99 protein-coding genes, 1 tRNA gene and 1 pseudogene (1 of these 101 cut by a window edge) are annotated in these 114291 nt (G+C 69.8%); 70 read left to right on the top strand and 31 right to left on the bottom strand.

Annotated features, from left to right (window positions below):
• Positions 1–208, bottom strand: the 5' portion of a protein-coding gene (locus D3P35_RS01775; RefSeq protein WP_118132726.1) for a M10 family metallopeptidase. Its footprint begins 2942 nt before the window's first position; only the first 208 of its 3150 coding nucleotides appear in the window; it begins with the start codon at positions 206–208; its stop codon lies beyond the left edge, outside the window.
• Between the two features lie 582 nt (positions 209–790).
• On the opposite strand from D3P35_RS01775, the gene D3P35_RS01770 reads away from it, so the two are divergent.
• The 22 genes from D3P35_RS01770 to D3P35_RS01665 all read left to right on the top strand — a co-directional run bounded on the left by D3P35_RS01770 (position 791) and on the right by D3P35_RS01665 (position 21106).
• Positions 791–867 (top strand) — tRNA-Asp (locus tag D3P35_RS01770).
• Positions 868–1261: 394 nt separating this feature from the next.
• Positions 1262–1627 carry an NADH-quinone oxidoreductase subunit A gene (locus tag D3P35_RS01765; RefSeq protein WP_118132725.1) on the top strand — a complete coding sequence of 122 codons (366 nt, stop codon included), beginning with the start codon at positions 1262–1264 and terminating at the stop codon, positions 1625–1627.
• Positions 1624–2154, top strand: coding sequence for an NADH-quinone oxidoreductase subunit B family protein (locus tag D3P35_RS01760; RefSeq protein ID WP_370029862.1), 531 nt, complete (start codon positions 1624–1626; stop codon positions 2152–2154). Before D3P35_RS01765 ends, D3P35_RS01760 begins: the two co-directional genes overlap by 4 nt.
• A gap of 9 nt (positions 2155–2163) precedes the next feature.
• Positions 2164–2769 (top strand): NADH-quinone oxidoreductase subunit C, encoded by a 606-nt coding sequence (locus D3P35_RS01755; protein ID WP_118132723.1) that lies wholly within the window; start codon positions 2164–2166, stop codon positions 2767–2769.
• 24 nt (positions 2770–2793) lie between these two features.
• Entirely contained in the window at positions 2794–3705 is a 912-nt protein-coding gene (locus D3P35_RS26490; RefSeq protein WP_198670421.1) for a sulfotransferase, read from the top strand.
• 88 nt (positions 3706–3793) lie between these two features.
• Complete coding sequence (locus D3P35_RS01745) at positions 3794–5005, top strand: NADH-quinone oxidoreductase subunit D (RefSeq protein WP_198670420.1); 1212 nt, start codon at positions 3794–3796, stop codon at positions 5003–5005.
• On the top strand, positions 5005–5205 hold the full coding sequence (locus tag D3P35_RS01740) for a hypothetical protein (protein ID WP_118132722.1): 201 nt from the start codon (positions 5005–5007) through the stop codon (positions 5203–5205). Before D3P35_RS01745 ends, D3P35_RS01740 begins: the two co-directional genes overlap by 1 nt.
• On the top strand, positions 5205–6308 hold the full coding sequence (gene nuoE, locus D3P35_RS01735) for an NADH-quinone oxidoreductase subunit NuoE (RefSeq protein ID WP_118132721.1): 1104 nt from the start codon (positions 5205–5207) through the stop codon (positions 6306–6308). The genes D3P35_RS01740 and nuoE overlap by 1 nt, the downstream gene beginning before the upstream one ends.
• Before the next feature lie 89 nt (positions 6309–6397).
• Positions 6398–6616, top strand: coding sequence for a DUF5337 domain-containing protein (locus D3P35_RS01730; protein WP_118132720.1), 219 nt, complete (start codon positions 6398–6400; stop codon positions 6614–6616).
• A 2-nt stretch (positions 6617–6618) separates the two neighbouring features.
• Positions 6619–7914: an NADH-quinone oxidoreductase subunit NuoF gene (gene nuoF, locus D3P35_RS01725; protein WP_118132719.1), complete on the top strand. Its 1296-nt coding sequence runs from the start codon at positions 6619–6621 to the stop codon at positions 7912–7914.
• 87 nt (positions 7915–8001) lie between these two features.
• The gene (nuoG, locus tag D3P35_RS01720; protein ID WP_118132718.1) at positions 8002–10020 is read left to right on the top strand and encodes an NADH-quinone oxidoreductase subunit NuoG; all 2019 of its coding nucleotides are present in this window, start codon (positions 8002–8004) and stop codon (positions 10018–10020) included.
• Positions 10021–10023: 3 nt separating this feature from the next.
• A complete protein-coding gene (gene nuoH, locus D3P35_RS01715) occupies positions 10024–11052 on the top strand; it encodes an NADH-quinone oxidoreductase subunit NuoH (RefSeq protein WP_118132717.1) in 1029 nt (342 codons plus the stop codon).
• 10 nt (positions 11053–11062) lie between these two features.
• The gene (gene nuoI, locus D3P35_RS01710) at positions 11063–11554 is read left to right on the top strand and encodes an NADH-quinone oxidoreductase subunit NuoI (RefSeq protein WP_118132716.1); all 492 of its coding nucleotides are present in this window, start codon (positions 11063–11065) and stop codon (positions 11552–11554) included.
• A 7-nt stretch (positions 11555–11561) separates the two neighbouring features.
• Positions 11562–11951 (top strand): DUF4259 domain-containing protein, encoded by a 390-nt coding sequence (locus tag D3P35_RS01705; protein WP_118132715.1) that lies wholly within the window; start codon positions 11562–11564, stop codon positions 11949–11951.
• A gap of 19 nt (positions 11952–11970) precedes the next feature.
• Entirely contained in the window at positions 11971–12588 is a 618-nt protein-coding gene (locus D3P35_RS01700; protein WP_118132714.1) for an NADH-quinone oxidoreductase subunit J, read from the top strand.
• A 4-nt stretch (positions 12589–12592) separates the two neighbouring features.
• On the top strand, positions 12593–12898 hold the full coding sequence (nuoK, locus tag D3P35_RS01695; protein WP_118132713.1) for an NADH-quinone oxidoreductase subunit NuoK: 306 nt from the start codon (positions 12593–12595) through the stop codon (positions 12896–12898).
• 7 nt (positions 12899–12905) lie between these two features.
• A complete protein-coding gene (gene nuoL, locus D3P35_RS01690; protein WP_118132712.1) occupies positions 12906–14885 on the top strand; it encodes an NADH-quinone oxidoreductase subunit L in 1980 nt (659 codons plus the stop codon).
• Positions 14885–16426 (top strand): NADH-quinone oxidoreductase subunit M, encoded by a 1542-nt coding sequence (locus D3P35_RS01685; RefSeq protein ID WP_118132711.1) that lies wholly within the window; start codon positions 14885–14887, stop codon positions 16424–16426. Before nuoL ends, D3P35_RS01685 begins: the two co-directional genes overlap by 1 nt.
• Positions 16427–16442: 16 nt before the next feature.
• The gene (gene nuoN, locus D3P35_RS01680; protein ID WP_118132710.1) at positions 16443–17891 is read left to right on the top strand and encodes an NADH-quinone oxidoreductase subunit NuoN; all 1449 of its coding nucleotides are present in this window, start codon (positions 16443–16445) and stop codon (positions 17889–17891) included.
• Positions 17892–17925: 34 nt separating this feature from the next.
• The gene (locus tag D3P35_RS01675; protein WP_118132709.1) at positions 17926–18636 is read left to right on the top strand and encodes a biotin--[acetyl-CoA-carboxylase] ligase; all 711 of its coding nucleotides are present in this window, start codon (positions 17926–17928) and stop codon (positions 18634–18636) included.
• A gap of 11 nt (positions 18637–18647) precedes the next feature.
• Positions 18648–19430, top strand: a complete 783-nt coding sequence (locus tag D3P35_RS01670; RefSeq protein WP_118132708.1) for a type III pantothenate kinase — start codon at positions 18648–18650, stop codon at positions 19428–19430.
• Positions 19427–21106, top strand: coding sequence for a ribonuclease J (locus tag D3P35_RS01665; RefSeq protein WP_118132707.1), 1680 nt, complete (start codon positions 19427–19429; stop codon positions 21104–21106). Before D3P35_RS01670 ends, D3P35_RS01665 begins: the two co-directional genes overlap by 4 nt.
• A 3-nt stretch (positions 21107–21109) precedes the next feature.
• Here D3P35_RS01665 and D3P35_RS01660 read toward each other — a convergent pair whose 3' ends face one another.
• Complete coding sequence (locus D3P35_RS01660) at positions 21110–22297, bottom strand: cytochrome P450 (RefSeq protein WP_118132706.1); 1188 nt, start codon at positions 22295–22297, stop codon at positions 21110–21112.
• Between the two features lie 342 nt (positions 22298–22639).
• Here D3P35_RS01660 and D3P35_RS01655 point away from each other — a divergent pair, with 342 nt between their 5' ends.
• From D3P35_RS01655 to D3P35_RS01645, 3 genes are all read left to right on the top strand, one after another.
• Positions 22640–23647: an Ldh family oxidoreductase gene (locus D3P35_RS01655; protein ID WP_118132705.1), complete on the top strand. Its 1008-nt coding sequence runs from the start codon at positions 22640–22642 to the stop codon at positions 23645–23647.
• Entirely contained in the window at positions 23644–24627 is a 984-nt protein-coding gene (locus D3P35_RS01650) for an aldose epimerase family protein (protein WP_118132704.1), read from the top strand. The genes D3P35_RS01655 and D3P35_RS01650 overlap by 4 nt, the downstream gene beginning before the upstream one ends.
• Before the next feature lie 338 nt (positions 24628–24965).
• Complete coding sequence (locus D3P35_RS01645; protein ID WP_118132703.1) at positions 24966–28634, top strand: vitamin B12-dependent ribonucleotide reductase; 3669 nt, start codon at positions 24966–24968, stop codon at positions 28632–28634.
• A 256-nt stretch (positions 28635–28890) separates the two neighbouring features.
• Here the strand turns inward: D3P35_RS01645 and D3P35_RS01640 are convergent, their stop codons facing one another.
• Positions 28891–30096, bottom strand: a complete 1206-nt coding sequence (locus D3P35_RS01640) for a UbiH/UbiF family hydroxylase (protein WP_118132702.1) — start codon at positions 30094–30096, stop codon at positions 28891–28893.
• 14 nt (positions 30097–30110) lie between these two features.
• On the bottom strand, positions 30111–30767 hold the full coding sequence (locus D3P35_RS01635; protein ID WP_118132701.1) for a pyrimidine 5'-nucleotidase: 657 nt from the start codon (positions 30765–30767) through the stop codon (positions 30111–30113).
• 66 nt (positions 30768–30833) lie between these two features.
• On the opposite strand from D3P35_RS01635, the gene D3P35_RS01630 reads away from it, so the two are divergent.
• The 6 genes from D3P35_RS01630 (at position 30834) to D3P35_RS01605 (ending at position 37465) form a co-directional block, all read left to right on the top strand.
• On the top strand, positions 30834–31667 hold the full coding sequence (locus D3P35_RS01630) for a class I SAM-dependent methyltransferase (protein WP_157981999.1): 834 nt from the start codon (positions 30834–30836) through the stop codon (positions 31665–31667).
• 86 nt (positions 31668–31753) lie between these two features.
• Positions 31754–32824 (top strand): aromatic ring-hydroxylating dioxygenase subunit alpha, encoded by a 1071-nt coding sequence (locus D3P35_RS01625; protein WP_118132699.1) that lies wholly within the window; start codon positions 31754–31756, stop codon positions 32822–32824.
• Complete coding sequence (locus tag D3P35_RS01620) at positions 32821–33570, top strand: GntR family transcriptional regulator (RefSeq protein ID WP_118132698.1); 750 nt, start codon at positions 32821–32823, stop codon at positions 33568–33570. Before D3P35_RS01625 ends, D3P35_RS01620 begins: the two co-directional genes overlap by 4 nt.
• 4 nt (positions 33571–33574) lie before the next feature.
• A complete protein-coding gene (locus tag D3P35_RS01615) occupies positions 33575–34594 on the top strand; it encodes a PDR/VanB family oxidoreductase (RefSeq protein ID WP_118132697.1) in 1020 nt (339 codons plus the stop codon).
• Positions 34595–35220: 626 nt separating this feature from the next.
• A complete protein-coding gene (gene rbsK, locus D3P35_RS01610; RefSeq protein WP_118132696.1) occupies positions 35221–36144 on the top strand; it encodes a ribokinase in 924 nt (307 codons plus the stop codon).
• Between the two features lie 88 nt (positions 36145–36232).
• The gene (locus D3P35_RS01605) at positions 36233–37465 is read left to right on the top strand and encodes a multidrug effflux MFS transporter (RefSeq protein WP_232830328.1); all 1233 of its coding nucleotides are present in this window, start codon (positions 36233–36235) and stop codon (positions 37463–37465) included.
• Here the strand turns inward: D3P35_RS01605 and D3P35_RS01600 are convergent.
• The 9 genes from D3P35_RS01600 to D3P35_RS01560 form a co-directional block, all read right to left on the bottom strand.
• Positions 37407–38474 carry a branched-chain amino acid ABC transporter permease gene (locus D3P35_RS01600; protein WP_118132694.1) on the bottom strand — a complete coding sequence of 356 codons (1068 nt, stop codon included), beginning with the start codon at positions 38472–38474 and terminating at the stop codon, positions 37407–37409. The two genes, D3P35_RS01605 and D3P35_RS01600, sit on opposite strands and share 59 nt — an antisense overlap.
• A gap of 8 nt (positions 38475–38482) precedes the next feature.
• On the bottom strand, positions 38483–39514 hold the full coding sequence (locus D3P35_RS01595) for a branched-chain amino acid ABC transporter permease (RefSeq protein WP_118132693.1): 1032 nt from the start codon (positions 39512–39514) through the stop codon (positions 38483–38485).
• Entirely contained in the window at positions 39511–40233 is a 723-nt protein-coding gene (locus D3P35_RS01590) for an ABC transporter ATP-binding protein (RefSeq protein ID WP_118132692.1), read from the bottom strand. Before D3P35_RS01590 ends, D3P35_RS01595 begins: the two co-directional genes overlap by 4 nt.
• On the bottom strand, positions 40226–40990 hold the full coding sequence (locus D3P35_RS01585; RefSeq protein ID WP_118132691.1) for an ABC transporter ATP-binding protein: 765 nt from the start codon (positions 40988–40990) through the stop codon (positions 40226–40228). The genes D3P35_RS01590 and D3P35_RS01585 overlap by 8 nt, the downstream gene beginning before the upstream one ends.
• Before the next feature lie 59 nt (positions 40991–41049).
• Positions 41050–42186, bottom strand: a complete 1137-nt coding sequence (locus tag D3P35_RS01580; protein ID WP_118132796.1) for a substrate-binding domain-containing protein — start codon at positions 42184–42186, stop codon at positions 41050–41052.
• A gap of 223 nt (positions 42187–42409) precedes the next feature.
• Positions 42410–43747, bottom strand: a complete 1338-nt coding sequence (accC, locus tag D3P35_RS01575) for an acetyl-CoA carboxylase biotin carboxylase subunit (protein ID WP_118132690.1) — start codon at positions 43745–43747, stop codon at positions 42410–42412.
• A 13-nt stretch (positions 43748–43760) separates the two neighbouring features.
• Entirely contained in the window at positions 43761–44255 is a 495-nt protein-coding gene (gene accB / locus D3P35_RS01570; RefSeq protein WP_118132689.1) for an acetyl-CoA carboxylase biotin carboxyl carrier protein, read from the bottom strand.
• Positions 44256–44425: 170 nt separating this feature from the next.
• Positions 44426–45202 carry a DsbA family protein gene (locus D3P35_RS01565; protein WP_232830327.1) on the bottom strand — a complete coding sequence of 259 codons (777 nt, stop codon included), beginning with the start codon at positions 45200–45202 and terminating at the stop codon, positions 44426–44428.
• Between the two features lie 12 nt (positions 45203–45214).
• A complete protein-coding gene (locus D3P35_RS01560; protein WP_157981998.1) occupies positions 45215–46612 on the bottom strand; it encodes a M48 family metalloprotease in 1398 nt (465 codons plus the stop codon).
• A gap of 93 nt (positions 46613–46705) precedes the next feature.
• Between D3P35_RS01560 and D3P35_RS01555 the strand changes: the two genes are divergently transcribed.
• Positions 46706–47851 (top strand): pyridoxal phosphate-dependent aminotransferase, encoded by a 1146-nt coding sequence (locus D3P35_RS01555; protein ID WP_118132686.1) that lies wholly within the window; start codon positions 46706–46708, stop codon positions 47849–47851.
• 502 nt (positions 47852–48353) lie between these two features.
• Here D3P35_RS01555 and D3P35_RS01550 read toward each other — a convergent pair.
• Complete coding sequence (locus tag D3P35_RS01550; protein ID WP_118132685.1) at positions 48354–51749, bottom strand: ribonuclease E/G; 3396 nt, start codon at positions 51747–51749, stop codon at positions 48354–48356.
• A gap of 649 nt (positions 51750–52398) precedes the next feature.
• On the opposite strand from D3P35_RS01550, the gene D3P35_RS01545 reads away from it, so the two are divergent.
• The 4 genes from D3P35_RS01545 (at position 52399) to D3P35_RS01530 (ending at position 58571) form a co-directional block, all read left to right on the top strand.
• Positions 52399–53568: an N-acetylmuramoyl-L-alanine amidase gene (locus tag D3P35_RS01545; protein WP_198670419.1), complete on the top strand. Its 1170-nt coding sequence runs from the start codon at positions 52399–52401 to the stop codon at positions 53566–53568.
• 172 nt (positions 53569–53740) lie between these two features.
• Entirely contained in the window at positions 53741–56275 is a 2535-nt protein-coding gene (locus D3P35_RS01540) for a PBP1A family penicillin-binding protein (protein ID WP_118132795.1), read from the top strand.
• Positions 56276–56360: 85 nt separating this feature from the next.
• A complete protein-coding gene (gene prfB / locus D3P35_RS01535) occupies positions 56361–57488 on the top strand; it encodes a peptide chain release factor 2 (protein WP_118132683.1) in 1128 nt (375 codons plus the stop codon).
• A 159-nt stretch (positions 57489–57647) separates the two neighbouring features.
• On the top strand, positions 57648–58571 hold the full coding sequence (locus D3P35_RS01530) for a DMT family transporter (protein ID WP_198670418.1): 924 nt from the start codon (positions 57648–57650) through the stop codon (positions 58569–58571).
• Between the two features lie 79 nt (positions 58572–58650).
• On the opposite strand, the gene D3P35_RS01525 is transcribed toward D3P35_RS01530, so the two are convergent.
• The 4 genes from D3P35_RS01525 to D3P35_RS01505 form a co-directional block, all read right to left on the bottom strand.
• Positions 58651–59139 carry a polymer-forming cytoskeletal protein gene (locus D3P35_RS01525; RefSeq protein ID WP_118132682.1) on the bottom strand — a complete coding sequence of 163 codons (489 nt, stop codon included), beginning with the start codon at positions 59137–59139 and terminating at the stop codon, positions 58651–58653.
• Entirely contained in the window at positions 59129–60466 is a 1338-nt protein-coding gene (locus D3P35_RS01520) for a DUF5930 domain-containing protein (RefSeq protein WP_232830326.1), read from the bottom strand. The genes D3P35_RS01525 and D3P35_RS01520 overlap by 11 nt, the downstream gene beginning before the upstream one ends.
• 199 nt (positions 60467–60665) lie before the next feature.
• Positions 60666–61493 (bottom strand): ferritin-like domain-containing protein, encoded by an 828-nt coding sequence (locus D3P35_RS01510; protein ID WP_232830325.1) that lies wholly within the window; start codon positions 61491–61493, stop codon positions 60666–60668.
• Positions 61490–61960: a peroxiredoxin gene (locus D3P35_RS01505; protein WP_118132680.1), complete on the bottom strand. Its 471-nt coding sequence runs from the start codon at positions 61958–61960 to the stop codon at positions 61490–61492. The genes D3P35_RS01510 and D3P35_RS01505 overlap by 4 nt, the downstream gene beginning before the upstream one ends.
• Positions 61961–62219: 259 nt before the next feature.
• On the opposite strand from D3P35_RS01505, the gene D3P35_RS01500 reads away from it, so the two are divergent.
• Positions 62220–65903: an AsmA-like C-terminal region-containing protein gene (locus D3P35_RS01500; protein ID WP_118132679.1), complete on the top strand. Its 3684-nt coding sequence runs from the start codon at positions 62220–62222 to the stop codon at positions 65901–65903.
• Positions 65904–66235: 332 nt separating this feature from the next.
• Here D3P35_RS01500 and tyrS read toward each other — a convergent pair whose 3' ends face one another.
• Positions 66236–67489, bottom strand: a complete 1254-nt coding sequence (tyrS, locus tag D3P35_RS01495; RefSeq protein WP_118132678.1) for a tyrosine--tRNA ligase — start codon at positions 67487–67489, stop codon at positions 66236–66238.
• A gap of 65 nt (positions 67490–67554) precedes the next feature.
• Between tyrS and D3P35_RS01490 the strand changes: the two genes are divergently transcribed.
• A complete protein-coding gene (locus D3P35_RS01490) occupies positions 67555–68730 on the top strand; it encodes an anhydro-N-acetylmuramic acid kinase (protein WP_118132677.1) in 1176 nt (391 codons plus the stop codon).
• A 245-nt stretch (positions 68731–68975) separates the two neighbouring features.
• Here D3P35_RS01490 and D3P35_RS01485 read toward each other — a convergent pair whose 3' ends face one another.
• The gene (locus tag D3P35_RS01485; RefSeq protein WP_118132676.1) at positions 68976–69626 is read right to left on the bottom strand and encodes an alpha/beta hydrolase; all 651 of its coding nucleotides are present in this window, start codon (positions 69624–69626) and stop codon (positions 68976–68978) included.
• Positions 69627–69791: 165 nt separating this feature from the next.
• Here D3P35_RS01485 and D3P35_RS01480 point away from each other — a divergent pair, with 165 nt between their 5' ends.
• The 10 genes from D3P35_RS01480 to D3P35_RS01435 all read left to right on the top strand — a co-directional run bounded on the left by D3P35_RS01480 (position 69792) and on the right by D3P35_RS01435 (position 78345).
• The gene (locus D3P35_RS01480; protein WP_118132675.1) at positions 69792–70265 is read left to right on the top strand and encodes an Rrf2 family transcriptional regulator; all 474 of its coding nucleotides are present in this window, start codon (positions 69792–69794) and stop codon (positions 70263–70265) included.
• Complete coding sequence (locus tag D3P35_RS01475) at positions 70262–71329, top strand: cysteine desulfurase family protein (RefSeq protein WP_118132674.1); 1068 nt, start codon at positions 70262–70264, stop codon at positions 71327–71329. Before D3P35_RS01480 ends, D3P35_RS01475 begins: the two co-directional genes overlap by 4 nt.
• Positions 71330–71427: 98 nt before the next feature.
• Positions 71428–72945: a Fe-S cluster assembly protein SufB gene (gene sufB / locus D3P35_RS01470; protein ID WP_118132673.1), complete on the top strand. Its 1518-nt coding sequence runs from the start codon at positions 71428–71430 to the stop codon at positions 72943–72945.
• 94 nt (positions 72946–73039) lie between these two features.
• Positions 73040–73234, top strand: coding sequence for a hypothetical protein (locus D3P35_RS01465; protein WP_198670417.1), 195 nt, complete (start codon positions 73040–73042; stop codon positions 73232–73234).
• 116 nt (positions 73235–73350) lie between these two features.
• The gene (sufC, locus tag D3P35_RS01460; protein WP_118132671.1) at positions 73351–74106 is read left to right on the top strand and encodes a Fe-S cluster assembly ATPase SufC; all 756 of its coding nucleotides are present in this window, start codon (positions 73351–73353) and stop codon (positions 74104–74106) included.
• Complete coding sequence (gene sufD, locus D3P35_RS01455; protein ID WP_118132670.1) at positions 74106–75398, top strand: Fe-S cluster assembly protein SufD; 1293 nt, start codon at positions 74106–74108, stop codon at positions 75396–75398. The genes sufC and sufD overlap by 1 nt, the downstream gene beginning before the upstream one ends.
• A 5-nt stretch (positions 75399–75403) precedes the next feature.
• Positions 75404–75988 carry a YIP1 family protein gene (locus tag D3P35_RS01450; protein WP_118132669.1) on the top strand — a complete coding sequence of 195 codons (585 nt, stop codon included), beginning with the start codon at positions 75404–75406 and terminating at the stop codon, positions 75986–75988.
• On the top strand, positions 75985–76599 hold the full coding sequence (locus tag D3P35_RS01445) for a YIP1 family protein (RefSeq protein WP_118132668.1): 615 nt from the start codon (positions 75985–75987) through the stop codon (positions 76597–76599). Before D3P35_RS01450 ends, D3P35_RS01445 begins: the two co-directional genes overlap by 4 nt.
• Positions 76599–77819, top strand: a complete 1221-nt coding sequence (locus D3P35_RS01440; protein WP_118132667.1) for a cysteine desulfurase — start codon at positions 76599–76601, stop codon at positions 77817–77819. Before D3P35_RS01445 ends, D3P35_RS01440 begins: the two co-directional genes overlap by 1 nt.
• A 67-nt stretch (positions 77820–77886) precedes the next feature.
• Complete coding sequence (locus D3P35_RS01435) at positions 77887–78345, top strand: GFA family protein (RefSeq protein ID WP_118132666.1); 459 nt, start codon at positions 77887–77889, stop codon at positions 78343–78345.
• A 15-nt stretch (positions 78346–78360) separates the two neighbouring features.
• Here D3P35_RS01435 and D3P35_RS01430 read toward each other — a convergent pair whose 3' ends face one another.
• A complete protein-coding gene (locus D3P35_RS01430; RefSeq protein ID WP_118132665.1) occupies positions 78361–80829 on the bottom strand; it encodes a penicillin acylase family protein in 2469 nt (822 codons plus the stop codon).
• Positions 80830–80923: 94 nt separating this feature from the next.
• Between D3P35_RS01430 and D3P35_RS01425 the strand changes: the two genes are divergently transcribed.
• On the top strand, positions 80924–81790 hold the full coding sequence (locus D3P35_RS01425) for an NAD(P)-dependent oxidoreductase (protein WP_118132664.1): 867 nt from the start codon (positions 80924–80926) through the stop codon (positions 81788–81790).
• An 85-nt stretch (positions 81791–81875) separates the two neighbouring features.
• Here the strand turns inward: D3P35_RS01425 and D3P35_RS01420 are convergent, their stop codons facing one another.
• The 3 genes from D3P35_RS01420 to hemB form a co-directional block, all read right to left on the bottom strand.
• Positions 81876–82376 (bottom strand): hypothetical protein, encoded by a 501-nt coding sequence (locus D3P35_RS01420; protein WP_118132663.1) that lies wholly within the window; start codon positions 82374–82376, stop codon positions 81876–81878.
• 94 nt (positions 82377–82470) lie between these two features.
• Positions 82471–83022 (bottom strand): YSC84-related protein, encoded by a 552-nt coding sequence (locus tag D3P35_RS01415; protein ID WP_118132662.1) that lies wholly within the window; start codon positions 83020–83022, stop codon positions 82471–82473.
• 342 nt (positions 83023–83364) lie between these two features.
• The gene (gene hemB, locus D3P35_RS01410; RefSeq protein WP_118132661.1) at positions 83365–84372 is read right to left on the bottom strand and encodes a porphobilinogen synthase; all 1008 of its coding nucleotides are present in this window, start codon (positions 84370–84372) and stop codon (positions 83365–83367) included.
• A gap of 98 nt (positions 84373–84470) precedes the next feature.
• Here hemB and D3P35_RS01405 point away from each other — a divergent pair, with 98 nt between their 5' ends.
• A complete protein-coding gene (locus D3P35_RS01405) occupies positions 84471–85004 on the top strand; it encodes a hypothetical protein (protein WP_118132660.1) in 534 nt (177 codons plus the stop codon).
• Positions 85005–85146: 142 nt separating this feature from the next.
• Positions 85147–88596 (top strand): transcription-repair coupling factor, encoded by a 3450-nt coding sequence (mfd, locus tag D3P35_RS01400; RefSeq protein WP_118132791.1) that lies wholly within the window; start codon positions 85147–85149, stop codon positions 88594–88596.
• Positions 88597–88663: 67 nt separating this feature from the next.
• Here the strand turns inward: mfd and D3P35_RS01395 are convergent, their stop codons facing one another.
• Both D3P35_RS01395 and D3P35_RS01390 read right to left on the bottom strand, forming a co-directional pair.
• Positions 88664–89161 carry a hypothetical protein gene (locus D3P35_RS01395; RefSeq protein WP_118132659.1) on the bottom strand — a complete coding sequence of 166 codons (498 nt, stop codon included), beginning with the start codon at positions 89159–89161 and terminating at the stop codon, positions 88664–88666.
• Positions 89158–89832, bottom strand: a complete 675-nt coding sequence (locus tag D3P35_RS01390) for a DsbA family oxidoreductase (RefSeq protein ID WP_118132658.1) — start codon at positions 89830–89832, stop codon at positions 89158–89160. The genes D3P35_RS01395 and D3P35_RS01390 overlap by 4 nt, the downstream gene beginning before the upstream one ends.
• A 102-nt stretch (positions 89833–89934) precedes the next feature.
• On the opposite strand from D3P35_RS01390, the gene D3P35_RS01385 reads away from it, so the two are divergent.
• Together D3P35_RS01385 and D3P35_RS01380 are read left to right on the top strand one after the other, a co-directional pair.
• Positions 89935–90564 carry a helix-turn-helix domain-containing protein gene (locus tag D3P35_RS01385; protein WP_118132657.1) on the top strand — a complete coding sequence of 210 codons (630 nt, stop codon included), beginning with the start codon at positions 89935–89937 and terminating at the stop codon, positions 90562–90564.
• A gap of 312 nt (positions 90565–90876) precedes the next feature.
• Positions 90877–92580 carry an extracellular solute-binding protein gene (locus tag D3P35_RS01380; RefSeq protein WP_118132656.1) on the top strand — a complete coding sequence of 568 codons (1704 nt, stop codon included), beginning with the start codon at positions 90877–90879 and terminating at the stop codon, positions 92578–92580.
• Between the two features lie 10 nt (positions 92581–92590).
• Here D3P35_RS01380 and D3P35_RS01375 read toward each other — a convergent pair whose 3' ends face one another.
• The gene (locus D3P35_RS01375; RefSeq protein ID WP_118132655.1) at positions 92591–93214 is read right to left on the bottom strand and encodes a LysE/ArgO family amino acid transporter; all 624 of its coding nucleotides are present in this window, start codon (positions 93212–93214) and stop codon (positions 92591–92593) included.
• A gap of 116 nt (positions 93215–93330) precedes the next feature.
• Complete coding sequence (locus D3P35_RS01370; RefSeq protein ID WP_118132654.1) at positions 93331–94047, bottom strand: DUF502 domain-containing protein; 717 nt, start codon at positions 94045–94047, stop codon at positions 93331–93333.
• A 163-nt stretch (positions 94048–94210) separates the two neighbouring features.
• Between D3P35_RS01370 and nhaA the strand changes: the two genes are divergently transcribed.
• Positions 94211–95401 (top strand): Na+/H+ antiporter NhaA, encoded by a 1191-nt coding sequence (gene nhaA / locus D3P35_RS01365; RefSeq protein ID WP_118132653.1) that lies wholly within the window; start codon positions 94211–94213, stop codon positions 95399–95401.
• A gap of 59 nt (positions 95402–95460) precedes the next feature.
• Here nhaA and D3P35_RS01360 read toward each other — a convergent pair whose 3' ends face one another.
• Positions 95461–96366 (bottom strand): LysR family transcriptional regulator, encoded by a 906-nt coding sequence (locus D3P35_RS01360; RefSeq protein WP_118132652.1) that lies wholly within the window; start codon positions 96364–96366, stop codon positions 95461–95463.
• A gap of 221 nt (positions 96367–96587) precedes the next feature.
• On the opposite strand from D3P35_RS01360, the gene D3P35_RS01355 reads away from it, so the two are divergent.
• The 12 genes and pseudogenes from D3P35_RS01355 to D3P35_RS01300 all read left to right on the top strand — a co-directional run bounded on the left by D3P35_RS01355 (position 96588) and on the right by D3P35_RS01300 (position 107903).
• Positions 96588–97799, top strand: a complete 1212-nt coding sequence (locus D3P35_RS01355; protein WP_118132651.1) for an ABC transporter substrate-binding protein — start codon at positions 96588–96590, stop codon at positions 97797–97799.
• A 74-nt stretch (positions 97800–97873) separates the two neighbouring features.
• Positions 97874–98659: an ABC transporter ATP-binding protein gene (locus tag D3P35_RS01350; protein WP_118132650.1), complete on the top strand. Its 786-nt coding sequence runs from the start codon at positions 97874–97876 to the stop codon at positions 98657–98659.
• Positions 98652–99392, top strand: a complete 741-nt coding sequence (locus D3P35_RS01345) for an ABC transporter ATP-binding protein (protein ID WP_118132649.1) — start codon at positions 98652–98654, stop codon at positions 99390–99392. Before D3P35_RS01350 ends, D3P35_RS01345 begins: the two co-directional genes overlap by 8 nt.
• Before the next feature lie 4 nt (positions 99393–99396).
• The gene (locus D3P35_RS01340; protein WP_118132648.1) at positions 99397–100284 is read left to right on the top strand and encodes a branched-chain amino acid ABC transporter permease; all 888 of its coding nucleotides are present in this window, start codon (positions 99397–99399) and stop codon (positions 100282–100284) included.
• 1 nt (position 100285) lies between these two features.
• On the top strand, positions 100286–101299 hold the full coding sequence (locus D3P35_RS01335; protein ID WP_118132647.1) for a branched-chain amino acid ABC transporter permease: 1014 nt from the start codon (positions 100286–100288) through the stop codon (positions 101297–101299).
• Between the two features lie 56 nt (positions 101300–101355).
• Entirely contained in the window at positions 101356–102945 is a 1590-nt protein-coding gene (locus tag D3P35_RS01330) for a GMC family oxidoreductase (RefSeq protein ID WP_118132646.1), read from the top strand.
• Positions 102946–103143: 198 nt separating this feature from the next.
• A pseudogene (gene rplU, locus D3P35_RS01325) lies at positions 103144–103461 on the top strand (50S ribosomal protein L21); the annotation flags it as partial.
• 21 nt (positions 103462–103482) lie between these two features.
• Positions 103483–103752, top strand: coding sequence for a 50S ribosomal protein L27 (rpmA, locus tag D3P35_RS01320; protein ID WP_118132644.1), 270 nt, complete (start codon positions 103483–103485; stop codon positions 103750–103752).
• Positions 103753–103913: 161 nt separating this feature from the next.
• Positions 103914–104456: a GNAT family N-acetyltransferase gene (locus D3P35_RS01315; protein WP_118132643.1), complete on the top strand. Its 543-nt coding sequence runs from the start codon at positions 103914–103916 to the stop codon at positions 104454–104456.
• 16 nt (positions 104457–104472) lie between these two features.
• Positions 104473–105510 carry a GTPase ObgE gene (gene obgE, locus D3P35_RS01310; RefSeq protein WP_118132642.1) on the top strand — a complete coding sequence of 346 codons (1038 nt, stop codon included), beginning with the start codon at positions 104473–104475 and terminating at the stop codon, positions 105508–105510.
• 23 nt (positions 105511–105533) lie between these two features.
• A complete protein-coding gene (gene proB, locus D3P35_RS01305) occupies positions 105534–106634 on the top strand; it encodes a glutamate 5-kinase (protein WP_232830334.1) in 1101 nt (366 codons plus the stop codon).
• A gap of 15 nt (positions 106635–106649) precedes the next feature.
• The gene (locus D3P35_RS01300; protein WP_118132640.1) at positions 106650–107903 is read left to right on the top strand and encodes a glutamate-5-semialdehyde dehydrogenase; all 1254 of its coding nucleotides are present in this window, start codon (positions 106650–106652) and stop codon (positions 107901–107903) included.
• A gap of 156 nt (positions 107904–108059) precedes the next feature.
• Here the strand turns inward: D3P35_RS01300 and D3P35_RS01295 are convergent, their stop codons facing one another.
• Entirely contained in the window at positions 108060–108638 is a 579-nt protein-coding gene (locus tag D3P35_RS01295) for a DUF882 domain-containing protein (protein ID WP_118132639.1), read from the bottom strand.
• Positions 108639–109018: 380 nt separating this feature from the next.
• Between D3P35_RS01295 and D3P35_RS01290 the strand changes: the two genes are divergently transcribed.
• The 4 genes from D3P35_RS01290 to D3P35_RS01275 all read left to right on the top strand — a co-directional run bounded on the left by D3P35_RS01290 (position 109019) and on the right by D3P35_RS01275 (position 113512).
• Entirely contained in the window at positions 109019–110788 is a 1770-nt protein-coding gene (locus tag D3P35_RS01290) for a murein L,D-transpeptidase (RefSeq protein ID WP_198670416.1), read from the top strand.
• A gap of 120 nt (positions 110789–110908) precedes the next feature.
• Positions 110909–112000, top strand: a complete 1092-nt coding sequence (gene lpxD / locus D3P35_RS01285; RefSeq protein WP_118132637.1) for a UDP-3-O-(3-hydroxymyristoyl)glucosamine N-acyltransferase — start codon at positions 110909–110911, stop codon at positions 111998–112000.
• 28 nt (positions 112001–112028) lie between these two features.
• Positions 112029–112295, top strand: coding sequence for an acyl carrier protein (locus D3P35_RS01280; protein WP_118132636.1), 267 nt, complete (start codon positions 112029–112031; stop codon positions 112293–112295).
• Between the two features lie 8 nt (positions 112296–112303).
• Entirely contained in the window at positions 112304–113512 is a 1209-nt protein-coding gene (locus D3P35_RS01275; protein ID WP_118132635.1) for a beta-ketoacyl synthase, read from the top strand.
• 19 nt (positions 113513–113531) lie between these two features.
• Here D3P35_RS01275 and D3P35_RS01270 read toward each other — a convergent pair whose 3' ends face one another.
• The gene (locus D3P35_RS01270) at positions 113532–114221 is read right to left on the bottom strand and encodes a helix-turn-helix transcriptional regulator (protein ID WP_118132634.1); all 690 of its coding nucleotides are present in this window, start codon (positions 114219–114221) and stop codon (positions 113532–113534) included.
• Positions 114222–114291 lie beyond the last annotated feature (70 nt).

The following is a 114291-nucleotide window of genomic DNA, read 5'->3' as shown; positions in this document are numbered from 1 at the left end:
TGGAGAAGGAGCCGGAGTGGCTGCTGTAGTTGGGATAGCCCGCCCCGTAATCGCCCACGAAGACGCTGGGGAAACTGTAGGTCAGGCTGGCATCGGTCCAGCGGGCGCCGACGAGCAGGCCGTCGGTGTTCTGGTCTCCGGTGCCCACGGTGAAGCTGGTATAGGGGGTTGCGCCGTAGTCGATGACGCCATCGGGTTCATGGGGCATTTCAAACTCTCCCGTCACGAAAAGGATACTGAAACGCGGACGGGCCCCGGCCCGAGCCGGTGGCGGCCGCGGGGCGTTGCCCCCGGGGTGCCGCACCCCTGTCCACGCTCCCGAGGGTACGGGGTTCGCGCCGCTCTCCTGAGCCGATAAGCCCGGTTTGTGTGCAAGCTCACATTCGCGGTTGCATCGCGCCGCCCGCTGCACGTCCTTCTTGCATCGGTGCGCGGGGGGCTGCTCCCGGGTGTCGCCAGGCCGCCGCCCGCGCCACCGGAATCTCCACGCTGACAAGGGGTTGCGGGGAGGGCGGAGCAGTGGCGCCGCCTGCCGGGCCGGGGGGCGGGCGGGGCCGCGCGGGGCCGCGGTGCAGCCGCGAAAGCCTCGTGCGACGCGGCGGGAAAAACTGCGCGCCGGCGTGAACCGCAGGGGGCGGGGCAGGGGGCAAGGCCCCCTCGGCGGGGCGAGGAGCCCCGCCCGTGCGACCCGGTGAAGAATATCTTCAAACCGGTCAGATCGGCGCTTGACGCCCCCCCCGCGAGCACATAAAACCCCGCCACGCCCAAGGGCGTGCCTTCAGCAAGGCGAGCGGTTGTAGCTCAGTTGGTTAGAGTACCGGCCTGTCACGCCGGGGGTCGCGGGTTCGAGCCCCGTCAACCGCGCCATCACCTTCCCCCTTCTCCCGGATGACCTTGCGAAACTCCGTCCGCCCCGCGGGCGCGATCGCGTATACGGGCGGGCGCGCCGCGAGTCACGACTCATCGGTACCAGCCTTCCGGGGCGCCCCGGCGAGGGGCCGGATGAGCGGACCGGAAAAAAACTTTTTCCCTCATCGCTCTGCGGGGTCTGTGCGTGGGCGCCGGCGCATTGCATACTGTCCCGGATTGGGGCGTTTTCGCCTTGTTAACGCCGGATTGGCTAACAATCGCCGACGACCCGGTCATGACGAGCGGATGCCTGCCGGAAGAGCCGTGGTCCGGTTGACCTTGCACTGCGGTAAAGGTAAATCCGTGAACACTGAATGCCGGGTTCCTGGCCAGACTGCAAAGGAGCAGCGCGATGGACGAGCTTCTGAGGGAATACCTCCCCATTCTCATCTTTCTCGGTATTGCCATCGGACTGGGGCTCGTTCTGATCCTCGCCGCTGTCGTCCTTGCCGTGAGGCGGCCCGACGCCGAGAAGATTTCCGCCTACGAGTGTGGCTTCAACGCCTTCGACGATGCGCGCATGAAGTTCGACGTGCGCTTCTACCTCGTCTCCATCCTCTTCATCATCTTCGACCTCGAGGTCGCCTTCCTGTTCCCCTGGGCCGTGGCCTTCAAGGACGTGGGCACCTTCGGCTTCTGGTCGATGATGGTGTTCCTGGGCGTGCTTACCGTGGGCTTCATCTACGAATGGAAGAAAGGGGCGCTCGAATGGGAATGACGCCAGCTCTCGCCACCACGGCAGGTCCGGACAAGGACGTGCAGGCGCGCCAGCTTTCCGACCAGCTCGCCGACAAGGGCTTCCTGCTCACCACCGCGGACGACCTGATCAACTGGGCCCGCACCGGTTCGCTGTTCTGGATGACCTTCGGCCTCGCCTGCTGCGCGGTGGAGATGATGCACACCTCCATGCCGCGCTACGATGCCGAGCGTTTCGGCTTCGCGCCCCGCGCCAGCCCGCGCCAGTCCGACGTGATGATCGTGGCAGGCACGCTCACCAACAAGATGGCCCCGGCGCTGCGCAAGGTCTACGACCAGATGCCCGAGCCGCGCTACGTGATCTCGATGGGCTCCTGCGCCAACGGCGGCGGCTACTACCACTACTCCTACTCGGTGGTGCGCGGCTGTGACCGCATCGTGCCGGTGGACATCTACGTGCCCGGCTGCCCCCCGACGGCGGAGGCGCTGCTCTACGGCATCCTGCAGCTGCAGCGGAAGATCCGCCGCACCGGCTCCATCGCGCGCTGAGGAGGTGACATGAGCGACGCCCTTACCGAACTCGCCGCGCTCATCGAGCTGCGCAAGCCCGATGCCTTCGTGTCCTCCGTGATCGCCTATGGCGAGCTCACGGTGGTGGTGGCGCGCACCCAGCTCCCCGACCTGGTGAGCTTCCTGCGCGACGACAGGGCCTGCCGCTTCGGCACGCTGGTGGACATCACCGCCGCCGACTATCCGGAGCGCGACCGGCGCTTCGAGGTGGTCTACCACTTCCTGTCGATGCACCAGAACATCCGCATCCGCCTCAAGCTGCAGGTGCGCGAGGACGAGATCGTGCCGTCGATCACCCCGATCCACCCCTCGGCCAACTGGTTCGAGCGCGAGGTGTTCGACATGTTCGGCGTGCTGTTCTCCGGCCACCCGGACCTGCGGCGCATCCTGACCGACTACGGGTTCCGCGGCCATCCGCTGCGCAAGGATTTCCCCACCACGGGCTATGTCGAGGTGCGCTACGACGAGGCGGCAAAGCGCGTCGTCTACGAGCCGGTCGAGCTGGTGCAGGACTACCGGCTGTTCGACTTCATGAGCCCCTGGGAGGGTGCGCAATACATCCTTCCCGGCGACGAGAAACAGGAGAAGGCGTAAGCCTTCCCGGAGAAAGCGGAGCCCGTGCAGGACATCCAGGCGACATTGCTCTACGGCATCGGCGCGCAGAAGGCGGGGACCACCTGGCTCCACGACTGGTTCGCGACCAATCCGGCCGTGCATGTCTCTCCCGTGAAGGAGGTGCATTACTTCGATGCGCTCCTGCACCCGGGGGAGCGCGGGCATGTCGTGCAGCGCGCCCGCCAGCTCGAGGAACTGGGCCGCAAGCTGCGCGGGGCCGGCGGGCCGAAGCATTTCGCCAACCTGCACGGACAGGCCGCGCGGCTGGTGAGCCTGCTGGGCATCCATGCCGGTGATCCGGGCAGCGATGACGCCTATCTCTCCTGGCTCTTCGCCGGGCATCGCGGCGAGGCGGTGGTGACCGACATCACCCCCTCCTATGCCACGCTCGACAGGGCGGGCTTCGCGCGCATGGCCGCGGCGGCGCCCTCGACCCGGTTCCTCTTCGTGCTGCGTGACCCGGTGGACCGGCTCTGGTCCTCGATGCGGATGACCGGCGGCCGCGAGGCGGCGGCGAAGGGCACCGACTTCGCGGAGACCGTGCGGCGCTGGTACGATGCGGTGCTGGCCGGCGAGCAGCCGCGCCAGTCCGAGCGCTCGGACTACCTGCGCACAATGACCGAGCTCGAGGCCGCGGTGCCGGCGGAGCACATTCTCTGCGTCTTCTTCGAGGAGCTGTTCGCCCCGCGCACGCTGGAGCGGATCACTTCCTTCCTCGACCTGCCGCCGCACCCGGGCGACACGGTGGCGCGCTCCAACGCGGGCGCGCCGCTGGAGATCGACGCCGAGCGGCTGGCCGCGGGCGTCGCGGCCCTCGCGCCCGACTACGAATTCATCGCGAAGCGCTTCGGCGACGCGCTTCCCGAGCTCTGGCGCCGCCGCATGGCGCTGCTGCCCAACCGGGCGGAGGCATGACCATGCGGGAAGCAGGGCATCAGGCATCGCGCCGCAACGCGTTTCTCCCCCACGGCCCCGTGGGCGGACAATTGAGGAAAGGGGTCGCATGATGGACGGTTCCCAGGACATGCTCACCGGCGAACAGCGGATCCGGAACTTCAACATCAACTTCGGGCCCCAGCACCCGGCCGCGCACGGCGTGCTGCGCATGGTGCTGGAGCTCGACGGCGAGATCGTCGAGCGGGTGGACCCGCATATCGGCCTGCTGCACCGTGGCACCGAGAAGCTGATGGAAAGCCGCACCTACCTGCAGAACCTGCCGTATTTCGACCGGCTGGACTATGTGGCGCCGATGAACCAGGAGCACGCCTGGTGCCTCGCGATCGAGAAGCTCACCGGCACGGTGATCTCGCGCCGCGCCTCGCTGATCCGGGTGCTGTTCTGCGAGATCGGCCGCATCCTCAACCACCTGCTCAACGTCACCACCCAGGCGATGGACGTGGGCGCGCTCACCCCGCCGCTCTGGGGCTTCGAGGAGCGCGAGAAGCTGGTGATCTTCTACGAGCGGGCCTCGGGCGCGCGCTTCCACGCCGCCTATTTCCGCCCCGGCGGCGTCCACCAGGACCTGCCGCCGAAGCTGATCGACGACATCTTCCAGTGGACCGAGGAATTCCCCGAGAAGCTCGACGACATCGACGGGCTGATCACCGAGAACCGCATCTTCAAGCAGCGCAACGTGGACATCGCGGTGATCTCGCAGCAGGAGGCGCTCGACTACGGCTATTCCGGCGTGATGGTGCGCGGCTCGGGCATGGCCTGGGACCTGCGCCGCGCCCAGCCCTACGAGTGCTACGACGAGTTCGACTTCCGCATCCCCGTGGGCAGGAACGGTGACTGCTACGACCGCTACATCTGCCGCATGCAGGAGATGCGCGAGAGCGTGAAGATCATGCGCCAGGCGCTGGAGAAGCTCGACCAGTGCAAGGGCGAGGACGTGATGGTGCGCGGCAAGCTTACCCCGCCGCCGCGCGGCGAGATGAAGACCTCCATGGAGGCGCTCATCCACCACTTCAAGCTCTACACCGAGGGCTTCCACGTGCCGGCGGGCGAGGTGTATGCCGCCGTCGAGGCGCCGAAGGGCGAATTCGGCGTCTACCTCGTGTCGGACGGCACCAACAAGCCGTATCGCGCCAAGCTGCGCGCGCCGGGCTACCCGCATCTCGCCTCGATGGACCACATCTGCCGCGGCCATCAGCTCGCCGATGTCTCCGCCATCCTCGGCTCGCTCGATATCGTGTTCGGCGAGGTGGATCGCTGATGGAACTCGAGACCGCAGCAGGGCTGGGGAAACTGATCGGCGGCCTGGTCGCCGTCACGGTTCTCGCGTCGCCTGTCGGTCTCCTGGTGGGCGGCGGCATGTGTCTCTTCGGGCGCAGCAGCTGGTCCGCCTCGCTCGTCTTCGGCATCGCGGCCTCGGTGGTCGCCGGTGGCGTCGTTACAATTCTCTGGAGGGCCTGATGCTCCGCCGTCTTCACCCCGAACAGCCCGAAAGCTTCGCTTTCACCGACGCCAACCTGGAATGGGCGAAGCAGCAGCTGCTGAAATATCCCGAAGGGCGCCAGGCCTCGGCGGTGATCCCGCTCCTGTGGCGCGCGCAGGAGCAGGAGGGCTGGGTGAGCCGGCCGGCCATCGAATACGTGGCCGAGCTCCTCGGCATGGCCTATATCCGCGTGCTGGAGGTGGCGACATTCTACTTCATGTTCCAGCTCCAACCCGTTGGAAAGATTGCACATGTCCAGGTGTGTGGCACCACCTCCTGCATGATTTGCGGCGCGGAGGACCTGATCTCGGTCTGCCGTGAGAAGATCGCCCCGCATGCCCTTGAAATCAGCGGTGACGGCAAGTTCTCCTGGGAAGAGGTCGAGTGTCTCGGCGCCTGCGCCAACGCGCCCATGGTGCAGATCGGCAAGGATTTCTACGAGGATCTCACCCGCGAGAGCTTCATCGCCATTCTCGATGCGCTGGCGCGCGGCGAGGTGCCGGTGCCCGGCTCTCAGTCCGGGCGCTTCGCGGCCGAGCCCGCGGGCGGCGTGACGGCGCTGAAGCAGTTCGCCATCCCGCAGGACAAGCACAATGCCTCCGTGGCCCGCGCCGTGGCGCTGGGGGACACGATCGCCCGCATCACCGGCGAGGAGGAGGCCTACAGCTATCACCCCGGGCCCGCCACCCAGGCCGAGGGCCCGGCGACCGACCCCGAGCCGGAGGTGCCCGCCGAGGGTGAGCGCCAGGCCCAGGCCGAGCTGCACGACGCCGAGACCAAGGGCCGTCCCGAGCGCACCGACCATGTGGAGGAGAGCGGCTCCGGCGCCGAGCCCGAGCGGCTCGATGCCCCGCGCGGCGGCGCGGCGGACGATCTCAAGCAGATCAAGGGCCTCGGGCCCAAGGCCGAGGAGGCGCTGAACGCGCTCGGCATCTACCATCTCGACCAGATCGCCGCCTGGTCGGAGGACAACCTGCTCTGGGTCGAGGCGCAGGTCGATTTCCTCGGCACCCGGCCGGAGCGTGACAACTGGGTCGCGATGGCCCGGGCGCTGGTCGGCGACGAGAAGACCACCGGCTGAGGCCGGTCCGGCCCCGCGCGGGGCCGGGAAACGAACGAGGCCGCGGCAGGTGCCGCGGTCCCACGGAGGGGATGCAAGCGGACATGCCGATGGCTGACCGGAACGAGACAGGGACGAACGCCCGCGCGGCCGCCATCGTGATCGTGGCGACGATGCTGCTGTGGATGGGCGGCTCCGCGCTCGGCGGTCATCTCGGCCTGCCTGTCCGATATGCGTTCCTGCTGGATTTTGCGGCGCTCGGCGGCTTCGCCTGGGCGCTCATCGTGCTCTACCGGGCCTGGCGCAAGGGCCGTGAGGAAGGGAAGTAATCATGCTTGCGGATCAGGATCGCATCTTCACCAACATCTACGGGATGCACGACCGTAGCCTCGCCGGTGCCCGCAAGCGCGGTCACTGGGACGGCACGGCCGACCTTCTCGCCAAGGGCCGCGACTGGATCGTGAACGAGGTCAAGACCTCCGGCCTGCGCGGCCGCGGCGGTGCGGGCTTCCCCACCGGCATGAAGTGGTCCTTCATGCCCAAGGAGAGCGACGGCCGTCCCTCCTACCTCGTTGTGAACGCCGACGAATCCGAGCCCGCGACCTGCAAGGACCGCGAGATCATGCGCCACGACCCGCACACGCTGGTCGAGGGCTGCCTGGTGGCCGGGTTCGGCATGGGGGCGGTGGCCGCCTACATCTACATCCGCGGCGAGTTCATCCGCGAGCGCGAGGCCCTGCAGGCCGCCATCGACGAGGCCTATGACGCAGGCCTCATCGGGCGCAACGCCTGCGGCTCGGGCTACGATTTCGACGTCTACCTCCACCACGGCGCCGGCGCCTACATCTGCGGCGAGGAAACCGCGCTGCTCGAGAGCCTCGAGGGCCGCAAGGGCATGCCGCGGCTGAAGCCGCCGTTCCCGGCGAACACCGGCCTCTACGGCTGCCCGACCACGGTGAACAACGTCGAGTCGATCGCCGTCGCCCCCACCATCCTGCGCCGCGGCGCCGGCTGGTTCTCCTCCTTCGGGCGGCCGAACAACGCCGGCGTGAAGCTCTTCGGCATGTCCGGCCACGTGAACACGCCCTGCGTGGTGGAGGAGAGCATGTCGATCTCGATGAAGGAACTCATCGAGAAGCATGGCGGCGGCGTGCGCGGCGGCTGGAAGAACCTCAAGGCGATCATCCCCGGCGGCGCGTCCTGCCCGATCCTGCCGGCCGATCTCTGCGACACCGCGATCATGGATTACGACGGCATGCGCGAGCTCAAGAGCTCCTTCGGCACCGCCTGCATGATCGTGATGGACCAGAACACCGATGTCATCAAGGCGGTGTGGCGGTTGTCGAAATTCTTCAAGCACGAGAGCTGCGGCCAGTGCACGCCCTGCCGCGAGGGCACGGGCTGGATGATGCGCGTGATGGACCGTCTGGTCACCGGCGATGCCGAGCCGGAGGAGATCGACATGCTCCTCGACGTCACCAAGCAGGTGGAGGGCCACACGATCTGCGCCCTCGGCGATGCCGCGGCCTGGCCGATCCAGGGCCTGATCCGGCATTACCGCAACGAGATCGAGGACCGTATCAAGGCGAAGCGCACCGGCCGCGTCTCCGCCGTGGCGGCGGAGTGATCGCATGGCCGGTGTGAAGGACAGGCGCATGGCAAGGCGCGAGAACAAGGCTCCGGCGCAAAACGGCGCCCGGAAGGAGGCAGTGGCATGAGCGATCTGCGAAAAATCATCATCGACGACATGGAGGTGGAGGTCGATCCGGCGCTCACCCTCCTGCAGGCCTGCGAGCAGGCGGGCGTCGAGATCCCGCGCTTCTGCTACCACGAGCGTCTCTCCATCGCCGGCAACTGCCGCATGTGCCTGGTGGAAGTGGTCGGCGGTCCGCCGAAGCCCGCCGCCTCCTGTGCCATGCAGGTGCGCGACCTGCGGCCCGGGCCGGAAGGCGCGCCGCCGGTGATCAAGACCAAGTCTCCCATGGTCAAGAAGGCCCGCGAGGGGGTGATGGAGTTCCTGCTCATCAACCACCCGCTCGACTGCCCGATCTGCGACCAGGGCGGAGAATGCGACCTGCAGGACCAGGCGATGGCCTATGGCGTCGACTTCTCGCGCTTCCGCGAGGAGAAGCGCTCGGCCATCGACCTCGACCTCGGGCCGCTGGTCGAGACCCACATGACCCGCTGCATCTCCTGCACCCGCTGCGTGCGCTTCACCACCGAGGTGGCCGGCAGCACCGAGATGGGCCAGACCGGCCGCGGCGAGGACAGCGAGATCACCTCCTACCTCAACCAGACGCTGAGCTCGGAGCTGCAGGGCAACATCATCGACCTCTGCCCGGTGGGCGCGCTGGTCTCCAAGCCCTATGCCTTCACCGCCCGGCCCTGGGAGCTCCGGAAGACCGAGAGCATCGACGTGATGGACGCGCTCGGCTCCAACATCCGGGTCGACACCCGCGGTCGCGAGGTGATGCGGATCGTGCCGCGCAACCATGACGGCGTGAACGAGGAGTGGATCTCCGACAAGACCCGCTTCATCTGGGACGGCCTGCGCCGCCAGCGGCTCGACCGGCCCTATATCCGCGAGAACGGCAAGCTGCGCGCCGCCACCTGGGGCGAGGCGCTGGCCGCCGCCGCCCTGGCGATGAAGGGGGGCAAGCTCGCCGCGCTCGCCGGTGACCTCGCGCCGGTGGAGGCGATCTATGCCCTCGGCCAGCTGGTGGGCGGGCTCGGCGGCACGGTCGAGTGCCGCACCGACGGCGCACGCCTGCCGATCGGCAACCGCGCCGCCTATGCCGGCACCGCGAAGATCGAGGACATCGACAGCGCTGAGCTGGTGCTGCTCATCGGCACCAACCCGCGCGCCGAGGCGCCGGTGCTCAACGCCCGCATCCGCAAGGCCTGGCTCAACGGCGCCGCAGTGGCGATGGTGGGCGAGGCGGTCGACCTCACCTATGATTACGAGCACATCGGCGCGGACCGCGCCGCGCTCTCCAAGGTGCTGGAGCGCGGTGCCAGCGACGCGGCGAAGGAGAAATCCTCCGTGGTGATCGTGGGGCAGGGCGCGCTCTCGGGCTCCGACGGCGAGGCGGTTCTGGCCGCGGCGCAGCAGATCTGCGCCGACACCGGCTCGGGCCTGCTCATCCTGCACACCGCGGCGAGCCGCGTGGGCGCGATGGACGTGGGCTTTGCCACCGAGGGCGGTATCTCCGCCGCGCTCGAGGGGGCGGAGGTGATCTACAACCTCGGCGCCGACGAAATCGAGATCCCCGCCGGGGCGACGGTGATCTACCAGGGCAGCCACGGCGACCGTGGCGCGCACCGGGCCGACATCATCCTGCCCGGCGCCGCCTACACCGAGGAGACCGGCATCTTCGTGAACACCGAGGGCCGGCCGCAGATGGCGCATCGCGCCGGCTTCCCTCCGGGCGAGGCGAAGGAGAACTGGGCCATCCTGCGTGCGCTTTCGGGCGAGATGGGTGCGAAGCTGCCCTTCGACAGCATCACCCAGCTGCGCGCGGCCCTCTTCGCGGCCCATCCGCATCTCGCCGCCATCGACAGCGTGCCGGTGAACGAGCCGGTGGCGCTGAGCGCGGGCAGCTTCGCGGAGGGGGATTTCATCAACCCGATCCGCGACCATTACCTCACCAATCCGATCGCCCGGGCCTCGTCGGTCATGGCCGAGCTTTCCAAACTGGCGGCGTCCCGCGTGCTGCCCGTGGCCGCGGAGTAAGAGATGGACTTCTTCGACACCAATTTCGGGATCTTCCTCATCATCCTCGGGCAGTGCCTGCTGGTGACGGTGCTGCTTCTCGTGTCGCTGGCCTTCCTGCTGGTGCTCGACCGCAAGGTCTGGGGCGCGGTGCAGCTGCGCCGCTCGGTGAACGTGGTGGGCCCGTTCGGCCTGCTGCAGTCCTTCGCGGATTTCATCAAGTTCGCGCTGAAGGAAATCGTGGTGCCCGGCGGCGCCGACAAGACGGTGTTCTTCCTCGCGCCGATGATGAGCTTCGTGCTCGCCACCATCGCCTGGGCGGCGGTGCCGTTCAACGCGGGCGAGGACTCGGTCTGGGTCATCGCCAACGTGAACGTGGGCATCCTCTACATCTTCGCCATCTCCTCGCTCGAGGTCTACGGCGTGATCATGGGCGGCTGGGCGTCGAACTCGAAATATCCCTTCCTGGGCGGCTTGCGCTCGGCGGCGCAGATGATCTCCTACGAGGTCTCGATCGGCCTGATCATCGTCGGCGTGCTGATCTCCACCGGCTCGCTCAACCTCGCCGACATCGTGATGGCGCAGTCCGGCAGCTACGGGTTCTTCTCCTGGTACTGGCTGCCGCACCTGCCGATGGTGGTGCTGTTCTTCGTCTCCGCCCTGGCCGAGACCAACCGCCCGCCCTTCGACCTTCCGGAAGCGGAGTCGGAGCTCGTGGCCGGCTACCAGGTGGAATATTCCTCCACGCCGTACCTGCTGTTCATGGTCGGCGAGTACATGGCCATCGTGCTGATGTGCGCGCTCATCTCGCTGCTGTTCTTCGGCGGCTGGCTGTCGCCCATCCCGGGCCTGCCGGACGGTATCCTGTGGTTCATCCTCAAGATCCTGTTCTTCTTCTTCCTCTTCGCGATGGTGAAGGCCATCGTCCCGCGGTACCGCTACGACCAGTTGATGCGCCTGGGCTGGAAAGTGTTCCTGCCGATGTCGCTGGGCTGGGTCGTGATCGTGGCCGCATTCGCACAATACGGAGTCCCGGGCTATGCCCGGTGGTAAGGAGCCGATAATGGGTATCCAGTGGAACCGAGCCATCCGATACTTCCTGCTGGCCGATTTCATCGGCGGGTTCAGGCTCGGCATGAAATACTTCTTCAAGCCGAAGGCGACGCTCAACTATCCGCACGAGAAGGGGCCGCTCTCGCCCCGTTTCCGCGGCGAGCATGCGCTGCGCCGCTACCCGAACGGGGAGGAGCGCTGCATCGCCTGCAAGCTGTGTGAGGCGATCTGCCCCGCGCAGGCCATCACCATCGAGGCGGAACCGCGCGAGGACGGCTCGCGCCGCACCACGCGCTACGACATCGACATGACCAAGTGCATCTACTGCGGCTTCTGCCAGGAAGCCTGCCCGGTGGATGCGATCGTGGAGGGGCCGAACTTCGAGTTCTCCACCGAAACCCGCGAGGAGCTGTTCTACAACAAGGACAAGCTGCTGGCGAACGGCGAGCGGTGGGAGGCGGAGATCGCCCGCAACATCGAACTCGACGCGCCCTACAGGTGAGGACGGCATGGGCAGCTGGGCACCCGACGCCTTCGGCAACGACGACGCGATGGACTGGCTTTCGGAGTTCGAGGCCGACCCGGAGGGCGCGGTGACATCCGCGCTCGACATCGGCGACGGCCAGGTCGAGGCCGATGCGGGCGCTGCTGCCATTGCCGCGGCGGAGGCGGTCGCGACCGCCTTCGGGCGTTCCTCGCCGGAGGTCGACGAGGAGATCATCGCGAGGATCCTGCCCCATGCGGAGGCGGTGCGCGAGATCCCGGATGTCCGGGACAGCGCCATCACCGCGCTGGAGGAGGTCCTGGGAGAGAACAGTGAGCTCGCTGAGCTCTGGAACGAAGCGGATGACCCGGCCTGGGCGGCCGCCGTCGCCGATCTGAGCGACCGGCTCGAATGACCGGATCGGGGAGAGACACATGATAACCTTCGCCTTTTACCTCTTCGCCTGCGTCGCGGTGGCTGGCGGCCTCCTGACGGTGCTGGCCCGCAACCCGGTTCACTCTGTGCTGTGGCTGATCCTCACCTTCTTCTCCTCGGCGGGGCTCTTCGTGCTGATGGGGGCGGAGTTCGTCGCCATGCTGATGCTCATCGTCTACGTGGGCGCGGTGGCGGTGCTCTTCCTCTTCGTGGTGATGATGCTCGACGTCGACTTCGCCGAGCTGAAATCGGGCATGGTGCATTACCTGCCGCTCGCCGGGCTGATGGGCATCATCCTGCTGCTCGAGCTGGGCATGGTGGTGGGCATCTCCAGCGGCTGGGCCTTCGCCGACGCCGCCCCCACGCTGCGCGCCGCCGTGGCGCCGGCGCCGGAGGACGTGAGCAACACCGCCGCCCTCGGCCAGCTCATCTACACACGCTACGTCTACCTCTTCCAGGCAGCGGGCCTCATCCTGCTGACGGCGATGATCGGCGCCATCGTGCTGACGCTGCGCCACCGGGTGGACGTGAAACGCCAGAACGTCCTCGAGCAGATGTACCGCGACCCCAAGGCCGCGGTGGAGCTGATGGACGTCAAGCCAGGGCAGGGGATCTGAGCTCATGATCGGTCTGGAACATTATCTCACCGTCGCATCGATCCTCTTCGTGATCGGCATCTTCGGCATCTTCCTCAACCGGAAGAACATCATCGTCATCCTGATGTCGCTCGAGCTGATGCTGCTGTCGGTGAACATCAACCTCGTGGCCTTCTCTTCCCATCTGGGCGATCTGGTGGGCCAGGTCTTCACGCTCTTCGTGCTCACGGTCGCGGCGGCCGAGGCGGCGATCGGTCTCGCGATCCTCGTCTGCTTCTTCCGCAACCGCGGAACGATCGCGGTCGAAGACGTCAACATGATGAAGGGCTGAAGGTCTTATGGTCGAAATCATCCTGTTCGCACCGCTGCTCGGCGCGCTGATCGCCGGGTTCGGCTGGCGCATCACCGGCGAGAAGGTGGCGATGTATGTCACCACGGGGCTGCTCTTTCTCTGCGCGCTCCTGAGCTGGATAGCCTTCTTCACCACGCCCGAGCATGCAGAGGCGCACACGATCTTCCGCTGGATCGAGACCGGGTCCTTCTCGGCCGACTGGGCGGTGCGCGTCGACCGGCTCACCACGGTGATGCTGGTGGTGGTGACCACGGTCTCCGCCCTCGTGCACCTCTATTCCATGGGCTACATGGACCATGACCCGCAGTGGAAGGAGGGCGAGAGCTACAAGCCGCGCTTCTTCGCCTATCTCTCCTTCTTCACCTTCGCCATGCTGATGCTGGTGACGGCGGACAACCTGGCCCAGATGTTCTTCGGCTGGGAAGGCGTGGGCGTGGCCTCCTACCTGCTGATCGGCTTCTACTACCGCAAGCCCTCGGCCGGCGCGGCGGCGATGAAGGCCTTCATCATCAACCGCGTGGGCGACTTCGGGTTCCTGCTCGGCATGCTGGCGCTGTTCTTCGTCACCGATTCCATCCAGTTCGACGTGATCTTCGACCAGGCGCCGGAACTGGCGCAGCAGAGCATCACCTTCCTGAGCTGGGACGTCTCGGCGGCCGAGATCATCGGCTTCCTGCTGTTCATCGGCGCGATGGGCAAGTCGGCGCAGCTGCTGCTGCACACCTGGCTGCCCGACGCGATGGAGGGCCCGACCCCGGTCTCCGCCCTCATCCACGCCGCGACCATGGTCACGGCCGGCGTGTTCCTCGTGTGCCGCATGTCGCCGCTCTACGAGTTCGCGCCGATCGCCACCGGCTTCATCACCGTGATCGGCGGGCTCACCGCCTTCTTCGCCGCCACGGTGGGCCTGGTGCAGAACGACATCAAGCGCGTCATCGCCTATTCCACCTGTTCGCAACTCGGCTACATGTTCGCCGCGGCCGGCGTCGGGGTCTACCAGGCGGCGATGTTCCACCTCTTCACCCATGCCTTCTTCAAGGCGCTGCTGTTCCTCTGCGCCGGTTCGGTGATCCATGCGATGCACCATGAACAGGACATGAGGGCCTATGGCGGCCTGCGCAAGAAGATCCCCGTCACGTTCTGGTGCATGATCCTCGGCACGCTCGCCATCACCGGCGTGGGCATCCCGCTGATCTCCTTCGGCGTGCCGTTCGGCTTCGCGGGCTTCGTCTCGAAGGACGCGATCATCGAGAGCACCTTCGCGGCCCACAGCGCCACCGGCGAGTTCGCCTTCGTGCTGCTGGTGATCGCGGCGCTGTTCACCAGCTTCTACTCCTGGCGGCTGATCTTCATGACCTTCTTCGGCAAGCCGCGCGGCGACCATCACACCTTCGAGCACGCGCATGAGAGCCCGAAGGTGATGCTGGTGCCCCTGCTGGTGCTCTCCGTGGGCGCCGTGCTGGCCGGCATGATCTGGTATGGCGGCTTCATCGGCCACCACTGGGAGGAATTCTGGGGCGAGGCGATCTTCCAGGGCGCGGAGAACGAGGTGCTGCACCACAGCCACGACGTGCCTGTCTGGGTGAAGCTGATGCCGTTCCTTGCCATGCTGATCGGGCTCGTCACCGCCTGGGCCTTCTACATCCGCACCCCGGAGCTGCCGGGCAAGCTGGCGAAGGCGCACCCGGCCATCTACCAGTTCCTGCTCAACAAGTGGTACTTCGACGAGCTCTACGCCTACATCTTCGTGCGGCCCTTCCGCTGGCTCGGCCGCTTCCTGTGGAACGCGGGTGACCGCTCGACCATCGACGGGGGCATCAACGGCTTCGCGATGATCTTCCTGCCCATGCTCAGCCGGCTCGCGGGCCGCGCCCAGTCGGGCTACGTCTTCCACTACGCCTTCGCGATGATCGTCGGCCTGATCCTCATCATCACCTGGTTTGCCGTTTCCGGAGGAGCGCACTGATGGGCAGTCTTCCCATTCTCTCCATCATCACATTCCTCCCGCTGATCGGGGCGGCGGTGCTGCTGCTGCTGCTGCGGGGGAATGACGAGATGGCGGTGCGCAACGCGAAATGGCTCGCACTGCTCACCACGCTCGCCACCTTCGTGCTGTCGCTGGCGCTGCTCTTCGGCTTCGACAGCGCCGACACCGGCTTCCAGTTCGTCGAGGAGGCGGCCTGGCTCGGGCCGCTGAAATACCAGATGGGCGTCGACGGCATCTCGGTGCTGCTGGTGATGCTCACCACCTTCCTGATGCCCATGGTCATCGCCTGCTCCTGGCATGTCGAGAACCGGGTGAAGGAATACATGATCGCCTTCCTCGTGCTCGAGGCGCTCATGGTCGGCGTGTTCTGCGCGCTCGACGTGGTGCTGTTCTACCTGTTCTTCGAGGCCAGCCTCATCCCGATGTTCCTGATCATCGGCATCTGGGGCGGCAAGGAGAAGGTCTACGCCTCCTTCAAGTACTTCCTCTACACGCTGTTCGGCTCGGTGCTGATGCTCATCGCCATCGCGGCGATGTACGCGGACGCCGGCACCACCGACATCCGCCTGCTGCTGCAGCACGATTTCTCGCATGAGCCGATCGACCTCTGGGGCTGGCACATCGTGGGCGGCGTGCAGCTGCTGATGTGGTGGGGCTTCTTCGTGAGCTTCGCGGTAAAGATGCCGATGTTCCCGGTGCACACCTGGCTCGCGGATGCCCACGTGCAGGCGCCCACGGCGGGCTCGGTGGTGCTGGCCGCCATCCTGCTGAAGGTGGGCGGCTACGGCTTCCTGCGCTTCTGCCTGCCGATGTTCCCCGTGGCGTCCGACATGATGCAGGACTTCGTGTTCCTGCTCTCGGTCATCGCCATCGTGTACGCCTCGCTGGTGGCGATGGTGCAGGAGGACATGAAGAAGCTCATTGCCTACTCCTCGGTGGCGCACATGGGCTTCGTGACCCTCGGCATCTTCGCGGGCAACCAGCAGGGCGTCGACGGCTCGCTGTTCCTGATGCTCAGCCACGGCTTCATCTCCGGCGGCCTGTTCCTGTGCGTCGGCGTGCTCTACGACCGCATGCACACCCGTGACATCGACGCCTACGGCGGTCTCGTCATCCGCATGCCGGTCTACGCGCTCACCTTCATGCTGTTCACGCTGGGCAATGCCGGCCTGCCGGGCACCTCGGGCTTCGTGGGCGAGTTCCTCACGCTGCTGGGCGCCTACCAGGCCAACAGCTGGGCGGCCTTCGGCGCGGCCACCGGCGTGGTGCTCTCGGCCTGCTACACGCTGTGGCTCTACCGCCGGGTGATGTTCGGAGACCTGATCAAGCAGAGCCTGAGCCAGATCACCGACATGTCGACCCGCGAGAAGGCGATCTTCGCGCCGCTGATCATCGCCACCATCGTGCTCGGCGTCTATCCGAGCCTCGTCATCGACATCTTCGGCCCCTCGGTGACGGCGCTGCTGCACTCCTACGATACCGCACTGGCAGACGCTGCGACGCAGCTTGCCGGCAACTGAGCCCCGGAGAGAGACAATGATTGGCAACGATATCCAGGTCGTCCTCCCGGAGCTGGTGATGGCGCTCTTCGCCATCGCCGCCCTGATGTGGGGCGTGTTCCGGGACAAGGACGGCGAGACCGGCCTGCTGATCTGGGCCACCGCCGCCGTGATGGCGCTGGTCGGGCTGTGGATCGGCTTTTCCTCGCCGGGTACCCAGGTCGCCTTCCACGGCGCCTTCGTGAACGACGGCTTCGCCCGCTTCTCGAAGGTCACGCTGCTGCTCGGCGGCGCCGCGGTGCTGGGCATGTCGAACGACTACCTGCGCCGCCGCGACCTGCTGCGCTTCGAGTTCCCGGTGCTGGTGGCGCTCTCCACCGTGGGCATGATGATGATGGTCTCCGCGGGTGATCTCATCGCGCTCTACATGGGGCTGGAGCTGTCCTCGCTCGCACTCTACGTCATCGCCGCCGTGCGGCGCGACAGCATTCGCTCCACCGAGGCGGGCCTGAAGTACTTCGTGCTCGGCGCGCTCTCCTCGGGCCTGCTGCTCTACGGCGCGAGCCTGGTCTACGGCTATTCCGGCGCCACCGAGTTCACCGCCATCGCCTCGGTGGTGGATGAGGAGGGGCTGGGCCTCGGCCTGCTCTTCGGCATCGTGTTCATGTGCTGCGGCCTCGCCTTCAAGATCTCGGCGGCGCCCTTCCACATGTGGACCCCGGACGTCTACGAGGGCTCGCCCACCCCGGTGACCGCCTTCTTCGCCACCGCGCCCAAGGTGGCGGCGGCGGCGATGTTCGCCCGGGTGCTCTTCGCCGCCTTCGGCGACGCGGTGGCCGACTGGCAGCAGATCCTCGCCTTCCTCGCGCTGGTGTCGATGTTCCTCGGCGCGGTGGCGGCGATCAAGCAGACCAACATCAAGCGCCTGATGGCCTATTCCTCGATCTCGCACATGGGCTACGCCCTCGTCGGGCTCGCGGCCGGCACACAGGCGGGCGCTGAATCGCTGCTCATCTACCTTGCGATCTACGTCACCACCAACGTCGGCATGTTCGCCTTCATCCTCAACATGGAGCGTGACGGCGTGCCGGTGACCGACCTGCGCAGCCTCGCGGGCTATGCCAGCATCGAGCCGGCGCGCGCGCTGGCGCTGATGCTGCTGCTGTTCTCGCTGGCCGGCATCCCGCCGCTGGTGGGCTTCTTCGGGAAGTTCTACGTCTTCGTGGCGGCGGTGGACGCAGGGCTGGCCTGGCTGGCGCTGCTCGGCGCGCTCGCCTCGGTGATCGGCTCCTACTACTACCTGCGCATCGTCTACCTGATGTATTTCGGGGCGGGGGACACGCGGCTCACCGGCTCGATGCCGTTCAGCCACGCGGTGTTCCTCGGCGTCTCCGCGGGGGCCATGGCCATCGGCTGGCTGCCGGTGATCAACCTCTTCGGGGTGGAGCAGGTCGCCTCCGCCGCGGCCGCCACGCTGCTCAACTGAGGTGACGGTCTGGCCCGAAGCTGTCCGGAGACTGTTGCTCGACGAGGTGGACAGCACCAATGCCGAGGCCCTGCGACGGGCCTCGGCGGGGGAGCGCGGGCCGCTCTGGATCAGCGCCCGGCGGCAGGTCGCCGGGCGTGGCCGTCGGGGCAGGGGCTGGAGCGCGCCGGAGGGAAACCTTTCCGCCAGCCTGCTGATGACCCCGCGCGGCACCCCGGCCGAGGCAGCCCTGCGCTCGTTCACCGCGGCGCTGGCGCTGCGCGAGGCGCTGGAGGCGGTCACCGGCCGGCCCGCGCTCTTCTCCCTCAAGTGGCCCAATGACGTGCTGATGTCGGGCGCCAAGCTCGCCGGCATCCTGCTCGAACGCTCGGGCACCGAGGGGCCGCTGGTCATCGGCATCGGGGTGAACCTGCGCCACGCGCCCCCGGCCGAAGCGCTGGAGCCCGGCGCCCTGCGCCCGGTCGCGCTGGCGGACACCGGCATCCGGGTGGAGCCGGAGGCGCTGCTCGAACCGCTCGCCGCGGGCTTCGCGCGGCGCGAGGCGCAGTTCCTCTCGGAGGGGTTTGCCCCCTTGCGCGCGGAATGGCTCGGTTTTGCCGCCCGGCTGGGCGAGACCGTCACCGCCCGCTTCGCCGACCGCAGCCTCACCGGCATTTTCGAGACGGTGGACGCCGCGGGGGCGCTTGTTCTAAACACGGGCACCGCCCGGCACGAGATCACGGCCGCAGACATCCAGTTCAGCTGAAGGAGCGCCCGATGCTTCTCGCCATCGACGTTGGCAACACCAACACGCTTTTCGCCGTGCATGACGGGCAGGACTTCGTGGCGCAATGGCGCTGCGCCACCCAGCCCCAGCGCACGGCCGACGAATACTTCGTCTGGCTCGACGCGCTGATGAAGCACACCGGGCTCGACCCGAAGGGGATCACCGACGTGGTGGTCTCCTCCGTGGTGCCGCGGGTGCTGTTCAACCTGCGGGTCTTCTCGCAGCGCTACTTCGACACCCGCGCCCTGGTGGTGGGGCGCGACGATTGCGAGCTGGGCATCGACGTGCGGGTCGACCCCGGCACCCAGGTGGGCGCCGACCGGCTGGTGAACACCGTGGGCGCATTCCGCCTTTACGGCGGCGACCTCATCGTGGTGGACTTCGGCACCGCCACCACCTTCGACGTGGTGGGGGCGGACGGCGCCTACGAGGGCGGGGTGATCGCCCCGGGCGTCAACCTCAGCCTCGAGGCGCTGCACATGGCCGCCGCGGCGCTGCCGCATATCGACGTCACCAAGCCCGCCCAGGTGGTGGGGCAGAACACGGTGGCCTGCATGCAGTCCGGCATCTTCTGGGGCTATGTCGGCCTGGTGGAGGGCATCTGCCAGCGCATCGCCGAGGAGCGTGACCGGCGCATGCAGGTGATCGGCACCGGCGGGCTCTCGACACTCTTCGCGCAGGGGACTAAAGCGCTCGACATCATCGACACGGATCTGACCATTCACGGGCTCGTGCACATCAACGAAACCAACCGAGGCAGAAACCACGAATGAGCAAATCCGCGGAACTGGTCTTCCTCCCGCTCGGCGGGGCCGGCGAGATCGGCATGAACATGTATCTCTACGGGGTCGGCCCCGAGCGCGACCGCCACTGGATCATGGTCGACTGCGGCGTCACCTTCGGCGACATGGAGACGACGCCGGGCGTCGATCTCATCATGGCCGACCCGGAGTTCATCGCCGCGCAGTCCGATCGGCTGCACGGCCTCTTCCTCACCCATGCGCACGAGGATCACGTGGGCGCGCTCGGCCGGCTCTGGCCCGAGCTCGAGTGCCCGATCTACGCGCGCCGCTTCACCGGGCGCATCGCCGAGGGCAAGATGGCCGAGGCGGGGCTCGACACCTCCGCCATCCAGGTCTGCCCCGCGATGCCGGAGATGATCCAGGCCGGGCCGTTCCGGGTCGGCTTCATGCCGATCTCGCACTCGATCCCGGAAGCCTCGGCGCTGGTGATCGAGGCCGGCGGCCACCGCATCCTGCACAGCGGCGACTTCAAGGTCGACCGTGACCCGCAGGTGGGCGAGCCCTTCGACCCCGCCGCCTTTGAGGCGCTCGGCCGCCAGGGCGTCGACGCGCTGGTCTGCGACAGCACCAACGTGTTCAGCCCCAACCCCGGCCGCTCCGAGGCCGAGATCGTCGAACCCATCGCCGAGCTGGTGAAGGGCGCGAAGGGGCTGGTCATCGCCACCACCTTCGCCTCCAACATCGCCCGGCTGCGCACGCTGGCGCGGGCGGCAAAGGGCGCGGGCCGCTCCGTCGCCCTGCAGGGCCGCGCCATGCAGCGCATGCTCACCGCGGCGCGCGAGACCGGGGTGCTGAAGGATTTCCCCGACATCCTCTCCGAGGAGCGCATGCTCGACACGCCGGCCGAGCACCTGATGGTGCTCGCCTCCGGCAGCCAGGGCGAGCGCCGCGCCGCCGTGGCGCAGATCGCCAACGGCTCCTCGCCCCGGGTGCGGGCCGAGCCGGGCGACATGGTGCTGTTCTCCTCCAAGACCATCCCGGGCAACGAGAAATCCGTCGCCCGCATCGTGAACCGCTTCTCCGAGCAGGGCGCGCAGGTGGTCGATGACAGCGGCGGGCTCTACCATGTCTCGGGCCATGCCAACCGGCCGGACCTGCAGCAGCTCCACCGCCTGGTGCAGCCGAAGCTGCTGGTGCCGATGCACGGCGAGCATCGCCACCTGGTCGAGCATGCCGGCCTCGCGCGCGAGAGCGGCATCCCGAGCCTTGTGGTGACCAACGGTGCCATCGCCCGGCTCGCGGGCGGGCCGGCCGAGATCGTCGGCTCCGCCGACACCGGGCGGCTCTACCTCGACGGCAGCCTGCTCATCGGCGCCTTCGACGGCGTGGTGCGCGACCGGCTGAAGCTCGCGCTGCGCGGGCTGATCGTGGCCGGCGTGGTGGTCGACCAGGAGGGCGATCTCGCCGCCGATCCGGTGGTGCGCATCCAGGGCGTGGCCAATGACCTCGACGAGGAGATCCGCGACCTCGCCGGGGCGATGGAGGACGCGATCGATGCCGCCTTCGACCGGGCGAACGCGAAGCAGCTGCGCTCCGACGAGGCGATCGAGACGCTGGTCTCGAGCACCTGTTCGCAGCTCTGCCGCCGCCTCACCGGCCGCAAGCCGGTGGTGACGGTGCTGGTCTCGCGCGTCGAGACCGACTGAGGCTCAGGCGCGCACCTCCAGCCGCTCCAGCCGGCGGAAATGGTAGGCGTCCGCGTAGACCGGCGGGCGCGCCAGCGCGAGGCCCGGCAGGCGGCGGAACAGGTCGGGCAGGGCCACCTGCATCTCCAGCCGCGCAAGCGGCGCGCCGACGCAGAAATGCAGGCCGGCGCCGAAGCTCACGTGGCCCGTGCCGCCGAGGCCGGGGTCGAAGCGCCCCGGCTCGGGCCGGAAGGCGGGGTCGTGGTTCGCCGCGCCCAGCAGCAGGCCCACCACCTCGCCGGTCTCGAAGCGGTGGCCCGCCACCTCCACCGGTTCCAGCGCGTAGCGGGTGAACATGTGCAGCGGCGGATCGTGGCGCAGGATCTCTTCCACCGTGGCGGCCGTCTCCGCCTCGGTGGCGAAGAAACCGGCCGCGGGCCGGCCGCTCTCCAGCACCGCCTTCACCCCGTTGCCGAGCGCGTGCACCGTGGCCTCGTGCCCGGCGTTGAGCAGCAGGATGCAGGTGGTCACCAGCTCGTCGGTGCTCAGCCGGTCGCCGTTCTCCTCAGCCGCGATGAGATGGGTGATGAGGTCGTCGGCCGGGCGGCGGCGGCGGTCGGCCACATGGGCGCGGATGTAGTCGGCGAACTCCGTGGCGGCGCGGGCGGCGGCGTCCTCCACCGCGCGGTCGCGCCGGGCCTGGTACATCGCCACCATGTCGTGCGACCAGGCGAGCAGCCGGTCGGCCATCTCCTCCGGCACGCCGAGCAGCCGGGCGATCACGATCACCGGGATGCGCTCGGCCCAGGCGGGCAGCAGGTCGATCTGCGGGCCGTCGAAGGCGTCGATCAGCCGGGCGGAGAGCGCGGCGATCTCCGGCGCCATCGCCGCCACCCGGCGCGAGACGAAGGCCCGTGTCACCAGCCCGCGCAGCCTCGTGTGCACCGGCGGCTCGCGCTCGAGCATCGAATGCGCCTCCACCGCGTAGAAGGGCGCGAGGTGTTCGGGCGGCGGCGGCAGCAGGCCCGGCGGGGCCTCGCGGCCGAAGCGCCGGTCGCGCAGCAGGGCGGAGACCGTGTCGTGCCGCGCGCTCACCGCGTGGCCGTACTCCTCCCAGAACACCAGCGGCCCGGCGGCGCGGGCGCGGTCGTAGGCCGCCCAGGGTGACTGGACGAAGGCTGGATCGCGCGGCGACTGGCGGAACGGTGTCATCTGGCCTCCCGGTGCTGGTGGGCGCAGTGATAATTCAGCGGATCGGGCCCGTCTATCCCGCCCCTGTTAACCATTCGCTAACCCGGTTGCGCGAGGCTGCTCGTGTTGTTTGCGTTAGACCGGTTGTCTGGCCGGAGCAGGCGTGGCGCGTGCCGGGCCTGCAGGGGAAATGAGCTCGTCGGGGCGAGTGCATCATTGCCGGGGCCCGGGGGGCAGCGGAGCAATATCCGTTCGCGCGGGCGCGGGTGTGCGGAATGTTCGGAGCGGGCGGCGGAATTGGCTCGCAGCCCGGCTGTGCCGGCGCTAAAGGCTGGGGCAGACCCAGCCTGCGGAGCGCCCGAAATGTCCGACGTCACCCTTTCCCTCGCCGAGGCCGAAGCCCTGGCGAACGCCGCCCTCATCGCCTCGCGCACCGAGCCGCACAATGCCGCCCCGGTGGCGCGCGCCCTCGTGCGCGCCGAGGCCGACGGGCAGACCGGGCACGGGCTGTCGCGCATTCCCTCCTACACGGCGCAGAGCCGCAGCGGAAAGGTCGACGGTGCCGCCACCCCGGTGCTGGAGGACATCCGGCCCGGCGCCTTCCGGGTGGACGCCCGCCACGGCTTTGCCTACCCGGCGCTCGAGCTTGCCCTGCCGGAGCTGGCGCGCCGCGCCGAAACGCAGGGCATCGCCTGCGCCGCCCTGGTGCATTCGCACCATTTCGGCGTGGCGGGGCTGGCGTGCGAGCAGCTTGCCGAGGCCGGTTGCGTGGGCTTCATCTATGGCAACGCGCCCAAGGCCATGGCGCCCTGGGGGGCGAAAACCCCGGTGTTCGGCACCAATCCCATCGCCTTCGCCGCGCCGGTGGAGGGCGCCGCCCCGCTGGTGATCGACCTCGCCACCTCGCAGGTGGCGCGCGGCAAGATCCTCGCCGCGCGCGAGAGCGGCACCACCATCCCCGAGGGCTGGGCCATCGACGCGGACGGCAACCCGACGACCGACCCCGTGGCGGCCCTCGCCGGCTCGGTCGCCCCGATGGGCGGCGCGAAGGGGGCGGCGCTCGCCATGATGGTCGAGGTGATGGCCGCCTGCCTCACCGGGGCGGCCCTTGCCACCGAGGCGAGTTCGCTCTTTGATGGCGAGGGCGCGCCGCCCGACCTCGGCCAGGTGCTGATCGCCATCGACGCGCAGGCACTGTCGGGCGGAGCCTTCGCCTCGCGGATGCAGGCGCTGGTGGCGAGCATCGAGGCTGCGGAGGGCGCCCGCCTGCCGGGCAGCCGCCGGCTGGAGGCGCGGGCCCGCGCCGCGCGCGAGGGGCTGAGCCTGCCGCGCACGTTGCTGGACAAGATCAGGGAGATTGCCGGAACATGACCGAGCTGCACGAATTCGACCGTTTCGAGGGCCGCACGGTGCGCGAGGGGGTGGTGGAGGACGGGCCCACCCGCATCTCCATGCTCGACTACGGCTGCGTGCTGCGCGACTGGCGGCTGAACGGCGCCCCCATGGTGCTCGGCTTCGATTCGATCGCCGACCACCGGCAGTACGGCGCCTCCTTCGGCATCATTGCCGGCCGGGTGGCGAACCGCATCGCGCGCGGCCGCTTCAGCCTCGGCGGGCAGGACTACCAGCTCGCCATCAACAACGGGCCGAACCACCTGCACGGCGGCCTCACCGGCCTCGGCCGGCGCATCTGGGACATGGAGGCCGACAGCGCGGCCCGCGCCCTGCGCTTCGCCTACCATTCGCCCGATGGCGAGGACGGCTATCCCGGTGCGGTGGATTTCGAAGTGATCGTAAGCCTTTCCGGCACGAAGCTCACCTACCGCATGCGCGCCGTGCCCGACCGCGAGACCCCGATCAACCTCGCACAGCACGCGTATTACTCGCTCGGCGAGGCCAATGTGCGCCGGCACGAGCTGATGCTGGACGCGGAGAGCTACACCCCGGTGGACGACACGCTGATCCCCACGGGCGAGATCGCGCCCGTGGCCGGCTCGCGCTTCGACTTCCGCCAGCCCCGCCGCATCGAGGACGCCGACCCCGAGGCCGCCGGCCATGACCACAACTTCGTGCTCCGCCCGGGGCGCGACACGTCGGCCCCCGCCGCCGAACTGCGCGCCGGCGAGCGCCACCTGCGGCTCTGGACCGACCAGCCGGGCATACAGCTCTTCACCGCGCCGCGTCTCGACGTGCCGGTGCCGGGGCTCGATGGCCGGCGCTACGGCGCCTTCGCGGGCCTGTGCATGGAGGCGCAGCACTTCCCCGACAGCGTGAACCAGCCCGGATTCCCCTCGATTCTCCACAGCCCGGACCGGCCCTACACCCAGGTGCTCGAGGTCGATATCGCCTGATTTTGCGGGGCCGCCGCCGCCGCGCGGCGTGTGCTGGCGGCCCTGCGCAACCCGTGGTTTCAGCCTCGGCGAAGTTATCCCCACCCCTAGTGGCGCCCCTCAGGTCAACCACATTCAGTTGTGGATATGTCGATTTTTGGCATTGACCGACTCGGGGCACCACCCGCAGTTTGTGTGCCTGACGGAGCTGGACCCCCAGATCTGGGGGCCACACCAACAACGCGGGTCACTCCGGCCTGCCTCATACAAAACGCTGTCCCGGGTGTGTGCCCGGACACCCCTCGCGGCGGCGGCCGCGGGGCCAGGATGGAACTGTCTTTAGAAACGGAACAGGTGTCATGAAGATCGAGCGCAGGTTTACCAGCTCCGAAGCCCCGGCCTACGAGGCGATCGCCTTCCGCGAGGCGGTGTCGGAAATCCGTAATCCTGACGGCTCGGTGGTGTTCCAGCTCAAGGGCATCGAGGTGCCGGCGGACTGGAGCCAGGTGGCCTCCGACGTGCTCGCCCAGAAGTATTTCCGCAAGGCCGGCGTGCCGGCGCGCCTGAAGAAGGTGCGCGAGAAGGGCGTGCCGGAGTTCCTGTGGCGCTCGGTGCCCGACGAGGCGGCGCTGGCGAAGCTGCCCGAGGACGAGCGCTTCGGCGGCGAGACCTCGGCCCGGCAGGTGTTCGACCGGCTGGCCGGCGCCTGGGCCTACTGGGGCTGGAAGGGCGGTTATTTCTCCGCCGAGGAAGACGCCCGCGCCTATTTCGACGAGATGCGCTTCATGCTCGCCGCCCAGATGGGCGCGCCGAACTCGCCGCAATGGTTCAACACCGGCCTGCACTGGGCCTACGGCATCGACGGCCCCGGGCAGGGGCACTTCTACGTCGACCACAAGACCGGCAAGCTCACCGCCTCCACCTCGGCCTACGAGCACCCGCAGCCGCATGCCTGCTTCATCCAGTCCGTGCGCGACGACCTGGTGAACGAGGGCGGCATCATGGACCTCTGGGTCCGCGAGGCGCGGCTGTTCAAGTACGGCTCGGGCACCGGCACCAACTTCTCCACCGTGCGGGGCGAGAACGAGCGGCTGGGCGGCGGCGGCAAGTCCTCCGGGCTGATGTCCTTCCTCAAGATCGGTGACCGCGCGGCCGGGGCGATCAAGTCCGGCGGCACCACGCGGCGTGCAGCCAAGATGGTGATCTGCGACATGGATCACCCGGACATCGAGCAGTTCATCACCTGGAAGGTGAAGGAGGAGCAGAAGGTGGCCAGCCTCGTCGCCGGCTCCAAGCTGCATGAGGAGAAGCTCAACGAGATCTTCGCCGCCATCCGCGCCTGGGACGGCGCGGAGGAGGACGCTTTCGACCCCAAGGCGAACCCGGGGCTGAAGGCCGCCATCCGCTCGGCGAAAAAGGTGAAGATCCCCGAGACCTACGTGAACCGGGTGCTGCAGTATGCCCGGCAGGGCTATGCCTCCATCGAGTTCCCCACCTATGATACGGACTGGGATTCGGAAGCCTATCTCACCGTCTCGGGCCAGAATTCGAACAACTCGGTGCGCGTGACCGACGCCTTCCTCGACGCGGTGCGCGACGATGCGGACTGGGAGCTGATCCGCCGCACCGACGGCACGGTGGCGAAAACGGTGAAGGCGCGCGAGCTGTGGGAGCAGATCGGCCACGCCGCCTGGGCCTGCGCCGACCCCGGCGTGCAGTTCCACGACACGATCAACGACTGGCACACCTGCCCGGCGGACGGGCCGATCCGCGGCTCGAACCCGTGCTCGGAATACATGTTCCTCGACGACACGGCCTGCAACCTCGCCTCGATGAACCTGCTCACCTTCCTGCGCGAGGGCGTGTTCGACGCCGACGCCTACGAGCACGCCTCGCGGCTCTGGACCGTGACGCTCGAGGTCTCGGTGCTGATGGCGCAGTTCCCGTCGAAGGAGATCGCGGAGCTGAGCTACAGGTTCCGCACCCTCGGGCTCGGCTACGCCAACATCGGCGGGCTGCTGATGAACATGGGGCTGGGCTATGACAGCGACGGCGGCCGCGCGCTCTGCGCCGCCCTCACCGCGATCATGACCGGCACCGCCTATGCCACCTCGGCCGAGATGGCCTCGGAGCTGGGCGCCTTCCCGGGCCACGCACCGAACGCCGCGAACATGCTGCGCGTCATCCGCAACCACCGCCGCGCCGCCTGGAGCGAGGCGGAGGGCTACGAGGGGCTGAACACGCCGCCCGTGCCGCTCGACGAGGTGAGCTGCCCCGACCAGGAGCTGGTGACCCGCGCCCGCGCCGCCTGGGACCGCGCGCTGACCCTCGGCGAGGCGCATGGCTACCGCAACGCCCAGACCACCGTGATCGCCCCCACCGGCACCATCGGCCTGGTGATGGACTGCGACACCACCGGCATCGAGCCCGATTTCGCGCTGGTGAAGTTCAAGAAGCTCGCCGGCGGCGGGTATTTCAAGATCATCAACCAGTCCGTTCCGGCGGCACTCGAAGTGCTGGGCTACGACGCGGGGCAGGTGGAAGCGATCATCGCCTACGCGGTGGGGCATGGCACGCTCAGCGGCGCGCCGGGCATCAGCCTCGACGCGCTGCGGGCCCGCGGCTTCGGTCCGGCGCAGATCGACGCGGTGGAAGGCGCGCTGGCCTCGGCCTTCGACATCCGCTTCGTGTTCAACCAGTGGACCCTGGGCGCCGAGTTCTGCCGCGACGTGCTGGGCTGCACCGCGGCCGATCTCGCCAACCCCGCGTTCGATCTGCTGAAGAAGCTCGGCTTCACCCGCGCCGACGTGGACGCGGCCAACGATTACGTCTGCGGCACCATGACCCTCGAGGGCGCGCCGGGCCTGCGCGACGAGCACCTCGGCGTGTTCGACTGCGCCAACCCCTGCGGCAAGACCGGCCGGCGCTTCCTCTCGGTCGACAGCCACATCACCATGATGGCGGCGGCGCAGAGCTTCATCTCGGGCGCCATCTCCAAGACCATCAACATGCCCAATGACGCGACCATCGAGGATTGCCTCTCGGCCTACGAGCTGTCCTGGTCGCTGGGCGTGAAGGCGAACGCGCTCTACCGCGACGGCTCGAAGCTGAGCCAGCCGCTGGCCGCCCAGCTCATCGAGGATGACGAGGAGCTGGAGGAGGTGCTGGCCACCGCCCCGGTGCGCGAGCGCGCGGCGGTGCTGGCGGAGAAGATCGTCGAGAAGGTGATCGTGAAGGAGATCGTGCGCTCGCACCGCGAGAAGCTGCCCGAGCGGCGCAAGGGCTACACGCAGAAGGCCATCGTGGGCGGCCACAAGGTGTACCTGCGCACCGGCGAGTACAAGGACGGCTCGCTCGGCGAGATCTTCATCGACATGCACAAGGAAGGGGCCGGCTTCCGGGCGATGATGAACAACTTCGCCATCGCGGTGTCGGTGGGGCTGCAGTACGGCGTGCCGCTGGAGGAGTTCGTGGAGGCCTTCACCTTCACCCGCTTCGAGCCTGCCGGCATGGTGCAGGGCAACGACTCGATCAAGAACGCCACCTCGATCCTCGACTACATCTTCCGCGAGCTCGCGATCTCCTACCTCGACCGCACGGACCTCGCGCATGTGCAGCCCGCGGGGGCGAGCTTCGACGAGCTCGGGGGCGGCAACGACGAGGGCAAGCCGGCCGCGATGCCGGCGGGTGACAACATCCGCCCGGTGAGCGAGGAGGTGCAGACCTCGGCCATCGAGATGATCAAGCAGGTCTCCTCGACCGGCTACCTGCGCAAGCGGCTGCCGCAGGAGCTGGTGGTGCTGCAGGGCGGCTTTGGCAAGGCGCATGCGGTGGAGACGCTGGGCGTGTCCGAGGCGGTGGGCCAGGTGGTGGCCGATGCCGGGCTCGCGGTGATGGACCGCCGCGCCCAGGCCCGGATGCAGGGCTACGAGGGCGACAGCTGCGGCGAATGCGGCAACTTCACCCTGGTGCGCAACGGCACCTGCATGAAGTGCAACACCTGCGGCGCCACGAGCGGCTGCAGCTGAGCGAGATGACGCCGCGGCGCCCCCGCCCGGGCCCCCGGCACACAGGCAATACAGGCGGCAGGCGACCCATCGAGCAGCAAGAGGTCAGAACCTGACGACCACGACCTGGGGAGCGGATTTCACCGCTCCCCTTTTTCGTCTTCCGCAAGGTGTCAGGGAAGCCCTGCCGGGCGAGTGCGACGTGCCTCGGGGGCATTGAGCCCCCTTCGGCCCGTGGCTGCGCCGCCCGTCCCCCGCGGCGGCGCGGCGCTCGGCTTCAGCGCATGCCGAGGCCGGCGCGCATCGCGAGGCGGCGCAGCGGCGGGGTGCCGTGCAGCAGTGCGAGGCCGGAGCGGCGCAGGTCGCGCAGCCCGGGGGCGGTGAAGCGCGCGGCGCGGTTCAGCGCGTCGATCCCGGCAAGGCGGGCGGCGCAATCGGGCCAGCGGGCGGCGTGGTAGCGCGCGAGCAGGGCGGGGGCGCCGATGTCCTCGCCGGCCGCGCGGGCGGCGGTGGCGAGGTCGACGAGGCACTGGATGTCCTTGAGCGACAGGTTCAGCCCCTGCGCGCCGATGGGCGGCACCACATGCGCGGCCTCGGCCACCAGCGCGGTGCGCGGACCGTTCATGCGCCGGGCGAGCTGGGAGATGATCGGCCAGAGGGCGGTGCCGCTCTCGAGCGTGAGCCTGCCGAGCACGCCGCAGGAGCGCCGGTCGATCTCGGCCTCGAGCGCCTCGCGCGGCAGGGCCTGCAGGCGCACGGCCTCGGGGCCTTCCTCCATCCACACCACGGCGGAGCGGTGGCGGCCCTCGGCGCCGGGCAGCGGCACCAGGGTGAAGGGGCCGCCGGTGCGGTGCACCTCGATGGAGACATCGTCATGCGGCTCGGTGTGGGACACGGCGAAGACCAGCGCCTTCTGGCCGTAGCTGTGCCGGCGCACCGGGATGCCGAGCGCCTCGCGCACCGCGCTGTCACGCCCGTCGGCGGCGATGACCAGCCGGGCGCGCACCATGCGGCCATCGGTGAGGCGCACGAGGGCATGATCGAGCCGCGGCGTGATGCGCGCGAAGCCGGTGCGCGCGAGGCTTGCGCCGGGCAGGGCCTCGAGATGGGCCTGCATCTCGCGGCGCAGCAGCCAGTTGGGGAAGTTCCAGCCGAAGGGCTCCTCGCCGAGCTCTGCGGCGTCGAAATCCGCCCGCGTGCGCTCGACGGGCGAGGGGCCGCCGGCATCCACCAGCCGCATGATGCGCAAGGGGGCGGCATGGGGGGCGAGGCGCGCCCAGAGCCCGGCCGCCTCGAGCGTGGCGCGGGCCGGCTGCAGGAAGGCGGTGGAGCGCAGGTCGGCACCGGGGGCGGCGCCATCGGTCACCGCCGCTGCGGGGTCGACGCAGAGCGCGCTGAGGCCGGCGGAGGCGAAGGCACAGGTGGCCGTCAGCCCGGCGATGCCGCCGCCGACGACGAGGATATCGGTCTCGATGCGCTCCATGGCGTGTTCCCTGGTCAGGCCGCGGCGCCGCTGGGCAGGGCGGCGAGAAAACCGGCGAGGCTGTCGGTGTGGAAGTCGATATAGTCCGCGTCATGCGGGGCGCCCACCAGCACGGTGCGCATGCCGAGCGCTGCCGGGGCGGCGAGGTTGCGCGGGTCGTCCTCGAACATCGCACCCCGGGCGGGGTCGATGCCGGCGGCGGCGAAGACGCGCTCGAAGGCCACGCGCTCGGGCTTGGGGCGGAAATCCGCGTCCTCGATGCCGTAGAGCCCGTCGAACAGGCCGGTGAGGCCGAGCGCCCCGGTCACCCGCTCGGCGTGGTGGCGCGAGCCGTTGGTGTAGACGATGCGGCGGCCGGGCAGGGCGGCGATGGCCTCGGTCAGCGCCGTGTCGGGGCGGATGGCGGAGAGGTCGATCTCGTGCACCTCGGCGAGATAGGGCACGGGGTCGATGCCGTGGTCCTCCATCAGCCCGGCGAGCGTGGTGCCGTGGTTGCGCCACCAGGTGTCGCGCATCAGGTCGGCCTCCTCGCGGCTCAGGCCGATCTCGCGCATCACGTAAGTGGTCATCAGCTTCTCGATCTGGTCGAAGAGCCGCACCGAGGGCGGGTAGAGCGTGTTGTCGAGGTCGAAGACCCAGGCGTCGACGCGATGGAAATCCGTGTGTCTCATGTGCAAGGCTTAGCCCCGGTGCGGGCAAAGGTAAATCGTGCCCGGAAGCAGGAGCGGAGGTGTCGCATGGCGACGGGCGAGGAATGGCGCGGCCGGGTGGGCCAGGAATGGGCGACACAGGCCGAGGCGCTGGAAGGCATGCTGGCGGAGCCCGGGGCAGCGGCGCTGGAGGCCTTCGCGGCCCGGCCGGGCGAGCGGGTGCTCGACCTCGGCTGCGGGGCAGGGCGCTCGAGCCTCGCGCTTGCGCGCGCCGGGGCGGAGGTGACAGGGGTCGACATCTCGCCCGACCTGCTCGCCGTGGCCGGTGCCGCGGCGGCGCGGGAGCCCGGGCTGTCGCTGCGCTTCGTCGAGGCGGATGCGGCCGTGGCGCGGTTTGAGCAGGTGTTCGACGGGCTGTTCTCGCGCTTCGGCGCGATGTTCTTCGACGACCCGGAGGCGGCCTGGGCGGCGCTGCACGGCGGCATGGCGCCGGGCGGGCGGCTCACCGTGGTGTGCTGGCGCGCGGGCGCGGAAAACGCCTGGGCGCGCCTGCCGGTGCAGGTGGCGAACGCCGTGCTCGGCCCGGAGGAGGCCGCCCCCGCCGCCCCCGGCGCGCCGGGCCCCTTCGGCTGGGCCGAGCCGGGTTACGTGACCGGGCTGCTGGAAGGGGCCGGCTGGAGCGAGGTGGCCCTCACCCCGGTCGACACCACGGCGCGGCTCTCGCTCGGCGAGGGCACGCCGGTGGAGCGCGCGCTCGCCTTCCTGCGCCGCATCGGCCCGCTGGCCCGGCGCCTGCGCGAGAGCTCGGACAGCGAGCGGCTCGCCGTGGAAGCGGCGCTGGCCGACCGTTTCGCGCCGCTGGTGCAGGACGGGGTGGTGGCGCTGCCCGCCGCGGTCTGGGTGGTGACCGCCCGGGCCTGAGCGCCTACGACCACGGCATGCTTGACCGGATGGGGATCCTCCGTAACCTGTATACAGAATGAATACAGAAAAACCGGAGGAACCCCATGCAAAGGTCGGAATCCGACTTCACACAGGCTTCGCCCACCTTCCCGCGCAACGCGTGGTATGCCGCGGCCTGGGACCACGAGGTCACCCGTGCGCCGCTGTCGCGGAAAATTGCCAACAATCCCATAGTGATGTACCGGAAACAGGATGGCAGCGCCGTGGGCCTTGCCGATGCCTGCTGGCACCGGCTGGTGCCGCTCTCGGGCGGGCATGTCGAGGGCGACACCATCGTCTGCCCCTATCACGGGCTGAAGTACAATGATTCGGGACGGTGTGTATACATGCCCTCCCAGGACACGATAAACCCCTCCGCCTGCGTGCGCAGCTACCCGCTGGTGGAGCGCCACCGCTTCGTCTGGCTCTGGATGGGCGACCCCGCGCTGGCCGACCCCGCGCTGGTGCCCGACCTGCACTGGCTCGACCACCCGGAGTGGGAGGGTGACGGCAAGCTGATCCGCGTGGAATGCGACTACCGCCTCATCGTCGACAACCTGATGGACCTCACCCACGAGACCTATGTCCACGGCAGCTCCATCGGCAATTCCGCCGTGGCCGAGGCGCCCTTCACCGTCACCCACTCGCGCAACACCGCCACCGTGACCCGCTGGATGGAGAACATCGACCCGCCGCCGTTCTGGCGCGCGCAGCTCGGCAAGCCCGGCAACGTGGACCGCTGGCAGATCATCAATTTCGAGGCGCCCTGCACCATCGCGATCGACGTAGGGGTGGCCCCCGCCGGTTCCGGCGCGCTGAAGGGCGACCGCAGCGCCGGCGTGAACGGCTTCGTGCTCAACACCATCACGCCGGAGACCGACACCACCTGCCACTATTTCTGGGGCTTCTCGCGCAATTACGACCTGGGCAACCAGCGCCGCACCCATGAGCTGCGCGAGGGGGTCGCGAAGATCTTCGGCGAGGATTACATCATCCTGGAGGCCCAGCAGCGCGCCATCGCGGAAAACCCCGACCACGTGTTCTACAACCTCAACATCGACGGCGGCGCGATGTGGGCCCGGCGCATCATCGACCGGATGGTGGCCGAGGAACACCGGGCCATCGCCGCCGAATGAGCGGGGCGAGGCCCGCGGGCGCCCGGCCGGCAGAGAGCCAGACGCTCTCCGCGCTGCTCGGCATCCGCCAGCTCATCCTCGACCGCGAGCTCGCCCCCGGGGACCGGGTGTCGGAGCTGGTGATGGTGGAGCGGCTGGGCGTCTCGCGCACCCCGGTGCGCGCGGCGCTGATCCGGCTGGAGCATGAGGGCTTGCTCACAGCACTCCCCGGCGGCGGCTACGAGGTGCGCGGCTTCTCCTGGCAGGAGATGGTCGACGCCATCGAGCTGCGCGGCGTGCTGGAGGGCACGGCGGCGCGCTTTGCCGCCGAGCGCGGCCTGGAGCCCGGGCGCATCCGCGCGCTGGAGGACACGCTCGATGCGCTCGATGCGGTGCTGGCCGCCGACCCACTCGACATGGAGGCCTATATCGCCCTCAACCGCAGCTTCCACGAGGCGGTGGTGGCCTGCGCGCGCTCCTCGGTGCTGCGCGAGCAGCTCGAGCGGGTGGTGGCGCTGCCCTTTGCCGGGCCCTCGGCCTTTGTCGACACGCATGGCACCAGCCGCGAGGCGCAGCATTCGCTGGTCATCGCCCAGTCGCAGCACCGCGCGGTGCTGGAGGCGATCGTGATGCGCCAGGGCATGCGGGCGGAGATGCTGATGCGCGAGCACGCGCGCATCGCCCGCCGCAATCTCGAGATCATCACCCGGGCGGGGCTGCCGGACGGCGCCGTGCCCGGGCTGCACCTCATAAGAAACAGGGAGTGAGACGATGCGCGGCAAGGCGGATGTCTTCATGGCACAGGTGGTCTCGGCCCGCGAGGCGGGCACGGCCATCCGGGAACTGGTGATCGACCTCGGCGGCAGGGCCTACGCGTACCAGCCGGGTGCGCATATCGACGTGGACGTGCTGGTGGAGGGGCGGCAGGAGACGCGCTCCTACTCGCTCCTGCCCGCGCCGGGCGGGCAGTACCGCATCGGGGTGAAGCTGTCGGACACATCGAAGGGCGGCTCGCGCTACATGTGGAGCCTGAAGGCGGGGGACCGGCTGCGCGTCACCTCGCCGGAAAACCGCTTCGAGCTGCAGATGGACCGGCCGGAGTATCTGGTGATCGCCGGCGGCGTGGGCATCACCCCGGTGGTGGGCATGGCGCGGGAGCTCTCACGGCGCGGCGCGCGGATGCAGTTCCTCTACGCCGCGCGCAACCGCGACGCCATGGCCTTTCTCGACGAGGTGGAGGGCCTTCCGGGGGTGAACCTGCGCCTGTTCGAGGACGCGCAGGGCAGTTTCATCGACGCGGCCGCCGAGATCGCCGCGCTTGCGCCCGGTGCGCAGCTCTACATCTGCGGGCCGATGCCGCTGCTCGATGCGGTGCGCCGCGCCTGGGTGGCCTCGGGCCGGCCGCTGCCGGACCTGCGCTACGAGATCTTCGGCGACAGCGGCCTGCACCCCACGGAGCCCTTCGAGGTGGTCTCGGCCGACACCGGCGTCTCCACCATCGTGGCGCGTAACGAGAGCATCATCGACGCGCTGGCCCGTGTGGGTGTGGACGTGATCTATGACTGCCGCCGCGGCGAATGCGGCCTCTGCGCCGTGCCGGTGCTGGAGGCGAGTGCCCAGATCGACCACCGCGACGTGTTCTTCTCCGACGCGGAGAAGGCGGAGGGCGCGCGCATGTGCGCCTGCGTCTCGCGCGCGGTGGGGGGGCGGGTGGTGATCGACACCGGCTTCCGCAGCGCCGCCGTGGAAGGGGTGCCCGCGCGGGATGTCGAACCCGCCACGGCAGGGTGAAGCGCCCCGGAATGGCTGTCTCGCCCGGGCGACCAGCCCGGGCCGCGCCCGACCCTCCCCGCGGGAGGGCGCGATGGCGATGCCGTGAGCCGCTCAGCCTGCGTCCGGGGCTTGCAGGATAGAGCGCCCACCGCGGGCGGTGTTGTGCCGACCCGGGGTCGGGCGCGGCCCTTCGTGCCAGGCGGAGGAGCTGCAACGTCAGGTGCGAGCGCCCGCGCGGCGAGGGCCGAGCGGTGGTGTCTCGCCCGGGCGACCAGCCCGGCCGCGCCCGACCCTCCCCCCGGGAGGGCGCGACGGCGATGCCGTGAGCCGCTCAGCCCGGGTCCGGTGCTTTCACGATAAAGCGCTCACCACACGCGGTGCTGCGCCCACCCAGGGTCGGGCGCGTCCCTGTGTGCCTGGCGGATCGGCAGCGTTGATGGGGCAGATGTGAAGCGATCGGGTTCGGCCTTGTATGCGCGACCCGGGTCCGGACCGGAACGGGGGGCGCAGCAGGGGGACAGCACAGGGCAAGGTATCTCCGCCGGGCTGGCGAAGCCGGGTGCGGCGGGCTAAGGTCGCGGCCCCGGGCCCTGGCCCGTCCGGGCCGCGGGAGGGACGGTTTCCCTCGCCAGACGAGGGATCCCATGAGCCAGCTCTCCGGCATTGCCATCCTCGGCGTGTTCGTCGCCGACACCACCTACCGCACCCCGCGCATGCCGGCGTGGGGGGAGACCATGCTGGGCGCGGGCTTCACCCTCGGCCCCGGCGGCAAGGGCTCGAACCAAGCCGTGGCGGCGGGGCGGCTGGGGGCCGAGGTGCGCTTCGTGAGCCGCCTCGGGGCGGATGCCTTCGGCGAGATGGCGCAGGGCGTGTGGCGCGAGGCGGGTGTCACACCCTGCATCGAGACCGTGGCAGACGAGGCCACCGGCGCCGCCTGCATCCTCGTCGACGATGCGCGCGGCGAGAACGCCATCATCATCTGCCCCGGCGCCGCGGCCGGCATCACCCCGGGCCTGGTCGAGGCGCGGAGCGATGACATCGCCCGCTCCCGCGTGGTGATGACCCAGCTCGAGCAGCCGCTCGACGCCGCGCGCCGCTTCCTCGAGATCGGGCGTGAGGCAGGCGCCGTCACCATCCTCAACCCGGCCCCGGCGGCCGAGCTCGACGACGCGATGATCGGCCTGTGCGACTACATCACCCCCAACGAGACCGAGGCCGGGATGCTCACCGGCGTGGCGGTCTCGGGCGCGGAGAGCGCGCGCGAGGCGGCGGAGGTGCTGCTGCGCCGCGGCGCGAAGGCGGTGATCGTCACGCTGGGCGAGGGCGGCGCGCTCTACCAGGATGCCGAGGCCTCGCTGGTGGTGCCGGCCTTCGACCCCGGCCGGGTGGTGGAGACCACCGGCGCGGGCGACGCGTTCAACGGCGCCTTCGCCACCGCCCTCGCCGAGGGCATGGACCCGATCGAGGCGGTGCGCTTCGGCTGTGCCGCGGCGGCGGTCTCGGTGTCGCGCGCCGGAGCCGCGGCCTCGATGCCCACGCGCGGCGAGCTCGACAGCCTGCTCACCTGAGCGCGGCCTGCCACGCAGGTCGCATGGACAGACGCGCGGGAGCCGCCTAGGCTTCCGTTTCATGCAAATTCATATAGTAGACCGACCCTTGCGCACCGCCCGCTTTCTCGACCCCAAGAGCCCGCCGCATGTCGTCACGCTGATGCTGATCGCCGGCATTGCGACGCTGTCGATGAACATCTTCCTGCCCTCGCTGCCGCGGATGGCGGAGTGGTTCGGCACCGAGTACTCGGTGATCCAGCTAACCGTCTCGGGCTACATGGCGATGACCGGGGTGGTGCAGCTGATGATCGGCCCGCTGTCCGACCGCTTCGGTCGCCGGCCGGTGATGATGGCCTGCCTCGCGGTGTTCATGGCCGCCACGCTGGGCTGCATCTTCGCGCCGGGCATCGAGGTGTTCCTCACCTGCCGCTGCCTGCAGGCGGGGGTGGCCTCGGGGCTGGTGCTGTCGCGCGCCGTGGTGCGCGACATGGTCGAGCCCGACAAGGCGGCGAGCCTGATCGGCTACATCACCATGGGCATGGCGGTGATGCCGATGGTGGGCCCCACGCTGGGCGGCGCGCTGGAGCAGGTGGCGGGCTGGCAGTCGAACTTCTGGGCGCTGTTCGTCTTCGGCGGGCTCGTGCTGGCACTCACCTGGGCGGACATGGGCGAGACCAATCACGCCCGCTCCTCCAGCCTCGGGGCGCAGTTCCGCTCCTACCCCGAGCTGTTCCGCTCGCGCCGCTTCTGGGGCTATTCGCTCACCACCGCCTTCGGGGCGGGCACGTTCTACGCCTTTCTCGGCGGGGCGCCCTGGGTGGCGGACCATGTGCTGGGGCTGGAGCCGATCGAGCTTGGCTACTGGTTTGCCTGCGTGCCGCTGGGGTTCATGGGGGGCAACTTCCTCTCTGGCACCTACTCGGTGCGCGTTGGCATCAACCGGATGATCGCATACGGGGCCACCGCCTCCACCTTCGGGATCGTTCTGGCGATCGTGCTGTTCCTCGCGGGCGGCACGCACCCGTCCACGCTGTTCGGCCCGGCGTTCTTCGTGGGCCTGGGCAACGGGCTCCTGATGTCGAACGCAACCGCAGGCTCGCTCTCGGTGCGCCCGCATCTGGCGGGCTCGGCGGCGGGGCTCGCCGGGGCGCTGATGGTGGGCGGCGGCGCCGTGCTCTCGGCCCTGCCGGGCGCGCTCCTGCGCCCGGGCTGGGGGCCTTACCCGCTGCTGGGCGTGATGCTGGGGGCCTCGCTGCTCTCGATCCTCAGTACGGCCTATGTCATGTGGATCGCGCGGAGCGCGCCGCCATTGCCCGAAGACGCCCCACGACCCCTGTAGGGAAGAAGTAGACGCTGAGGATGAACAGCACGCCGAGCCAGAGCAGCCAGCGGTCGGGGTCGAGCAGCCGGGCGGCGAGGGGCACGGCGGAGAGCGCCTCCGCCCCCGCGCCCATCAGGTCCTGCAGGTAGGTCTGGGCCAGCACGAAGAGCGTGGCGCCGAGGATGGCGCCATACATCGTGCCCATGCCGCCGATCACCACCATCAGCAGGATGTCGATCATGATCTCCATCGACAGCGTGGTGCCCGGGCCCACGTAGCGCAGCCAGATGGCGTAGAGCGCGCCCGCCAGCGCCGCCACCGCCGCCGAGATGCAGGTGGCCGCCGCCCGGTAGCGCAGCACCGGGTAGCCGATCGCCTCGGCGCGGAAATCATTCTCGCGGATCGCCTCCAGCACCCGGCCGAAGGGCGAGGAAACGATGCGCAGCAGCAGCAGGAACAGGACCGTGCAGCCGGCGAACACCAGGTAGTAGTTCAGGATCTTGCCGTTCACCGTCACGTCGAAGAGCTTGCCGATGCGGAAGGCCGGCGTGAGCTCACGCGGGATCTGGTAGTTCAGCCCGTCCTCGCCGCCGGTGAGGCCGGAGAGCTGGCTCACCAGCACTGCCATGGCCGAGGCGACGGCAAGGGTGATCATGGCAAAGAAGATCGCCCGCACCCGCAGGCTGAACAGCGCGATGACGAAGGCGAGCGCCGCCGCCGCGGCGGCGCCCGCCGCCGCCCCGCCGATCATCGGCAGCCAGCCGCGGCCCAGATGGTCGAGCATCAGCGCGACGCCGTAGGCGCCGAGGCCGAAGAACATCGTGTGCGCGAAGCTCACGATGCCGCCATAACCCAGCGTGAGGTCGTAGGAGGCCGCGAGCAGGATGAAGATGCAGATCTTCGCCGCCGTGTCGAGCGCGCGGGTGCCGGGAAACAGGAAGGGTGCGAGGGCGAGGCAGCCCACCACAACGATCAGCAGCAGCGTGAGGGGCAGCGCGCCGGGGCGATTGCCGGAGAGGATGTTCATCGCGGGCCTCACTTCGCCTTCGCCACGGGCATCATGCCCTGCGGCCGCCACATCAGGATCACCACCATCAGCGCGATGGTTGAGACCAGCGCCAGCTTGGGCGCGAGGAAGGCGACGTAATTCTGCGTGAGCGCCACCAGCAGTGCGCCCAGGAAACACCCCTCCACCGAGCCGAGCCCGCCGATGATCACCACGATGAACACGGTCACCATCAGCTCGTTGCCCATGTGCGCGGTGATGAGCTGGGCGTAGAGCGCCCACATCACCCCGCCGAGCCCGGCCAGCGCCGAGCCTGCCATGAACACCCCGATGAACACCCGGTCGATGCGGTAGCCGAGCGCGCGCACCATCTCGCCGTTCTCCACGCCCGCGCGCACCAGCAGGCCGATGCGCGTGCGCGTGAGCACGAGGCGCATGGCGAGGAACAGCACGAGGCCGATGCCCACCGCCACCAGCCGGTATTTCTCGATCGCCGCCCCGAGGAAGGTGACCGCGCCCTTCAGCGCCTCCGGGCGCAGGATGTAGATCTCCTGCGGGCCCCAGATCACGTAGATCAGCTGCTCGGCCACGATGAGCCCACCCATGGTGACCAGGATTTGCTTGAGGTGCGCGCCGTAGACCGGCCGCACCACCACCCGCTCGAAGGCCCAGCCCATCGCCCCGGTGGCAAGCATCGCCCCGAGGATGGCCGCCCCCATCGCCGCGAGGTTTGCCGGTACCGAGCCCGCGGCGGCGAGCGGTGCCAGCCACAGCAGCACCGTGACGCCGACGAAGGCGCCCACCGAGATGAAGGCGCCATGGCCGAAATTGATCACGTCCATCAGCCCGAAGACGAGGGTCATGCCCGAGGCCATCACGAAGAGCATCATCCCCATGGCGAGCCCCGCCACGGTGAGCGTGAGCCAGGAGGAGACCGAGCCGATCAGCACGAAGCCCGCGAGGATGATCAGCGGCACCAGCAGTGCCGGCAGCCAGGGCGTGAGGCGCTGGCCCAGGCCCGCGCGGGTGAAGGTGGGGGCGTGTTCGGGGGCGGCGCTCATCCGTGGGCCTCCATGCTCAGGCCCATCAGGCGCTCCTGCAGGGCGGCGTCGGCGGCTAGCTCGGCCATGGGGCCGGCCCAGATGGTGCGGCCGTCGTCCATCACCACCGCATGGTCGCCGAGCGCGCGGGCGAGGGAGAAGTTCTGCTCCACCAGCAGGATGGAGGCGCCCTGCGCCTTGAGCTGCTTCAGGGCGCGCGCGAGGGTGGTGACGATGGCGGGGGCGAGGCCCTTGGAGGGCTCGTCGATGAGGTAGAGCCGGCGCTCCTCGATCACCGCGCGGCCCACCGAGAGCATCTGCTTCTGCCCGCCGGAGAGATTGCCCGCCGGCATGCCCCAGAAGGTGCGCAGGGGCGGGAAGGCGTCGAGCAGCCAGTCGAGCCGGGCGCTGTCGATCGGCCCGGAGACGGCGGCGAGGGTGAGGTTCTCCGCCACCGTGAGGTCGGAGAAGATGCCCATGTCCTCGGGCACGAACCCCACGCCGGCGCGGGCGATGCGCGGGGTGGGCAGGCGGGTGATGTCCTGCCCGCCGAGCAGGATGCGCCCGCGATGCGCCTGCCACAGGCCCATGACGGTGCGCAGCGTGGTGGTCTTGCCCACGCCGTTGCGCCCCAGCAGCATGGTGACCGAGCCCTCGGGCACCGAGAGGTCGACGCCTTGCAGGATGTGGTACTGGGCGATGTCGGCGTGCACGCCCTCGAGGGTGAGAATGTCAGACATCGGCGAGCTCCTGGCCGAGATAGGCTTCCTGCACCACGGCGGAGGCCATCACCTCGGCGGGCGGCCCGTCGGCGGCGAGTGCTCCGTTGTGCAGCACGATGATCCGGTCGGCGAGCGAGCGGATGACGCTGAGCTTGTGCTCCACCAGCAGGATGGTGTGGCCGCCCTCCGCCTTCAGCCGGGCGATGAGGTCGAGCACCACCGGCGCCTCGTCGACCGACATGCCGGCCGTGGGCTCGTCGAACATGAAGACGGACGGCTCGAGCGCGATGAGGAGGGCCACCTCCAGCTTGCGCTGGTCGCCATGGCTGAGGGCGGAGACCGGCTGGCCCGCGAGGCGGGTGAGCCGCACCTCCTCCAGCACCGCCTCGGCGCGCGCGGCGAGGCTGCGGTGCGCGGAGGCCATGGAGAGGAAGCGCATGCCGCGCCCGGCCTTCGCCTGCACCGCGAGGCGCACGTTCTCGAACACCGAGAGCGCGGGGAACAGGTTTGTGAGCTGGAAGGCCCGGCCGATGCCGCGCCGCGTGCGCTCGGAGGCGGGCAGGCGGGTGATGTCCTCGCCGCGCAGCAGCACGTTGCCCTCCGAGGCGGGAAGCTGGCCGGATATGATGTTGAAATAGGTGGTCTTTCCGGCGCCGTTCGGGCCCACGATGGCGGTGAGCTCACCGGGCATGAAGGCGCAGCTCACATGGTCCACCGCCACGTGGCCGCCGAAGCGGATGGTGAGGCCGCGGGTTTCGAGCACTGGGTCTGGCATGGGGTCGCTCCGCTGCGGGGAAAGCGGCGCCCGGGAGGCCGGCCCCCGGGCGCGCGGGCTCACTGGCCGTTGCGGATCGGGATGTCCATGTCCTGCGGCTTGATCTCCTCGACGAGCTCGGGGATCGCCCATTCCACCTCCGGGTCCACCTTGATGCGGAAGTGGTACATGCTCTGCATCGCCTGGTGGTCCTCCGGGCGGAAGCGCATCCAGCCCTTGGGCGTCTGCCATTCCATGCCCTCGAGCGTGGTGATCAGGGTGTCGGCGTCGGTGGAGGCCGCGCTCTCCTTCAGCGCCTCCACGATGGCGAGCCCGGCGGTCATGCCGCCGGCGGTGAAGAAATCCGGCGGGGTGCCGAAGCGGGCCATGTGCTCCTTCACCAGCCAGTCGTTCACCGGGTTCTTCGGGATGTCGTGGTAGTAGTAGGTGGCGCCCTCCATGCCGGGCACCTCCTTGTAGGCCTTCATCGCGGCGAGGATGTTGCCGCCCGTGGCGATCTCCACCCCGAAGCGCGAGGGGTCCATCGCCTGGATCTTGCCCATCGGGTTGTTCGCGCCGGCCCAGATGATGAACAGCTTCTTGTTGGCGGCCGGGTTGTCCTTCAGCGCGGTGAAGATGCGCTCGGCGGCGGCGGTGAAATCGGTGGTGTCCTGGGGCACGTATTCCTCGTGCACCAGCTTGGCGGGGGTCTTCTTCAGCGCCTCGGCGAAGGCCGCCACGCCGTCACGCCCGAAGGCATAGTCCTGCGCCAGGGTGGCGATGACCGTGTCCTCCTTGCCGAGGGCCACGGCATTTGCCACCGCGTCCTGGCTGGAGTTTCGCCCGGTGCGGAAGATGTAGCGGTTCCAGTTCTCGCCGGTGATCGAATCCGCCACCGCGGGCTCCACGATCAGGATGCGCTCGTATTCCTCGGCCACCGGCAGCATCGCCAGCGCCACGCCGGAGGAAACCGGGCCCACCGCGATGGCGGCATCGTCGTCGCCGTAAGCCTCCGCCAGCAGCGACTTGCCGAGGTCGGCCTTGAGCTGGGTGTCCTTCTCGATGACGACGAGCTTCTCGCCGTTCACCTCCATCGTGCCGTCGGTGGCATATTCCAGCCCCATCATCAGCCCGGTGTGCGACTGGGCGGCATAGGCTTCCAGCGGGCCGGTCTTGCCGTAGACATGGGCGATGGTGATGTCGGCCGCGGCCGGCATGGCGAAGAGCGTGGCGGCGGTGGCCGCAAGCGCGATACGTGACACGGTATCCCTCCCTGAGATGCCCCCCGCAGCGCCGGGGCGCACAGGGGGTTGATTTCCCTCAGAGAGTGTCCGCGATGCCGGCGCCGATCAAGGATTTTGGCGGGCAGGGCGGAAATGAAAACGCGGCGCCCCCGGGGGGAGCGCCGCGCGAAAGGCAAGGCAGGGAGGCGGCCGCGGCTCAGATGCCGAGGAACTTCTCGAGCCAGTGGATGTTGTAGTCGCCCTTGCGCACGTCGGGCTGCTCCAGCAGGGCCTCGAACAGCGGCTTGGTGGTGTCCACGCCGTCGACGACGAGCTCGGAGAGCGCGCGGTCGAGCCGGTGCAGGGCCGCCTCGCGGTCCGGCGCATGCACGATCAGCTTGGCGATCAGGCTGTCGTAGTAGGGCGGGATGCGGTAGCCGTCGTAGATGGCGCTGTCCATGCGCACGCCCAGGCCACCGGGGGCGTGGAACGTGGTGATCTGCCCCGGGCAGGGGCGGAAATCGGGCAGGCGCTCGGCGTTGATTCGGCACTCGATGGCATGACCGCGCGGGATGAGATCCTCCTGGCGGAAGCTCATCTCCTCGCCGGCGGCGACACGGATCTGCTCGGCCACGAGGTCGACACCGTAGACAGCCTCGGTCACCGGGTGCTCCACCTGCAGGCGGGTGTTCATCTCGATGAAGAAGAACTCGCCGTTCTCGTAGAGGAACTCGATGGTGCCGGCGCCGATGTAGTTCATCTCGGCAATGGCCTTGGCGCAGGTCTCGCCGATGCGCGCCCGGGTCTCGGCGTCGATCACCGGGGAGGGGCTCTCCTCGAGCACCTTCTGGTGGCGGCGCTGCAGCGAGCAGTCGCGCTCGCCCAGGTGCACCGCGCGGCCCTTGCCGTCACCGAAGACCTGCACCTCGATGTGCCGGGGCAGGGTGAGGTACTTCTCCATGTAGACCGCGTCGTCGCCGAAGGCGGCCTTCGACTCGGAGCGGGCGGTGCGGTAGGCGTTCTCGAGGTCGGCCGCGGTGCGCGCCACCTTCATGCCGCGCCCGCCACCGCCGGCGGCGGCCTTGATCAGCACCGGGTAGCCCATCTCGTCGGCGACGGCCTTGGCCTCCTCGTAGGAGGCAAGGCCACCCTCGGAGCCGGGAACGCAGGGGACGCCGAGCCGGCGCATGGTCTCCTTCGCGGCGATCTTGTCGCCCATCACCGCGATATGCTCGGAGCGCGGGCCGATGAAGGTGATGCCGTGATCCTCGAGGATCTGGGCAAAGTTCTGGTTTTCCGAGAGGAACCCGTAGCCGGGGTGCACCGCATCCGCGCCGGTGATCTCGCAGGCCGAGATGATGGCGGGGATGTTGAGGTAGCTCTGCGCGCCCGCGGGCGGGCCCACGCAGATGCTCTCGTCCGCGAGGCGGACATGCATGGCGTCGGCATCGGCGGTGGAATGGACGGCCACCGTCTTGATGCCCATCTCGCGCGCGGCGCGGTGGACGCGCAGCGCGATCTCCCCGCGGTTGGCGATCAGGATCTTGTTGAACATCTGGGCCGTCCGCTCACTCGACGATCATCAGCGGCGTGCCGTATTCGACCGGCGCGCCATCGTCGACGAGGATGCGTTTCACGGTGCCGGCGCGGGGCGCCGGGATCTGGTTCATCGTCTTCATCGCCTCGACGATCAGCAGGGTCTGGCCCTCCTGCACCTGGTCGCCCACCTTGGCGTAGGGCGTGGCGCCCGGCTCGGGCTGCAGGTAGACGGTGCCGACCATCGGCGAGGTGATGGCGCCCGGGTGCTGGGCCGGGTCTTCCGGCGCCGGGGTGGCCGGGGCGGCGGCGGCGGCCGGCGCGGGGGCGGCCATCGGCGCGGGGGCGTAGCTCTGCACCGGGGCGGGCGCCGCGGGCGCGGCGGCCATCTGGCGGGCGACGCGGACGTTGAGCGTGTCATCCTCGCCGAATTCGCGCTTCACCTCGATCTCGGAGAGATCGCTCTCGCGCAGCAGATCCGCCAGAGCGCGGATGAAGGCGACGTCGTGTTCGTATTTGTTGCCCATGTGTACCTCGGTGCCCTTCGCGACTGGCGGTGCTCCCGCCCGCTTTGCAGCCGCTTATACGCAAGCGTGAAAAGAGATTAAAGCGTGGATCTGAGGGGGGTGCGGAACGCTGCCGCCGCGGCGCGGGCCCCCGGGCGGGGGCCGCGCGGCCGGGGCGGGGCCGCCCGTGCTCAGTCCTGCAGGCTGCGCGCCTCGTCGATGGCCTGGGCCATCTCTTCGTAGGGCAGGTAGCCGCGCACCAGCTTCTCGCCGATGACGAAGGTCGGCGTGCCGCCGATCTGCAGCGCCTGCGCGAGGTCGTGGTTGGCCTGGATGCGCCGATTCACCTCGTCGCTCTCCATCTCGGCGTGCATCTTCTCCACGTCGACCCCGGCGCGCTCGGCCAGCCGGTCGATCGTGGTCTCGGTGAGCGGGCCACCGAACTCCATCATCGCGTTGGAGAAGTCGAGGTAGACCTCCTCGTCGCCCTGCAGCTGGGCGGCGATGGCCGCGCGCGAGGCGAGCAGGCTGTCGGGGCCGAGGATGGGGAATTCCTTGCGGATGAAGCGGATGTCGCCATCCTCGGCCACCAGCTTGAGGATGTCGTCATGCGCGCGCTTGCAGTAGCCGCAGCGGTAGTCGAAGAACTCCACCAGCGTGAGCGTGCCCTCGGGGTTGCCGTCGACATTGGAGAAGCCGTCGTCGAAGAGCGCGGTCGCGTTGTCGCGCACCATGGTCTGCTCGGCGGTGGCGGAGGCGGCCTTGCGGCGTTTCTCCAGCTCCTGGATCGCCTCGTAGATCACTTCCGGATTGTCGAGCAGATAGGCCCGGATCTCCGCCCTGAGCGCGTCGCGGTCGAGGCCGGGCACACCGGTCTGCGCGCCGCTGTCCTGGGCGGCGGCGGGCAGGGTGGCCACCGGCAGCGCCGTGAGGCCGAGGGCAAGGGCCATGAGCCCGGATCTGATCATCTGCTGCATCTCCTATCTGGTCTTTTCCATGCGCTCGGCGACGAGGATGAGGTCCTGTGCCTTCAGCCAGCCCGGGCTGCCCTCGGGCAGCACGGCGGCGGCGTGGCGCGCATGGCGGATCACGTCCTTGTAGTCGGTCCGTAGCGCGTAGCGCTCGGCGGTTGCAAGGGCTGCCAGCCCCTCCTGGCCGTCGCGGGCATAGGCGAGCGCGAGGTCGCGCAGCGCCACGCCGTTGGCGGGGTCGTCGCGCGTGGCCTTCTTGAGGATGGTGAGCGCCTCGTCGTTGTTGCCCGCGCCGTCGAGCGCGATGAGCGCATGGGCGAGCGAGGCGGCGATCAGCGGCTCGCCCGGCGCCGCGGCGGAGGCGCGGCGGTAGAAGGGGATCGCCTCGGCCACCCGGCCGCTCTCGAGCAGGATCTGCGCCTTGAGCTCGAGGTAGAACGGGTCGGCCGGGCGCAGGGCGAGCAGCTTGTCCATCGCCTGCATCGCGCCCGTGGGGTCGGGCAGGCGGTGCAGGGCCACGGCGCGGCGGATGAGGGTGAACTCGTCATCCCCCCGGGGCAGGTGCTCGAGCACGGTCTCGGGGCGCTTGGTGAAACCCTCGAGCTTGGCGCGCATCCGCTCCACCCAGTAGGCGAGGTCGGGGTCGTCGGGTTTGTCGTTGTAGGGCGAGCTGTCGATGCGCCGCTCGGCGAGCAGCATGCGGTCGACGCTCATCGGGTGGGTGAGGGCGTAGGGGTCGACATTGGGGCCCATCATCTGTTCCTGGCCGCGCAGCAGGTCGAGCACTTCCTTCATGCCCTCGGGGTTGATGCCGGCGCGCTCCATGTAGGTGAGGCCGGCCTGGTCGGCGCTGGCCTCCTCGCCGCGCGAATACTGCAGGAAGGAGCGGTTCACCACCGAATGCGTGCCGGTGAAGATCGCGCCCGCGGCATCGGCGCTGCCGGCCACGCCGGCGGCGATGGCGAGCAGCGCGCCGAGGGCGAGCGCCCCGGTGGTGTTCTCCGCCTCCACCCCGCGGCGGGCGAGATGGCCGCCGTTGATATGGCCCAGCTCGTGCGCCAGCACCGCCTGGATCTGCCGCGCGCGGGTGAGGCGCATCAGCATGCCGGTGTTGATGAAGATGTTGCGCCCGCCGGCCACGAAGGCGTTCAGGCTGTTGTCGCCGATGATGTAGAGCTTGATCGAGGAGGGCGAGACGCCACCGCCCTGGAACACCGGTTCGGCCAGCCGGTCGAGCGTGCGCTCGATCTCGGCATCGCGGATCAGGCTCTGCGCCGCGGCCGAGACGCCGGAGGCCGCGAGCACGGCACAGGCCGCCACCACGCGCAGCAGGGCGCGCGCCGGGGTGCGGCGGCGGCGGGGCGCCGGGGCGGTGCCGGCGGCGGTAACGCTGTCGATTGACCTCACCTCGTTCTCCCCACAAGTTGGGCGCGCTTCCCGGCGCGAGGTCCGCGAGGGTCTCCGCCCCTGCCGGAAGCAGTCAGATAAGGACCCAATCCCATGCGATTTTCAACCCGTGGTGCCGTCGATCCCTTTATCGTGATGGACGTGATGGAGGCTGCCCGCCTGAAGGAACTCGCGGGCGGCGACGTCATCCACATGGAGGTCGGCCAGCCCGCCACGCCCGCTCCGCGCCTCGCGCGCGAGGCGCTCGTGGCGGCGATGGAGCGCGAGGCGCTCGGCTACACGGTGGCGCTCGGCCTGCCGGCCCTGCGCGCGCGCATCTCCCGCCTCTACCGCGACTGGTACGGGCTCGACGTGGCCCCGGAGCGCATCGTGGTCACCTCCGGCTCCTCCGCGGGCTTCCTGCTCGCCTTCCTCGCGCTGTTCGACGCGGGCGACCGCGTGGCGATCGGCGACCCGGGCTACCCGAGCTACCGCAACATCCTGCGCGGGCTCGACCTCGAGCCGGTCTCCATCGCCACCGAGGCCTCGACCCGCTTCCAGCCCGCGCCGGTGCATCTCGAGAACACCGACCTGCAGGGCCTGCTCGTGGCCTCGCCCGCCAACCCCACCGGCACCATGCTGGGCCGGGCCGAGCTGCAGGCGCTCTCCGACGCCTGCAGGCGCGCCGACATCGCCTTCATCTCCGACGAGATCTACCACGGCATCCAGTTCGACGGCCGCCGCCCGGTGACCGCGCTGGAGGTGACCGACGAGGTCTTCGTCATCAACTCCTTCTCGAAGTACTTCTCGATGACCGGCTGGCGCATCGGCTGGATGGTGGTGCCCGAGAGCCACGTGCGCATGGTCGAGCGGCTGGCGCAGAACTTCTTCATCTGCGCCCCGCACGCGAGCCAGGTCGCAGCCCTCGGCGCGCTCGACGCGGCGGAGGAGTGCGAGGCCCATCTCGCGGTCTACGCGAAGAACCGCGAGATCCTGCTCAACGAGCTGCCCGCCGCCGGCTTCACGCGCCTCGCGCCCTGCGACGGGGCCTTCTACCTCTACGCCGATCTCTCCGAGCTCACCGACGACAGCCAGGCCTTCACCGCCGCGATGCTGGCCGAGGCCGGCGTGGCCGCCACGCCGGGGCTCGACTTCGACCCGGTGCGCGGCAACCGCACCATGCGCTTCAGCTTCGCCCGCTCGACCGCCGACATGGTCGAGGCCGCCCGCCGGCTGAAGACCTGGATGGCCGGGCGCTGAGCCCGGGGGGCCGTTCTCCGGGCGGTCGCGCCGGAGCCGCCCGGCAGGTCGGAGCAGCCCGCCCGTGCCCCGCTACCGGCGCCTGGAGTGCCACGGGCGGCGGGGACAGCCGGAGGGGGATGGTTTCCCGCCCCGACAGTGGCCGAAGCGCCGGCCTTCCGCAGGCGGCACGTGCGGCGCGGATGGGTCCGCCGGCCAGTGGTCCCGGGCCCTCGGGCATCCATCCGACAGGCAGATCGGCTCCGGTGCCGCCTCCGGCCCGTGGCCGATGGTGACGTTCGTCGCGCCGCAGTGGTGATCGCTGATCTCCGGGGGGCGGCCCTTGCCCGCCATCGGCCGAAGCGGCCGGGGGGCAGGAGGAGGCTCCTCAGGCGGAAGGTGGCGCCGTGCCTGCCGCGGCATGCCGTCCGGCGCCGGGCGCGGCAAACGGAAGGTCGGAACGCAAGACGCCCGCCCCCTCGCAGGGGCGGGCGTTCATGCTTTCAGCGCGTGAGCGCCGGTGTCAGCGGTTGGCAGACCACCAGCCGCGACGGCGCGGCTTGGGCGCCTCGTCGGTCGGTTCGGCCTCGGCCGGGGCCTCGGCGACGGTTTCGGCCTCGGGCGCGGGCTCGGCCTCAGGTGCCGTGTCTGCCGCGGCGGCCTCCGGCTGCGGTTCTGCCGGGGCCTCGGGCTGCGCAAGGGGGGGCTGCGGGGCCTCGGACGCTTCTGCCGCCGGTGCCGCTTCGGCCTCCGGTGCCTTCGTTTCCGGTGCCGCCTCAGCCGCGGCGGCTTCCGCCTCCGGCTTCGGCTCGGCCGCGGCGGCCTCGGCTTCCGCCTCGGCGGCGGCCTTGGCGGAGCGGCTGGGGCGCTTGCGGGCGCGCGGCTTGCGGGCCGGGGCCTCGGCCTTGTCCTCCGGCACCTCGATGGCGGTGCTCTCGCCCTCGGTGGATCCGGCAGGGGCTTCCTCGCCGATCACCTCGAGCGCGTCGGACGCGGCCTCCTTCTTCGCCGCCGGCTTGCGCCGGGTACGCGGCTTGCGGGCGGGCTTTGCGGGCTTCGCCTCCTCCGTCGCGGCCTCGGCCGGCTCGGAGGTCACCTCGGGCGCCGTGGTCGCCTCGGCTGCAACCGGCTCGGCAGGAGCCTCCGCGGCTGCTGCCTCGGCGGGCTCGGCCGGTGCTTTCGCGGCCGGGGCCTCGACGGGCTCCGCCTCGGCGGCGCGGGCCTCCTCGGGCCGGGCCTCCGGGGTCTCGTCGGGGTCGGTCCCGGCATCGTCGTCCTGGCCGGACTGGCGGGCGTCGCGCGCTTCGCCGTCCCGGCTCTCGCCGTCACGCCCCTCGCCGTTGCCGCCGCGGCGGCGCCGGCGGCGGCGCTTCTTGCGCGGTGCGCCGGTGTCGTCGGCGGAGGCGGGGCCGCGGGGCTCTTCCTCCTCGCGGGCCGGGGCCGGGGCGGGTGCGGTCTCGATCTCGATCTCCACCGCCGCTTCGGCCTCGTCATACTCGTCCATGTAGGTGTCGACGGTGACCGGGGCGCTGGTGCCGCCGAGGCCGATCACCCGGCTCGCCACCTTGAAGCGCTCGATGCGGTAATCCGGGCTGATCAGCGCCGGGTCGCTCTCGATGCGCACGGAGAGGCCGTAGCGCTGCTCGACGCGCAGGATCGCGTCGCGCTTCTGGTTCATCAGATAGTTGGCCACCGAAACCGGGGCGGAGACCAGCACTTCCTTGGAGCGGGCGCGCACGCCCTCTTCCTCGATTTCGCGCAGGATGGTGAGCGCCATCGACTCGCCCGAGCGGATGAGCCCGGTGCCGTGGCAATGCGGGCAGGGGGCGGTGGTCGCCTCCAGCATGCCGGGGCGCAGGCGCTGGCGGCTCATCTCCATCAGCCCGAAGGCGGAGATCTTGCCGATCTGGATGCGGGCGCGGTCCGACTTCAGCCGCTCCTTCATCCGCTTCTCGACCGCGGTGTTGTTGCGCCGCTCGTCCATGTCGATGAAGTCGATCACGATCAGCCCGGCGAGGTCGCGCAGGCGCAGCTGGCGGGCGACCTCGTCAGCCGCCTCGAGGTTGGTCTTGAGCGCGGTTTCCTCGATGGAGTGCTCGCGGGTGGCGCGGCCGGAGTTCACGTCGATGGCGACCAGCGCCTCGGTGACGCCGATCACGATGTAGCCGCCCGACTTGAGCTGCACGATCGGGTTGAACATCGAGGCGAGGTAGCTCTCCACCTGGTAGCGGGAGTAGAGCGGGATCGGCTCGTTGTAGGGCTTCACGTTGCGCGCGTGGGACGGCATGAGCATCTTCATGTAGTCCCGGGCCTCGCGGAAGCCCTCGGCGCCCTCGACGAGCACCTCGTCGATGTCCTTGGAGTAGAGATCGCGGATCGAGCGCTTGATGAGGCTGCCTTCCTCGTAGATCAGCGTCGGCGCGATGGAGCGCAGGGTGAGCTCGCGCACCTGGTCCCACTGGCGCATCAGGTACTCGTAGTCGCGCTTGATCTCGGACTTGGTGCGCTCGGAGCCCGCGGTGCGGATGATCAGGCCGGCGCCGGTCGGCACCTCGAGCTCGGAGGCGATCTCCTTGAGCTTCTTGCGGTCCGCCGCGTTGGTGATCTTGCGGGAAATGCCGCCGCCGCGCGCGGTGTTGGGCATCAGCACGCAGTAGCGGCCGGGCAGCGAGAGATAGGTGGTGAGCGCCGCACCCTTGTTGCCGCGCTCCTCCTTGACGACCTGCACCAGCAGGATCTGCCGCACCTTGATCACTTCCTGGATCTTGTAGCGGCGCATGGCGCGGCGGGGGCGGATCTCCTCGGCGACGTCATCGGCGCCGACGGATTCGATCTCCTCCTCCTCGTCGGAGCCCTCGTCTTCGCCGGAGCGGGCTTCCTCGCGGGGCTGCTTCGCGCGTGGCTCCTCGGTCACGACATCGTCGTCATCCGCGCCCGCGCTCTCGGCGATGGAGGAGGGGCCTTTCTTCGGCGCGTCCTCGTCCGGGGTGTCCTCGGGGGTGTCCTCGGCGGCCTCGGCGGTGTCGGCGTTGAGTGCCGGCTCGGCGGCGTCGGGCTCGGCCTCCGCCACGGTCTCGGCGGGCACGGTGTCGGTGCTCTCGGTCGCGACGGAGGGCACACCCTCCTCGCCACCGACCTCGACGGCCTCCGGAATGGCATCGGCGGCGGCGGAGGGGGTGTCCTCGCTCACCACGGCGTCGAGCGCGGGCGGGGCCTCCGCCTCCGGCTCGGCGGCGACGGTGTCTTCCGCGCCAATGTCCGCGACGGCGTCTGCCGCGACGGTGGCATCGACACCGGCGGCCGGGGCGTCGGCCACGGATGCGTTCTCCGCCGGGGCGGGCGCGATGGCGGCTTCTTCCGCCGCCTGCGGCAGCTCGGGCTCGACGCTCTCGGCGGCGGCGATCACGCCTTCCTCGCCGCGGGTGTCGACGGCCTCGGGCATGTCCTCGGCGGCGACGGCGGGGGTGTCCTCGCTCAGCACCGCGTCGAGGGGAGCGGCATCGCTCTCGTCCGACGTGGTCTCGGCGTCATCGGCGCGCTGCTCGGCATCGCCGCCGCGCTTGCGGCTGCGGCTGGAGCGACGGCGCTTCTTCACCGGCTTGCGCTCTTCCTCCTCGGCCTCCTCGGAGGCGTTGCGGGCCTCCTCGGCCAGCAGGGCCTCGCGGTCCGCGACGGGGATCTGGTAATAGTCGGGGTGGATCTCGGCGAAGGCGAGGAAACCGTGGCGGTTTCCGCCGTAGTCCACGAAGGCGGCCTGCAGCGAGGGTTCGACCCGGGTTACTTTCGCCAGGTAGATGTTGCCTGCGAGCTGCCTCTTGTTGATTGATTCAAAGTCGAATTCCTCGACCTTGTTGCCTTCGACCACGACCACCCGGGTTTCCTCCGGGTGGGTGGCGTCTATGAGCATCTTCTGAGCCATTGTGTCCTTCTCGCACAGGTTCGTGCAGCCGCCGGGTTTCCCCGGCGGGCGTCGACCGGTGTGTATGTTCGGGCGAAAGGGCGCGCGCAGCAGCGTCGAAGGGGGGCACTGTGGCGCCGCCAGCGATCTTCTGTCTTGCCTGCTCGCGTTTCATCGCGGTTCGTTCTCCGGTGCCGCGTGGCACCAAACTGCCCCGGAAAACCCTCCGGGTAGGTGGCGCGGGGCGCCTGTTGCCGAGGCGGGCTGTTCGGGTCCCTTGTCGCGGAGGCTCCTCGAGGGGTGGCCCTTGCCGGGGGTTCCCGTTGCCAGGGTCGAGCCGCTGAAAAGGCCCGCTACCGCAACGAAACTTGTCTGGTCCGGAATGTACCGGCGTATCATGCTGCCCGCCGGTTCGGCCCAAGGGGCAGAATAGACAGGCACATCGTGCACTGACAAATGGTTTTTGTCGGCCGACACATGTGCTACCGTCACCCGGAAAGCAAGACCGAAATCGCCCGATCGGCCCCGCGCACTGCCCGCAGAAGCGCAGGAGCGGTACAAAATCGGGTGAGGGGCACGATACGGGCATCCTATCCAGGCAGGTGACATGCGACTTCCGACCTTTCGCAGAGAAGGGTTTATCATCGGTTTCACGCTCTTGTGCGCTGTCGTGGCCGCGGCGACCTGGCTGTTCGCCATCCAGGGCGGCGGTGACGAGAGCAGCGTGATTCGCGTCGACAGCGGCTGGGGCGAGACCGAAATCACCGCCCGGCTGGAGCGGCCGGTGAGCTACCGCGTCTTCACCCTCGACGACCCGCGCCGCGTGGTGGTGGATTTCGAGCAGGGCGCCTGGCCGGAGGGCAGTGCCCCGGCGGCGCTCGACGGCAGCATGGTCTCCGGCGTGCGCATCGGGCTGTTCCGGCCCGGCACGGCGCGCATGGTCGTCGACCTCGCGGAGCCGGCCCGGGTGGAGACGGCGCTCTTCGAGGAGGACGGCTTCCACCTCACGCTCGAGGACACCTCCGCCAGTGCCTTCACCGCAGCCGCCGGCGCGCCGGAGCAGAGCCTGTGGGGCACGCGCAACCTGCCGGGCAGCCTCGCGCTGCCGCGCGGCCCGCGCCTGCCGGCGCCGGGCGAGCCGCTGGTGGTGATGCTCGACCCCGGTCACGGCGGCATCGACCCCGGGGCGATGCGCGACGGGCTGATGGAAAAGGACATCGTGCTGCGCGCGGCCCGCACCATCGGCGCCGCGCTGGAGGCCACGGGGCGCTACATTCCCGTGCTCACCCGCTCCGACGACACCTTCCTGCCGCTCGACGCGCGGGTGGAGGAGGCGCGGCGCATCCGCGCGGACGTGTTCATCTCGCTGCACGTGAACACGGTGACGGTGGGCCAGGCACAGGGCGTGTCGGTCTACTCGCTCTCCGAGACCGCCTCCGACAAGGCCGCCGCGCGCATCGCCGCGCTGGAAAACCGCGCCGACATCCTCGCCGGGGTCGACCTGGAGGGGGAGGGCAGCACGGTGGCGCGCATTCTCGTGGACATGGCGCAGCGCGAGACCAACGCCCGCTCGCGCGCCCTCGCCGCCGCCCTGGTGCAGAAGTTCGACGCGAAGGACGGGGCCATCCGCTCCAACCCGCACCGGGAGGCGGGATTCCGGGTGCTGAAGGCGCCGGACATCCCTTCCGTGCTCATCGAGCTCGGTTTTCTCTCGGACCCGGAGGACCGGGCGCGCATGCAGTCCGCCGCATGGGGCGAGGGGGTGGCGCGCGAGATCATCGCGGCCCTCGACACCTGGGCGGAGGCCGACAGGGCCGCGCGCGCGCTCGTGCGCCATTGACGGGCGCCCGAGGGCCGCTGCCGATCCGTCACGGATGTGATTTGATCCTTGCCGCCTGTTGCTCTATCGCCACGACCCGAGAAAAGAGTCCAACCGCCGCGGCGGGAGGACTAGATTGAACACGGACCCCGCGCATGCCGCCGGGGCCGGCCGCGGGCAGACGGGACAGCACATGCGCCACATACTGAGATTTTTCGGCTTCCTCATGGCCTGGGCTTCCCTGGGAGCGGTCTTCGCGATGATCGCGGTCGCCGGTGTCGTCTATATCTACAGCCGGGATCTGCCGGACACCTCGGCCCTGGCCGCCTACGAGCCGATCACCCTGTCGCGGGTGTATTCCGGCGAGGGCGCGCTGATGGACGAATACGCCCGCGAGCGCCGCATCTTCACCCCGGCGGACGAGATCCCCGACCTGGTGAAGGAGGCCTTCATCTCGGCGGAGGACAAGAACTTCTACACCCATCTCGGGTTCGACCCGCGCGGCATCGCGGCGGCGGTGTTCGAGGCGCTGCAGGGCCAGCGGCCGCGCGGCGCCTCCACCATCACCCAGCAGGTGGCGAAGAACTTCCTGCTCTCGGGCGAGCGCGAGATCGAGCGCAAGATCAAGGAGATCATCCTGGCGGTGGAGCTGGAGCGCACGCTCTCCAAGGAGCAGATCCTCGAGCTCTACCTCAACGAGATCTTCCTCGGCCAGAACGCCTACGGCGTGACCGCGGCGGCGCAGAACTACTTCTCCAAGACGCTGGAGGAGCTCACCCCGGGCGAGGCAGCCTATCTCGCCGCCCTGCCCAAGGCGCCCTCCGACCTGCACCCGGTGCGCGAGCGTGACGCCGCCGAGGGCCGGCGCAACTACGTGCTGCGCGAGATGTACGAGAACGGCTACATCACCGAGGAGGTCGAGCTGGCCGCACAGGAGGCGCCGCTGCGCACCGTGCAGTCCGGCGACATCCCCAGCGCGCGCCGCGAGGTGCCGCCGCGCGGCTATTTCACCGAGGAAATCCGCCGCCAGCTCTCGGCCCGCTTCGGCGAGGACAAGCTCTTCGGCGGCGGCCTCACCGTGCGCGCCACCATCGACCGCGACCTGCAGGACGACGTGGAAGCCGCGCTGCGCAAGAAGCTCGAGAGCTGGGACCGCGACCATGGCAAATGGCGCGGCCCGCTCGACACCATCGACCCCGCGCTGCTCGACGACGAGGACGCCTGGCGCGGCGCGCTGGCCGGCAAGTGGCTGCCGCGCGACATCGACGGCTGGCGCCTCGCCGTGGTGCTGGAGCTGGGCGACAGCTCGGCCCGGGTCGGCATCGAGGGCGTGCCGGACGACGAGGACGGCCATTTCCTCACCCTCAAGGACGCGGCCTGGACCGGGGCGGGCAAGCCCTCCGACCTCTGGGCGCCGGGCGACATCGTGCTGGTGCGAGAGATCACCGACGACGAGGGCAAGTTCGTGCGCTGGTCGCTGCGCCAGATCCCCGAGCTGCAGGGCGCGGTGATGGCGATGGATCCCTCCACCGGCCGTGTGCTCGCCATGCAGGGCGGCTTCTCCTACCAGGCCTCGGTGTTCAACCGCGCCACCCAGGCCACCCGCCAGCCCGGCTCGTCGTTCAAGCCCTTCGTCTATGCCGCGGCCCTCGACCACGGCTACAACCCCGCGACGATCGTGCTCGACGCGCCGGTGACCGTGCAGACCGGCGCCGGCGCCTGGAAGCCGATGAACTCGTCGCGGCAGTTCTACGGCCCCTCGCCGCTGCGCATCGGCATCGAGAACTCGCGCAACGTGATGACCGTGCGCCTCGCGCAGGACATCGGCATGGACTCGGTGGCCGAATATGCCGAGCGCTTCGGGGTCTACGACAACATGCCCCATCACCTCGCCTATGCGCTCGGCGCCGGCGAGACCACGCTGTGGAAGATGGTGGCTGCCTACGGCATGTTCGCCAATGGCGGGCTGCGGCTCGAGCCCACGCTGGTGGACCGCGTGCAGGACCGGCGCGGCCGCACCATCTACCGGCACGACCAGCGCGAATGCGACGCCTGCAACGAGACCACCCACACCGCGGGCGAGCCCGAGCCCTGGGTGATCGACCGCTCGGAGCGGGTGATGGACCCGATCACCGCCTACCAGCTCACCTCGATGATGGAAGGCGTGGTGCAGCGCGGCACCGCGACCGTGCTCAACGACCTCGGCCTGCACCTCGCCGCCAAGACCGGTACCACCAACGACGCGAAGGACGCCTGGCTGATCAGCTTCTCGCCCAACCTCGTGGTGGGCTGCTTCATCGGCTACGACACCCCCCGCCCGATGGGCCGCGGCGCCTACGGCGGCACCATGTGCGGCCCGGTGGTGCACGACGTGCTGGCCGAGGCGAAGAAGACCATCTCCAACCCCGACTTCAAGGTGCCGGAGAGCGCGGTGGCGGTGAAAATGGACCGCCGCACCGGCATCCGCCAGCCGGATGACGCTTCCGGCCCCAACATCGTCACCGAGATGTTCCGCCGGGGCGAGGAGCCGCAGGTCTATGCCGCTGCCGACATGGTGATCGGCGAGGGCAATTTCACCTTCGGCTCCGACCTGCCGCTGTCGATCAACGAGGAGGGCGACTACGCGCCCCAGCCCGGCAATCAGGGCGGGCAGGGCGGGCAGGGCGCCGGCGCCCCGCCGCCGCCACCCGCCGGCCAGCTCGGCGTCGGCTCGGGCGGGCTCTACTGAGCCCCCCGCTTTACCTTCGCGACAGGCTTTTGTAAGAACCGGTTCCCGGCCCCGGCCGGGGGTCGGATCCGATGGGAGAGTGAACATGCGCGCCGAGATCGCCAGCCTGGTCGAGGAAATCGAGAAGTCGCTCGAGCTCCTGCGTCACCGCATGAACTGGGAGACGGCGGAGTTCCGGCTCGAGGAATTCAACGCCATGTCCGAGGACCCGGACCTGTGGAACGACCCCGCCCGGGCCCAGAAGCTGATGCGCGAGCGCCAGCAGCTCGCCGACGCGGTGGAGGGCTACAAGGCCCTGGCGCAGGACCTCGCCGACAATGTCGAGCTCATCGCCATGGGCGAGGCCGAGGGCGACAAGGACGTGATCGGGGAGGCCGAGACCGCCCTGCGCGAGGTGCATGCCCGCGCCCAGCAGAAGGAGATCGAGGCGCTGCTCTCCGGCGAGGCCGACGGCAATGACACCTATCTCGAGGTGAACTCCGGCGCCGGCGGCACCGAGAGCTGCGACTGGGCCTCGATGCTGGCGCGCATGTATGTCCGCTGGGCGGAGAAGCACGGCTACAAGGTCGAGCTCATGTCCGAGAGCGCCGGCGAGGAGGCGGGCATCAAGTCGGCCACCTACCAGATCAAGGGTCCGAACGCCTATGGCTGGATGAAGTCGGAGAGCGGCGTGCACCGGCTGGTGCGCATCTCGCCCTACGACTCGGCCGCCCGGCGCCACACCTCGTTCTCCTCGGTCTGGGTCTACCCGGTGATCGACGACAACATCGAGATCGAGATCGCGCCCAACGACATCCGCATCGACACCTACCGCTCCTCCGGCGCCGGCGGGCAGCACGTGAACACCACCGACTCGGCGGTGCGCATCACCCACATCCCCACCGGCATCGTGGTGACCAGCTCGGAGAAATCCCAGCACCAGAACCGCGCCAACGCCATGGCGGCGCTGAAATCGCGGCTCTACGACCTCGAGATGCGCAAGCGCACCCAGGCGATCCAGGACCAGCATGACGCGAAGGGTGACGCGGGCTGGGGCAACCAGATCCGCTCCTACGTGCTGCAGCCCTACCAGATGGTGAAGGACCTGCGCACCCAGGTCGAGACCTCCGACACGCAGGGCGTGCTCGACGGCGACCTCGACCAGTTCATGGCCGCCGCCCTCGCGATGGACGTGACCGGCAAGACCCGCGCCGAGGCCAACGCCGAGGAGTGAGCCGCTTCGCGCAAAGCGCGAGGTATGGTGCGTAAGATATTGATAATTCTGAAACGCCCGCGCCCTGCCGCGGGCGTTTCGCGTTTGCGCAGGATCCGGGTCGCCGGGCGGCGCGGCGCGCGGTAGAAGGAGACGGGAAAACACCCGCGGGAGGGACAGATGCAGGACACCACGGCACCCCGGCTCACCATGGGCGCTTCGGAATGGCTGATGCTGCTCGGGCTGTCGCTGCTCTGGGGCGGGTCGTTCCTCTTCGTCGGGCTCGCGGTGCGCGAGCTGCCGACCCTCACCATCGTGGGGGCCCGGGTGGCGCTGGCGGCACTGGCGCTCTGGGCGGTGGTGCTGCTCACCGGCCGGGCGGTGCCGCGGGCGCCGGGGGTCTGGGCGGCGTTCCTCGGCATGGGGCTGCTGAACAACGCCATTCCCTTCGTGCTCATCGTGCACGGCCAGCAGGAGATCGCCTCCGGCCTCGCCTCGATCCTCAACGCCACCACGCCGCTCTTCACCGTGCTCGTGGCAGGCGCCCTGCTGGCGGACGAGCGGATGACGCTGCCGCGCGTGCTCGGCGTGGGCGCGGGCTTCGCCGGCGTCGTGGTGATGATCGGGCCCGGTCTGCTCTCCGGGCTCGGGAGCGGGGTGGGGGCGCAGCTCTCCATTCTCGGGGCGGCGCTCTCCTACGGTTTCGCCGGCGTCTTCGGGCGGCGCTTCCGCCGCCTCGGTGTCGACCCGGTGACCACTGCGGCGGGGCAGGTGACCGGCTCCACCCTCATGCTCGCGCCGCTGGTGCTGCTGCTCGACCGGCCCTGGGCGCTGCCCGTGCCCTCGGCGCAGGCGGTGCTCGCGGTGCTGGCGCTGGCGCTCGTCTCCACCGCGCTGGCCTACATCCTCTACTTCCGCATCCTCGCCCGGGCGGGGGCGACCAACCTCGGGCTCGTGACCTTCCTCATCCCGGTCTGGGCGGTGCTGCTGGGCGTGCTGGTGCTGGGCGAGCGGCTTGAGCCGCGGCAGTTCGCCGGCATGCTGCTCATCGGCTGCGGCCTCGCGGCGATGGACGGGCGGCTGCTGCGCCGGCTCAGGGGCTGAGGCTCCGGGGCCGGGGGGCCGAAACGCGTAGGGGCGCGGCCCTCGCAGGCCGCGCCCCCTTCATGCCTGAGGCAGGCGCTCAGCCCTCGGAGGGCTTCGGGCGCGGCTTCGGGTCGCCGTTCAGCGGATCGTCGTTGCGCGCGACGGAACCCTCGAAATGCGCACCGCTCTCGATGGCGATGGTCTTGTGGATGATGTCGCCCTCGACGCGCGCGGAGGAGGTGAGGCGCACCTTCAGGCCGCGCACCCGGCCGACGATGCGGCCGTTGACCACCACGTCATCCGCCACGACCTCGCCCTTGATGGTCGCGGTCTCGCCGACGGTGAGCAGGTGGGCGCGGATGTCGCCGTCGATCGTGCCTTCCACCTGGATGTCACCGGCGGTGACGAGGTTGCCGGTCACGGTCAGGTCGGAGGAGAGCACCGAAGGCGCGGGCTTCGGCTTCTGCGGCGCGGGGGCCGGAGAGGACACCGGGGCCGGGCTGGACGGCGGGACGGCCGGGCGGTCGCCGGTGGCGGGGCTGTCCTTGGGGTCGATCGGGTCGGTGATCTTGCTCTTAGAGAACATTTTTCGCTGCCTTGAGGTAGGTCAATGGGTTCACGGCTGTTCCGTCAATCCGGATCTCGTAGTGAAGATGGCTTCCGGTGCTCCGGCCAGTGCTTCCCATATCGCCGATACGGTCGCCCACTGCAACGTGCTCGCCACGTTTCACACGAATCTTGCTCAGGTGACCATATACCGTTTCGACGCCGAAGGCGTGACGGATTTTGACCACGTTGCCATATCCGCGCTGGCGGCCGGCGAAGATCACCTCGCCCTCGGCGGTGGAGGTGATCGGCGTGCCGCGCGGCGCGGCCATGTCCAGGCCGTCGTGGCGGTGGGCGCGGTGGGTGAAGGGGTCACGCCGCGTGCCGAAGGGGCTGGTGATGCGGTAGGTCATGTGCACCGGCTGGGCGAGGGGGAGCTTCGCCGCGGCGATGCGCATGAGCTGGATGCGCTCCATGTCCTGCATCAGCGCGGTGACGCGGATGCTCTGCGGGTCGTCCTCGTAGGCGGCGACGACGGCCGTGGCGGGGATGAGCGGCCCGCCCTCGCCGGAATAGCTCTTGCGGATCTCGGCCACGAGGTCGTCGGGGTCCATGCCGGTGGCGGAGAGCAGGCCGTCGAGCCCGTCGAGGCTCACGGCGACCGCCTCCTCGAGCTTCTCGAGCATGTGCTGCTGGCGCTGGCGGTCGAGGGCGGCCTGGTCGCGCATGGAGGCGAGCTGGTCGTTCAGGGCCTGGGCGTCGGCCTCGGCCTGCTCGCCCTTGCGCACCGAATCCGACAGCGCGTAGGAGATGGTCTGCAGCGTGGCGGCGAGGTCGGTCTCCGAGCCGGCGTGCCGGTCGAGCGCGCCTTCGGCCCCGGCGAGCTGGCTGGTGAGCGCGCCGTTCTCGCGCAGGGCATGGTCGCGCACGCGCACCACCTCGGCGAGCTTCTGGCGCACCGCCTCGAGGGTGAGCTCGCGTGCCCGGCTCTCTTCGCCCGCGCGCACCAGGTCGGACTGGCTGGCAGCCACCTGCACCATCGCGGCCTGGAAGCGCGCCTGGGCGCTCTCCGCCGCCTCGCGCGCGGTGTCCCGCTCGTCCACCAGCGAAGTGAGGCGCTGCTCGTAGCTCTGGCGCAGCAGGGCGATCTGCTCCTCCGAGCTGGTGCCGTCCATCAGCCCCAGCGTGAAGCGGGCGGTGGCGACCGCGGTGCAGCCCAAGCCTATTGCCAGCGCGGCACAGAGCGCTATCTGGCTGACCGGAGAGAGGCGCAGGCACCTCGTGCGATCCTCGCTGCGGATGAAGACCTTCTGTTCCGGACACACTCTCCCCAGAGCGCCCCGAACCTTGCGCAGTTTAGCAGCCATTCGAAATACCTGTCCCCCTGGGCGCCGACCCCTCAGGCGCCCCGATGCTGTTGCTTATTTGCACCGTTAGGTAAATTATTTCTGAAGCGCAATGCCTAATCCCGGTGCCGCGACAGATGTTACCAGCCCGCCGCAAGACCGGCGGAAATCCGCCGAAAACCTGTGGAAAACTGACGCGAAACAGCGGCAAACCGCTGGTTCACTGCTCCACCAGCGGCCAGTAGAAATCCGGCGGCAGGCCGGCGTCGGCGCGCCTGGCCTCGTTGAACGGCGGCTTCAGGCCGGTGCCGAAATAGCGGCGGACGAGATCGTGAAACGCGGTCTTCGGGTCGATGTCCGCGCGGCCGCACAGGAAGTGGAACCATTTCGAACCGTAGGCGACATGGGCCACCTCGTCGGCGTAGATCACTTCGAGAGCCGCGACGCTCTCGCTGTCGCCGGCGCGCCCGAAGGCCTCGATCATGCCGGGTGTCACGTCGAGCCCGCGCGCTTCGAGCACCATGGGCACCACGGCGAGGCGGGCGGGCAGATCATGCGCGGTCATCTCGGCGCTGCGCCACAGGCCGGCATGGGCGGGCAGGGCGCCGTAGGCGGAGCCCTGCGCCTCCAGCCGGTCGGCGAGCAGGTTGAAATGGCGCGCCTCGTCATCGGCGGCGCGCACCCAGTCCTCGGCGAAGCCGGCGGGCATGGGCACCTGGGCGAAGCGGGCGAGGATGTCCCAGTGCAGGTCGATGGCGTTGAGCTCGATATGCGCGATGGCATGCAGCAGCGCCACGCGGCCCGCGGCAGAGCCGGTGCGCCGCCGCGGCATCTCGCGCGGGTCGAGCAGCTCCGGCCGCTCCGGGCGGGCAGGCGTGTCCGGCGGCGCCGCGTCGCCGACCGGCAGGGGCGCCCCGGCCTCGGCGGCGGCGCGCCAATGCGCGGCGAGCCGGCGGCTCAGCGCCGCCTTCGCCCGCGCATCGGCCGTGCGCAGCACCGCGCAGGCGCAGCCCGTGAGCGTGCCGGGCAGGCTCTCCCCGGGGCTCACAGGGCCTTCACCGCCGCGAGCACCTCTTCCACGTGCCCCGGCACCTTCACCTTGCGCCAGACCCGGGCGATACGGCCCTGCGGGTCCACCAGGAAGGTGGCGCGCTCGACGCCCATGGAGGTCTTGCCGTACATGTTCTTCTCCACCCAGACCCCCCAGTCCTCGCAGACCGTGCCCTCGGCGTCGGAGGCGAGGATGAGCCGGAGCCCGTGCTTGGCGACGAACTTGTCGTGCTTTGCCACGGTGTCCTTCGAGATCCCCAGCACCACGGCGCCCGCGGCGTCGAAATCGGCCACCGCTTCGGTGAAGCCGAGGGCCTCCCGGGTGCAGCCGGGCGTGTCGTCGCGCGGGTAGAAATACACCACCACCGCCTTGCCGCGCAGCCCGGAGAGGGTGACATCGCCGCCGCCGTCGCGCGGCAGGGTGAAATCCGGCGCCGGGGCGCCCGGCTCGAGAGCTTGTGACATGGTTGCGCTTTTCCTTCGCCTTTCCGTCGGGACGGGATAGGTTGAGACTCTGCGGTGCCCCTCGCCGCCGGGCCGGCCCCTCGCGGGTGAGGGCAGCCGGCCGCGCGGGCGCGCCGGGGCCCATACGGTCAGAGGCGCGGGTCGATCGCAAGCCCCTTTGCGCGGGCGCGCGCGACCCCGCGGGCCCGGTGCAGGCAGCGCAGGCGAGCAGACCCCGTACAGGCAGGACGGGACGAGACCACCGCTCGGGGGGCGGAGAATGAACGACAACCCTGACGCCGGCCCGCAGCAGGCCGGCACCGAGGCCGCGCCCGACACCGCACGGGGCCCGGCCACCCCGCCCGGGGGCGGAGGCGGCCGGCATCCGCGCCGCCGCCGCCGGCCTGCCACGCGCATCGCCCGGCACGGGCTGCATTCGCTGGGCCGGCTGTTCATTGCGCTGCTGGTGCTGGTCGTGGTGCTGGCCGGGCTGCTGGTGCTGCGGCTGCAGCAGGGCCCGGTCGAGATCCCCTTCGCCGCCGAGATCGCGAAAACCCGGCTGGAGCGGCAATTGCCCGGCAACACGGTGGAGATCGGCAGCCTGGTGTTCGGTCTCGGCCGGGGCGAGGACGAGCCCGCCGGGCTGCGCCTGCGCGACCTGGTGCTGCGCGACAGCTCCGGCGCCACGATCTTCTCGGTGCCCGAGGTGGGCGCGCGCCTCCGTCTCTCCGACCTGATGCGCGGCGAGATTGCCCCCACGGAAGTGTTCGTCGCCGGGGCCGCCGGGCGTATCCACCGCGACGCGGACGGGCGTTTCACCGTGCTGCTGCTGCCCGTGGAGGACCTCGAGGGCGAGAGCGCGCCGGGCGGGGCTGCCCCCGGGGCCGCGCCCCCGGCAGGAACGGACGAGACCGTGGCCACGCCCGGGGGCGCGCCGGCCGGGCCCGCCGAGGGCGACCCGCTCGCCAGCCGGCGCGAGAGCGCCTTCCAGGCCTTCATGAGCGCGCTCGCCGCGGACAAGGAGCCGGCGCTGCGCCGGCTCACCCGCATCCGGCTGATCCGGGCCCGGTTGCGCTACGTGGACGATCTCTCGGGCCGGGTGTGGACGGCGCGGAACGGCGCCGTGGTGCTGCAGCGCTCTCCCGAGCGCATCACCGGCGCGGCGCGCATCCGGCTGGAGAAGCCGGGCCGGGCACCCACCGCGCTCGCGCTCACCGCGAACTACGCCTTCGGCGCCTCCTCCATGGCGATCAGCGCGCGGTTCGACAACGCCTGGGCCGGCGACGTGGCCGACCAGATCCCGGCGCTGGAGTGGATCCGGCCGCTGGAGGCGCCGCTCTCGGGCACCTACGAGATCGACCTCGGGCTCGACGGCTCGCTGGGCTATCTCACCGGGCGGGCCGAACTGGGCAGCGGCGAGCTGCGGCTGGGCGACGAGGACGTGCCGCTCACCGGCGGGATGCTCGACATCACCTACGACGGGCGCAGCGGCCATTTCACCATGAACCGCCTCGCCATCGACACCGAGCAGGCCGCCGTGACCGCCACCGGAGACGCCGAGCTCACCGAGGAGGACGGACGCTTCACCGGCATCACCACCCAGCTCACCCTGTCCGACATCGTGGCCGCCCCGCGCGACCAGTTCGCGGCGCCGGTGCGCTTCGCCGGCGGGCGGCTGGCGCTGAAGGCGCGCTTCGAGCCGTTCCAGCTCGAGATCGGCGAGGCGCGCCTGATCGACGGCGACCAGCGCATCTCGGTCTCCGGCACAATCGCGCGCGAGAGCGGCCCGGCGCGGGAGGGCGGTGCCTGGCACATGGCGCTCGACGCCAGCGCCTCGGGCATCACCGCGCAGCGCCTCGCCGCGCTCTGGCCGCTTGACCTGGCCCGCGGCGGCCGCAAGTGGGTGAGCGAGAACATGCGCGAGGGCGTGGTGACCCGGCTCGTGGCCGGTCTCAGGTTCGACGGGGAAACGCCTGAATTCTCGATGAATTTCTCCTTCAAGGATGGGCTGGCCTACCCGCTTCCCACCCTGCCGCCCATCGTGGATGCGCGCGGCATCGGCTCGCTCGACCTCGAGGGGCTCTCGGTGACGCTGCAGAGCGGGCGGGTGGAGATGGAGGGGTTCGAGCCCATCGACATGTCCGGCTCGGTGTTCTCGATTCCCGATTTCGGCAACGAGCCGCAGCACGCGGATGCGCGGCTGAAGGGGAAGGGGCCGCTGCCGGCGGTGCTCACCCTCATCGACCAGCCGCCGCTGCGCCTGTTGAGCAAGATCGGGCTCGACCCCGGCTTCGCCCGCGGCCGGGCCGAGGTGGATGCCCGCCTCACCTTCCCGCTGGTCAAGGACCTCGACGTGGACGACCTGCAGGCCCAGGCCAGCGCCACCGTCACCGACGCTTCGGCCGACAGCCCGGTGGCGGCGCTGCCGCTCTCCGCCGAGCGCCTCGCCCTCACCGCCGACAACAGCGCGCTGCGGGTCAGCGGCGTGGTCCGGGCCGGGCCCGCGCGTGTCGACATGGTGTGGAACGAGCGCTTCTCGCCCTCGCAGAGCAACATGTCGGGCACCACCACCATCACGCCGCAACTGCTCGCCGCCCTCGGCGCCGGCGGCACGGAGGAGGTGTTTGCAGGCGGCATGCCGGCGCGCGTCTCCGCCAGCCTCGCCCCGGGCGCGGAGCCGCGCTTCCGGCTGGAGGGCGACCTCACGCCGGTGTTGCTCACCCTGCCGGGGCTGGGCTGGACCAAGCCGGCCGAGACCGAGGGATCGCTCGTGCTCGCGGGCCGGGTGACCGACAGCGAGGTGCGCAGCAACGTGTCGCTGGAGGCTGCCGATCTCGCGCTCGAGGGCAGCGCGCGCATCGGGCTCGACGGGCGCTTCGCCGGCGCGACCTTTCCCACGTTCCGGCTGGGCGAGGCGATCGATTCCACGCTCTCGGTCATCCCGCGCGAAAATGCACCGCTGCGCCTGCGGCTGCGGGGCGGCAGCCTCGACCTGCTGGCGCTCGGCGACATGGTCAGCGCCGCCGAGAGCGCCGCGCCGCAGGCCACAGCGCCGGCCGAAACCCCGGCCACGCCCCCCGCCGAGGCCGGGGCGCAGACGGAAAGCCCGCGCATCGCGGTCGATTTCGACCTCGAGTCGCTCATCATCACCCCACGCATCCGCATCGAGCCCGCCACCGGGCGGCTGCGGCAGAACCGGCTGGGCCGGATGAACCTCGCCTTCGAGGGCCTCGCCAACGGCGGTGCGCAGAGCGACCTCACCATCGGCCAGACCGCGCGCGGCCTCACTGTCCAGCTCGACAGCGAGGACGCCGGCAGGTTCCTGCGCGACACGGCCTATTTCGGCCACGCCTATGGCGGGCGCATGCGGCTGATGGCCCGGATCCCGACGGGGCCGGGCGACGTGACCGGCCAGCTCGCCCTGCGCGACATCCAGGTGCGCGACGACCCGACGCTGAGCCAGATCCTCTCCGTCGCCTCGATCACCGGCGTGGTGGAGACGCTGGCGACCGGCGGGCTCACCTTCAACGACGTGGATGCCCCCTTCGCCTGGCGCGGCGGCCGGCTGGTGCTGGGCAAGACCCGGGCCACCGGCCCCTCGCTGGGCATCACGGTGGAGGGGGTCTACGACGAGGCCGCCGACAGTCTCGACCTCGAGGGCGTGTTCTCGCCGGCCTTCATCCTCAACGGCCTGCTGAGCGGCGTGCCGCTGCTGGGCGACCTGCTGACCGGCGGCGAGGGCGAGGGCGTGTTCGGCTTCTCCTACTCGGTGAGCGGCTCGGCGGAGGACCCGGATGTCTCGGTGAACCCGCTCTCCATCCTCACCCCCGGCGCGCTGCGCTCGATCTTCTCCAGCTCGAACGGCGAGGCCCCGGTGCCCGACCCCGGGCCGATGCAGCTCGAGGGCGACCCCGCGGCGGCGCCCGTTCCGGCCCCGCTGCCGGACGATGCCAACGACCGCTGATGCGGCAGGGCCAACGACCGCTGATGCGGCAGGCGGCGCCGCGTTGCTCAACCCGGCCCGGGGTGCAGCGCGCGCAAGTCATGCAGCGGCGCGGCACGGGTGGCCGGGACCGCGGATCCTGCGCGTGGGTGAGTGCTGCGTGCCGCCCGTATCCTGCCCGCGTCCATCGGCAGATGCCGTCGGGCGGAACCGGGAGCAGTCATGGGGGGGGAATACCCCGACGGCCGCGCAGCGGCAGGGGCCTGCAGCGCGGCGGGCGCGGTCGGTGGTGTGCGGAGGGCGCGCGCCCGGCAGGGCCGCACCGCCCGGGGGGGGGCGGTGCGGAAAGCCTGTCAGCCGGCGCGCACGAGGGCGTGGCGCTTGCGGCCGGCGGAGAGCTTCAGGCCCTGCGCGTCGATCTCGGCGGCGGCGATCATCCGGCCGGCGTCGGTCACCGGCTCGTCGTTCACGCGCGCGCCGCCTTCGGCGATGAGCCGCTTGGCTTCCTTGCCCGAGGCCGCGAGCCCCGCGCGCACCAGGAGCTGCACGAGCGAGACGCCCGCGTCCAGCTCGGAGGCGGGCAGGGTGACGGTGGGCAGGTCCTCGCCCACGCCGCCCTTCTCGAACACCTCGCGGGCCGTCGCCTCGGCCGCCGCGGCACCCTCGGCGCCGCGGGCGAGGGTGGTGACCGCGTTGGCGAGGATCACCTTCGCCTCGTTGATCTCCGAGCCGCCGAGGGCCGCGAGCCGATCGCATTCCTCGAGCGGCAGCTCGGTGAACAGGCGCAGGAAGCGGCCCACGTCGGCGTCGAGCGTGTTGCGCCAGAACTGCCAGAACTCGTAGTTCGACAGCTTGTCCTCGTTGAGCCAGATCGCGCCGCCGGCAGTCTTGCCCATCTTGGTGCCGTCCGCCTTGGTGAGCAGCGGCGAGACGAGGCCGAAGACCTGGCGCTGGTCGACCCGGCGGGTGAGCTCGACGCCGTTGAGGATGTTGCCCCACTGGTCCGAGCCGCCCATCTGCAGCCCCAGGCCGTAGCGCCGGCCGAGCTCGAGGAAGTCGTAGGCCTGCAGCAGCATGTAGTTGAACTCGAGGAAGGTGAGCGGCTGCTCGCGGTCGAGCCGGGACTTCACGCTGTCGAAGGCCAGCATGCGGTTGATGGTGAAGTGCCGGCCGTAGTCGCGCAGGAAGTCGATGTAGTTGAGCTGGTCCAGCCAGTCGGCGTTGTTGGGCTGGATGGCGTCGGTGGCGCCGTCTCCGAAGGAGAGGTAGCGCGCGAAGACCTTGCGGATGCCGGACATGTTCTCGGCGATCTTCTCGTCGGTGAGCAGCTGGCGCGCCTCGTCCTTGCCCGAGGGGTCGCCGATGCGGGTGGTCCCGCCGCCCATGAGCGTGACCGGCTTGTGGCCGGTCTTCTGCAGCCAGCGCAGCATCATGATCTGGATCAGGCTGCCGACATGCAGGCTGTCCGCCGTGCAGTCGAAGCCGATATAGCCCGGCACAACCCCCGACAGGAGCGCCTGGTCGAGGCCCTCGTAATCGGTGCAATCCTGGATGAAGCCGCGGCTGAGCAGCACGTTCAGGAAGTCGCTCTTGGGTGTGTGGGTCATTGCTCCGGATCCTTGGGATTTCGATCGCCCTCCTATATGGGGGGGAGGCACGAAAGGGAAGGGTGATGCGGCCGATCTGGGCAGTGGGACTGATGAGCGGCACCTCGCTCGACGGCGTGGACGCCGCGGCGGTGTGCACCGACGGGATCGACATCGAGGCGCTTGGCCCCGGTGCCGCGCGCGACTACGCGCCGGCCGAGGCGGCGGCGCTGCGCGCGGCGCTGGAGGCGGCGGCCGGGCACTGGCAGCCGGAGCGCGGCATGGCGCCGGAGGCAGGGCAGGCGTTTGCCGCCGCCGAGGCGGTGCTGGGCGAGAGCCATGCCGAGGCCGTGGGCACCTGCCGCGCGGCGCTGGCGCAGGAGCACGGCGCGCGCGCCGCGCTGGTGGGCTTTCACGGCCAGACCGTGCTGCACCGGCCCGAGGCGGGCTACACCCTGCAGATCGGCGACGCGCGGGCGCTGGCCTGCGACCCCCGTGTCCGCCTGCCGGTGGTGAGCGATTTCCGCAGTGCCGACGTGGCGGCGGGTGGCGAGGGCGCCCCTCTGGCGCCGTTCTTCCATTTTGCCCTCTCCCGGTCCATCGGGGCGGACAAGCCGCTGGTCTTCCTGAATCTCGGCGGCGTGGGAAACGTCACCTGGGTCGACCCCACGGCAGCCGACGCAGCGGCGGAGGGGGCGCTGCTCGCCTTCGACACCGGCCCCGCGAACGCGCTGGTGAACGACTGGATGTGGCGCCGCACCGGGGTAGCACTCGACCGGGACGGGGCCGCCGCCGCCGCAGGCCGGGTTCACCCGGAGCGCCTCGCCTCCAACGCGGCGCGGGCTTATCTCGACCGGGTGCCGCCCAAGTCGCTTGACCGCAATGATTTCGCCGCCGTGCTCGCCGGAATGGAGGGACTGTCCACCGCCGACGGGGCGGCGACGCTCACCGCCTTCAGCGCCGATTGCGTGGCCGAGGCGGCGCGGCATTTCCCCGCCCCGCCGGAGCGCTGGCTGGTCTGCGGCGGCGGGCGGCGCAACCCGGTGATGATGCGCATGCTGGCCGAGCGGCTGGAGGCGCCGGTGCTGCCGGTGGAGGCGGTGGGGCTCGACGGCGATCTGCTGGAAGCACAGGCCTTCGCGTATCTCGCGGTGCGGGTGCTGCGCGGCCTGCCCACCTCGGCGCCGGGCACCACGGGCGTGGCCGCGCCGGTGTGCGGCGGGCGGGTGAGCCTGCCCGACGGGCCGGAGCCGGACGCGTGAGGGCTCGGAGCCGGGCGTAGGGGTGGTCCCCCGCGAGGGAACCGGAGCGGCGGCCCTGACCGGATCCGGCTGATCTGATGGCCAAGTTCACACCGGGCCCGGCGCCGTGCGGGAACGCGTGACGGCAGCCGCCCCCGCGTCCGGCGCCCCGGCCTCCGAGCCGGGGCCTCCCGCCGCCGGGCCCCCGCCGGAACACCGCGAGCCTCCCGGAAAGGAAACGGGCCGCGAAGGCGGCCCGGGTCTGCTCAGCGGGTGGTCTCGGCCATCCGGCCGGTCACGTAGTTCTCCACGCGGGAGATCATCTCCTCCATTCCGGGATCGAAGAAATGGTTCGCCCCGGCCACGGTCTCGTGGGTGATGGTGATGCCCTTCTGCTGCTTGAGCTTGTCGGCGAGCTTGGTGATCTCGGCGGGCGGCGCCACGCGGTCGGCGTCGCCGTTGAGGATCAGCCCGGAGGAGGGGCAGGGCGCGAGGAAGGTGAAATCGTACATGTTCGCCGGCGGCGACACCGACACGAACCCCGCGATCTCCGGCCGGCGCATCAGCAGCTGCATGCCGATCCAGGCGCCGAAGGAGAAGCCGGCCACCCAGCAGGCCTTCGCGTTCGGGTTCATCATCTGCAGGTAGTCGAGCGCGGAGGCCGCGTCCGAGAGCTCGCCGATGCCCTGGTCATACTCGCCCTGGCTGCGGCCCACGCCGCGGAAGTTGAAGCGCAGGCAGGTGAACCCCATGCGATGAAACGCGTAATGCAGGTTGTAGACCACCTTGTTGTTCATCGAGCCGCCGAACTGGGGATGCGGGTGCAGGATGATGGCGATCGGCGCGTCCTTGTCCTTCTGGGGGTGGTAACGGCCCTCGAGCCGACCGTCAGGACCGGGAAAAATCACCTCTGGCATGGTTCGGGTTCGCTCCCTTGATCGGCACCCGGACCCGCCAGTGCTTGACGGAATCGCTCGGAATACCTAGAAAGATTCTAAACTGGCGGGCTTCCCGCACGGACTGGGACTTGCAGTTAGTTCCTGGTCAACATTACGTCAACCTGCCGCATGGGGCGCGAGAGAATGAAACTGAGCACCAAGGGCCGCTATGCGATGATCGCGCTCACCGACATGGCGCGGGAGGGGGCCGTGCACGGCGCGGACCGGCTCGTCTCGCTGTCGGAGATGGCGGAGCGGCAGGACATCTCGCTGGCCTATCTCGAGCAGCTCTTCGTGAAGCTGCGCCGGGCGGACATCGTGGAGAGCGTGCGCGGACCCGGCGGCGGATACCGCCTGGCGCGGCCTGTGGACGAGATCCGCATCGCCTCGATTCTCGCCGCCGTGGACGAGACGATGGACGCGATGCGCCGCGGTGCGGGCGCCTCGGGCGGCTCGCTCAACACCGATGCGCAGAAGCTCACCGACCGGCTGTGGGAACAGCTCTCGGCGCATGTCTACGTGTTCCTGCACCAGACCCGGCTGTCGGACGTGACCGGCAACCAGCTCGCGCCCTGCCCGGCAGTGCCGGCCTTCATCGAACTGGTGGACGAGGGATGACCCCACGCGCCTACCTCGACTGGAACGCCACCGCGCCGCTGCGCCCGGAAGCGCGCGCCGCGATGTGCGCGGCGATGGACGTGACCGGCAACCCCTCCTCGGTGCATGCCGAGGGGCGGGAGGCGCGCGCGCTCCTCGCGAAGGCGCGCGAGCAGGTGGCGCGGCTGGCCGGGGTCTCGCCCGAGCAGGTGGTCTTCACCTCCGGCGCCACCGAGGCCGCGGCGCTGGTGGCGGCGCAGTACGAGGCGGTGAGCGTGCTCGCCACCGAGCATGACTGCGTGCATGCCCATGGCACGGCCGAGATCGGCGTGGATGCCGCTGGCCGGGCGCTGGCGATGCCGCAGGGCACGGCCGGGCTCGTCGCCATCCAGGCGGCGAATTCCGAGACCGGGGTGCTGCAGGCGCCGCGGGCGCAGGAGGGTGCCGACCTCATGATCGACGCGGTGCAGGCCTTCGGGAAAGTGCCGTTCGACTTCGCCGGCTCCGGGGCGGACTGGGCCATCGTCTCGGCCCACAAGCTCGGCGGGCCGAAGGGGGTGGGGGCGCTGATCCTCAAGCCCGGGCGCGACCCGCAGCCGCTGCTGCGCGGCGGCGGACAGGAGCGCAGGCGGCGGCCGGGCACCGAGAATCTGGTCGGAATCGCCGGATTCGGCGCCTCTGCGGCCGCTGCATGGCAGGATATCGCCGACGGGGTCTGGAATTCTGTCGAAGAACATCGACATGAACTGGAAGCGATGCTGCGCGACGCGGCACCGGACAGTCTGATCGCCGGGCAGGAGGCGTCGCGCCTGCCCAACACGGTCTGCCTCGTCACCCCCGGCTGGAAGGGCGAGACGCAGGTGATGCAGATGGATCTCGCCGGGTTCGCCGTCTCGGCGGGTTCGGCCTGTTCCAGCGGCAAGGTGGGGCCGAGCCGCGTGCTCTCCGCGATGGGTCTCGACGATGTCGCGGCATCGTCCTCGCTGAGGGTCAGCTTCGGGCCGGACACGACGCGCGACACCCTGGCCGCCTTTGCCGCGGCCTGGGCCGGACATTACAGGCGCTACCGCCGCAAGGCCGCCTGAGACGATACGTAAACACGCTGTCACCCGAACGGGATCGCCTTGCAAGAGCGGGCAGCACGTGAAACAGGTCCTCCCTCGGGGCCGGAAGGGGTTTTGAAATGAACGCACTCGACAACGTCAAGGAAGGCGTCGACCAGGATACCGTCGATGCCGTTCGCAACGTCGGCGCCCGCTACAAGTACGGCTGGAACTCCGATATCGAGACCGATTACGCGCCGAAGGGGCTGAACGAGGACATCGTGCGGCTGATCTCGGCGAAGAAGGAAGAGCCGGAGTGGATGCTCGAGTGGCGCCTGCAGGCCTACCGCCGCTGGCTGACCATGGACGAGCCGGAATGGGCGATGGTCCATTACCCGAAGATCGACTTCCAGGACCAGTTCTACTACGCCCAGCCCCGGAGCATGACCGAGCGGCCCAAGTCGCTCGACGAGGTCGACCCCGAGCTGCTGCGCACCTACGAGAAGCTCGGCATCCCGCTGAAGGAGCAGATGATCCTCGCGGGCGTGGAGGGCGCCGAGGAGGCCGCCGCCGAGGGCCGCAAGGTGGCGGTGGACGCGGTGTTCGACTCCGTCTCCGTCGGCACGACCTTCAAGAAGGAGCTGGCCGAGGCCGGGGTGATCTTCTGCTCGATCTCCGAGGCGCTGCGCGAGCACCCGGAGCTGGTGCGCAAGTACCTCGGCTCGGTCGTGCCCCAGTCCGACAACTTCTACGCCACGCTGAATTCGGCGGTGTTTTCGGACGGCTCCTTCGTCTACGTGCCCGAGGGCGTTCGCTGCCCGATGGAGTTGTCAACCTATTTCCGCATCAACGCAGAGAATACCGGCCAGTTCGAACGGACACTTATCATCGCCGACAAAGGGTCGTATGTGAGCTATCTCGAAGGCTGCACGGCGCCGATGCGTGACACGAACCAGTTGCACGCGGCGGTGGTCGAGATCGTGGCCCTCGAGGATGCGGAGGTGAAATATTCCACCGTTCAGAACTGGTACCCCGGTGACGAGGAGGGCAAGGGAGGCATCTACAATTTCGTGACCAAGCGCGCGGACTGTCGCGGCGACCGCTCCAAGGTGATGTGGACCCAGGTGGAAACCGGCTCGGCCGTGACCTGGAAATACCCGTCCTGCATCCTGCGCGGCGACGACAGCCAGGGCGAGTTCTACTCCATCGCGATTGCCAACAACATGCAGCAGGCGGACACCGGCACCAAGATGATCCATCTTGGCAAGAACACCCGCTCCCGCATTGTTTCCAAAGGCATTTCCGCGGGGAAGGCGCAGAACACCTACCGTGGCCTGGTCTCGATGCACCCCAAGGCGGCGAACAGCCGCAACTACACCCAGTGCGACAGCCTGCTGATCGGCGATCAGTGCGGCGCGCACACGGTGCCCTACATCGAGTGCCGCAACAATTCGAGCCGCGTGGAGCACGAGGCCACCACTTCGAAGGTCGATGACGACCAGCTGTTCTATTGTCGCCAGCGCGGCATGGACGAGGAGGAGGCGGTTGCTCTGGTGGTGAACGGGTTCTGCAAGGAAGTCCTGCAGGCCCTGCCGATGGAGTTCGCTGTGGAGGCCCAGAAGCTGGTCGCCATCAGCCTTGAGGGGTCGGTAGGCTGATCCCTGAAGTGTACGCAAGCCGAGAGATGGAAAGTTGAATACGATGCATAAGACTGCTGTTGTCTTCGAAGGCGTGTCCGAGATCCTCAAAGGGGTGAGTATCGCAAGCTTTGTTGCGTTCTTCGTCCTGCTGATCGGTTCCGCCGTCTTCGGGCTGAGCATCTGGTACTTTGTCGCCGCCTACCTCGTGGGCTTCGCCACGAAATGGCTGGCGCGCGTCCTCATGGAAAACCGCGACTCCACGGTGCTCGACCGCGGGATGTCGATGTCGGGCAATGCCGAACAGTAAAGCCGCATCCGCGCGGTCCGGCGCCCGCGACGGGCGCCGGGCATTCCGCGGGGAGCAGGTCGCAATGCACCCCGCGGGACGTCTCTGCTCGCGCCACAAGCTGGAAGGTTAAAAGAATGCTGAAGATCGAAAACCTGCATGTGAAGCTCGAGGAAGAGGACAAGCAGATCCTCAAGGGCGTGAACCTCGAGGTCGGGCCCGGGCAGGTGCATGCCATCATGGGCCCCAACGGCTCGGGCAAGTCCACCCTGTCCTACGTGCTCTCGGGCCGCGACGGCTACGAGGTCACCGAGGGTGCCGCCCATCTCGACGACCTGGACCTGCTCGGCCTCGAGCCGGAGGAGCGCGCCGCAGCCGGCCTGTTCCTCGCGTTCCAGTACCCGGTCGAGATCCCCGGCGTGTCGAACATGATCTTCCTGCGCACCGCGGTGAACGCGCAGCGCAAGGCGCGCGGCGAGGCGGAGCTTTCCGCCGCCGAGTTCCTCAAGGAGGTCCGCACCCGCGCAAAGACGCTGAACATCGACGCCGAGATGCTGAAGCGCCCGGTGAACGTGGGCTTCTCCGGTGGTGAGAAGAAGCGCAACGAAATCCTGCAGATGGCGATGCTCGAGCCCCGCATGTGCATCCTCGACGAGACCGATTCCGGCCTCGACGTCGATGCGATGAAGCTGGTGGCCGACGGCGTGAACGCCCTGCGCAGCGAGGGCCGCTCCTTCCTCGTGATCACCCATTACCAGCGCCTGCTGGACCACATCAGACCGGACGTGGTGCACATCATGGCCGACGGCCGGATCATCAAGACCGGCGGCCCCGAGCTCGCGCTCGAGGTGGAGAACAACGGCTACGCCGACATCCTGGCGGAGGTGGCCTGATGGCTCTGCCTGCCAAGAAGCGCGACGACGCGGCAGCCCTGCTGGCCGCGCATCCGGCGCCCGTCGGCGAGAGCCGCTGGGCCACGGAGGCGCGGGAGCAGGCGGCCGCATGGTTTCTCGAGACCGGGGCACCCGCCGCGCGTGACGAGTACTGGCGTTTCACCAACCCCGCCACGCTGATCTCGGCCGAGCCGCCGAAGGGCGAGGCGCAGCCCGCCGAGGAACCGGCGATCTGGTCGGACGTGGAGCGCATCCGCATCGTCTTCGTCGACGGCGTGTTCCGCCCCGACCTGTCGGACGACCTGGCGGAGGAGAACCTCACCATCGAGCCGCTCTCCGACGCGCTCTCGGTGGACATCCACTGGGCGCGTGACGTGTTCGGCCTGCTCGAGGGCCGGGGCCAGGCCCCGGTGCCGCGCCCCCTCGCCAGCCTCAACACCGCCGTGGCCCGCCAGGGCATGGTGATCCGCGCCACCGGCAAGGTGAGCCGCCCGGTCGCCATGCGCTACCTGCACGAGGAGGACGATTGCGACGCGGTCATCCGCCACGTGATCCGGGTCGACGAGGGCGCGAGCTTCACCCTGCTCGAGAACGGCCCCGCCGCCGCGCGCTTCAACAAGTGCATGGAGGTCGAGGTGGCCGACGGGGCGGAGTTCCACCACGTCCGCTCCCAGGGCCGCGAGCACGAGCGCCGCGCCGTCACCCACATCTTCGCCCGGGTGGGCGCGAACGCGCTGTTCAAGACCTTCACCATGACCGCGAACGGCCGCCTCACCCGCAACGAATGCGTGGTGGAGATGACGGGCGACAACGGCTCGGCCCATATCGCCGGCTGCTGCCTCGGCGACGGCTCGTTCCTGCATGACGACACCGTGTTCATCACCCATGACGCGGAGCATTGCGAGAGCCGGCAGGTGTTCAAGAAGGTGCTGCGCAACGGCGCCACCGGCGTGTTCCAGGGCAAGATCCTGGTGAAGCCCGGCGCGCAGAAGACCGACGGCTACCAGATCAGCCAGGGCCTGCTGCTCGACGACAACAGCCAGTTCCTCGCCAAGCCGGAGCTCGAGATCTACGCCGACGATGTCGCCTGCTCGCACGGCTCGACCGTGGGCGCGGTGGACCCGACGGCGCTGTTCTACCTCACCTCGCGCGGGGTGCCGAAGGACGCGGCGCAGGACATGCTGGTGCTCGCCTTCGTCGACGAGGCGGTGCAGGAGATCGCCGACGAGCGGCTGGCCGACGACATCCGCGCGCGGCTGCAGGCCTGGATGGCCCGGCGCCGGCAGGGCTGAGGGCGGTGCGCGACACCCTCATCGGCCGCGTGCTGGCGGGCTACGGCGGGGTGCGCGCCTCCTTCCGCATGGAGGAGGAGCGCCAGCCGCATGAATCGCGGCTGCTGTTCTACGCCATGCTGGCGATGACGGTGATCTTCGCCGCCCGCCTGCCGGAGCTTGTCCGGCAGGCGCCGCCCCCCCAGCCCGGAGCGGAAGACCCCGGACCGGCCTTCGTGGGCGCGCTCTTCGTGAGCCACGTGCTGTTCGGCCCGCTGATGCTCTACGTGCTCGCCGCGCTCTCGCATTTCGTGGCGCGGCGGATGGGCGGGCAGGGCAGCTATGCCTCGGCCCGGCTGGCGCTGTTCTGGGCGCTGCTGCTGGCCGCCCCGCTCACGCTGGTGGCGGGCGTGCTCAACAGCCTCGCCCGGCTGGGCGGGGTCGATCTCGCGGAGCTGCCCTCGGCGGTGGTCTCCATCGTGTCGCTGTGGTTCTGGTCGCTCTGCCTCACCGAGGCGGAGCGTTTCGAGCACAGCGCGCCAACCTTCATCGCCCTGGTCGCGGTTCCGCTGGCGACCATGGCGCTGCTCTGGCTTGCAGGGTCCGTATGAGCGACAGATTCTCCCTCGGCAACGTGGTCTGGCAGAGCGTCACGGCGCCGCGCTCCGCCGCGCGCTCCATCCTGAACGCCGGCTTCGGCTGGGGCGTCGTCGGGCTGATCATCGCCACCACCGTGGTGATCGACGTGCTGGTCTACCAGGCGGTGAGCTTCACCCTGCCCACCCCTGACCCCGAGACGACCGACCCCGCGCTCCTCACCGCGCTGCAGCTTCCCGGGCTCTCGCCGCTGGGCATGGCGCTGCGGGTGATCTCGGTCTTCGTGGTCTCGGCGCTGGTCTCCGGCGCGGGCCGGGTGTTCCGCCACCCCGCGCCATACCTGCGCATCGTCACCGCCGTGGCCTGGGTGGGGCTGGTGCTCGCCATTCTTGGCGCCGTGCAGGCGCTGTGCTTCTTCGCGCTGCCTCCCGCGCTGCTGATGCTGGTGGAGATCGCGTTCTCCGTGGTCAGCATCTGGGTGTTCGCCAGCTTCGTGGCCGAGGCGCTCGGGGTCGAGCGCACCGGCCGCGTGGTGGCCGTCACCTTCGTGGTGACCCTGGCATTCGCCCTGCTGGCGATGCTGGCGCTCGGCAGCCCGGTCACCGCCCCTCCCGGAGGCTCCTGATGTACGACGTCCACGAAATCCGCCGCGACTTTCCCATCCTCTCGCGCAAGGTGAACGGCAAGCCGCTCACCTATCTCGACAATGGCGCCTCGGCCCAGAAGCCGCGGGCGGTGATCGACGCGGTCACTCGCGCCTACGAGCACGAATACGCCAACGTCCACCGCGGGCTGCATTTCCTCTCCAACCTCGCCACCGAGCATTACGAGGCGGTGCGCGGCAAGCTGCAGCGCTTCCTCGGGGCCGCGCACGAGGACGAGATCCTGTTCACCACCGGCTCGACCATGTCGCTCAACCTGGTGAGCTACGGCTGGGCCGCGCCGCGGCTGGAGCCGGGCGACGAGATCATCCTCTCGGTGATGGAGCATCACGCCAACATCGTGCCCTGGCACTTCCTGCGCGAGCGCCAGGGCGTGGTGCTGAAATGGGTCGAGCTCGATGCCAACGGCGACCTAGACCCCCAGGCGGTGATCGACGCCATCACCCCGCGCACGAAGATGATCGCCGTAACCCACATGTCGAACGTGCTGGGCACGGTGGTCGACGTGGCCGCGATCTGCGCCGCGGCACGGGCCCGCGGCATCGTGACCGTGATCGACGGCAGCCAGGCCGCGGTGCACATGCCGGTGAACGTGCAGGCCATCGGCTGCGATTTCTACGCCATCACCGGCCACAAGCTCTACGGCCCCTCGGCCTCCGGCGCGCTCTACGCCTCGCGCGCGCGCATGGCCGAGATGCGCCCCTTCATCGGCGGCGGCGACATGATCCACGAGGTCAGGCGCGACACGATCACCTACAACGACCCGCCGCACAAGTTCGAGGCCGGCACCCCGGGCATCGTGCCGATGATCGGCCTCGGCGCCGCGATCGACTACATGACCGGGCTGGGCATGGAGAACATCGCCGCCCACGAGCACGGGCTGCGCGACTATGCGCGTGACCGTTTGGCCGGGCTCAACTGGCTGAACGTGCAGGGCCATTCCGCCACCAAGGGCGCGATCTTCTCCTTCACCATGGAAGGCGCGGGCCACCCGCACGACATCTCCACCGTGGTCGACCAGAAGGGCGTCGCGGTGCGCGCCGGGCACCACTGCGCCCAGCCGCTGATGGAGTTCCTCGGCGTCACCGCCACCTGCCGGGCCTCCTTCGGCCTCTACAACACCGAGGCGGAGGTCGACACGCTGGTCGACGCGCTGGAGACCTGCCACCGGCTCTTCGCCTGACACGCGCAGCGGCGGGCCCCGGCGGCGCGCCGGGGCTGCCCGGTGCCTGACGGAAAGGACCCCCGCGATGAGTGCTCCGAAGCTCCCCCTTGCCGGCGCCTGCCGCTGCGGCGACCTCGGCATCGAGATCACCGCAGCGCCCTTCCTCACCGCGGCCTGCCACTGCGCCGGCTGCCGCAAGATGTCGGCCAGCGCCTTCTCCCTCACCGCGATGGTGCCGGCGGCGGGCTTTGCCGTCACCCGCGGCGAGCCGGTGGTGGGGGGCGTGCGCGGCCCCACGCTGCGCCACATGTTCTGCCCGGACTGCAAGACCTGGGCCTACACGCGCATCGTGGGGGTCGAGGCATTCGTGAATGTGCGGCCGACGATGTTCGAGGACACCGCCTGGTTCATCCCCTTCATCGAGACCTGCACGGCCGAAAAGCTGCCCTGGGCGCATGTGCCGGCGCGCTACAGTTTCGACGCCTTCCCGGACCCTTCGCAATACGACGAGCTCACCGCCGCCTACGCCGCCGCGCACGGCTGAGCGGCGCGCGCGGGCTCAGCCCCCCTCGGCCGGCACGAGGCGGGTGGTGCCGATGGCGCCGCCGCGGGCCTCGTCGATGTCCAGCGTCATGCGGATGTACTCGCCCCGCCGCCAGAGGTCCGACAGGTCGTCGTAGTGGCGCGAGAACGGGTGGCCGCTCTCGCCGGTGGAGATGATGTAGACCGAGCCGTTGGGGTCGGAGAAATCATACACCGCGCGGAACCCCGAGCCGTGCACGTTGGCGTAGGGCGTGGGGCCCGAGTTGCGCATCTGGCCGCGCATCAGGGTGAAATCGCCGCCCGAGGTGGGCTGCTCGATGTTCACGAACATCGAGAAGGGGAAGATGTCGCCCAGCACCGGGTGTTTCTGCAGCGCCACATGGGCGTCGCCCCAGCGCCAGCTCTCCATCTCGTCGCCGTAGGTCTCCTCCAGCTCGGTGAGCGCGTCGTCGAGCGCGAGGCGGGTGATCTCGGCGCAGGTCTCCACCGGCTCGGTCTTGACGATGTCGCACCAGGCGCCGGCGCCGTCGACATCGCGCAGCACGCGCTCGATGAAGATCGGCTCGATGCCCTGCACCCGGTCGAAGAGCGGGCCGAGCTCGTCGAGCGCGAGGCGCCGGGTGAGGGCGCGCACCCAGGCGGCGTAGATCAGCGGCTCGGGGCCGTATTCGCTCATCTCGCCGTTCCATTCCGCCAGCCGGTCGAGCGCGCGCTTGCGGAAGCGGCCGCGCAGGTCGTCCGGCGCGGGGTCGCCCGCCCACCACAGATCGCGCGCCATCAGCGGCAGCAGGGTGCGCGCGGTCTCCGACACGATGTCGGTCTGGATCTCGACGAAGCTCTCGCGGGAGTGGAACTCGCGCTGCTCGAGCAGCCGGGTGGCGCGCTCGATGCGCTGGCTGTCGCCCCAGTCGAGGTTGAGGTGGTAGGGGAAGGGCTGGTCGGTGGTGCGGTTGTTGGTGTTCACCACGATGCCGCCCGTGGGGTTTTCCACGAAGGGCATGTCCTCGAAGGGCTCGATACCGTCCCAGTCGTTCTGCGCCACCCAGCCGGGCACGGGCAGGCGGCCGCGGCCCTGGTGGGTGAGCTTGCGCAGGGGGGCGGCACCCGCCACCTGCATGGCCACGTTGCCGGCCCGGTCGGCCATCACCACGTTCTGCGCCGGCGCCACGGCGAGGCGCAGCGCCGGGCGCGCCTCCTCGATGGAATGTGAGCGCATCAGCCGGATCAGGCTCTCGATCGAGTGGTCGTCCTCGGTGAAGCCGGTCCAGGCGAGGGTGGCGACATGGCCCTGGGGCGTCACGTCGGAGGCGCCGAAGAACCCGTCGGGGATCACCGGGCCGTGCCGGGTCCAGCGCAGCTCCATGCTCTGGGACACCTCGTCCTTCACCGCGATCAGCACATCGCGCGAGCGGAAGGGCTGCGGGCCCGAGGGGGTGAGGTAGCGCTCCGGATCCTCCGGGTCGAGCTTCTCGATATAGACGTCCTGGTCGTCGACATAGGCGGTGGTGAGCCCCCAGCCGAAATCCTGGTTGCGGCCCATCACCACCGCCGGCAGGCCGGGGATGGAGGCGCCGATCACGTCGGTGTCGGGGAAGTTCATCCGCACCAGCATCCACACGCCCGGCGCGGTGAGCCCGAGATGCGGGTCGGTCGCGAGCAGGGGCTGGCCGGTGGCGGTGCGGCTGCCCGCGGCGGCGAAGGCATTGGAGGCGCCGGCAAAGCCCGGCGGGTTCAGCGGCGAGAGATCGGGCGCGGCGCTCGCATGCTGCCAGGGCGCGGGCACCTGCGGGAAGAGCTGCGAGAACTCGGGCATGCCCACCACGGCCTGGTCCGGGTAGTCGGGCAGGATGTCGCGCAGCCGCTCGGGCGGCAGGGCGAGCGAGAGGGCGGCGCGGCGGGTTTCCTTCGCCGCCTGGGCGGTGAGGTTGAGCGCCATCAGCTTGGCCACGGCGATGGAATCCGCCGGGGTCCAGGGCGCGATCTGCTGGGTGAAGAGCAGGAATTCCGGCGCCCCGCGGCCCAGCGCGTCACGCCCGACCTGGCTGATCCAGGCGTTCACCCCCGCGGCATAGGCCTCCAGCGCCGCCATGGTTTCGGGCGACTGGTGGCGCACGGCCCGCACCGAGATGCCGTAGATGTCGAGCGCGCGCATCAGCCGGTCCACCCCCAGCGTGCGCTCGCCGAACAGCTCGGAGAGCGTGCCCTGCGCGGTGCGCCGGCTCATCTCCATCTGCCACAGCCGGTCCTGCGCGTGCACGAAGCCGAGGCCGAAATAGGTGTCCCGGTCGGTCTTGCCGAGAATATGCGGCACGGCGTGGATGTCGCGCACGATCTCCACCGGCTGGTCGATGCCGCTCACCCGGTACTTGCCGTCGTAATCCGGCAGCGAGCCGGAGGTGACGACCCAGGCGAGGCCGAGCGCCCCGAGCCCGAGGACCACCATGGCAAGCAGGATCCGGGTGAGCCATTTGAATGCAAGGGCCATGGGGGCCTTTCCCTCGAACTTGACCCGCTTTCCTTACCAGTCCATCAAGGCATGGGCAAACCGGAAGCTGGACACATAAAAGGGAGGCATCACCATGGCGAAGCTTGCATTTCTGGGCCTTGGCGTAATGGGTTATCCGATGGCGGGGCACCTGAAGGCGGCGGGGCACGAAGTGTGCGTCTACAACCGCACCGCGGCCAAGGCCGAGGGCTGGGTGGCGCAGCACGGCGGCACGTCGGCGCCCACGCCGAGGGCTGCGGCCGAGGGCGCGGAAGTGGTCTTCGCCTGCGTGGGCAACGATGACGACCTGCGCGCCGTCACCACCGGCCCGGAAGGCGCCTTCGCCGGCATGGGCAAGGGCACGGTCTTCGTCGACCACACCACCGCCTCGGCGGGCGTGGCGCGCGAGCTCGACGCCGCCGCCACCGAGGCCGGGTTCGGCTTCATCGACGCCCCGGTCTCCGGCGGCCAGGCGGGGGCGGAGAACGGCGTGCTCACGGTGATGTGCGGCGGCGAGGAGGCCACCTACGCGAAGGTGGCACCCCTGATCGACGCCTACGCCCGATCCTGCCGGCTGATGGGCCCGGCGGGCGCCGGCCAGCTCACCAAGATGGTCAACCAGATCTGCATCGCGGGCCTGGTGCAGGGGCTCTCCGAGGGGATGAACTTCGCGCAGAAGGCCGGGCTCGACGGCGAGGCGGTGCTGGAGGTGATCTCCAAGGGGGCGGCCGGCTCCTGGCAGATGGAGAACCGCGGCACCACCATGCTGGCCGGCAAGTTCGACTTCGGCTTCGCGGTGGACTGGATGCGCAAGGACCTCGGCATCTGCCTCGCCGAGGCGAACGGCAACGGTGCGAGCCTGCCGGTGACCGCGCTGGTCGACCAGTTCTACAAGGACGTGCAGAAGATGGGCGGCGGGCGCTGGGACACCTCCTCGCTCATCGCCCGGCTGAAGGACTGAGGCGCAGCGGGGCGCCCGGGGCGCCGGGTCTCCCGCCTGCCGATCCGGCGGGCGGAGATCCGGTGCCGCCGGGCGCTCGTGCCCCTCACACCAGCTTGCCGAGCGAGAGCAGCTCGTTCAGCCCGTGCAGCAGCGCCTTGTGGCGGGGCAGCCAGGAGAAGAGTTTCTCGATGCTGTCCTTCGCGGTCTTGGCGACCTCGAAGCCCGTATCGGCGTCGGCGATCTCCTCCTCGGGCGCCGGCGGCGCGCTCCCGGCCTGCCGCTGCGCGCCGCCGCGGCCGTAGTGACGGTTGGCAAGACGCATCTCCTGCCCGGTGAGGGCGATGAGTTCGCGCCCGCCATGGCGCTCCTGCGCATCGGAGAGGATATACCCGACCACCTCGCGGGTGATCTCTGCGCGGATGATTTCCAGCAGGGCGGCGAGGAGCGCCTCGAGGTCGCGCAGGCGTGCGACGCGGGCGGACGGTTCGCCCTGCCGCGTGAGGCGGCCGAGCCCGTCCTTCTTGCGCGCGCAGCAGACCTGCATGGTGTGGAGCATCTCGCTCCAGTCTTCGAACCAGGCGTCGTCGGAATAATCGTCGAGCATCGGGCAGCCTCCGTGTGGCGGGTCGGCCCGATGCTAGCACGGGATGCGCGCTGCGGCGCGGGCCGGGCGCGCGGGGGCGCCCGGCGGGCAGGTGTCAGCGGTAGATGCGGGAGAATTTCGCGCCTTCGAGGCTCGCGCCGGCCATCAGCCCCTCGCGGCCGAAGATGATCCCGATCACCGGCTTGTTCTGGGTGTGGGTGGAGACGTTCACGCCCACGCCGTTGTCGGGGATGGTGATCTCGGCATCGGCGCCCGCGGTCCAGCCATCGGCGGTGCGGAAGTCCTTCAGGGCCTTCTCGGTCATGAAGAACAGCGCCTGGTTGGAGCGCTGGATGCCGGCCTGCAGGCCGAAGGAGGCGGCGGCGACGGAGTAGTAGTCGGTGGGGGCGCCGCCGACGAAGAGCGTGCCCTCGCCGTATTCGCCGCCCACCAGCAGGCCGGCCTTCTTCACGTCGGCCATCACCAGGTAGCCCAGCGCGCGCGACATCAGGTCGGGCGCGCCGTTGACCTTGCGCAGCTGTTCGAGCGCTGCGGAGACGTTCGAGTCGATCTCCGCCTTGGTGTAGGCCGAGGCCGCGACCGGCAGGGAGCAGGCCGCGAGCCCCGCGACCCCGGTGAGCAGGCTCCGGCGGCTGATGACTGTCATGATCTCATTCCTCTCGATCGTCTCGTTCTCATTCGCGCAGGGGCCGGGCGGCCCCCGATCTTTCCTTGAACCGGAAAGTGCCCCAGTTCCGTCGCAGCGGCAATCACCTATGTGTGATCCCGGTGAATGCCTTTGCCCCGCGCGCCGGCCAGGGTCTGGTACGGAACGCGCGCGCCGGAGACCGGGCGGAACGCCCGTCTCGCCGCGGGGGCGGGCCCCCGCACCTCGGCGGGCGTGGCCGGGCGGGCGCCCGGCCCCCGGCACGGAGAGGCCGGCCCCCGCGGGGCGGGGCCGTGCAGGACAGGGCGGTGCAGTACTGGGGGCGGCGGGGGCAGGCCGGGCTCAGTCGCCCTGGGCGAGCAGGGCGGCGACGCGGGGGGCGAAATAGGTGAGGATGCCGTCGCAGCCTGCGCGCTTGAAGGCGCAGAGGCTCTCGAGCATCGCCTTCTCCTCGTCGATCCAGCCGTTCTGCCCGGCGGCCATGATCATCGCGTATTCGCCCGAGACCTGGTAGGCGTAGGTGGGCAGGCCGAACTGGTCCTTCACCCGGCGGCAGATGTCGAGATAGGGCATGCCCGGCTTGATCATCACCATGTCCGCGCCCTCGGCGATGTCGATCGCGGTCTCGCGGATCGCCTCGTCGGAGTTGCCGTAATCCATCTGGTAGGTCTTCTTGTCGCCAGTGAGCGCGCCGCCGGAGCCGACCGCGTCGCGGAACGGCCCGTAGAAGGCGGAGGCGTATTTCGCCGAGTAGGACATGATGGAGACGTCGGGAAAGTCGTTCTCCTCCAGCGCGCGGCGGATGATGCCGATGCGCCCGTCCATCATGTCGGAGGGGCCGAGGATGTCGGCGCCGGCCTCGGCCTGGGCGAGGGCCTGTTTCTCGAGCGCGAGCAGGGTCTCGTCGTTGAGCACCATGCCGTCGCGCACGATGCCGTCATGGCCGTCGGAATTGTAGGGGTCGAGGGCGACGTCGAGCAGGATGCCGATCTCGGGCACCGCGGCCTTGATGGCGCGGGTGGCGCGGCAGACGAGGTTGTCCGGGTTCCAGGCCTCCTCGGCGCCGGGAGACTTGAGGGCGGCGGGCGTGAAGGGGAAGAGCGCCATGCAGGGGATGCCGAGGGCGGCGGCCTGCTCGGCGGCGGCCACCGCGCGGTCGACCGAGAGGCGCTCCACCCCGGGCAGCGAGGCGACGGGCTCGGCGATGTTCTCGCCGTCCCGCACGAAGATCGGCCAGATCAGGTCATCGCGGGTGAGGGTGGTCTCGCGCACCAGGCGTCGCATCCAGTCGGCCTGCCGCAGGCGCCGGGGGCGCGCGGCGGGAAAAGGGGCGTGAAGGCTGCGGTCCATGATGCTACTCCGTGGGAAAAGTCAGGACATGGAATGCCATGCGGTGCCCCCGGGGGCAAGGCGCGGAGCCATGGCCTTCATGCTTGGGAGATATGCAGATGGGGTCTGGCACGGGCCTGCCGGCAAGTTTCATGGCGCTGATCAGCACCGGCACATTCGACAGCCTGTGGTACTGGGTGATCACCGTGCTGGCCTGGAGCGTGACCTGCCACTGGACGGTGGGCGTGCCCTACGATCTGCTGATCCGGGCCGAGCACCGGGGCGGGGAGGCGGCCCGGCAGGTCGACAGCCTCGCGGCCATCCACGCGGCGCGGGAGGCGGCCTCGCTCGCCTCCTCGGGGGCCTATGTGCTGGCGGTGGCGGCCTTCGCGGTGTCGGCGCTGGTGACGCTGGGGTTCTACGGCGGGGTGGAGGCGGCGCAGGGGGCGAGCTTTCTCGCGCTGCCGCTCCTCGTGGTGCGGGCGCTGAACGCGCGGCTCGCGGTGCACATCGCCGCGGGCGGGCTGCAGGGCGAGGCGCTGCGCAAGCGGCTGGCGCGGCGGCGCTTCTTCAATCAGCTCGTGGCACTGCTCTCGATCACCGCGGCGGCGCTCTTCGGGGCGGCCTTCCTCTTCGGCCTCAGGCGCTGGTAGGGGCCTCGCGGCTTGTCTCCGGCGCCCGGGGCCAGTATGGCAGACAGGCTGCCGTACGCTGCGGCCCCGGCCCGCGCCCGCCCCGCAGCCCCCGTGAAGCCCCGGATGCCCGGCCAGAGATCCCGGATGGTCTGAGATGAAGATGACACCGCTCCCTCCCGTCCGCACGCTCGTCGGCGGCGCGCCGCAGGGCTTCGACGCGAAGCTGCTCTGCGACCTCGTGGCCCGGGCGAAGGGCCCGGTCATCCATGTGGCGCGCGACGATGCCCGCGTGGCCGCCATGGCCGAGGCGCTCGCCATCTTCGACCCCGGCCTGCCGGTGCTGCGCTTCCCGGCCTGGGACTGCCTGCCGTATGACCGCATCTCGCCCAACGCCGAGATCGCGGCGACCCGCATGGCAACCCTCGCCACCCTCGCCGCCGGGTTCGACCGCCCCGCGGTGCTGCTCACCACGCTCAACGCCGCCACCCAGCGCGTGCCCGCGCGCGACACCATCGCGGGCGCGAGCTTCACCGCCACCGTGGGTCGGCAGATCGACCTCGAGGCGCTCACCGCCTACCTGGGCCGCATGGGGTTCAACCGCGCCTCCACGGTGATGGAGCCCGGTGATTTCGCCATCCGCGGCGGCATCGTCGACATCTTCCCGCCGGGGGCTGCCTCGCCCGTGCGGCTCGACCTCTTCGGCGACGTGCTCGACGGCGCGCGCCGCTTCGACGCCGAGACCCAGCGCACCATCGAGAAGGTGAGCTCGGTCGAGCTCGCGCCGGTCTCCGAGGTGATCCTCGACGAGGAAGCCATCACCCGCTTCCGCACCCGCTACCGCGAGACCTTCGGCGCCGCCGGCCTCGACGACCCGCTCTACGAGGCGATCAGCGCCGGGCGCAAGCACCAGGGTTTCGAGCACTGGCTGCCCTTCTTCCACGAGCGGCTCGACACGCTGTTCGACTACCTGCCCGGCGCGCCGGTGAGCTTCGACGACCAGATCGACGCCGCCCTGGCCAGCCGCCGCGAGGCGGTGGAGGACCATTACGAGGCCCGCGCCGCCGCGCTGAAGGGCAAGCAGATCTCCGGCACGGTCTACAAGCCGGTGGCGCCCGATCTGCTCTACCTCGACGAGGCGGCCTGGGAGGCGGGGCTGGAAGGCAGAGCGCGCCGGCCCTTCTCCGAGCTGCCCCAGCCCACCGGCCCGGGGGTGATCGACGCGGGCGGCCGCATCGGGCGCAACTTCGCGCCCGAGCGCCAGGCGCAGGAGGTCTCGCTCTTCGGCGCGCTGGCCGACCATGTGCGCGCGAAGCGCCGCGAGGGGCAGGTGGTGATCGCCTCCTACTCCGAGGGCGCGCGCGAGCGGCTGGGCCACCTGATGGCCGACAGCGGGCTGGAGGGCGCCACCCCGGTGAGCCGCTGGGCCGAGATGACCGACCCCAAGGGGCTCTACCTCATCATCTGGGGGCTCGAGCACGGGTTCGAGATCGACGGCGCCACGGTGATCTCCGAGCAGGACGTGCTGGGGGACCGGCTGATCCGGGCGCCCAAGCGCAGGCGCAAGGCGGAGAATTTCCTCACCGAGGTGGGCTCCATCTCGCCGGGCGACCTCGTGGTGCATGTCGACCACGGCGTGGGCCGCTACATGGGCCTGCAGACCATCGAGGCGATGGGCGCCCCGCACGAGTGCCTTGCCCTCGAATACGCCAATGCCGACAAGCTCTACCTGCCGGTGGAGAACATCGAGCTGCTCACCCGCTACGGCCACGAGGAAGGGCTGCTCGACCGGCTGGGCGGCGGCGCATGGCAGGCGAAGAAGGCGAAGCTCAAGGAGCGCATCCGCGAGATGGCGGACAAGCTTATCCGCATCGCCGCAGAGCGGATGCTGCGCAAGGGCGAGATCCTCACCCCGCCCGATGGCGGCCTCTGGGAGGAGTTCTGCGCCCGCTTCCCCTACCAGGAGACCGAGGACCAGCTCTCCGCCATCGCCGACGTGCTCGAGGACATGGCCTCCGGCCGGCCGATGGACCGGCTGGTGTGCGGCGACGTGGGCTTCGGCAAGACCGAGGTTGCCCTGCGCGCGGCCTTCGTGGCGGCGATGTCGGGCGTGCAGGTGGCGGTGGTGGCGCCCACCACGCTGCTCGCCCGCCAGCACTACAAGGGCTTTGCCGAGCGCTTCCGCGGCATGCCGGTGAAGGTGCGCCAGCTCTCGCGCTTCGTCTCGGCGAAAGAGGCGCAGGAGACGCGTGACGGCCTTGCCCGCGGCGAAGTGGAGATCGTGGTGGGCACGCATGCGCTGCTCTCCAAGCAGGTGCGCTTTGCCAATCTCGGCCTGCTGGTGGTGGACGAGGAGCAGCATTTCGGCGTGGCGCACAAGGAGCGGCTGAAGCAGCTGCGCTCCGACATCCACGTGCTCACCATGACCGCGACGCCGATCCCCCGCACCCTCCAGATGTCGCTCTCGGGCGTGCGCGAGCTGTCGCTCATCGCCTCGCCCCCGGTCGACCGCCTCGCGATCCGCACCTACGTGAGCCCGTTCGACCCCGTGGTGGTGCGCGAGGCGCTGCTGCGCGAGCATTACCGCGGCGGGCAGTCCTTCTTCGTGGTGCCGCGCATCTCCGACCTCGAGGAGACGGAGGCGTTCCTCAAGGAGCAGCTGCCGGAGCTGAGTTTCGTCGTGGCGCATGGCCAGATGGCGCCGGGCGAGCTCGATGACCGGATGAACGCCTTCTACGACGGCAAGTACGACGTGCTGCTGGCCACCACCATCGTGGAATCGGGCCTCGACATCCCCACGGCGAACACGCTCGTCGTCGGCCGGGCCGACATGTTCGGCCTCGCCCAGCTCTACCAGATCCGCGGCCGCGTGGGCCGCTCGAAGCTGCGCGCCTATGCCTATTTCACCACCGAGCCGCGCAAGAAGCTCACGCCCGCGGCCGAGAAGCGCCTGAAGGTGCTCGGCTCGCTTGACAGTCTCGGGGCGGGCTTCAACCTCGCCTCGCATGACCTCGACATCCGCGGCGCGGGCAACCTGCTGGGCGAGGAACAGTCCGGCCAGGTGCGCGAGGTGGGCTACGAGCTTTACCAGGAGATGCTGGAGGAGGCGATCACCCGCCTGCGCTCCGGCGAGGGCGAGGGGCTGGCCGAACTCGACGAGCAGTGGTCGCCGCAGATCAACCTCGGTGTGCCGGTGCTGATCCCGGAGGAGTATGTCCCCGACCTCGACGTGCGCCTCGGCCTCTACCGCCGCCTCTCCGGGCTGGAGACCAAGGTGGAGCTGGAGGGCTTCGCCGCCGAGCTGATCGACCGGTTCGGCGCCCTGCCCAAGGAGGTGGAGGTGCTGCTGCGGGTGGTGCGCATCAAGACCATGTGCCGCCGCGCCGGCATCGCCCGGCTCGACACCGGGCCGAAGGGCGCGGTGCTCACCTTCCGCAACGACAAGTTCGCCAATCCGGCGGGGCTCGTGGCCTTCCTGAACGACCAGAAGGGCCAGGCGAAGATCCGCGACAACAAGGTGGTGATCCAGCGGGGCTGGGAGACCGCGGGCCAGCGGGTGAAGGGCGCCTACGGCATCGCGCGCGACCTCGCGGCGCTGGCGAAACAGGCCTGAGGGCCCGGCCCCGAATGGAAACGGCCCCGCGAAGGGGCCGCCATGCCTGTTGCCGGGCCGGTCGCTCTCAGAAGAGCAGCACCGTGAGGGTAAGCAGCGAGAGCGCGCCGAACTCGTAGCACAGCAGCATGCGATGCTCGTGGCGCAGGTTCGATGACATGAGCTGGCGGCCCTCCATGTCGCGGGCGGCCATCACCCTCAGCTCGCCGTCGCGGATGCGCTGGCGCATGGGCAGGGTGAGCACGAGGAACAGGCCGACCGCGAGCATGAAGAAAGCGATGGTGCCGCGGTGCAGGTCCGAGGCGAGGCCGAAGAGCCCCGCCACCGCCAGGCCGATGCCCAGCAGCATCAGCACGAGAAAGCTCAGCGGGTGGCGCACCCGCTGGTTCACCTGGCGCTCCGCCTCCTCCGGCGCGATCTCGCCCACCGGCATGCGGCAGTTGGCGATCGGGCAGATCAGCAGCTTGACGAGCGAGCACGAGGCCCAGATCAGCGCGATCACGATGATCGCCCAGGAAGCGGGCGTCGCGCCGACCCGCTGCAGGACCTCGAGAAATCCGTTCATCGCGCCTCCGTATCCTCTTCCTCGTCCGCGTCCTCGCCGGATATGGGCATGGAGCGGAGCTGTTCAATCACCTGCGCCCAGGTCTCGCTCTCCTGTGCGCCCTGGAGCACATACTTGCCGCCGATGAGGAAGGTGGGCACGCCGGTCACGCCCATCTCGCGGGCCATGGCGTCCTCCTTCTCGATCTCCTCGCGCTCCGCGTCGCCGGTGAGCAGGCGCAGGATGGCCTCGCCGTCGAGCCCGGCCTGCTCGGCCACCTCCACCAGAACCGGCAGCTCGGAGATGTCCTGGCCCTCGCGGAAGTAGCGGCGGAACAGCTCGTCGGCCACCATGGTCTGGTTGCCGGTCACGCTGGCCCAGCGGATCAGGCGGTGACAGTCGGTGGTGTCGGGCGTGCGGGTGATGCGGTCGAACTCGAACTGCACGCCCACCTCGGCGCCGGCCTCGCTCAGGCGGGCGTTCATCGCCTCGAACTCGGCGGCGCCGAACTTCGCCGCCATGAAGGCGCGCCGGTCCGCGCCCTCGCGCGGCATGTCGGGGTTGAGCCGGAAGGGCCGCCAGCGGATGTCGAACGGATGGTCGGGGGCCGCGTCCAGCGCCCGGTCGAGTTTCGCCTTGCCCAGGTAGCACCAGGGGCAGATCGGGTCGGAGATGATGTCGAGTGTGATCATGGGCGCGAGCCTAGCAAGGCGTGCCGCGCTTTGGAATTCACATTCCGTCTCGCCATTCCCGGCCCGATCGCATAGAGGAAGGGGGATCTAAGGAGGAGGGCGATGGCCGACCCCCGGGAAAACAGTCTCTTGCAACTGGCGCGCGCAGGCCAGCCGCAGGCCGCGGTCGAGGAACTGCGGCTGGGCGAGCGTGTGCGCGAGCTGCGCCGCGAGCGCAACTGGACGCTGGAGCAGGCGGCGAAGCAGGCCGGGCTGGCGCGCTCCACGCTCTCGAAGATCGAGAACGAGCAGATGTCTCCCACGTTCGATGCGGTGCAGAAGCTGGCGCGCGGCCTCGGCATCTCGGTGCCGCAGCTCTTCACCCCCTCGCGCTCCGACCGGGTGCTGGCGCGCCGAGCCCTCACGCCCGCGGGGCAGGGCAAGCCGCACCCGACGCCCACCTACGAGCACCGCATGCTCGCGCCCGAGATCGCGGCCAAGAAGATGCTGCCCTATCTCGCCACCATCCGCGCCCGCGCCTTTGAGGAGTTCGACGGCTGGGTGCGCCATGACGGCGAGGAATTCCTCTTCGTGGTCTCGGGCCGCATCCGCTTCTTCTGCGAGTATTACGAGGCGGTGGAGATGGGCCCCGGCGACAGCGCCTATTACGACGCCTCCATGGGCCACAACCTCGTGTCGATCTCGGCCGAGGACGCCGAGGTGCTCTGGGTCACCACCCTAGATCCGCAATAGGCAGGCGCCCCGGCCGGGCGGCCCGCGCGCGGCCCGCGACCCGCCCAAAAAAAAACGCCCTCACGAGGAGGGCGTTGAGTGTTGAGGCAGGTTTCATACAGGCAAGAAACCTATCGAGCAGTGGGGAGATCATACGCAATGCGGCCCCGAGCGCCAAGCGAAAATTAACGGCGGTTGCCAAGTGCCTAAACTTGCAATGAAACTCCCGCAAACGACTGGAGCAGACCATTGACGATTGTCCGATCCCTCCTGGCCACAATCCTGTTGCTGGACGCATCTGTAGCGGTCGGCGCGCCGCGGCACGCTATATCCATGTACGGAGAGCCGGCGCTGCCGGAGGGATTCGACCATCTGCCCTACGCGAATCCCGACGCGCCGCAGGGCGGGCGCATCGTGATGGGCGAGCTCGGCGGCTTCGATAGTCTCAACCCGTGGATCCTGAAGGGCAACGCGCCCTGGGGCATGCGCAGCCATGTGTTCGAATCGCTCATGGGCCGCAGCATCGACGAGCCCTTCACCCTCTACGGCCTGCTCGCCGAATCGGTGGAGACCGATGACGCCCGCTCCTGGGTGGAGTTCACCCTGCGCCCCGAGGCCCGGTTTTCCGACGGAAACCCGGTGACGGTGGAGGACGTGATGTTCTCCATGCAGGTGCTGGCCGAGAAGGGCCTGCCGGGCTTTGCCTCCTCCTGGGCGAAGGTGGCGAAGATGGAGCAGACCGGGCCGCGCTCGATCCGCTTCACCTTCTCGGAGGAGGACCGCGAGCTGCCGCTCATCCTCGGGCTGCGGCCCATCCTGGAGAAGGCGGACTGGGAGGGGCATGACTTCGCCCAGAGCTCGATGCGCATCCCCGTGGGCTCCGGCCCCTACGTGGTGGCGGATGCGAAGCCGGGCCGCTCCCTCACCTTCCGCCGCAACCGCGACTACTGGGGCGACGGCATCGGCTTCAACCGCGGGCGCAACAATCTCGACGAGATCCGCTACGATTTCTTCCGCGATTCCAACGCGCTGTTCGAGGCGTTCCGCGGCGGGCTGCTCTCGGCCCAGCGCGAGGGCGACGCGGTGCGCTGGCAGACGGAATACGATTTCCCCGCGGTGCGCGACGGCCGGGTGGTGCTCTCCACCATCCCCAACGGCCGGCCCACGGGCATGCACGGCTTCGTGTTCAACACCCGCCGGCCGATGTTCGCCGACATCCGCGTGCGCGAGGCGCTGACCCTCGCCTTCAACTTCGACTGGATCAACGCGCGGCTGCTCGGCGGGGCCTACCGGCGCATCCCGAGCTATTTCGGCAACTCGCCGCTGGGTATCGAGGGCCCCGCCGGCGAGGGCGAGCGCGCGCTGCTCGAGCCCTTTGCCGAGGAGCTGCCCGAGGACATCTTCGAGGCTGAGGAGCCGCAGAACGGCGATGCACAGGGCCGCAACCGCCGTGCCCTGCGCGAGGCGCGCAAGCTGCTGGAGGAGGCGGGCTGGAGCGTGGGCGCGAACGGCGTGCTGGCCGACACCTCCGGCCAGCCGATGCGCATCGACATCATGCTGCGCGGCGCGGACGACGAGGCGGTGGCCGGCATCTTCGTCGACGCGCTGAAGTCGCTGGGCATCGAGGCGCGGGCCATCTTCACCGATGACGCCCAGTACAACGCCCGCCGCACCTCCTATGACTACGACATGATGGTGAACACCTGGGCGCTGTCGCTCAGCCCCGGCAACGAGCAGGAGTTCTACTGGGGCTCGGCCGGCCGCACCCAGGAGGGCACGCGCAACTACATGGGGCTCGCAAGCCCGGCGGTGGACGCGCTCATCCCGCAGATGCTCTCGGCGCGCAGCATGGAGGCGTTCACCTCCGCCACCCGCGCGCTCGACCGGGTGCTGACCAAGGGGCGCTATGTCATTCCGTTCTGGTACACGCCGGAGAGCTGGATCGCCCATGAGGCGACGCTGCACTACCCGGACACCACGCCGCTCTACGGCGACTGGCCGGGCTTCCTGCCCGAGGTCTGGTGGCGCGCGCCCTGATGCGGGGCGCTCAGTGGCCCAGCAGCAGCTGGGCCGCGATCGCCCACATCACGATGCCGATGAGGATGTCGAGCACGCGCCAGCTCGCCGGCCGGCGCATCAGCGGCGCGAGCAGCCGCGCGCCGTAGCCCAGCGCGAAGAAGAAGGCGAAGGAGGCCGCCACCGCGCCCGCGCCGAAGGCCGTCTTCGGCCACGCGCCGTGATAGGCGGTGGAGACGGCGCCGATCAGCCCGAACGTGTCGAGATAGACATGCGGGTTCGCCCAGGTGAGGGTGAGGCAGGTGGCAAGCGTGGGGCCCAGGGCCGCCGGCACGCCGCCGCCCGCCTCCAGCACCTGCGGATGCAGGGCGGCGCGAAAGCGCAGCGCCCCGTAGACGATGAGGAAAGCCGCCCCCGCCCAGCGCATCACCAGCGGCAGCAGCGGCACGGCGGAGACCACGGCGCCGAAGCCCGCCACCCCGCCCGCGATCAGCAGCGCATCCGACAGCGCGCAGGCGAGGCACACCGCGAAGACATGCGCGCGCATCAGCCCCTGGCGCAGCACGAAGGCGTTCTGCGCGCCGATGGCGAGGATCAGCGAGCCGCCGGTGAGAAAGCCGCGCAGGGCAGCGGCGAGGAGCAGGGCGGTGGTCATGCCCGGCCCTGCGGGCGGGGGGGAAAGCGGTGTCCGGGCATCGGGGGGTCTCTCTTTGCGGGAACAGCCCCCTTAGCGCCCGGGGTCGGCGCCGGGCAACCCCCGGCGCGCCGTTCTCAGCCCGCGGTTACCGGGGCCCGCGCGCCGGCGGGCCGGCGGCCGGCGGCGATCTCGGCGGCGCTCGGCGGCATCACCAGCCCGGCGGAGATGATCAGCTTCGCCGCCGCCTCGATGTCCATGTCGAGCAGCACCACGTCGCGCCGCGGCACGAAGAGCAGGAAGCCCGAGGTGGGGTTTGGCGTGGTGGGCAGGAACACCGAGAGCATCTCCGGCTCGTTCACCCGCACCGGGATCTCGCCGCGGGTCTCGGTCGAGATGAAGGCGACCGACCACACGCCCTTGCGCGGGTACTCGATGAGGCAGGCCTGCTTGAAGCTCTGCTCCGACTGGCTGAAGATCGTCTCCACGATCTGCTTCAGCGCGTTGTAGACCGAGCGCACGATGGGCATCCGGTCGACCAGGCTCTCGCCCAGGCGCACGATCTGCCGGCCGAAGAGGTTCTTCGTGAAGGTGCCCACGATGGCGGTGAACAGCACGAAGATCACCACGCCGAAGCCGGGGATGTTCACGTCGAGATAGGTGGAGGGGTTGTAGCGCGCCGGCACCCAGGGCACCACCTGGTCGTCGATGAACGTGACCACGGTCCAGATCAGGTAGATGGTGAGAACCACCGGGGCCACGATCACGAGGCCGGTGAGGAAGTTGCCGCGCACGCGGGCGAAAAACCCGGGTTTGCGCTCCGTGTGTCGTGCCCGCGACCGCTTCCTTGCCATAGTGCTCCTTTGTCGCGCCCGCGCGTGAAAACCCTGTCTGCGTTCTAGTTAAGCCGGTCCTGCGCCCGCTGCAACGGGTCCGGCGACATCTGGTCGCGCTTGGTTTACAAAATCTTTTCCTTAGATCGGCAACAGGTTTGTCCAGATTCATGAAGGAGAAGAAATGGCATCCAGGGTTTTCGGAGTTCCGGCCGAACTGGCGGGGGGACTGGTTCTGGCCGCGGCGGCTGTACTGGGTGTCCTTGCGAAGAACATAGGGTTCACCGCACCGTATTACGACCTTCTCCTTGGAGCGCAGACCACAGTTGGCGTGGGCTCCGCAGAGATTTCGAAGCCCCTCCTGCTTTGGATCAACGATGGTCTGATGGCCGTCTTCTTCCTTGTCGTGGCACTGGAGATCAAGCGCGAGGTGAAGCGCGGCGCGCTCAGCACCTGGGGGCGGGCGGCGCTGCCGGTCTACTCGGCCGTGGGCGGCATGGCGGCGCCGGCGCTGGTGTTCGCGGCCATCGTCGGGGTGAACTCGGCGCAGATCTCGGGCTGGGCGATTCCGGCGGCCACCGACATCGCCTTTGCCATCGGCGTGCTGTCGCTGTTCGGAAACCGGGTGCCGCCGGCGCTCAAGACCTTTCTGCTCGCGCTCGCGGTGGTCGACGACCTCGGCGCCATCGTGATCATCGCGCTGTTCTACACGGCCAAGCTGTCGGTGGCGGCGCTGGTGGTGTCCTTCGCGGTGCTCGCGGCGCTGACGGCGATGAACCTCATGGGAGTGAAGAAGGGCGCCTTCTACGTTCTGCTGGGCATCGTGCTCTGGGTCGCCGTGCTGAAATCGGGCGTGCATGCGACGCTGGCGGGCGTGGCCCTGGGCTTCACCATCCCGCTCGAGCCGGACGACGAGGGCCGCTCGCTGGCCGAGGATTACGAGCACGGCCTGCACCCGTGGAGCTCGTTCTTCATCATGCCGCTGTTCGCCTTCGCCAATGCCGGCGTGGCGCTGGGTGAGCTGCAGATCTCCGACCTGCTGCAGCCCGTGCCGCTGGGCATCGCGCTGGGGCTGTTCATCGGCAAGCAGGTGGGGGTGTTCGGCACCGCCTTCGTGGCCACCAAGCTCGGCCTCGCGGTGAAGCCGCAGTCCATCACCTGGACCAAGCTCTACGCGGCCTCGATGCTGGCGGGTATCGGCTTCACCATGTCGCTCTTCATCGGCAGCCTCGCCTACAGCGACCCGGCGGTGGAGAACTTCGTGCGGCTGGGCGTGATCGCGGGCTCGCTCACCTCGGGCCTGGTGGGGGCGCTGGTGCTGAGCATGACCCCGGCACCCAAGCCGCTCGAGTACGGCGAAGCCGACGCGGGCTGAGCCCCGCCGAAAGCTGAAGGGAAGGGCCGGCCGCCGCGAGGGGGCCGGCCCTTTTCGCTTCACAGGTGGTCGGCCATGAACCAGGCCCGGGCGCGGGCCGTCTCCTCCAGCAGGAAGTCCGTGAGGCTGCCGACACGGTGGTTCAGCACCGTCTCGGAATGGCGGATGAGCCAGTAGGAGCGCGTGAGGTAGAGGCCGCCGGGCAGCACCGGCACCAGCTCGGGGTAGGGGGCGGCGATGTAATGCGGCAGCACGCAGAGCCCGAGCCCGGAGAGCGTGTAGCTCAGCTGCGCCTGGATGGAGGAATTCTGGTACTGCGCGCGCAGCCCCGGCAGGATCTCGTTGAGGTAGTTCAGCCCCGGCGTGAACACCATGTCCTCGATGTAGCCGCAGAAGCGGTGGGCGCGCAGGTCGGCCGCATCGGCGATGGGCGGGTGGCGGTCGAGGTAGTCCCGCGCGCCGTAGACGAAGAGCCGGTAGTCGCCCATCGGCTCGGAGACGTAGTGCGGCGCCTTCTGCGGCGAGAGCGCCACGGCCACATCCGCCTCGCGGCGCGAGAGCGACAGGATCTGCTGGATGGTCACCACCTCGACCGAGAGGTTGGGGTGGCGGTTGCCGAAGGCGGGCAGGCGGGAGGCGAGGAAGAAGTTGCCGAACCCCTCCAGCGTGCTCAGCCGCACCACGCCGGTGAGGGCGGAGGAGCCGGGCAGCAGGTCGGACTGCATCTCCTCGGCCTCGCGCTCCATCCGGGTGACGCGCTCGGCCAGCCGCTCGCCCTGGGCGGTGAGCACGTAGCCGCGCGGGTTGCGCTCGAACAGCCGCGTGCCCAGCCGCTGCTCCAGCCTGTCGATGTGCCGCGAGACCGTGGCATGGCTGGAGCGCAGCCGCCGCGCCGCCGCCGAGAGCTGCCCCGAGCGCGCAACGGCGATGAAGAACTGCAGATCCTCCCAGGGCAGCCGCGCCATGGTGCCTCCCTTCTCTGTTCATTAATGAACACTTTCTGTTCGCCATTATATGTTTTTCGGACGAACCCGCGAGTGCTAGGTTGAATTTCAACGAGATACGGTCCGGGCGGCGCGAGGAAGCGCCCGGGGACCCAAGAACAAGCATGACCCGCCCACGGCGCCGCGTGAATGATCGGCCCGGGGCAGGCAGGACATAACCATGCATTCTGGGAGGAAAACGCATGACCAAGCGACTAGTAGGCGCAACTGCCGTGCTGGCCGTCACCACCGCGCTTGCGGGTGTGGCGCAGGCACAGGTCTCGGACGATGTCGTGAAGATCGGCATCCTGAACGACCAGTCCGGCGTCTATGCCGATTTCGGCGGTCTCTCGTCCTTCGAGGCGGCGAAGATGGCCGTGGAGGATTTCGGCGGCAGGGTGCTCGACAAGCAGATCGAGGTCGTCACCGCCGATCACCAGAACAAGGCGGATGTCGCCTCCAACATCGCCCGGCAGTGGTATGACGTCGACCAGGTCGACGCGATCATGGAGCTCACCACCTCCTCGGTGGCGCTCGCGGTGCAGGGCCTCTCCGCGGAGAAGGACAAGATCACCATCACCACCGGTGCGGCGACCACCACGCTCACCGGCGAGCAGTGCTCGCCCGTCGGCTTCCACTGGGCCTATGACACTCACGCGCTCGCCGTGGGCACCGGCGGCGCGCTGGTGGAGCAGGGCGGCGACACCTGGTTCTTCCTCACCGCCGACTACGCCTTCGGCTACTCGCTGGAGGAGCAGACCTCGACCTTCGTGAAGGAGAAGGGCGGCGAGATCCTCGGCTCCGTGCGCCACCCGCTGGCCACGAACGACTATTCCTCCTTCCTGCTGCAGGCCCAGGCCTCCGGCGCCAAGGTCATCGGCCTCGCCAATGCCGGGCTCGACACGGCGAACGCCATCAAGCAGGCCTCCGAGTTCGGCATCGTGCAGGGCGGCCAGCGCCTCGCCGCACTGCTGTTCACGCTGGCGGAGGTGCACGGGCTCGGCCTCGAGGCGGCCCAGGGCCTCACGCTCACCGAGGGCTTCTACTGGGACCGCACCGACGAGAGCCGCGAATGGTCGAAGCGCTTCTATGACCGCACCGGCAAGATGCCCAACATGATCCATGCCGGCACCTATTCGGCGGTGATGCAGTATCTCAAGGCGGTGCAGGAAGCCGGCACCGACGAGACCGAGCCGGTGGCCGCCAAGCTCCACGAGATGCCGGTGGACGACATCTTCGCCAAGGGCGGCAAGGTGGGCGCCAACGGCCGGATGATCTACGACATGTACCTCATGGAGGTGAAGTCGCCCTCCGACAGCCAGGAGCCGTGGGACTATTACAACGTCCTCGCGACCATCCCCGGCGACGAGGCCTTCATCGCTCCCGCCGACAGCGGCTGCCCGCTCGTCCAGTGAGCCCGGCGCGGCGGGGGCCTTCGCGCGCCCCGCCGCTTCCCTTCCCCTTCCCGGATGAAAGGACGAGGCAACACGTGTCCGTCGCCCCCGCCACCCCTCCCCGGACCGAGCCTGAGGTCGTGCTCTCGGCCCGCGCCCTGCGCCGCGATTTCGGCGGCTTCACCGCGGTCAACAACGTCGATCTCGACGTGCGCCACGCGCATATCCATGCGCTGATCGGGCCCAACGGCGCCGGCAAGACCACGGTGTTCAACCTGCTCACCAAGTTCCTCCAGCCCACGAGCGGCACGGTCACGCTGCTGGGCGAGGACATCACCAGGACCGACCCCGCCCGCGTGGCCCGCATGGGGCTGGTGCGGTCGTTCCAGATTTCAGCGGTGTTCCCGCATCTCACCGTGCTCGACAACGTGCGCGTGGCGCTGCAGCGGCCCCAGGGGCTGGCGACGCAGTTCTGGCGGCCGCTCACCTCGCTCAACGCGCTGAACGCGAAGGCGGCGGAACTGCTGGAGAGCGTCGGTCTCGGCGCCGACCTCGCCACCGTGGCGGCCGACCTCTCCTACGGGCGCAAGCGCGTGCTCGAGATCGCCACCACCCTGGCGCTCGAGCCCAAGGTGCTGCTGCTCGACGAGCCGATGGCCGGCATGGGGCAGGAGGATGTCGCGGTGATCGCCGACCTGATCCGCGAGGTGGCCCGCAGCCGCGCGGTGCTGATGGTCGAGCACAACCTCTCCGTCGTCGCCGACCTGTGCGACGAGGTGACCGTGCTCCAGCGCGGCGAGATCCTCGCCGCCGGCGACTATGCCACCGTGAGCCGCAACCCGCAGGTGCGCGAGGCCTACATGGGGACCGAGCATGACTGACACCACACTCGACCGCCCCGCCGCCGCCACCGGCGCGCCCCTGCTGCAGATCCGCGACCTCCACGCCTGGTATGGCGAGAGCCACGTGCTGCACGGGGTGAACATGGAGGTGCGCGCCGGCGAGACCGTGACCCTGCTGGGCCGCAACGGCGTGGGGAAAAGCACCACGCTGCGCTCCATCGTGGGGCTCCTGCGCAAGCGCACCGGCACCATCACCTTCCGCGGCGAGGACATGATGACCGTGCCGCTGCACCACACGGCGCGGCGCGGCATCGGCTTCGTTCCGGAGGAGCGCGGCATCTTCGCCTCGCTCTCGGTGGAGGAGAACCTCTACCTGCCCCCCGTTGTGGCCGAGGGGGGGATGCCGGTCGACGAGATCTTCCAGCTCTTCCCCAACCTTAAGGAGCGGCGCAACTCGCCCGGCACCAAGCTTTCCGGCGGCGAGCAGCAGATGCTCGCCATGGCCCGCATCCTGCGCACCGGCACCTCGATCATGCTGCTCGACGAGCCGACCGAGGGCCTCGCCCCGGTGATCATCCAGCGCATCGGCGAGGTGCTCTCCACCCTGCGCGCGCGGGGCATGACCATCCTGCTGGTGGAACAGAACTTCCGCTTCGCGAGCAAGCTCGCGGACCGGTTCTACGTGATGGAGCACGGGCAGATCACCCACGGGTTCCCCGTGGCAGAGCTGCCCGCGCAGATGGACATGCTGCACGACGTGTTGGGGGTGTGACGACATGATCATGATATTCGGCATCCCGGTGCAGGCGCTGCTCGGCCAGCTGCTGATCGGGCTCATCAACGGCTCGTTCTACGCCATCCTCTCGCTCGGGCTGGCGATCATCTTCGGCCTGCTCAGGGTGATCAACTTCGCCCATGGCGCGCAATACATGCTGGGCGCCTTCGTGGGCTACCTGATGCTCCAGCATCTCGGCATCGGCTACTGGCCGGCGCTCATCCTGGTGCCGCTGGTGGTCGGGCTCTCGGGCGCGGTGGTGGAGCGCTTCGCGCTGCGCCGGCTCTACGACCTCGACCATCTCTACGGGCTGCTGTTCACCTTCGGGCTGGCGCTGCTGATCGAGGGCACCTTCCGCTACTTCTTCGGCGCCTCCGGCCAGCCCTATGCCACGCCCGCGGCCCTCTCGGGTGGCAACAACCTCGGGTTCATGTACCTGCCCAACTACCGCGGCTGGGTGGTGGTGATCTCCTTCATCGTGTGCATCGCGGTCTGGGCGCTGATCGAGAAGACCAAGCTCGGCGCCTACCTGCGCGCGGCCACGGAAAACCCGAAGCTGGTGCAGGCCTTCGGCGTGAACGTGCCGCTGCTGCTCACGCTCACCTATGCGATCGGCGCCGGGCTCGCGGGCTTCGCCGGCGTGCTCGCAGCCCCGATCTACCAGGTGAGCCCGCTGATGGGGTCAAACCTCATCATCGTGGTCTTCGCCGTGGTGGTGGTGGGGGGCATGGGCTCGATCATGGGCGCCATCGTCACCGGCTACCTGCTGGGGCTGATGGAGGGGCTCACCAAGGTGTTCTACCCCGAGGCCTCGAACATCGTGATCTTCGTGATCATGGCCATCGTGCTGCTCATCCGGCCCGCGGGCCTCTTCGGCAAGGAGGCATGAGATGACCGATCTCTCCGATCTCTCCCGCCCGGCGGCAAAGCCCGCCCGGGTGCCGCGCGCCGGCGGCGCGGTGGCGCCCGCGCAGCTCGCGGTGATCGTGGCGGGGGTGGGGCTGCTGTGCATCGCGCCCTTCCTGCTCTACCCGGTGTTCCTGATGAAGCTCCTGTGCTTCGCGCTCTTCGCCTCGGCCTTCAACCTGCTGCTGGGCTACACCGGTCTGCTCTCCTTCGGCCATGCGGCCTTCTTCGGCGGGGCGGCCTATTTCACCGCGCATTCGGTGAAGGTGTGGGGGCTGCCGCCGGAACTGGGCGTGCTCGTGGGCGTCGTCGGGGCCGCGGTGCTGGGGCTGATCATGGGGGCGGTCGCCATCCGCCGCCAGGGCATCTACTTCGCCATGATCACCCTCGCGCTGTCGCAGATGTTCTTCTTCTTCTGCCTGCAGGCGCCCTTCACCCATGGCGAGGACGGCATCCAGGGCGTGCCGCGCGGCCACCTGCTGGGGTTCATCAGCCTCGAGAACTCGCTCAACATGTACTACTTCGTGCTGGTGATGTTCGTGGTGGGCGTGTTCTGCGGCTGGCGCATCGTCAACTCGCCCTTCGGCAACATCCTCAAGTCGATCCGCGAGAACGAGGCCCGCGCCATCTCGCTGGGCTACTCGGTGCAGCGCTACAAGCTCGCCGCCTTCGTGATGTCGGCGGCGCTGGCGGGGCTCGCCGGCTCGCTCAAGGCGCTGGTGTTCCAGTTCGCCACCCTCACCGATGTCGCCTGGCAGATGTCGGGCGAGGTGATCCTGATGACCCTGCTCGGCGGCATCGGCACCCTGCTGGGCCCGATCATCGGCGGCGGGCTGGTGGTGAGCCTGCAGAACTACCTCGCCACCTCCGACGTGCCGGTGAACATCCTCACCGGGGCGATCTTCATGGTCTGCGTGCTGGTGTTCCGCCGCGGCATCGTGGGCGAGATCTACGCCTCACGCATCGGCCGGGCGCTGGGGATCACCCACCGCCACTGAGACCGCGCACCGGCGGCGGGAGAGGCCCGCCGCCGACCATCCTCACGGGATCCGACATGGACAGTTTCGACTACATCATCGTGGGCGCCGGCACAGCCGGCTGCGCCCTGGCCAACCGTCTCTCCGCGCAGCCGGGCACCACCGTGGCGCTGCTCGAGGCCGGCACGCGCGACACCTATCCATGGATCCACATTCCCATCGGCTACCTCTACTGCATCGGCAACCCGCGCACCGACTGGTGCTTCGAGACCGAGGCGGAGCCCGGCCTGAACGGCCGCAAGCTCGGCTACCCGCGCGGCAAGGTGCTGGGCGGCTGCTCCTCGATCAACGGCATGATCTACATGCGCGGCCAGGCGCGCGACTATGACACCTGGGCCCAGATGGGCTGCACCGGCTGGGGCTGGGACGACGTGCTGCCGCTGTTCCGCAAGTCCGAGGACCATTTCATGGGCGCCGACGAGATGCACGGGGCAGGGGGCGAATGGCGGGTCGAGATGGCCCGGGTGCGCTGGAAGATCCTCGACATCTTCCAGGAGGCGGCCGAGCAGGCCGGCATCCCCCGCACCGAGGATTTCAACCGCGGCACCAACGAGGGCTCGGGCTATTTCCAGGTCAACCAGCGCGCGGGCGTGCGCTGGAACACCTCCAAGGCCTTCCTGCGCCCGGCGAAGGGCCGGCCGAACCTCGAGGTGCGCACCGAGGCGCAGGTGATGCGCCTGCTCGTGGAGGAGGGCCGGGTGACCGGGGTGGAATACGCTCGTGACGGCGCGCCGGTGCAGATCCGCGCGAAGCGCGAGGTGGTGCTCTGCGCGGGCGCCATCGGCTCGCCCCAGATCCTCGAGCTCTCGGGCATCGGCCGCGGCGAGGTGCTGCGCGAGGCCGGAATCCCGGTGGTGCGCGAGCACGAGGGCGTGGGCGAGAACCTGCAGGACCACCTGCAGCTGCGCTGCGCCTACAAGGTGCACGGCATCCCCACGCTCAACGAGAAGGCCAGCCGGATGACCGGCAAGGCCGCGATCGGGCTCGAATACCTGCTGCGCCGCGCGGGGCCGATGGCGATGGCGCCGAGCCAGCTCGGCGTCTTCACCCGCTCCGACGAGACCCGCGAGACACCCAACCTCCAGTACCACGTGCAGCCCCTGAGCCTGGAGAAGTTCGGCGAGGGCGTGCACCCGTTTCCCGCCTTCACCGCGAGCGTGTGCAACCTCAACCCCGACAGCCGCGGCTCGGTGCACGTGCGCTCGGCCGATTACCGCGCCAAGCCCGCCATCGCGCCCAACTACCTCTCTGCCGAGACGGACCGCCACGTGGCGGCGGATGCCATCCGCCTCACCCGGCGCATCGTGGCCCAGCCGGCGCTGAAGCCCTACCGGCCGGAGGAGTTCAAGCCCGGGCCGTCCTTCGAGAGCGAGGAGGAACTGGTGCGCGCGGCCGGCGACATCGGCACCACCATCTTCCATCCCGCCGGCACCTGCCGTATGGGAGCCGACGAGGGCTCGGTGGTCGACCCCGCGCTGCGCTTTCGCGGGCTCGCGGGCCTGCGCATCGCCGATGCCTCCGTCATGCCGCGCATCACCTCGGGGAACACCAATTCCCCCACGCTGATGATCGCGGAGAAGGCCGCGGAGCTCATTCTGGCCGATTGAGGGGGCGGAAGGGCGCCCGCGGCCACGCAAGGCTTGACAAGCGGCGCCCGATCAACGAGATACCCACCTCCACCCCGGAGTCTCCGGGGCGGCTTTATGGTGAATCGCCCCGGGAGGGGCGCGCAGTTCCAGGCGGCGAAAGCCCGAATGCCGGTGTGAGCCGGAGCCGAAGGACGCGGCAGAGATGAGGAACACGCGATGTTCGCGGTCATCAAGACGGGCGGCAAGCAGTACAAGGTTGCTGCCGACGACGTTTTCACGGTGGAAAAGCTGGCTGGCGAAGCCGGTGACACCATCGAATTCACGGAAGTTCTCATGGTCGGCGCCGATGACGGCGTGACCGTCGGCGCGCCCTTCATCGCCGGTGCGGCCGTGAAGGCCGAAGTGGTCGAGCAGACCCGCGGCCCCAAGGTGATCAGCTTCAAGAAGCGCCGCCGGAAGCACAGCTCCGCGCGCAAGAAGGGCCACCGTCAGCACCTGACGATGGTTCGCGTCACCGAAATCGCCACCGGCGCCTGAGCAGAGGAGACCTGAGAGATGGCACATAAGAAAGCAGGCGGTAGCTCCCGCAACGGTCGCGACTCCGCTGGCCGCCGCCTCGGCGTGAAGAAGTACGGCGGCGAAGCCGTGATCCCCGGCAACATCCTCGTGCGCCAGCGCGGCACCAAGTGGTACCCGGGCTCCGGCGTGGGCATGGGCAAGGATCACACCATCTTCGCCACCGAAGAGGGCTCCGTGCAGTTCCGCAAGGGCTTCAAGGGCCGCACCTTCATTTCCGTGATCCCGGCAGCCGAGGCCGCTGAATAAGGTCGACGCCTCGCAGGATACGTGAGATCCGGGAGGGGATCGGCGAGACCGCCGGTCCCCTCCCTGCGTTTCGCGGGGTCCTGCCCGCCACCCGGAGCGGAACGTCCGGAACCGGCCCGAACCGGCGCAAGATCGCGGGGCCACAGGGGGAAGAGAAACCCATGAACGAAGTGCTTACCCGGAACATCCTGCGCACCGAGCGCATGGCGCTGCGCCCCGTCCGGCCCTCCGACGCGGGGCTGCTGCGGCTCTATGCCGGCGACGCGCGGCTGGCGCGGATGACCACCTCCATCCCGCATCCCTATCCGCCCGGCGCGGCGGAGGCCTTCATCGCCGGTGCGCTCTCGGGCAAGCACCGCGAGATGGTGCGGGTGCTCGACGCCACGCCCTCCGACGGGGCGGAGCTGATCGGGCTCATCTCGGCGCGCTGGCACGCGGATGGGGCGGTGGAGATCGGCTACTGGGTCGGCCCGCCGTTCTGGAACACCGGCTACGCCTCCGAGGCGGTGCTCGCGATGGTCGAGCACCTGCGCGCGGCGGGCGAGACCCGGCTCATCGCCTCGGTCTTCCAGGACAACCCGGTGTCCGCCCGGGTGATCACCAAGGCCGGCTTCGCCTACCAGGGCGAGGGCGAGGCCTATTCCGTGGCGCGTGACGGGCGCGTGGCCACATGGACATACACCCTCACGGAGGCCGGGGGCTGAGCCGCCGGAACATCAGATGAAATTCCTGGATCTCGCCAAGGTCACCATCCGCTCGGGCAGCGGCGGCAACGGCTGCATCAGCTTCCGCCGCGAGAAATTCGTCGAGTACGGTGGCCCGGACGGCGGTGACGGCGGCCGCGGCGGCGATGTCTGGGTCGAGACGGTGGACGGGCTGAACACGCTCATCGACTACCGCTACCAGCAGCATTTCTTCGCCAAGAACGGCCGCGCCGGCTCCGGCCGCGGCATGACCGGTGCTGCGGGCGACGACATCGTGCTGCGCGTGCCCGTGGGCACCGAGATCTTCGACGAGGACGAGGAAACCCTGCTCGCCGACCTCACCGAGGTGGGCCAGCGCGTGCGCCTCGCGCGCGGCGGCAACGGCGGCTGGGGCAACCTGCAGTTCAAGACCTCCACCAACCAGGCGCCGCGCCGGGCAAACCCCGGCCAGCCCGGCGTGGAGCGGATGATCTGGCTGCGCCTGAAGCTCATCGCCGATGCGGGGCTCGTGGGCCTGCCCAATGCCGGCAAGTCGACCTTCCTCGCCGCCACCTCGAACGCGAAGCCCAAGATCGCCGACTACCCGTTCACCACCCTGCACCCGAACCTCGGCGTGGTGGGGGTGGACAACCACGAGTTCGTGATGGCCGACATCCCCGGCCTGATCGAGGGCGCGCACGAGGGCCGGGGCCTGGGCGACCAGTTCCTCGGCCATGTGGAGCGCTGCGCGGTGCTGCTGCACCTGGTCGACGGCACGGCGCCCACCTTCATCGAGGATTTCCACACCATCCGCGCCGAGCTCTCCGAGTACGGCGCCGGGCTCGACGAGAAGCCCGTCGTGCTGGCGCTCAACAAGTGCGACGCCATGCCCGAGGAAGACGTGGAGACCGCCATCGCCATGCTGGAGGAGGCCTCCGGCGAGCCGGTGTTCCGCCTCTCCGCCGCGGCGGGGCAGGGCACCACCGAGGTGCTGCGCGCCCTGCGCGCCCAGGTCGTCGAGACCCGGGCCGAGGAGAACGCCTCCGAGGAGGAGGACGAGACATGGAAGCCCTGAGCGCCACGCCCCTCTCGGCGCAGATGCTGGGGGCGGCCCGGCGCGTGGTGGTCAAGATCGGCTCCGCCCTGCTGGTGGATGCCGCCTCGGGCCTGCTGCGGGCCGAATGGCTCGACGCGCTGGCCGAGGACGTGGCGGCGCTGAAGGCGCAGGGCAAGGACGTGGTGCTGGTCTCGTCGGGCTCGATCGCGCTCGGCCGGCGGGTGCTGGGGCTCGGCCTCGGCGCGCTGCCCATCGAGCAGAGCCAGGCGGCGGCCTCGGTGGGGCAGATCCGCCTCGCGCGCGCCTACGAGGAGGTGCTGGCCCCGCGCGGCATCACCACCGCCCAGATCTTGGTCACGCTGGAGGACAGCGAGAAGCGCCGCCGCTACCTCAACTCCCGCGCCACGCTCAAGACCCTGCTCGGCCTCGGCGTGGTGCCCATCGTGAACGAGAACGACACGGTGGCGACCGACGAGATCCGCTACGGCGACAACGACCGGCTCGCCGCCCAGGTGGCGAGCCTCTGCGGCGCCGACGTGCTGGTGCTGCTCTCGGATGTCGACGGGCTCTACACCGCCAACCCGCGGATCGACCCCACGGCGCGCCGGCTCGAGGTGGTGGAGCGCATCACGCCGGCCATCGAGGCGATGGCGGGCGAGGCCGGCACGCTCGGCGCCAAGGGCGGCATGAAGACCAAGGTCATGGCCGCGCGCGCCGCGATGCAGGCCGGCTGCGCCATGGCCATCGTGAAGGGCGAGGGGCTGCGGCCTCTGAGCGCGCTCACGCAGGGCGCGCCCTGCACCTGGTTCCGCGCCGCGGCCGACCCCGCCGCCGCCCGCAAGCGCTGGATCGCGGGCATGAAGCCGCGCGGCCGGCTCGTCATCGATGCCGGCGCCGCCCGCGCGCTGGGGCAGGGGCGCTCGTTGCTCTCTGCCGGGGTGCGCGGCGTGGAGGGCAATTTCGGCCGGGGCGACCCGGTGGAGATCGTGACCGAGGAGGGCGCGGTGCTCGCCCGTGCGCTCTCGGGCTACGACGCGGAGGACGCGCGGGCCATCATGGGCCGGCAGTCCGGCGAGATCGAGGCGATCCTGGGCCATCCCGGCCGGGCCACCGTGGCCCATCGCGACGACATGGCAATCTGACAGGAGGACGGCAGCATGGACGCGGTCGACATCAAGGGCATGATGCAGGGGCTGGGCGAGGCGGCGCGCGCCGCCGCCGCGGAGCTTGCCTTCGCGCCAGCCGATGCGAAGCGCGACGCGCTGTTGGCCGCGGCAGACGCGATCACCGCGCGCGAGGCGGAGATCCTCGCCGCCAATGCGCAGGACATGGAGTTCGGCCGGGCGAAGGGCCTCTCGCCCGCCATGCTCGACCGGCTCGAGCTCACCCCCGCCCGCATCGCCGCCATGGCCGAGGGCCTGCGCGCGGTCGCGGCGCAGGACGACCCGGTGGGCCAGGTGATGGCCGAGTGGAGCATGCCCACCGGCCTCGACATCCGCCGCGTGCGCACGCCGCTGGGCGTGATCGGGGTGATCTACGAAAGCCGCCCGAACGTGACCGCCGATGCCGGCGCGCTGTGCCTGAAGGCCGGCAATGCGGTGATCCTGCGCGGCGGCTCGGAGAGCTTCCATTCCTCCGGTGCCATCCATGACTGCCTCGCCGAGGGCCTGCGCGCCGCGGGCCTCCCCGAGGCCGCCATCCAGCGCGTGCCCACGCGCGACCGTGCGGCGGTGAGCGAGATGCTCACCATGACCGGCTACCTCGACGTGATCGTGCCGCGCGGCGGCGCCGGACTCGTGGGGCTCGTGCAGCGCGAGGCGCGCGTGCCGGTCTTCGCCCATCTCGAGGGCATCGTGCACATCTATGTCGACCGCGCGGCCGACCCGGAGATGGCGCGCAAGGTGATCCTGAACGCGAAGACCCGGCGCACCGGCATCTGCGGCGCCGCCGAGTGCCTGCTCATCGACCGCGGCTTCTTCGAGGCCCATGGCGCGCCCTTCATCGACGACCTGATGCAGGCCGGGGTGGAAGTGCGCGCGGGCGAGGGCCTGCCCGGCTCGGTGCCGGCGACGGAGGAGGACTGGGGCCGCGAGTATCTCGACATGATCATCGCGGCGAAGCTCGTCGACGGCGTGGACGAGGCCATCGCCCATATCCGCCGCTACGGCTCGCAGCACACAGAGAGCATCATCACCGCCGATGACGCGACGGCCGAGCGCTTCTTCGCCCGGCTCGACAGTGCCATCCTGATGCGCAACGCCTCCACCCAGTTCGCCGATGGCGGCGAGTTCGGCATGGGCGCGGAGATCGGCATCGCCACCGGCAAGCTGCATGCCCGCGGCCCGGTGGGGGCGGAGCAGCTCACCTCGTTCAAGTATCTCGTGACGGGAAACGGCGCCGTGCGCGCCTGAGCGTCGCGCGCCACCCGAGGGCAGCGAAACAGCCCCGCCGGTCGCGTGCCGGCGGGGTTTTGCATGTCTGCGCGTGGAGGGGAGCCGGGGCAGGGCCCGAAGACGAAAAAGCCCCGCCTCGGAGGGCGGGGCTGTTCACGACCGTGGAGACGCCGATCAGCGGCCCCAGGTGCGCACCGGTCCGCAGTCCATGTGGACGAAGTTCGACCGGGTGTATTTGCCGACACCGCCCGCGTTGCAGGAATGCGCGGCGTTGTACATCTGTGCCACGCTGCGCGAGCTGAGGCGCAGGTCGGCGGCCATGCCCTTGATGTGGTAGGAGTTCGACGCGACGCCGCGGGAGCGCGAGCGCAGCATGTCGTTGGTCTTCTGGCTGCGGTAGCCGGAAATCATCAGGTAGGGCTCGGTGGTGTCCAGCTTGTGCTGGGCCGCGGCCATCACGTCCACGTTGCGCGGATCGTAGGCGATGAGCTCGTTCTGGCGCCAGTCGCGCATGAAGAAGCTGATTTCGTTGAGAACCTCGGGAATGTATTCCCCGTCGACCCAGTAGATGGTGTCGATCTTCTCGCCGGTCCGCTGGCTGTACATGCGGATCTTGCGGATGTCACCGGCCTGGCGAATGAGGCCGGGTGCCTTTGCGTAGACGGGTGCTGCAGCAAGAGTTGCTATGCCTGCGAATGCGCCGAGCACCGAGCGGCGGGTCACGGACCCACGGGAATCTTGTCCTGGTTTCACTATCTGCCTCGTTCCGACTTCCGCTTTGTGCGGATAGTTCGATGTTGCCCCTATCCCTGAGATGACTATCTCACATTCCGTTTTGTGCTGCCAAGTGGCAGATTTACCTCGCTAAATCATGCTAGGGTGACAAACGTCACAGCCGGTTGAGGGAACGATCTGGTAGCTGGAGCGTTGATTCAGGTGTGTGTCGGCAATAATCCGCCGATATGCGTTCGAATTGACACGGTTGCGCAGAATCTTGCCGATCCCGGCGGATCCCGGTCGAAACCACGGCGGCGGAGACATAAGATTCAAAGCTACCGGATACTTGTTGCAAAGGGGCAACGATGTTGTTGAACCGCACCTTCCTTGGCGCATTCCTGCTCGGAACCGCCTCCTTGATTCCGTTTCAGGCCGCTGTTGCCCAGACCACGGATCCGGACGTCTACGCCGACCAGCCGCGCGCTGCGCAGTCCACGCCGCTGGTGGACACCTCGCGCGCGACCGACCGGCCGCAGCCGGCGGGCGAGGCCGTGCGCTCGGCCGGTGCCGCGCCGGCGATCGACAATTCGCCGCTCGGCCAGGCGCTCCGCCGCGCCGGCGTGACCGATCCCGCGGTCGCCGTCTTCTACGCGGCGCGCGACAACGCGCCGTTCTGGACCGGGGCGGACGAGGGCTGGGCCGAGGCGCTGCTCGCCTCGCTGCAGAACGCGCCGGCCCAGGGGCTGCCGGAAAACCTGCTCGACCCCGCGGCACTGCGCGCGGCACTCGCCACCGGCGGTCCGGAGGCCGAGGCCCGCTTCATGAAGGCCTATCTCTCCTTCGGGCGCATCATCTCCTCGGGCCTGCTGAACCCCGAGCGGGTGGATGACGAGATCCATTTCCAGCCGGTCCGCCCGGTGCCGGCGCAGCTGCTCGCCAGCCTGCACGCCGAGGGCACCGCGCCCGACAGCCTCGACTTCCTCGCCCCCGACCTGCCCGAGTACGCGCGGCTGGTGGAGGAACTGGCCCGCTACCGCCGGCTCGCCTCCGAGGCGGTGCTGGGCGGCACGGTGCCCGAGGGCCCGACCCTGCGCCCCGGCGACCGTTCGCCGCGGGTGGCCGCCCTGCGTGACCGGCTGCAGGCGCTCGGTGACGTGGGCCTCGCGGTGCCCGCCACCACCATCATGGAGAAGATCACCGACGCCGCCGCCACCACCGGGCCGCAGCAGAGCCGCCCCGGCGCCGCCGATGCGCCTGCCGGGTCGACCGGGGTCGACCGGTCGTTCTTCGACCCCGAGCTCGAGGTGGCGGTGAAGCGCTTCCAGCTCCGCAACGGGCTGATCGACGACGGCGTGGTGGGCCCGCAGACCCTGCGCACCATCAACACCTCGGCGGCCGACCGCTACAACCGCATCCTGGTGAACCTCGAGCGCATCCGCTGGCTGCACCGCGACATGAACGAGCGGCACATCTTCGTGAACCAGGCCGACTTCACCATGGAGTTCGTGGAGAACAACCAGGTGCTGCTCGCCAGCCGCGTGGTGGTGGGCCAGACCCCCAAGCACCGCACGCCCGAGTTCATCGAGATGATGGACCACATCGTGGTGAACCCCACCTGGCACGTGCCCAACAGCATCGCCACCAAGGAGATCCTGCCCAAGCTGAAGGAAGACCCCTCCTACCTGCAGCGCAACGGCATGCGCCTGGTGCCCACCGGCGCCGACCCGGTGCCCGACGGCGTGACCTCGGACTACTCGATGTTCTCGCGCGGCTACTTCCCCTTCCGCGTGAAGCAGGAGCCGGGCGACGCGAATTCGCTGGGCCGCGTGAAGTTCATGTTCCCCAACAAATACGCCATCTACCTGCATGACACCCCGTCCAAGCGGCTGTTCGAGCGCGACGCGCGTGCCTTCAGCCATGGCTGCGTGCGCGTGCAGAAGCCCTTCGACCTCGCCTACAAGCTGCTCGAGGGCCAGGTTTCGGACCCCAAGGCCAGCTTCGATGGCTGGCTCGACACGGGGCGCGAGCGCCGGGTGAACCTCGACCGGCCGGTGCGCATGTACCTCACCTACCGCACGGTCTGGATCGACCGGCAGGGCGAGATGCAGTTCCGCAACGACATCTACGGCCGCGACGCACGCACCATCGCCGCCCTCGCCTCGGCCGGGGTCGACACGCTCGACTGACGCCTGCGCGGCGCGGGACGGCCCGTCCCGGAGCCTGAATGCAACGAAGCCCGGTCCCGGTCTTTCACCCGGGGCCGGGCTTCGCTATATCGTGCGGGAACGTTTTCTGGAGGGTGTGACATGTCGATGAGCATTGCCGATCTGGCCGCCGCGCTCGGTGCGGAGGCCGTGGGGGATCTCTCCCTCACCGTGGCCCGCCCGGCCGCGCCCGGCGATGCGGCCGAGGGCGACCTCGCGCTGGCGATGGAGCCGTCCTACGAGGAGGCGGCGCGGCGCAGCCCGGCCCGGGCGGCGCTGCTCTGGCCCGGCGCCGACTGGCAGGGAATGGGCTTTGCCGCCGCGCTCTTCGCGCCGCGCTCGCGCTACGTGATGGCCGGCGTGACCCGCGCCTTCGACACCGACCTCGTGCTCGCCCCCGGCATCCACCCGATGACCGACATCCACCCCGAGGCCGAGATCGGCGAAGGGGCGGCCATCGGCGCCTTCGTCACCATCGGCCCCGGGGTGCGCATCGGGCCGGGCGCGCGCATCTTCTCGCATGTCTCCATCGCCGAGAACGTGAGCATCGGCGAGGGCGCGCTCATCCAGTCCGGCGTGCGCATCATGCGCGGGGTGCAGATCGGCGCGGGCTTCATCGCGCAGCCCAACGCGGTGATCGGCGGCGACGGCTTCTCCTTCGTAACCCCCGAGCGCGGCGCCGTGGAGGAGGCCAAGACCACCGGCCGCATCACCGGGCGCGGCCGCACCGACATCTACACCCGCATCCAGTCCATCGGCGCGGTGCGCCTGGGCGACGACGTGGAAGTGGGCGCGGGCGCCTGCATCGACCGCGGCACGGTGGCCGATACGACCGTGGGCGACGGCACGAAGATCGACAATCTCGTGCAGATCGGCCACAACGTGGTCATCGGCAAGGGCTGCATGATCTGCGGCAATGTCGGCATCGCCGGAAGCTGCCGCATCGGCGACCGCGTGGTGCTCGGCGGCGGGGTGGGCGTGGCCGACCATGTCACCATCGGCTCGGACGTGATCGTGGCCGGGGGCTCGCTGGTGCCCAGCAGCATCGCGCCCAACCAGGTGATGATGGGCATCCCCGCCATGCCGCGGGACGTAGGCATCCAGGCAATGGTGCTGCAGCGCAAGCTGCCGGAGCTGTTCCGGATGATGCGCGAGATGCAGAAACGGGTTTCCAAATCCGAACCGACCCGTTAGAGCAGTGGCGAACGCGAAGGAGAGGTCGATGTCTGACGACGTCACGCAGAAAATCATCGGTATCATTGCCGAACAGGCGGTCCTCGACCCGAGCGAGGTGACCCCCGAGTCCACCCTCGAGGACCTCGGCATCGACTCGCTTGGCCTGGTCGAGACGGTCTTCGCCATCGAGGAAGCCTTCGACATCTCGATCCCCTTCAACGCGAATGACCCGGCGGCCTCCGAGTTCGACATCTCGAACGTGCAGGCGATCTCCGATGCCGTGAAGGGCCTGATCGCGGAAAAGCAGGGCTGACCGGGAGCATGCGCCGGGTGGTCATTACCGGGGCGGGGTCCGTCAACGCCCTTGGCCGGTCTGCTTCCGAGACCTTCGCCGCGCTGGCCGAGGGCAGGTGCGGCATCGTCGATCTCGCGTTCCGCGACGTGGAGCGCCTGTCGATCCGCATCGGCGGGCAGATCCGCGGCTACTCCGCCGAGGAGCATTTCTCCCGCTCGGAAATCGCGCTCTACGACCCGTTCACGCAATATGCGCTGCTCTCCGCCCGCGAGGCGATGGAGCAGGCCGGGCTCGAGATCTCCGAGGAACTCTCGGTGCGTGCCGGCGTGATCGTGGGCACCTCCGGCGGCGGGCTGCACACCCAGGATGAAAACTACCGCCTCGTCTACGAGGAGGGGAAGAACCGGGTGCACCCGTTCATCGTGCCGCGGCTGATGAACAATTCGGCGGCCAGCCATGTCTCGATGAAATACGGGCTCAAGGGCCCGTCCTATTGCGTGGCGACGGCCTGTTCCTCGTCCAACCACGCCATCGGGCAGGCCTTCCACATGATCCGCTCCGGCACCACCGACGTGATGCTCACCGGCGGCTCCGAGTCCATGCTGGTCTTCGGCGGCATCAAGGCCTGGGAAGGCCTGCGCGTGATGTCGAAGGACGGCTGCCGACCCTTCTCGCGCACCCGCAACGGCATGGTGCAGGGCGAGGGCGCCGCGATGTTCGTGCTCGAGGAGCGCGAGCGGGCCATCGCCCGGGGGGCCACGATCCTCGCCGAGATCTCCGGCTTCGCGATGACCTCGGACGCCTCCGACATCGTGATGCCCAGCCAGGACGGCGCGGCCCGCGCCATCGAGGGCGCGCTGCGCGACGCGCAGATGAACCCCGAGGACGTGGGCTACATCAACGCCCATGGCACCGGCACCACCGCGAACGACAAGACCGAATGCGCCGCCGTGCGCCAGGTCTTCGGCGCGCATGCCGACAGCCTGATGATCTCGTCGACCAAGTCGATGCACGGCCATCTCATCGGCGGCACGGGGGCCGTGGAGCTGCTGGCCGCCATCATGGCGCTGCGCGACGGGGTGATCGCCCCCACGATCTCCTATGAGGAGCCGGACCCGGAATGCGACCTCGACGTGGTGCCCAACACCGCGCGGGACGCGAAGGTGACCGCGGTGCTCTCCAACGCCTTCGCCTTCGGCGGGCTGAACGCCGTCCTCGCGCTGCGCGCGGCCTGAGGCGCGGCCGCGCCGGGGGTCACTTCGCGCAGATGGCGAAGAGCCCGGCGCGCGAGGTGATGCCCAGCTTCTCGTAGGCCCGCCTCCGGTAGGTCACCACGGTGGAGGGGGCGACATCGAGCGCCCCCGCGATCGCCTCCGCCTTCTTCCCCGACAGGATGCCGAGACAGACCTCGCGCTCGCGCGCGCTCAGGGCCGCCAGCGGCGGCGGCACGGCATAGTCGGTCACCCGGTCGAAATGCATCAGCGCGAGGCGGCCGGCGAGGCAGGCCGTCTCCGGGTCGCAGGGGCCGGGGCGCTGGCGGTAGAGGTTCACGAACAGGCGCAGGTGCCGGCCGGCGGCGAGCAGGGTGAGCTTGTCCTGCAGGCCCGGCGCCTCGAAGAACAGCCGGCGATACTCCGCCCCCATGCGCCCCGCGACATCCGCCATGCGCCGCAGCGCCACCGTGCCCGGCGGGGTGGCGAGCAGCTCGGGCAGGAGCGGGTCCTCGCGGAACCAGCCGTCGAGGTAGCGCGCCGCGAGCCGCCCGCCCAGGCCCGCCCGGCCGAAGTTGCGCGAGAGCAGGCAGCTTGCCCGCGCGCCATCTGTGGCAAACACCATCACCTGGTCCATCTCCAGCCGCTCCGCGAGCGCCGAGAAGGCGAGCGCGAACCCCTCGGTGCCGAGGGCCTGCAGGCAGAGGTCGATGTCGCGGGCGGGAAGGCTCATGCCGCAAGCTCATAGCATGTCCCCCCGAAAGGAGGACAGACCGCGCAGCACCCCGCGGCCTATAACCCGG

This window comes from Oceanicella sp. SM1341 (genome assembly GCF_003448965.1).
In the GTDB taxonomy this organism is placed as follows: Bacteria; Pseudomonadota; Alphaproteobacteria; order Rhodobacterales; family Rhodobacteraceae; genus Paroceanicella.
Note: the sequence above shows the minus strand (reverse complement) of the source record. Positions and strands in the feature narration are given on the sequence as shown.

Bases quoted from the DNA above. Each gene is read 5' to 3' on its own strand.
- D3P35_RS01765 (WP_118132725.1), top strand. From the start codon at position 1,262: ATGGACGAGCTTCTGAGGGAATACCTCCCCATTCTCATCTTTCTCGGT.
- D3P35_RS01760 (WP_370029862.1), top strand. From the start codon at position 1,624: ATGACGCCAGCTCTCGCCACCACGGCAGGTCCGGACAAGGACGTGCAG.
- D3P35_RS01755 (WP_118132723.1), top strand. From the start codon at position 2,164: ATGAGCGACGCCCTTACCGAACTCGCCGCGCTCATCGAGCTGCGCAAG.
- D3P35_RS01745 (WP_198670420.1), top strand. From the start codon at position 3,794: ATGATGGACGGTTCCCAGGACATGCTCACCGGCGAACAGCGGATCCGG.
- D3P35_RS01740 (WP_118132722.1), top strand. From the start codon at position 5,005: ATGGAACTCGAGACCGCAGCAGGGCTGGGGAAACTGATCGGCGGCCTG.
- nuoE (WP_118132721.1), top strand. From the start codon at position 5,205: ATGCTCCGCCGTCTTCACCCCGAACAGCCCGAAAGCTTCGCTTTCACC.
- D3P35_RS01730 (WP_118132720.1), top strand. From the start codon at position 6,398: ATGGCTGACCGGAACGAGACAGGGACGAACGCCCGCGCGGCCGCCATC.
- nuoF (WP_118132719.1), top strand. From the start codon at position 6,619: ATGCTTGCGGATCAGGATCGCATCTTCACCAACATCTACGGGATGCAC.
- nuoG (WP_118132718.1), top strand. From the start codon at position 8,002: ATGAGCGATCTGCGAAAAATCATCATCGACGACATGGAGGTGGAGGTC.
- nuoH (WP_118132717.1), top strand. From the start codon at position 10,024: ATGGACTTCTTCGACACCAATTTCGGGATCTTCCTCATCATCCTCGGG.
- nuoI (WP_118132716.1), top strand. From the start codon at position 11,063: ATGGGTATCCAGTGGAACCGAGCCATCCGATACTTCCTGCTGGCCGAT.
- D3P35_RS01705 (WP_118132715.1), top strand. From the start codon at position 11,562: ATGGGCAGCTGGGCACCCGACGCCTTCGGCAACGACGACGCGATGGAC.
- D3P35_RS01700 (WP_118132714.1), top strand. From the start codon at position 11,971: ATGATAACCTTCGCCTTTTACCTCTTCGCCTGCGTCGCGGTGGCTGGC.
- nuoK (WP_118132713.1), top strand. From the start codon at position 12,593: ATGATCGGTCTGGAACATTATCTCACCGTCGCATCGATCCTCTTCGTG.
- nuoL (WP_118132712.1), top strand. From the start codon at position 12,906: ATGGTCGAAATCATCCTGTTCGCACCGCTGCTCGGCGCGCTGATCGCC.
- D3P35_RS01685 (WP_118132711.1), top strand. From the start codon at position 14,885: ATGGGCAGTCTTCCCATTCTCTCCATCATCACATTCCTCCCGCTGATC.
- nuoN (WP_118132710.1), top strand. From the start codon at position 16,443: ATGATTGGCAACGATATCCAGGTCGTCCTCCCGGAGCTGGTGATGGCG.
- D3P35_RS01670 (WP_118132708.1), top strand. From the start codon at position 18,648: ATGCTTCTCGCCATCGACGTTGGCAACACCAACACGCTTTTCGCCGTG.
- D3P35_RS01665 (WP_118132707.1), top strand. From the start codon at position 19,427: ATGAGCAAATCCGCGGAACTGGTCTTCCTCCCGCTCGGCGGGGCCGGC.
- D3P35_RS01660 (WP_118132706.1), bottom strand. From the start codon at position 22,297: ATGACACCGTTCCGCCAGTCGCCGCGCGATCCAGCCTTCGTCCAGTCA.
- D3P35_RS01655 (WP_118132705.1), top strand. From the start codon at position 22,640: ATGTCCGACGTCACCCTTTCCCTCGCCGAGGCCGAAGCCCTGGCGAAC.
- D3P35_RS01650 (WP_118132704.1), top strand. From the start codon at position 23,644: ATGACCGAGCTGCACGAATTCGACCGTTTCGAGGGCCGCACGGTGCGC.
- D3P35_RS01645 (WP_118132703.1), top strand. From the start codon at position 24,966: ATGAAGATCGAGCGCAGGTTTACCAGCTCCGAAGCCCCGGCCTACGAG.
- D3P35_RS01640 (WP_118132702.1), bottom strand. From the start codon at position 30,096: ATGGAGCGCATCGAGACCGATATCCTCGTCGTCGGCGGCGGCATCGCC.
- D3P35_RS01635 (WP_118132701.1), bottom strand. From the start codon at position 30,767: ATGAGACACACGGATTTCCATCGCGTCGACGCCTGGGTCTTCGACCTC.
- D3P35_RS01630 (WP_157981999.1), top strand. From the start codon at position 30,834: ATGGCGACGGGCGAGGAATGGCGCGGCCGGGTGGGCCAGGAATGGGCG.
- D3P35_RS01625 (WP_118132699.1), top strand. From the start codon at position 31,754: ATGCAAAGGTCGGAATCCGACTTCACACAGGCTTCGCCCACCTTCCCG.
- D3P35_RS01620 (WP_118132698.1), top strand. From the start codon at position 32,821: ATGAGCGGGGCGAGGCCCGCGGGCGCCCGGCCGGCAGAGAGCCAGACG.
- D3P35_RS01615 (WP_118132697.1), top strand. From the start codon at position 33,575: ATGCGCGGCAAGGCGGATGTCTTCATGGCACAGGTGGTCTCGGCCCGC.
- rbsK (WP_118132696.1), top strand. From the start codon at position 35,221: ATGAGCCAGCTCTCCGGCATTGCCATCCTCGGCGTGTTCGTCGCCGAC.
- D3P35_RS01600 (WP_118132694.1), bottom strand. From the start codon at position 38,474: ATGAACATCCTCTCCGGCAATCGCCCCGGCGCGCTGCCCCTCACGCTG.
- D3P35_RS01595 (WP_118132693.1), bottom strand. From the start codon at position 39,514: ATGAGCGCCGCCCCCGAACACGCCCCCACCTTCACCCGCGCGGGCCTG.
- D3P35_RS01590 (WP_118132692.1), bottom strand. From the start codon at position 40,233: ATGTCTGACATTCTCACCCTCGAGGGCGTGCACGCCGACATCGCCCAG.
- D3P35_RS01585 (WP_118132691.1), bottom strand. From the start codon at position 40,990: ATGCCAGACCCAGTGCTCGAAACCCGCGGCCTCACCATCCGCTTCGGC.
- D3P35_RS01580 (WP_118132796.1), bottom strand. From the start codon at position 42,186: ATGCCGGCCGCGGCCGACATCACCATCGCCCATGTCTACGGCAAGACC.
- accC (WP_118132690.1), bottom strand. From the start codon at position 43,747: ATGTTCAACAAGATCCTGATCGCCAACCGCGGGGAGATCGCGCTGCGC.
- accB (WP_118132689.1), bottom strand. From the start codon at position 44,255: ATGGGCAACAAATACGAACACGACGTCGCCTTCATCCGCGCTCTGGCG.
- D3P35_RS01565 (WP_232830327.1), bottom strand. From the start codon at position 45,202: ATGATCAGATCCGGGCTCATGGCCCTTGCCCTCGGCCTCACGGCGCTG.
- D3P35_RS01555 (WP_118132686.1), top strand. From the start codon at position 46,706: ATGCGATTTTCAACCCGTGGTGCCGTCGATCCCTTTATCGTGATGGAC.
- D3P35_RS01550 (WP_118132685.1), bottom strand. From the start codon at position 51,749: ATGGCTCAGAAGATGCTCATAGACGCCACCCACCCGGAGGAAACCCGG.
- D3P35_RS01540 (WP_118132795.1), top strand. From the start codon at position 53,741: ATGCGCCACATACTGAGATTTTTCGGCTTCCTCATGGCCTGGGCTTCC.
- prfB (WP_118132683.1), top strand. From the start codon at position 56,361: ATGCGCGCCGAGATCGCCAGCCTGGTCGAGGAAATCGAGAAGTCGCTC.
- D3P35_RS01530 (WP_198670418.1), top strand. From the start codon at position 57,648: ATGCAGGACACCACGGCACCCCGGCTCACCATGGGCGCTTCGGAATGG.
- D3P35_RS01525 (WP_118132682.1), bottom strand. From the start codon at position 59,139: ATGTTCTCTAAGAGCAAGATCACCGACCCGATCGACCCCAAGGACAGC.
- D3P35_RS01520 (WP_232830326.1), bottom strand. From the start codon at position 60,466: ATGGCTGCTAAACTGCGCAAGGTTCGGGGCGCTCTGGGGAGAGTGTGT.
- D3P35_RS01505 (WP_118132680.1), bottom strand. From the start codon at position 61,960: ATGTCACAAGCTCTCGAGCCGGGCGCCCCGGCGCCGGATTTCACCCTG.
- D3P35_RS01500 (WP_118132679.1), top strand. From the start codon at position 62,220: ATGAACGACAACCCTGACGCCGGCCCGCAGCAGGCCGGCACCGAGGCC.
- tyrS (WP_118132678.1), bottom strand. From the start codon at position 67,489: ATGACCCACACACCCAAGAGCGACTTCCTGAACGTGCTGCTCAGCCGC.
- D3P35_RS01490 (WP_118132677.1), top strand. From the start codon at position 67,555: ATGCGGCCGATCTGGGCAGTGGGACTGATGAGCGGCACCTCGCTCGAC.
- D3P35_RS01485 (WP_118132676.1), bottom strand. From the start codon at position 69,626: ATGCCAGAGGTGATTTTTCCCGGTCCTGACGGTCGGCTCGAGGGCCGT.
- D3P35_RS01480 (WP_118132675.1), top strand. From the start codon at position 69,792: ATGAAACTGAGCACCAAGGGCCGCTATGCGATGATCGCGCTCACCGAC.
- D3P35_RS01475 (WP_118132674.1), top strand. From the start codon at position 70,262: ATGACCCCACGCGCCTACCTCGACTGGAACGCCACCGCGCCGCTGCGC.
- sufB (WP_118132673.1), top strand. From the start codon at position 71,428: ATGAACGCACTCGACAACGTCAAGGAAGGCGTCGACCAGGATACCGTC.
- sufC (WP_118132671.1), top strand. From the start codon at position 73,351: ATGCTGAAGATCGAAAACCTGCATGTGAAGCTCGAGGAAGAGGACAAG.
- sufD (WP_118132670.1), top strand. From the start codon at position 74,106: ATGGCTCTGCCTGCCAAGAAGCGCGACGACGCGGCAGCCCTGCTGGCC.
- D3P35_RS01445 (WP_118132668.1), top strand. From the start codon at position 75,985: ATGAGCGACAGATTCTCCCTCGGCAACGTGGTCTGGCAGAGCGTCACG.
- D3P35_RS01440 (WP_118132667.1), top strand. From the start codon at position 76,599: ATGTACGACGTCCACGAAATCCGCCGCGACTTTCCCATCCTCTCGCGC.
- D3P35_RS01435 (WP_118132666.1), top strand. From the start codon at position 77,887: ATGAGTGCTCCGAAGCTCCCCCTTGCCGGCGCCTGCCGCTGCGGCGAC.
- D3P35_RS01430 (WP_118132665.1), bottom strand. From the start codon at position 80,829: ATGGCCCTTGCATTCAAATGGCTCACCCGGATCCTGCTTGCCATGGTG.
- D3P35_RS01425 (WP_118132664.1), top strand. From the start codon at position 80,924: ATGGCGAAGCTTGCATTTCTGGGCCTTGGCGTAATGGGTTATCCGATG.
- D3P35_RS01420 (WP_118132663.1), bottom strand. From the start codon at position 82,376: ATGCTCGACGATTATTCCGACGACGCCTGGTTCGAAGACTGGAGCGAG.
- D3P35_RS01415 (WP_118132662.1), bottom strand. From the start codon at position 83,022: ATGACAGTCATCAGCCGCCGGAGCCTGCTCACCGGGGTCGCGGGGCTC.
- hemB (WP_118132661.1), bottom strand. From the start codon at position 84,372: ATGGACCGCAGCCTTCACGCCCCTTTTCCCGCCGCGCGCCCCCGGCGC.
- D3P35_RS01405 (WP_118132660.1), top strand. From the start codon at position 84,471: ATGGGGTCTGGCACGGGCCTGCCGGCAAGTTTCATGGCGCTGATCAGC.
- mfd (WP_118132791.1), top strand. From the start codon at position 85,147: ATGACACCGCTCCCTCCCGTCCGCACGCTCGTCGGCGGCGCGCCGCAG.
- D3P35_RS01395 (WP_118132659.1), bottom strand. From the start codon at position 89,161: ATGAACGGATTTCTCGAGGTCCTGCAGCGGGTCGGCGCGACGCCCGCT.
- D3P35_RS01390 (WP_118132658.1), bottom strand. From the start codon at position 89,832: ATGATCACACTCGACATCATCTCCGACCCGATCTGCCCCTGGTGCTAC.
- D3P35_RS01385 (WP_118132657.1), top strand. From the start codon at position 89,935: ATGGCCGACCCCCGGGAAAACAGTCTCTTGCAACTGGCGCGCGCAGGC.
- D3P35_RS01380 (WP_118132656.1), top strand. From the start codon at position 90,877: ATGTACGGAGAGCCGGCGCTGCCGGAGGGATTCGACCATCTGCCCTAC.
- D3P35_RS01375 (WP_118132655.1), bottom strand. From the start codon at position 93,214: ATGACCACCGCCCTGCTCCTCGCCGCTGCCCTGCGCGGCTTTCTCACC.
- D3P35_RS01370 (WP_118132654.1), bottom strand. From the start codon at position 94,047: ATGGCAAGGAAGCGGTCGCGGGCACGACACACGGAGCGCAAACCCGGG.
- nhaA (WP_118132653.1), top strand. From the start codon at position 94,211: ATGGCATCCAGGGTTTTCGGAGTTCCGGCCGAACTGGCGGGGGGACTG.
- D3P35_RS01360 (WP_118132652.1), bottom strand. From the start codon at position 96,366: ATGGCGCGGCTGCCCTGGGAGGATCTGCAGTTCTTCATCGCCGTTGCG.
- D3P35_RS01355 (WP_118132651.1), top strand. From the start codon at position 96,588: ATGACCAAGCGACTAGTAGGCGCAACTGCCGTGCTGGCCGTCACCACC.
- D3P35_RS01345 (WP_118132649.1), top strand. From the start codon at position 98,652: ATGACTGACACCACACTCGACCGCCCCGCCGCCGCCACCGGCGCGCCC.
- D3P35_RS01340 (WP_118132648.1), top strand. From the start codon at position 99,397: ATGATCATGATATTCGGCATCCCGGTGCAGGCGCTGCTCGGCCAGCTG.
- D3P35_RS01335 (WP_118132647.1), top strand. From the start codon at position 100,286: ATGACCGATCTCTCCGATCTCTCCCGCCCGGCGGCAAAGCCCGCCCGG.
- D3P35_RS01330 (WP_118132646.1), top strand. From the start codon at position 101,356: ATGGACAGTTTCGACTACATCATCGTGGGCGCCGGCACAGCCGGCTGC.
- rpmA (WP_118132644.1), top strand. From the start codon at position 103,483: ATGGCACATAAGAAAGCAGGCGGTAGCTCCCGCAACGGTCGCGACTCC.
- D3P35_RS01315 (WP_118132643.1), top strand. From the start codon at position 103,914: ATGAACGAAGTGCTTACCCGGAACATCCTGCGCACCGAGCGCATGGCG.
- obgE (WP_118132642.1), top strand. From the start codon at position 104,473: ATGAAATTCCTGGATCTCGCCAAGGTCACCATCCGCTCGGGCAGCGGC.
- proB (WP_232830334.1), top strand. From the start codon at position 105,534: ATGCTGGGGGCGGCCCGGCGCGTGGTGGTCAAGATCGGCTCCGCCCTG.
- D3P35_RS01300 (WP_118132640.1), top strand. From the start codon at position 106,650: ATGGACGCGGTCGACATCAAGGGCATGATGCAGGGGCTGGGCGAGGCG.
- lpxD (WP_118132637.1), top strand. From the start codon at position 110,909: ATGTCGATGAGCATTGCCGATCTGGCCGCCGCGCTCGGTGCGGAGGCC.
- D3P35_RS01280 (WP_118132636.1), top strand. From the start codon at position 112,029: ATGTCTGACGACGTCACGCAGAAAATCATCGGTATCATTGCCGAACAG.
- D3P35_RS01275 (WP_118132635.1), top strand. From the start codon at position 112,304: ATGCGCCGGGTGGTCATTACCGGGGCGGGGTCCGTCAACGCCCTTGGC.
- D3P35_RS01270 (WP_118132634.1), bottom strand. From the start codon at position 114,221: ATGAGCCTTCCCGCCCGCGACATCGACCTCTGCCTGCAGGCCCTCGGC.